Source organism: Alcanivorax sp. MD8A (assembly GCF_002888555.1).
GTDB lineage: Bacteria > Pseudomonadota > Gammaproteobacteria > Pseudomonadales > Alcanivoracaceae > Alcanivorax.
In genome coordinates this window covers 113291-215458 of record NZ_AQOQ01000002.1, presented here as the reverse complement: position 1 = coordinate 215458, position 102168 = coordinate 113291, and the positions used below count along the sequence as shown (strand labels likewise).

At 57.7% G+C, this 102168-nt stretch carries 85 protein-coding genes and 1 tRNA gene (1 of these 86 running past the window's edge); 31 read left to right on the top strand and 55 right to left on the bottom strand.

Annotated features, from left to right (window positions below):
- The first annotated feature begins 195 nt into the window (after positions 1 to 195).
- The 5 genes from pyk to A15D_RS02015 all read left to right on the top strand — a co-directional run bounded on the left by pyk (position 196) and on the right by A15D_RS02015 (position 5725).
- Entirely contained in the window at positions 196 to 1644 is a 1449-nt protein-coding gene (pyk, locus tag A15D_RS02035) for a pyruvate kinase (protein WP_102790551.1), read from the top strand.
- Between the two features lie 234 nt (positions 1645 to 1878).
- Complete coding sequence (locus A15D_RS02030; protein WP_102790550.1) at positions 1879 to 2820, top strand: DegV family protein; 942 nt, start codon at positions 1879 to 1881, stop codon at positions 2818 to 2820.
- Positions 2821 to 2980: 160 nt separating this feature from the next.
- Positions 2981 to 3880 (top strand): DegV family protein, encoded by a 900-nt coding sequence (locus A15D_RS02025; RefSeq protein WP_102790549.1) that lies wholly within the window; start codon positions 2981 to 2983, stop codon positions 3878 to 3880.
- Between the two features lie 453 nt (positions 3881 to 4333).
- Entirely contained in the window at positions 4334 to 4552 is a 219-nt protein-coding gene (locus tag A15D_RS02020) for a hypothetical protein (RefSeq protein ID WP_022984926.1), read from the top strand.
- Positions 4553 to 4570: 18 nt separating this feature from the next.
- Positions 4571 to 5725, top strand: a complete 1155-nt coding sequence (locus A15D_RS02015; protein WP_102790548.1) for a hypothetical protein — start codon at positions 4571 to 4573, stop codon at positions 5723 to 5725.
- A gap of 107 nt (positions 5726 to 5832) precedes the next feature.
- Here the strand turns inward: A15D_RS02015 and A15D_RS02010 are convergent, their stop codons facing one another.
- From A15D_RS02010 to A15D_RS01985, 6 genes are all read right to left on the bottom strand, one after another.
- A complete protein-coding gene (locus A15D_RS02010; protein WP_233192001.1) occupies positions 5833 to 6183 on the bottom strand; it encodes a cytochrome c5 family protein in 351 nt (116 codons plus the stop codon).
- Between the two features lie 2 nt (positions 6184 to 6185).
- Positions 6186 to 6644 carry a cytochrome c5 family protein gene (locus tag A15D_RS02005; RefSeq protein ID WP_102790558.1) on the bottom strand — a complete coding sequence of 153 codons (459 nt, stop codon included), beginning with the start codon at positions 6642 to 6644 and terminating at the stop codon, positions 6186 to 6188.
- Between the two features lie 139 nt (positions 6645 to 6783).
- Entirely contained in the window at positions 6784 to 9372 is a 2589-nt protein-coding gene (locus A15D_RS02000; RefSeq protein ID WP_102790547.1) for a CHASE2 domain-containing protein, read from the bottom strand.
- Positions 9373 to 9375: 3 nt separating this feature from the next.
- Positions 9376 to 10485, bottom strand: coding sequence for a FecR domain-containing protein (locus A15D_RS01995; protein ID WP_102790546.1), 1110 nt, complete (start codon positions 10483 to 10485; stop codon positions 9376 to 9378).
- Between the two features lie 21 nt (positions 10486 to 10506).
- On the bottom strand, positions 10507 to 11196 hold the full coding sequence (locus A15D_RS01990; protein ID WP_102790557.1) for a response regulator transcription factor: 690 nt from the start codon (positions 11194 to 11196) through the stop codon (positions 10507 to 10509).
- 197 nt (positions 11197 to 11393) lie between these two features.
- Positions 11394 to 11723 carry a multidrug efflux SMR transporter gene (locus A15D_RS01985; RefSeq protein ID WP_102790545.1) on the bottom strand — a complete coding sequence of 110 codons (330 nt, stop codon included), beginning with the start codon at positions 11721 to 11723 and terminating at the stop codon, positions 11394 to 11396.
- A gap of 260 nt (positions 11724 to 11983) precedes the next feature.
- On the opposite strand from A15D_RS01985, the gene A15D_RS01980 reads away from it, so the two are divergent.
- Positions 11984 to 12060, top strand: a tRNA-Arg gene (locus A15D_RS01980).
- Positions 12061 to 12120: 60 nt separating this feature from the next.
- On the opposite strand, the gene A15D_RS01975 is transcribed toward A15D_RS01980, so the two are convergent.
- The 5 genes from A15D_RS01975 to A15D_RS01955 all read right to left on the bottom strand — a co-directional run bounded on the left by A15D_RS01975 (position 12121) and on the right by A15D_RS01955 (position 16206).
- A complete protein-coding gene (locus A15D_RS01975) occupies positions 12121 to 12651 on the bottom strand; it encodes an AlpA family transcriptional regulator (protein ID WP_102790544.1) in 531 nt (176 codons plus the stop codon).
- Positions 12652 to 12654: 3 nt separating this feature from the next.
- Positions 12655 to 12906 (bottom strand): hypothetical protein, encoded by a 252-nt coding sequence (locus A15D_RS01970; protein WP_102790543.1) that lies wholly within the window; start codon positions 12904 to 12906, stop codon positions 12655 to 12657.
- A 167-nt stretch (positions 12907 to 13073) separates the two neighbouring features.
- A complete protein-coding gene (locus A15D_RS01965) occupies positions 13074 to 13397 on the bottom strand; it encodes a YdbL family protein (RefSeq protein WP_102790542.1) in 324 nt (107 codons plus the stop codon).
- A gap of 8 nt (positions 13398 to 13405) precedes the next feature.
- Entirely contained in the window at positions 13406 to 13597 is a 192-nt protein-coding gene (locus tag A15D_RS01960; protein WP_102790541.1) for a YnbE family lipoprotein, read from the bottom strand.
- Positions 13594 to 16206, bottom strand: coding sequence for a YdbH domain-containing protein (locus A15D_RS01955; protein WP_146026829.1), 2613 nt, complete (start codon positions 16204 to 16206; stop codon positions 13594 to 13596). The genes A15D_RS01960 and A15D_RS01955 overlap by 4 nt, the downstream gene beginning before the upstream one ends.
- A 145-nt stretch (positions 16207 to 16351) precedes the next feature.
- Here A15D_RS01955 and A15D_RS01950 point away from each other — a divergent pair, with 145 nt between their 5' ends.
- From A15D_RS01950 to A15D_RS01935, 4 genes are all read left to right on the top strand, one after another.
- On the top strand, positions 16352 to 17806 hold the full coding sequence (locus A15D_RS01950) for a Wadjet anti-phage system protein JetA family protein (RefSeq protein ID WP_102790539.1): 1455 nt from the start codon (positions 16352 to 16354) through the stop codon (positions 17804 to 17806).
- Positions 17772 to 18470 carry a DUF4194 domain-containing protein gene (locus A15D_RS01945; RefSeq protein ID WP_102790538.1) on the top strand — a complete coding sequence of 233 codons (699 nt, stop codon included), beginning with the start codon at positions 17772 to 17774 and terminating at the stop codon, positions 18468 to 18470. The genes A15D_RS01950 and A15D_RS01945 overlap by 35 nt, the downstream gene beginning before the upstream one ends.
- Positions 18471 to 18681: 211 nt before the next feature.
- Positions 18682 to 22335 (top strand): ATP-binding protein, encoded by a 3654-nt coding sequence (locus A15D_RS01940; RefSeq protein ID WP_102790537.1) that lies wholly within the window; start codon positions 18682 to 18684, stop codon positions 22333 to 22335.
- Positions 22332 to 23447, top strand: coding sequence for a Wadjet anti-phage system protein JetD domain-containing protein (locus A15D_RS01935; protein WP_102790536.1), 1116 nt, complete (start codon positions 22332 to 22334; stop codon positions 23445 to 23447). Before A15D_RS01940 ends, A15D_RS01935 begins: the two co-directional genes overlap by 4 nt.
- A gap of 162 nt (positions 23448 to 23609) precedes the next feature.
- Here the strand turns inward: A15D_RS01935 and A15D_RS01930 are convergent, their stop codons facing one another.
- Together A15D_RS01930 and A15D_RS01925 are read right to left on the bottom strand one after the other, a co-directional pair.
- Positions 23610 to 24209 carry a putative adenosine monophosphate-protein transferase Fic gene (locus tag A15D_RS01930; protein WP_102790535.1) on the bottom strand — a complete coding sequence of 200 codons (600 nt, stop codon included), beginning with the start codon at positions 24207 to 24209 and terminating at the stop codon, positions 23610 to 23612.
- A gap of 1 nt (position 24210) precedes the next feature.
- A complete protein-coding gene (locus tag A15D_RS01925; protein WP_102790534.1) occupies positions 24211 to 24390 on the bottom strand; it encodes a YhfG family protein in 180 nt (59 codons plus the stop codon).
- Between the two features lie 331 nt (positions 24391 to 24721).
- On the opposite strand from A15D_RS01925, the gene A15D_RS01920 reads away from it, so the two are divergent.
- Together A15D_RS01920 and A15D_RS01915 are read left to right on the top strand one after the other, a co-directional pair.
- Positions 24722 to 25792 (top strand): helix-turn-helix transcriptional regulator, encoded by a 1071-nt coding sequence (locus tag A15D_RS01920; RefSeq protein WP_102790533.1) that lies wholly within the window; start codon positions 24722 to 24724, stop codon positions 25790 to 25792.
- A gap of 78 nt (positions 25793 to 25870) precedes the next feature.
- Positions 25871 to 27571: an MBL fold metallo-hydrolase gene (locus tag A15D_RS01915; protein ID WP_102790532.1), complete on the top strand. Its 1701-nt coding sequence runs from the start codon at positions 25871 to 25873 to the stop codon at positions 27569 to 27571.
- 131 nt (positions 27572 to 27702) lie between these two features.
- On the opposite strand, the gene A15D_RS01910 is transcribed toward A15D_RS01915, so the two are convergent.
- The 17 genes from A15D_RS01910 to A15D_RS01830 form a co-directional block, all read right to left on the bottom strand.
- Positions 27703 to 29100, bottom strand: a complete 1398-nt coding sequence (locus A15D_RS01910; RefSeq protein ID WP_102790531.1) for a hypothetical protein — start codon at positions 29098 to 29100, stop codon at positions 27703 to 27705.
- A 169-nt stretch (positions 29101 to 29269) separates the two neighbouring features.
- Complete coding sequence (locus A15D_RS01905) at positions 29270 to 31381, bottom strand: UvrD-helicase domain-containing protein (protein WP_102790530.1); 2112 nt, start codon at positions 31379 to 31381, stop codon at positions 29270 to 29272.
- Between the two features lies 1 nt (position 31382).
- On the bottom strand, positions 31383 to 37796 hold the full coding sequence (locus A15D_RS01900; protein ID WP_102790529.1) for a DEAD/DEAH box helicase: 6414 nt from the start codon (positions 37794 to 37796) through the stop codon (positions 31383 to 31385).
- Positions 37797 to 37876: 80 nt separating this feature from the next.
- Positions 37877 to 38977 (bottom strand): HNH endonuclease, encoded by a 1101-nt coding sequence (locus tag A15D_RS01895; protein WP_102790528.1) that lies wholly within the window; start codon positions 38975 to 38977, stop codon positions 37877 to 37879.
- Entirely contained in the window at positions 38974 to 39681 is a 708-nt protein-coding gene (locus A15D_RS01890; protein ID WP_102790527.1) for an OmpA family protein, read from the bottom strand. The genes A15D_RS01895 and A15D_RS01890 overlap by 4 nt, the downstream gene beginning before the upstream one ends.
- Positions 39682 to 39692: 11 nt before the next feature.
- Complete coding sequence (locus tag A15D_RS01885) at positions 39693 to 41273, bottom strand: MotA/TolQ/ExbB proton channel family protein (RefSeq protein ID WP_102790526.1); 1581 nt, start codon at positions 41271 to 41273, stop codon at positions 39693 to 39695.
- A gap of 183 nt (positions 41274 to 41456) precedes the next feature.
- Complete coding sequence (locus A15D_RS01880; RefSeq protein ID WP_102790525.1) at positions 41457 to 44561, bottom strand: DEAD/DEAH box helicase; 3105 nt, start codon at positions 44559 to 44561, stop codon at positions 41457 to 41459.
- An 8-nt stretch (positions 44562 to 44569) separates the two neighbouring features.
- Positions 44570 to 45070: a hypothetical protein gene (locus A15D_RS01875; protein ID WP_102790524.1), complete on the bottom strand. Its 501-nt coding sequence runs from the start codon at positions 45068 to 45070 to the stop codon at positions 44570 to 44572.
- Between the two features lie 20 nt (positions 45071 to 45090).
- The gene (locus tag A15D_RS01870; protein ID WP_146026828.1) at positions 45091 to 45585 is read right to left on the bottom strand and encodes a hypothetical protein; all 495 of its coding nucleotides are present in this window, start codon (positions 45583 to 45585) and stop codon (positions 45091 to 45093) included.
- 3 nt (positions 45586 to 45588) lie between these two features.
- On the bottom strand, positions 45589 to 47223 hold the full coding sequence (locus A15D_RS01865; protein ID WP_102790522.1) for a S1 RNA-binding domain-containing protein: 1635 nt from the start codon (positions 47221 to 47223) through the stop codon (positions 45589 to 45591).
- A complete protein-coding gene (locus tag A15D_RS01860) occupies positions 47223 to 52319 on the bottom strand; it encodes a class I SAM-dependent DNA methyltransferase (RefSeq protein WP_102790521.1) in 5097 nt (1698 codons plus the stop codon). Before A15D_RS01860 ends, A15D_RS01865 begins: the two co-directional genes overlap by 1 nt.
- Positions 52320 to 52346: 27 nt before the next feature.
- Positions 52347 to 55250 (bottom strand): DEAD/DEAH box helicase, encoded by a 2904-nt coding sequence (locus A15D_RS01855; protein ID WP_102790520.1) that lies wholly within the window; start codon positions 55248 to 55250, stop codon positions 52347 to 52349.
- A gap of 48 nt (positions 55251 to 55298) precedes the next feature.
- Positions 55299 to 58133, bottom strand: coding sequence for a DEAD/DEAH box helicase (locus A15D_RS01850; protein ID WP_199175730.1), 2835 nt, complete (start codon positions 58131 to 58133; stop codon positions 55299 to 55301).
- Positions 58127 to 59512 (bottom strand): hypothetical protein, encoded by a 1386-nt coding sequence (locus A15D_RS01845; protein WP_102790519.1) that lies wholly within the window; start codon positions 59510 to 59512, stop codon positions 58127 to 58129. Before A15D_RS01845 ends, A15D_RS01850 begins: the two co-directional genes overlap by 7 nt.
- Before the next feature lie 2 nt (positions 59513 to 59514).
- The gene (locus A15D_RS01840; protein WP_199175728.1) at positions 59515 to 60171 is read right to left on the bottom strand and encodes a HEPN domain-containing protein; all 657 of its coding nucleotides are present in this window, start codon (positions 60169 to 60171) and stop codon (positions 59515 to 59517) included.
- 220 nt (positions 60172 to 60391) lie between these two features.
- Complete coding sequence (locus A15D_RS01835) at positions 60392 to 60835, bottom strand: hypothetical protein (protein WP_102790518.1); 444 nt, start codon at positions 60833 to 60835, stop codon at positions 60392 to 60394.
- A 12-nt stretch (positions 60836 to 60847) separates the two neighbouring features.
- Positions 60848 to 61030 carry a hypothetical protein gene (locus A15D_RS01830; RefSeq protein WP_199175726.1) on the bottom strand — a complete coding sequence of 61 codons (183 nt, stop codon included), beginning with the start codon at positions 61028 to 61030 and terminating at the stop codon, positions 60848 to 60850.
- Between the two features lie 300 nt (positions 61031 to 61330).
- On the opposite strand from A15D_RS01830, the gene A15D_RS01825 reads away from it, so the two are divergent.
- Positions 61331 to 62212 (top strand): YafY family protein, encoded by an 882-nt coding sequence (locus A15D_RS01825; protein ID WP_102790517.1) that lies wholly within the window; start codon positions 61331 to 61333, stop codon positions 62210 to 62212.
- 309 nt (positions 62213 to 62521) lie between these two features.
- Here A15D_RS01825 and A15D_RS01820 read toward each other — a convergent pair whose 3' ends face one another.
- Positions 62522 to 63532, bottom strand: a complete 1011-nt coding sequence (locus tag A15D_RS01820) for an AraC family transcriptional regulator (protein ID WP_102790516.1) — start codon at positions 63530 to 63532, stop codon at positions 62522 to 62524.
- 100 nt (positions 63533 to 63632) lie between these two features.
- Between A15D_RS01820 and A15D_RS01815 the strand changes: the two genes are divergently transcribed.
- Positions 63633 to 64559 carry a fatty acid desaturase gene (locus tag A15D_RS01815; protein WP_233191999.1) on the top strand — a complete coding sequence of 309 codons (927 nt, stop codon included), beginning with the start codon at positions 63633 to 63635 and terminating at the stop codon, positions 64557 to 64559.
- Positions 64560 to 64858: 299 nt separating this feature from the next.
- Positions 64859 to 66142, top strand: coding sequence for an OmpP1/FadL family transporter (locus A15D_RS01810; RefSeq protein ID WP_102790514.1), 1284 nt, complete (start codon positions 64859 to 64861; stop codon positions 66140 to 66142).
- A 76-nt stretch (positions 66143 to 66218) separates the two neighbouring features.
- Here A15D_RS01810 and A15D_RS01805 read toward each other — a convergent pair whose 3' ends face one another.
- From A15D_RS01805 to A15D_RS01785, 5 genes are all read right to left on the bottom strand, one after another.
- The gene (locus tag A15D_RS01805; protein WP_102790513.1) at positions 66219 to 67829 is read right to left on the bottom strand and encodes a PepSY domain-containing protein; all 1611 of its coding nucleotides are present in this window, start codon (positions 67827 to 67829) and stop codon (positions 66219 to 66221) included.
- Complete coding sequence (locus A15D_RS01800; protein WP_022985673.1) at positions 67826 to 68083, bottom strand: hypothetical protein; 258 nt, start codon at positions 68081 to 68083, stop codon at positions 67826 to 67828. Before A15D_RS01800 ends, A15D_RS01805 begins: the two co-directional genes overlap by 4 nt.
- On the bottom strand, positions 68080 to 68367 hold the full coding sequence (locus tag A15D_RS01795) for a hypothetical protein (protein WP_102790512.1): 288 nt from the start codon (positions 68365 to 68367) through the stop codon (positions 68080 to 68082). The genes A15D_RS01800 and A15D_RS01795 overlap by 4 nt, the downstream gene beginning before the upstream one ends.
- Before the next feature lie 79 nt (positions 68368 to 68446).
- Positions 68447 to 69040, bottom strand: coding sequence for a hypothetical protein (locus A15D_RS01790; RefSeq protein WP_102790511.1), 594 nt, complete (start codon positions 69038 to 69040; stop codon positions 68447 to 68449).
- Position 69041: 1 nt separating this feature from the next.
- Positions 69042 to 69653, bottom strand: coding sequence for a hypothetical protein (locus A15D_RS01785; RefSeq protein ID WP_102790510.1), 612 nt, complete (start codon positions 69651 to 69653; stop codon positions 69042 to 69044).
- Positions 69654 to 69967: 314 nt separating this feature from the next.
- Here A15D_RS01785 and A15D_RS01780 point away from each other — a divergent pair, with 314 nt between their 5' ends.
- The gene (locus tag A15D_RS01780; RefSeq protein ID WP_102790509.1) at positions 69968 to 70675 is read left to right on the top strand and encodes a YHYH domain-containing protein; all 708 of its coding nucleotides are present in this window, start codon (positions 69968 to 69970) and stop codon (positions 70673 to 70675) included.
- Positions 70676 to 70810: 135 nt separating this feature from the next.
- On the opposite strand, the gene A15D_RS01775 is transcribed toward A15D_RS01780, so the two are convergent.
- On the bottom strand, positions 70811 to 71050 hold the full coding sequence (locus tag A15D_RS01775) for a hypothetical protein (protein ID WP_102790508.1): 240 nt from the start codon (positions 71048 to 71050) through the stop codon (positions 70811 to 70813).
- 168 nt (positions 71051 to 71218) lie between these two features.
- On the opposite strand from A15D_RS01775, the gene A15D_RS01770 reads away from it, so the two are divergent.
- Positions 71219 to 72310 carry an alpha/beta fold hydrolase gene (locus A15D_RS01770; protein WP_102790507.1) on the top strand — a complete coding sequence of 364 codons (1092 nt, stop codon included), beginning with the start codon at positions 71219 to 71221 and terminating at the stop codon, positions 72308 to 72310.
- 1 nt (position 72311) lies between these two features.
- Positions 72312 to 72944, top strand: coding sequence for a class I SAM-dependent methyltransferase (locus tag A15D_RS01765; protein ID WP_102790506.1), 633 nt, complete (start codon positions 72312 to 72314; stop codon positions 72942 to 72944).
- A gap of 233 nt (positions 72945 to 73177) precedes the next feature.
- On the opposite strand, the gene A15D_RS01760 is transcribed toward A15D_RS01765, so the two are convergent.
- From A15D_RS01760 to A15D_RS01735, 6 genes are all read right to left on the bottom strand, one after another.
- Entirely contained in the window at positions 73178 to 73768 is a 591-nt protein-coding gene (locus A15D_RS01760; protein ID WP_102790505.1) for a GNAT family N-acetyltransferase, read from the bottom strand.
- An 83-nt stretch (positions 73769 to 73851) separates the two neighbouring features.
- The gene (locus A15D_RS01755) at positions 73852 to 74589 is read right to left on the bottom strand and encodes a sulfite exporter TauE/SafE family protein (protein WP_102790504.1); all 738 of its coding nucleotides are present in this window, start codon (positions 74587 to 74589) and stop codon (positions 73852 to 73854) included.
- A gap of 3 nt (positions 74590 to 74592) precedes the next feature.
- On the bottom strand, positions 74593 to 75384 hold the full coding sequence (locus A15D_RS01750; RefSeq protein ID WP_102790503.1) for an SDR family oxidoreductase: 792 nt from the start codon (positions 75382 to 75384) through the stop codon (positions 74593 to 74595).
- On the bottom strand, positions 75381 to 76325 hold the full coding sequence (locus A15D_RS01745; protein ID WP_102790502.1) for an SDR family oxidoreductase: 945 nt from the start codon (positions 76323 to 76325) through the stop codon (positions 75381 to 75383). The genes A15D_RS01750 and A15D_RS01745 overlap by 4 nt, the downstream gene beginning before the upstream one ends.
- Positions 76325 to 77266: a bile acid:sodium symporter family protein gene (locus tag A15D_RS01740; RefSeq protein WP_102790501.1), complete on the bottom strand. Its 942-nt coding sequence runs from the start codon at positions 77264 to 77266 to the stop codon at positions 76325 to 76327. Before A15D_RS01740 ends, A15D_RS01745 begins: the two co-directional genes overlap by 1 nt.
- 1 nt (position 77267) lies before the next feature.
- Positions 77268 to 78560 (bottom strand): NAD(P)/FAD-dependent oxidoreductase, encoded by a 1293-nt coding sequence (locus tag A15D_RS01735; protein ID WP_022985687.1) that lies wholly within the window; start codon positions 78558 to 78560, stop codon positions 77268 to 77270.
- 136 nt (positions 78561 to 78696) lie between these two features.
- Here A15D_RS01735 and A15D_RS01730 point away from each other — a divergent pair, with 136 nt between their 5' ends.
- A complete protein-coding gene (locus A15D_RS01730) occupies positions 78697 to 79665 on the top strand; it encodes an AraC family transcriptional regulator (protein ID WP_022985688.1) in 969 nt (322 codons plus the stop codon).
- Here A15D_RS01730 and A15D_RS01725 read toward each other — a convergent pair whose 3' ends face one another.
- The 5 genes from A15D_RS01725 to A15D_RS01705 all read right to left on the bottom strand — a co-directional run bounded on the left by A15D_RS01725 (position 79666) and on the right by A15D_RS01705 (position 83724).
- Positions 79666 to 80937, bottom strand: a complete 1272-nt coding sequence (locus A15D_RS01725; RefSeq protein WP_022985689.1) for an O-acetylhomoserine aminocarboxypropyltransferase/cysteine synthase family protein — start codon at positions 80935 to 80937, stop codon at positions 79666 to 79668.
- A gap of 54 nt (positions 80938 to 80991) precedes the next feature.
- On the bottom strand, positions 80992 to 81858 hold the full coding sequence (locus tag A15D_RS01720; protein WP_022985690.1) for an enoyl-CoA hydratase-related protein: 867 nt from the start codon (positions 81856 to 81858) through the stop codon (positions 80992 to 80994).
- A 21-nt stretch (positions 81859 to 81879) separates the two neighbouring features.
- A complete protein-coding gene (locus A15D_RS01715; protein ID WP_022985691.1) occupies positions 81880 to 82671 on the bottom strand; it encodes an AraC family transcriptional regulator in 792 nt (263 codons plus the stop codon).
- 35 nt (positions 82672 to 82706) lie between these two features.
- A complete protein-coding gene (locus A15D_RS01710) occupies positions 82707 to 83198 on the bottom strand; it encodes a DUF962 domain-containing protein (RefSeq protein WP_022985692.1) in 492 nt (163 codons plus the stop codon).
- Between the two features lie 118 nt (positions 83199 to 83316).
- Positions 83317 to 83724 carry a CBS domain-containing protein gene (locus A15D_RS01705; protein WP_102790500.1) on the bottom strand — a complete coding sequence of 136 codons (408 nt, stop codon included), beginning with the start codon at positions 83722 to 83724 and terminating at the stop codon, positions 83317 to 83319.
- Between the two features lie 180 nt (positions 83725 to 83904).
- On the opposite strand from A15D_RS01705, the gene A15D_RS01700 reads away from it, so the two are divergent.
- Positions 83905 to 86646 (top strand): ATP-binding protein, encoded by a 2742-nt coding sequence (locus A15D_RS01700; protein ID WP_102790499.1) that lies wholly within the window; start codon positions 83905 to 83907, stop codon positions 86644 to 86646.
- Entirely contained in the window at positions 86639 to 87442 is an 804-nt protein-coding gene (locus tag A15D_RS01695) for a mechanosensitive ion channel family protein (protein WP_022985695.1), read from the top strand. Before A15D_RS01700 ends, A15D_RS01695 begins: the two co-directional genes overlap by 8 nt.
- Before the next feature lie 6 nt (positions 87443 to 87448).
- On the opposite strand, the gene A15D_RS01690 is transcribed toward A15D_RS01695, so the two are convergent.
- From A15D_RS01690 to A15D_RS01660, 7 genes are all read right to left on the bottom strand, one after another.
- Positions 87449 to 87718: a hypothetical protein gene (locus tag A15D_RS01690; protein ID WP_022985696.1), complete on the bottom strand. Its 270-nt coding sequence runs from the start codon at positions 87716 to 87718 to the stop codon at positions 87449 to 87451.
- 54 nt (positions 87719 to 87772) lie between these two features.
- Complete coding sequence (locus A15D_RS01685; protein WP_031226594.1) at positions 87773 to 88633, bottom strand: metal-dependent hydrolase; 861 nt, start codon at positions 88631 to 88633, stop codon at positions 87773 to 87775.
- A 101-nt stretch (positions 88634 to 88734) separates the two neighbouring features.
- On the bottom strand, positions 88735 to 89664 hold the full coding sequence (locus A15D_RS01680; protein WP_022985698.1) for a sensor domain-containing diguanylate cyclase: 930 nt from the start codon (positions 89662 to 89664) through the stop codon (positions 88735 to 88737).
- Positions 89664 to 90176, bottom strand: a complete 513-nt coding sequence (locus A15D_RS01675; RefSeq protein WP_022985699.1) for a methanogen output domain 1-containing protein — start codon at positions 90174 to 90176, stop codon at positions 89664 to 89666. The genes A15D_RS01680 and A15D_RS01675 overlap by 1 nt, the downstream gene beginning before the upstream one ends.
- A gap of 176 nt (positions 90177 to 90352) precedes the next feature.
- The gene (rsmD, locus tag A15D_RS01670; protein ID WP_022985700.1) at positions 90353 to 90955 is read right to left on the bottom strand and encodes a 16S rRNA (guanine(966)-N(2))-methyltransferase RsmD; all 603 of its coding nucleotides are present in this window, start codon (positions 90953 to 90955) and stop codon (positions 90353 to 90355) included.
- Positions 90942 to 92375 carry a pitrilysin family protein gene (locus A15D_RS01665; protein ID WP_102790498.1) on the bottom strand — a complete coding sequence of 478 codons (1434 nt, stop codon included), beginning with the start codon at positions 92373 to 92375 and terminating at the stop codon, positions 90942 to 90944. The genes rsmD and A15D_RS01665 overlap by 14 nt, the downstream gene beginning before the upstream one ends.
- Positions 92372 to 93724 (bottom strand): pitrilysin family protein, encoded by a 1353-nt coding sequence (locus A15D_RS01660; RefSeq protein WP_102790497.1) that lies wholly within the window; start codon positions 93722 to 93724, stop codon positions 92372 to 92374. The genes A15D_RS01665 and A15D_RS01660 overlap by 4 nt, the downstream gene beginning before the upstream one ends.
- Before the next feature lie 418 nt (positions 93725 to 94142).
- On the opposite strand from A15D_RS01660, the gene ftsY reads away from it, so the two are divergent.
- The 10 genes from ftsY to A15D_RS01615 form a co-directional block, all read left to right on the top strand.
- Positions 94143 to 95309: a signal recognition particle-docking protein FtsY gene (gene ftsY, locus A15D_RS01655; protein ID WP_102790496.1), complete on the top strand. Its 1167-nt coding sequence runs from the start codon at positions 94143 to 94145 to the stop codon at positions 95307 to 95309.
- Positions 95310 to 95384: 75 nt separating this feature from the next.
- Positions 95385 to 96086 (top strand): cell division ATP-binding protein FtsE, encoded by a 702-nt coding sequence (gene ftsE, locus A15D_RS01650; RefSeq protein ID WP_022985704.1) that lies wholly within the window; start codon positions 95385 to 95387, stop codon positions 96084 to 96086.
- On the top strand, positions 96076 to 97098 hold the full coding sequence (gene ftsX / locus A15D_RS01645) for a permease-like cell division protein FtsX (RefSeq protein WP_233191998.1): 1023 nt from the start codon (positions 96076 to 96078) through the stop codon (positions 97096 to 97098). Before ftsE ends, ftsX begins: the two co-directional genes overlap by 11 nt.
- 359 nt (positions 97099 to 97457) lie before the next feature.
- Positions 97458 to 98321 (top strand): RNA polymerase sigma factor RpoH, encoded by an 864-nt coding sequence (gene rpoH / locus A15D_RS01640; protein WP_102790494.1) that lies wholly within the window; start codon positions 97458 to 97460, stop codon positions 98319 to 98321.
- 631 nt (positions 98322 to 98952) lie between these two features.
- Complete coding sequence (locus A15D_RS01635) at positions 98953 to 99321, top strand: DUF423 domain-containing protein (protein WP_022985707.1); 369 nt, start codon at positions 98953 to 98955, stop codon at positions 99319 to 99321.
- Positions 99322 to 99329: 8 nt separating this feature from the next.
- A complete protein-coding gene (thiS, locus tag A15D_RS01630) occupies positions 99330 to 99527 on the top strand; it encodes a sulfur carrier protein ThiS (RefSeq protein WP_022985708.1) in 198 nt (65 codons plus the stop codon).
- 51 nt (positions 99528 to 99578) lie between these two features.
- The gene (locus A15D_RS01625; RefSeq protein WP_022985709.1) at positions 99579 to 100358 is read left to right on the top strand and encodes a thiazole synthase; all 780 of its coding nucleotides are present in this window, start codon (positions 99579 to 99581) and stop codon (positions 100356 to 100358) included.
- 241 nt (positions 100359 to 100599) lie between these two features.
- Positions 100600 to 101316: a tRNA (guanosine(46)-N7)-methyltransferase TrmB gene (gene trmB, locus A15D_RS01620; protein WP_022985710.1), complete on the top strand. Its 717-nt coding sequence runs from the start codon at positions 100600 to 100602 to the stop codon at positions 101314 to 101316.
- A gap of 146 nt (positions 101317 to 101462) precedes the next feature.
- A complete protein-coding gene (locus A15D_RS17225) occupies positions 101463 to 101630 on the top strand; it encodes a hypothetical protein (protein ID WP_022985711.1) in 168 nt (55 codons plus the stop codon).
- Between the two features lie 68 nt (positions 101631 to 101698).
- Positions 101699 to 102168, top strand: the start of a protein-coding gene (locus A15D_RS01615; protein WP_022985712.1) for an ABC transporter ATP-binding protein. It continues 1261 nt past the right edge of the window; 470 of the gene's 1731 nt are visible here — the first part of the coding sequence; it begins with the start codon at positions 101699 to 101701; its stop codon lies off the right edge, out of view.

The following is a 102168-nucleotide window of genomic DNA, read 5'->3' as shown; positions in this document are numbered from 1 at the left end:
GATCGCGCCGCCAGCGACGCTCCTACGGACAGGAGAGCGCCTTAAATCGGGCATCCGCGATAAACCTTTCTGTTTGGCTTGTTCGCGACTTGCCGTGGTTTCTGTCTGGCACCGTATCGCTCGCCAACCGCCCCCTGTCACCGATCCATCGCATAGCCGTGTTATGCTCCAGAAAAATCGCCAATGGATAGCTGAATGACACGTCGCACCAAAATCGTGGCCACTGTCGGCCCCGCCTCCTCCCCCGAGTCCATGCTCGATACCCTGATTGCCACCGGCGTGAATGTTTTCCGCCTGAACTTTTCCCACGGCAGCGCCGACACCCACCGCGAGACCGCCAGCACCATTCGCCGTTGCGCGGAAAAGCGTCAGGAACATGTCGCCATCCTTGCAGACCTGCAGGGGCCCAAGATTCGCATCGGCAAATTCCGCGATGGCCCCATTCAGCTGCAAACCGGGCAGGCCTTCGCACTGGACACGGCGCTGGATGACAATGCCGGCGACACGCAACAGGTGGGCGTCAGCTACCCACCCCTTCCCCACGATTGCCAGCCCGGCGATGTGCTACTGCTGAACGACGGCCTGCTGGAACTGGAAGTCACCGACATCGAAGGCACCCGGGTCAGCTGCACGGTACTGGTAGGCGGCGAACTGTCGGACCACAAGGGCGTTAACCGCAAAGGGGGAGGCCTCAGCGCCCGCGCCCTGACCGAGAAAGACCTTGCCGACATCATTACCGCGGCCGAGATGGAAGTGGATTATCTGGCGCTCTCCTTTCCCCGGGATGCCCGCGATGTGGAAGAAGCCCGCAAGCACTACCGCAACGCCGGTGGCCAGGGGGGCATCGTTGCCAAGATAGAGCGGGCCGAAGCGGTGGCCGACGACGACACCCTCGATGCCATCATCGAGGCCTCCGACGGGGTCATGGTGGCCCGCGGAGATCTGGCCGTGGAAATTGGCGATGCCGAACTGGTCGGCGTACAGAAACACATTATCCGCCGTGCCCGTGCGCTCAATCGCTTCGTGATCACCGCCACCCAGATGATGGAATCCATGATCCACAGCCCGCAGCCCACCCGTGCGGAAGTCTCCGATGTGGCCAACGCGGTGCTCGACGGCACCGATGCGGTGATGCTCTCTGCCGAAACTGCCGTGGGGGATTACCCCAAAGAAACCGTGCAGGCCATGGACCGCATCATCCGCGGGGCCGAACGGACCTGGCAGGAGCGCCGTAGCGACCGGCCGATCCATAACAGCGCCGACAACATTGACGAAGTGATTGCCATGGCCGCCATGCAGGCGGCCAACCGGCTCAGCAACGTGGCCGCCATTATCGCCATGACCGAAACCGGTAACACGCCGCGACTGATGTCCCGACTGCGCTCCGGCATTCCCATCTTTGCCTTTACGCCTTACCCCGCCACCCAGCGCCGGGTCGCGATCCTGCGCGGGGTGCGTGCAGTGCCGTTCGACAGTACGGCCCTGCCCAGCGACACCGTCAACCGGCAGGCCGTCGCCATACTGGAAAACCTGGGCGTGGTAAAAACCGGTGACCGGGTGCTGATAACCAAAGGCAACTACGCCGACGCCCATGGCGGCACCAACACCCTCAAGATTGTGGAAGTGGGCGGCAACATCCAGTAGCCCCCGCTTTTGTCTTCTGCCTTGCAGGCAATCACAGGGCGTCGCGCGACGCCCCTGATTTTTATAGACTCTCCGAATAACGCCTTAACATTCCTACACCATTCCCATACGCAACAAGACGCCAGTAACAGTACGGCCGTTCTAGACTCAAGGTGAATCTGACAGAACACGGAGCCGCGCTCGGGAGAGCCACCCGCGGCTCCCCACCCACTGTGCAAAGCAGGGCGTATAACAATGAAAATCGGTCTGGTTGTGGATTCGGGCTGCGATCTGCCCAAAGACTATATTGATGCCAACAATATTCTGGTCTTGCCGGTACCCATCCGGATCGGCAAGGAAATCTATGTGGATGACCGCGATCCGCAGCGGGCTCGCGACTTTTATACTCGCCACGAAGTCGACAAGAATCACGATGCCGAAACCGCACCGCCCAGCGTCGAACAGATCCGCACCCTGCTGCTGAAAGAGGCCGTCGGCAACTTCGATTATGCGCTGGTGCAAACGGTACCCAAAAGCCGCAGCCCCATTTTCGACAACGCCACCGAAGCGGCCCATGCGATTCTCGGCGATTACCGCCAGTACCGCGAAGCCGCCGGCCGGGAAGGGCCCTTTCGCATCCGGGTCAGTGACAGCCAGACCTTGTTCGCCGGTCAGGGCGTGCTGGCTGCCGAAACCATGCGGCTAATCAACAGCGGCATGAAAGTGGGCGATATCCGCCAGCGCATCAGTGATCTAACCCCGTGCACGACCGGCTATGCGGTAGTGCCAGACCTCTACTACGTGCACAAGCGAGCGCGCAAGAAAGGCGACAAGAGTGTTGGCTTCGTTGGTGCCCTGATGGGCTCCGCACTGGATATCAAACCCATCCTCTGCGCCCGTCAGGACCAGACCTTCCCGGTCGCGAAGGTTCGTGGCTTTGATGCAGCGGTAGACAAGATGTTCCAGCATGCCCGAGCCTGCGTAGAAGACGGGCTGCTCACTCCCATTGTCTGCGTCAGTTATGCCGGCGACCCCGAGGCCGTGTACCAGATGCCAGGCTTTGATGCCCTCAAGGCCGCCACCGAGCAACACGGGGTGGAACTACTGGTCAGCCACATGGGGCTCACCGGTGGGGTCAACATCGGGCCTGGCGCGATCAGTGTTGGCTTCATCACTGCCCAGGAACCCCTGCATTAAACACCCGTCTTCTGTCGCCACTTACCTGCCGCCGGTCTGGCGGCAACGCTTTTCTGTGATCCCGTTCTTGCTACGATATCTGCGCGCACCAAAAAAGAGCCGACCAAAACAATAACAACGGCACACATTGCGCACCTTAACGCTACAACGGGAGAGCACCATGAAAATCGGATTGGTGGTGGACGCGACCTGCGATCTGCCCGACCACTATATTGAAGAACACCATATTCAGGTTTTACCCATCACCTTACGCATTGGTGATGAGCATGTGGTCGACGACCGCAACCCTGACACCCGCCAGGCCTTCTATGCCGACAAGCGGCTAGACAAAGGCCATGATGCGGAATCGGTCCCGCTGGATGTGGACGCTTTTCGGGAATTTTTTCTGGAACGGATCGTCACCCGCTACGACTACGCGCTGGTACAAACCCTGCCAGACAGCCGCAGCCCCATGTTCCACAACGCCACCCGCGCATCCCATGCCATTTTGCAGGACTACAAGGCCGTACGCAGTCAGGCTGGCGTGGAAGGCCCCTTTGCCCTGCGCGTCACCGACAGCCGCACCTTGTTCTGTGGCCAGGGCGTTCTGGCAGCCGCCACCATGAACCTGATCCGCTCCGGCATGCGCATCAGCGAGATCCGAAACCGTGTTAACGAACTCGTGCCGCTATCAACGGGTTACGCGGTCGTGGACGATCTTTTTTACGTCCAGAAGCGAGCCAGCAAGAAAGGTGACAAGAGCGTCAGCTGGCTCAGTGCCAAACTGGGCAGCGCACTGGATATCAAACCCATCCTGTGTGCCCGTCATGGCGACTCCTTCCCCGTGGCCAAAGTCCGCGGCTACGACGCTGCCATCCTCAAGATGTTCAGCCATGTGCAGCACTGTATTCGCGAGGGCCTGGAAGAACCGGTGATTTGCGTCAGCTATGCGGGCGACCAGAACCACATCCCTCACTTGCCCGGCTTCAGCGAACTGGCTGCCTGCGCCACAGAACACGACGTGCAATTGCTCACCACCGGTATGAGCCTCACCGGTGGAGTCAACCCAGGGAGCCTCTGAATAACTCCTTGCGTGCTCAGTCTTTCAGGCTGGCTCACAATCTAGGCGCGCTTTTGAAGCGTGTATGTCCATCCATCGAGAAAGCGCAACAACGAGTGTGGGCCAGCCTGGAAGACCCGAAGGGCGCGGCCTGGAGCGCACATCTGCTGCGCCTTGCCTCTAGGAAAGGGAACCACCCTTACCGTCGAGTCAAGACACAACAGCTGCACGCTCCAGGTCACGCTGAGCATGCAAGGAGTTATTCAGAGGCTCCCTAGGCCCCGGTGCCGTTAATGTGGGCTTTATCAGCACGCAACCTGACGTTACCTGACCCTGCCTGCAGGCCGCGCCCGCTTTCTTGAGCGCCAGCGCGGCCCGGCTTTTCGGCAATGGCAACCTCCGGGGATACTGGCATAGTAACGGCCCCGATTTTCTGCCCCCGCCCACCGGCACGGGCAGCCCCAAGGAGGAACCATGTCTGATTCCATCAGTACCTTGAAAGCCAAGGGCCTGCCCGCCGAGGCACTGGCCTTTATCGAGTCCCTGCCCGCCGACCAGGCGGAGCAACTGGCCGCCAGCGTTCTGGCCGCCCTGCAAACCAAAGACGCCCGCGTAGAAAAGGCCATGAACAATGCCCTGAACGTGGTGCCCGGGCCGTTCCGTCGCCCGGTGAAAAAAATGCTGTTCGGTTAAGCCCTGGAGAGACGTCACATGCATATTGAAACCCGGGCAGAACTGCTCAAGCTCAGCCGCCTTCTTGAAAGTGACGAAGGCAGCCTCGATTTTCTCGACGGCCAGAATCTTGATCAGCTGGCCCAGTTCCGCAACACCGTTTCCAGCTTCTTCTACGCCCAGCACCAGGACAGCTACCAGCGTCTGGCCGGCATCAGCAAACTGGTACCGACCGGCGCCAGCGCCAAGCTTGCCACCACGGTGCTGGGGTCCGTACTGGCCGCGGGTATAGCCTCAGAGCTGCCAGCGGAACGCGCCATCAAGCTTTCCGACAAACTGCCCGATGACTTCCTCGCCAAGCTCTGCATTCACCTGGAGCCCTCCCAGTCACGCGATCTGCTTGCCGCCATGCCCGACAAGATCGTGGCGCGGGTCGCGCAGACCCTGCTGGCCATGGGGGAACACATCACCCTGGCCCGCTTCGTGGCAGTGATCAAACCCTCCGCCCTGCAAGCCATCACCGCCACCGTCAACGACGGCGAAGCCATGGTGAAGATTGCGCTCTATCTGGAAGACAAGAGCAAGCTGGATACCCTGCTTGGGCTGCTCAGCGAAGCGCAGCAACGGGCCACCCTGCAAGCGGCCACCGACCAGCAGCTGTGGCCAGCCGTACTCTCACTGAATGGCTATCTGAACACCGAATTGCGGGGCCGGATGGGCAACATGGTCGCCGAACAGGGCGAAACCGTGCTCAACCACATTCTCGATGTGGCCAGTGAGCAAGCCCTGTGGACCAACCTGCTACAGGCCGTGAATGCCATGGACAACTCGCATCAGCAGGTGGTGGTAAACCTGGCCAAACTGCAGGAAGCAAAGGTGATGGAGAGCCTGGTAGGCACCGTTGCCGCAGAAGGCAGCTGGGACGAGTTCCTCACTCTGATCCCGTTGCTGGACCAGGCCCATCTGACCCCGGCGCTGGATGTACTGGTCGAGCATCAGCCAGCAGCGCTGGCCAACGCCCTGGAACACGCCCATGACAGCCATTTGTTGGGTTTCTTCGGGCATCTGCCGGACAGTGATGTCGCTCGCCTGGCACAGGCGATTCAAGGCCACGCCGCCAGTCAATGGCAGGCGTTTGCCGAGCGCAACAGTGATGCCCATGAAATCGAGGTCCTGAAAGCGCAGATCGGCTGATCTGCGCACGACCATCAAGGTCCCCGAACCACCGCTCCCGCCCACACAGATACACGGCAGTAATGCCGCACTGTCTGGGCGGAAGCGGAAACTTAACCAGGAAAACGTTATTTGGCGCCGCTGAGCTGCAGCATGTGAATCACGGCGTTGCGGACTTCTTCGTCGCTGCAATCAAAGCAATTGCCGCGGGGAGGCATGGCGTTAACGCCGTTGATGGCTTCCTGCACCAGGGTCTCAAACCCTTCTTCTTCCACTTCGTGGGACCAGTACAGGCGGTTTTCCTTGCCGACCATGGGCGCACCGGCAATACCACTGCCGTGGCAGGTCACACAAAATTGCCGATACAACAACGCCCCGCTGCGCGGCTCTGCCTGGGTGGCAGCAGCGGCAGTCGGGGCGTCACTGTCGGAGCAGGCTGCCAGTAACAATACTGGCAGCAGTGCGAACAGACGTTTCAACGTTACTTGCTCTTCTCGACCATGAATTCCACGGCCGCCTTGATCTCGTCGTCAGAGCAGGTCATGCACATGCCCTTGGGCGGCATGGCATTCAAACCCTCGATGGCGTGCTTGACCAGGGTCGCTTCGCCTTGGGCAATACGCGATGCCCAGGCACCCGCATCACCGGTTTTCGGTGCACCCGCCACGCCAGCGCCATGACAGGCGTTACAGGAGGCGTTGTAGACTTCTTCACCGGAGCGCGGGCCACTGGCCACTTCTTCACCGGCAGCCGCCGCAGTGCCGCATTCTTCGCCTTCTACACACACAGAACCTACCGGCTTGATACGCTCGGCAGTGGCACGATCGCTGAATACAGAGCGCTCACCCAGCGGGTAAGGGGAGATTTCCTTGGTGCTCTTGGCAGCCACATTGCCGGCGGCGAACAGGGCGGCAACCAGTACCAGGCTGGCGGTCAGCATCTTTTTCACGATTACACCTCTATTGTTCTGTGAGTCGCCGCAGTAAGCGCTACGGCTGCGGTTGGCGATTATACCCGCTCAAGCCGTAGGGACAAAACCGGATCTCATCCCCGGCGGCAATCCCGGTCAGCTCGCCGGATTACAGCTCGACACGGGGCAGGCGCAGCAGGAAGCGACTCCCCTGATTCACCTGACTTTGCACCTGAATATCGCCGCCATGACGCTCGGTGACGACCTTCACGAAACGCAGCCCCATCCCGGCACCGCGAGTCCGGGCACCACCACTGGTACTGGCACGACTGAAGCGCTGGAACAGCTGCGACTGGAATTCTTCAGGAATCCCCACCCCACGGTCACGGACCTCGCAACAGACCTCGTTGCCATCCGCAAACAGACGCACATCCACCGAGCTGCCTTCGTGGCTGTACTTGATTGCGTTGGTCAACAGGTTGACCACCAATCGCTCAAGCAATTCGTTATTGCCCAGCACCCAGACATCCTGCTCCGGGTCGTAATCGAAGCGCAGCGCGATGCCCCGCTGGTGCGCCTGAATTTGCACCAGGTCGATGGCACTTTCTACCACGTCCAGCATGTCTTGTTCGTTAAGCTCCACGGTTTCTACCGCTTCCACCCGGGCCAACTGCAGGAACTGCTCGGCAATACTCAGGTTACGCTGGGCGTAGTGCTGCACGTTATCCAGAAACGCCGGCAGATCCGGGTTGCTGTCCTCTCGCATTTTTTCCGTCAGCGCCAATACCGAGACCATGGGTGAGCGCAGGTCATGGGACAGGAAATCGAGCATCTCTGAACGCGCGCGCAGGGCCTGCTTGACCTCGGAAATATCCTTGAACGACAGGATCATCATGCGGCCGGGGTTGTCCCCGGCGTGCACCAGCAGCATATCAAGATACAGGTCAGCGCCCTGGCGGTTACGGCATTCCAGCTGGCTACGCCCCTCGGCCAGGGTCTGGCGTAACAGCACATCCCAGCTGCGCTCACGCAGCTCCAGCTCACGGCCCAGATCGGTCACCAGGGACTGGCCGCTATCCAGCGTCCCCATGTCGATACCCAGCAACAACGCCGCCTGGGGGTTGGCGTAGACAATCACCCCACAGGCATCGGCGATGACCACCCCTTCACGGATTTGCGCCAGAGTGACCTGGAAGAAGCGGGTCAGCGCCTCCTGACGTTCTTCTTCGCGCTGCAGGCGCTCGATATGGTTTTCCAGCACCTCGTAGCGCGGCCCCGCCAACGGCTGATGCGAACGCACCCGCACCAGCATGGCCCGCACCCAGTAATCGTAAGTATCGGCATCCAGCGCCTGCTTCCACACCACATCCAGCTCATAGCGCTTGCCTTCATGCCGGAAACGATACTGGCGCGCCAATGCCCCTTTCCAGCCCGAGGCCGGCAACCGGTCACCACCGCGCAAGGGCGCGTCGCCACCCTGCAGCCGCCAGGCTTTCACCGGCATCACCGTGTCCAGCATATTCGCCATCTGCTGAAGGGAAGAGGCACGGGTAAGACGCTGGTTCAGGTCGCTGTATCCCGACAACCGCTCCAGCGCGTTGCGCATGTAGGACAGGGAATATTCCAGACGCCGCCAGGTCCACAACGGGTAGGCCATCAATGCCGCCACCATGGCCGGTGCCGGCGGGAACCACAGCCGCAGGGTAATCAGCAGCACCATGCTCACCAGCAGACACGCGCCCATGATTCCCGCCACCAGCGGGATCGACCAGCGCGGCAGCACGAACGGCAACAACAACGGCGCCAGTAATGCCAGCAGCGCGCCCAGCACCAAGGCACTGGGCTTGCCCAGGTCACGGATCAGGCGGTCTTCACGCAACGCGTCCAGCAAATTGGCATTGATCTCTACCCCGGCCATCAACTCGCCACTGTTTCCCATGGGGGTGGGCAACATATCGCCCAGCCCCGCCGCCGTGGCGCCGATCAACACAATCTTGTCGCGGATCAGTTGCTCCGGAATCAGGTTTTCCAGCAACTCCACCGCAGAGACCTGCGGGTAGCTGTTGGGGCCATTCACGAAGGGGATGAGCCGATGGTAACGGCGCACATTGGCCAACCCGGAAAACTCTTCGCCCTTGTCGGCCGGGAACAACTGCTCGGAGAGCATGCCTTCCTGCACCAGCAGGGTCTGGGTGATGTGCGGCCACCAGGCCTGGCCAATGCCGGAACGCATGAACACCGAACGGGCCACACCATCGGCATCCAGCTCAAGATCCACATGCCCCAAGCCCGCCGCGGCGCGGGCAAACGGCGAGTACGGCAACACTTCAATCAACTGCCCCCCGGCACGCAACTGCTCCACATGCACAGGCAGGTAGACATGGCCATTGGCGGCCATGGCCTGCACCAGCGCCAGATCCGATTGAGGGTTGTTGCGGTCCGGCTCTGACAGGATCAAATCCATCAGCACCGCCCGGGCGCCCATCTCGGTCAGCCGGTTGATGATGTCAGCATGCACCTTGCGGTCCCAGGGCCATCGACCCACTTCGCGCAGGCTGTATTCGTCAATGCCGACAATCACCAGATCACTGGCGGGTTCATCCGGAAGGGTATGCAGCAGGTTGTCGTAGATATAGCGGTCGACAAACGACAGAGCGCCACTAATGCTCAGCAGCACACTCAGTGCCGCCACCAGAAACAGCACCGACAGGTGCTCAGCGAGGTAGCGACGATGATCCGGGCTCAGGCGAACGCGCATGAATTACAGGGCCAGCAGCACGGCGGCCGCCCCGACAAACACCCACAGATCCCAACGGCGCTTTTCTTCCGGCGGGGCAGGCGGCTCCGGAGGTGGAGGCGGTGGCGCCGGGGTCACCACGATATCGCGCCAGTTTTCATGCCCACGCAGGCCGTGGCCATCCACCGCACGCACCAGCAAACGGTACTCGCCCACTGGCAGGTCCTGCTGCCAGTGCCCGGTGTCCAGGCGCTGCTGGCCCAGCAAACGGTTGTCCGGCTGCTGGTACCACTCCACCCAGTAATGGTCAGCCTCTGCCTGGGTTGGCCAAACCGCCACCGCACCGGTATGGCTGACGGTCAGCTCAACGGTGGGGGCAGGCAACAACGGCACCGGCGCCATCGGCGGCTCATCCACCTGGGCCAAGGTCGCAAAGCCCCCTTCCACTTCACGGGTGGTGCCGCGGGCGCCCACATCCACCTGACCGCTAATCACTTCGTTACGGGTGGTCTCGGCACCATCCACACCCAGGTAGTATTCGGTGCCGCGCACCGCCGCCACCGCGCCCGGGGTATAGACCTCGAACGAGGCTTCATCACTGGTCAGCGGCGTCACACGGTTACGGATATTGCCGCGCTCCAGGCGCAGCTCAGTGCGCTCACCGGGCTGATCGAGAAAACGCCGGTAGCGGGTCACCACCAGCAGACTGGACGGCTTCAGCAACACATCGGACTGGTCGGCAAAATGAATGCGGGCACTGCCATCGGCCCCGGTTTCCAGGGCATCACCGAATTGCACCACGTCACCGGTACTGACAGGACGCGGGGTTCCGCCCGCGGCAGGGTACAGCATCACTTCCCCGGTGACGGCTTCCAGCCGCGCTGGGATAGGCTTTTCCTTGAGCCAGTCGATGGGAACCCGAAGGGTGTCGCCCGGGCGCAGGGCATGGGGGTCGGCAAGTTGGTTATGGCCAGCCAGCTCGCGCCAACAGGCGTCGGGTTGCTGGGCAAAACGCAAGCACACTTTCCAAAGAGAGTCGCCGGGGCGGAGTGTGTAGTGCCAGTCCTCACTGGCCTGCGCCGCCGGGGAGAGCCCCAGCCACAGCAGGGCGGCTATCCCCAACCAGACCCTCATAGTGTGCTTCCTTGTAATGACTTATTCTTCGACAGGCTCCAGACGGTAGCCGTGCTGATAAACCGTCTTGATACGATAACCACGCTCCGGACGAATATGAAGGCTGCGACGGATACGGCTGATATGCACATCCACGGTCCGTGACTCGATGGGGGTCATGATACCCCAGACCTTCTCCAACAGGTGGGCGCGGCTCATCAGCTTACCCACATTCTGGAACAGATAACTGGCCAGCTCATAGTCCTTGTCGGTGAGTTTCACCGGGTCTTCATCCAGCAGAATCTGCCGGCGGGCACGATCTACCACCCAGGGCCCCACTGTCAGCGCCTTTTCTTCATCCATTTCCGCTACCCCTGCCCGGCGCCCTAGGGCAGTAATCCGGGCCAGCAATTCCGCTTGCTTGGTCGGCTTCACCATGTAGTCATCTGCTCCCTGGGACAGCGCCCCGACAATGGACGACTCATCATCACGCTGGGTGGCAAACAGCACCGGCGTCTGGTTTCCGCTGGCGCGCACCTCTTCCAGCACGGCATAACCGTTCATGTCTGGCACTTCCCAATCGAGCACCAGAATATCGAAGGTGTCGCGGCGCAGCAGGGACATGAAATCCCGACCGTTGGCCAAATGAATACAGTTGTGCCCGGCCTCCTGCAGCCAGTGGGTCACCAGCTCGGCCTGGGCCATGTCATCTTCCAGATATGCAATGCGCACGGTTGTCTCCATTTGCCCATTCACCTGTCGCTTCGCGCTTCCTTTCTGAGCGCTAACGCCGGTAAAGGCTACAGGGTTATCAAAGAGTTAGCGGGAAAAGATTGTAAAATGCCGCCATCAATAAAGCGATACCTCAACCGGTTTCCCTCTCCTTATTCCGCTACGCTGCGAGCCGTTTCACAGGGGCAACAAAAGCGCTACGCCGATCGCGCCGTCAACTTCAGCCCCACCACACCCACGATAATCAGGCCCATGAACAACAGGCGCGATAGTTGGGCAGGGTCCTTGAACCAGACAATGCCAATCACGGTAATGCCCACGGCACCCAACCCTGTCCATACTGCATATGCCGTGCCCACCGGAATACCGCGCATGGCATAGGACAGCATCAACATATTCAGCCCGGTAAGCACCAGCGAGGTGCCGATGGACGCCACGCCGGGGTTCATCTGAATCCACTTGAGACTCAGCGCCCAAGCAATTTCCACAATCACTGCCAGCAGCAGTACCACCCAATACATATTCATTGGCTTCTCCAGCGCAAAACCGGGCTCAGCAACGAACCAGAACCGCCGGAAACCCGAAAGAGGCAGCCTGAGAAGACATTGCACCAGATGGGTGCAGCGCGAATTATAGCCAACCCGCCGGGCAATGCACCCCATCCATGGACGCCACCGCCACAACCGGCTATCATTCGCGCCCGTTGGATCCCCCAAGTTCCAGCTGCACGGCCCGGGTAACAGGATGCTACCCCTGCCCGTGCAACCCTAATTTCATAATGTGTTTTGCGCCCGTAGCTCAGCTGGATAGAGCGTTGCCCTCCGGAGGCAAAGGTCAGAGGTTCGAATCCTCTCGGGCGTGCCATATCCCCAAAGAAAGGGGCCTCCTGTACGGGAGGCCCCTTTTTTGTGATTCAGAGGCTCCCTAGCCCGCTTCTGCCAACCTTACCGCCTGCCTTCTCTGCGCGTCGTTCAGCCCACGAAACTCACGGGCAATATTGAACACACGGGTAAATGCCGCCACATCACACAGGCTCGCATCCACAGTACGACCCTGATACTCCACAAACCAGGCCAATACCTCTGCCAGGTGCCACAGAGCGGCCTTGCCTTCGTGCAACGGTAACGGGAAGGTCTCTTGATTCTGGTTGATCAGTTTGAGCATATATTGGCGGCTAAATTCAAACAGGCCCGCCACCTCCGAAACCCCAACCCAATCAGGCCCCACCTCAACCAACCGCAGTTCTGGCAAGGCATGACCAACATCACGCAGCGCACTGTTCACCGCGCGTTGTGCAGAGCTGGCATTGCGATGAAAGGCCAGCGCCAATCGCCCTTTTTGCCCCACACCCGGCAGGGCGTCATCGCAGCCCCCTTCAAACAGGCGGTGCTCAATCATCTCAAGAGTCAAACCGGCAGGCACAGCGTATTTCAGCTCAAATTCATATTCCTGCATTGTTCAGTTTACCTCCGCTTCACCGCGGCAATTATCCACTACTCGGCGAATTTGCCTGGCGAAATTCCCCGGGTTTTTCGGGGTGCTCCAGATACTGATCACACAAAACTCACCGCAGCGGCATTGGCGATTATTGAAAGGACAATAGAGGCGACCCCAAGCATGACCGGTGGCTTTCTCGATACGCCACCCCATGGATTCTGCATACGCCAGCGCCGCCTCTACCTCTTTTTTGCTGTGCCGATCCCTCGACATTCAGCCTCTCCACTCGTCAGACAATAACCAAAAAGGTTGTCAACTGACAACCTTTTTGGTTATACAAGGCAGAGAAGCAGGCTAACCTGTGTCAGCCGCAATGTCCGTCAGCCAGAAGCGGCAGCGCTTGTAGCACAATAGCGCATCACCACAGACGACACCTCCCGCTACTTGGTCACCCACTGGCCACCGGGGGTTTTGACGTAATGGCCTGCGGCCGTTTTCTCGATGGCTTTCTGCCCGGCCAGGCGCGCCACTTGATCGAGGGTAATGCCATTCTGGCGGGCAATCCGCTCATAAGCATCGCGACGCTTGGCGTTGATATCAGAGACCAGCTCCACCGCCTGAGGGGTCGCCTTGACCACACCCAGATACCCGTCCGGTTGCTCCCCCACCAGACCCTGCCCTTTGGCACCGTCCAGATCCAGGGCATAGGCGGCCATGCTGGCCAGCAGCGCGATCATCGCAATCAGCATTTTCACTGTCTTCATCATCACTCCTAGAACAAGTCGCTGTCGTCGCCAAACAATTGATCAATATCCTTTTCCACCTTCAGGCGGATCTCATGATCAATCTTGACGTTGAGGTTGATGGTGATCGGCTCTTCCGGGGCCTTGAGGGCCACGGTGGGCGTGCAGGCGGCCAATAGACAACAGGCCATCACCACACCCAACGAGAGTAGTCGCATCATTGCTTCTCCGTGCGCAGTTGTTGGGTAATTTCCTCCCCGATGCGCAGACTGCGCAGCAAGGCCAGAAGATTCTCCCGGTGGGTGTAGTTAAACACCACCGGCAGGTTTTTTCTCTCCGGATTCACGCCCTTGAGGGTCATTTGCGCATCCAGCCAGCCCTCTCGGTCCATGGTCATGCGCGCCTGAAAATCCGGAATCTGCAAATGGCTGATGCTGTCCAACGCCAGCTGCACCGCCTGATTGGACTGGGCCATGGCCTGCACACTCTGCGAGGGCGGCACACGCAGCATCAAGGGCCCTTCATTGGCCAACCGCCCCTGCTCCACCACCAGAAAGTCCTCGCCCAGCTGCAAGGGCACATAACCACCGATACGCCCCGCCAGGCTGACCGCCGGACTGGCCTGCAGGGCCGCCACCTGTTGCAGGTCAATCTGGCTGATCACCACCGGCTGCACCTGATCCGATGGCCAATCCAGTGCCGGCGCCACCAGCGACCCGCCCAGCACATCAGCCCTGACATCGCGGAAATGCCAGCGGGACAGATTTCCCTCCAGCGCGAACGTCAGGTTGATGATGGGCGTACCGACGTCCAGCGTCTGCACTGTCACCGGCCCGCGACTTGCCAGCCAGGGCGCGCCGTCCTCGTAGCCCACGGCCAGAAGCCCGTCGAGCCCGCGACCTTCCACACTGCCCCAGGCCACCTCGCCATCGGCCAGCGCCAGCTCCCCCTCTACACTGACGCCCTGTTGCCACTGCCAACGGCCGTCGCCCTGGAACTGCCCTGCCGTCGGTGTCATGCCCAGGCCCTGCCCCATGGCGGGCACCAAAGCGCCATTCAGCTGCAGAGAGCCACGGGCACCACCGCCCTCCAGGGTCCCGTCCACACTCAACGCGGTCTTCCAGTCATCGATGGTGAAATGCGCCTGACCCTGATTCCCTTTCAGGGTCGCTTCGCCCTTAACGCGCGGTAACTGCCAGCGTGCCGCTGCCAACCCGTCGGCCTGGACCTGAAGCGCCCCTCTCATTCCTTGCTCATCGAGCACCAACCCCTGACGGGTGCTCACCGTCACCGGCCGCAGCAGCGTCTGGCCAACCAGCCCCTGATCAATCCGCAGCTGAGCTCCGGGTTGCACATGCAAGACGCTCCCTTGCCACCGCCAAGGCACGCGGGCCTCCAGCTTGCCACCATGATCCAAGGCCACCACCCGGGATTGCCCGGACAGCGAGCCCTGCCAGCCCGTCTCGCCACGGGCAAACTGCAGCGCCGCCTGCACGGGATAGCCGTGCCACTGGCCCTTCGCCGTCGCGGTTCCCTGCTCCGGCACCAACGGCATCCCCTCTACGGGCAACGACACGTTCAGCTGATCCTCCCCTTGGGCAATCGTCAGCCGCAGGGGCTTCCCGGCCAGCCACCGCGGTGTCGCCTCCCCCTCCCACTGGCCCGTCACCTGATACCCGTTCCAGCGGCCTTGTAACGCCAACGCCCCCGCCCAGAGCCAATCCGCTCCCTGCCATCGCAACTGGCTCGCTTTCGTTTGCAACTGCAAGCCCTGATAGCCCACCTGAAGCGGCAGCACGGCCTCGCCGTTGAGGGCCATCGGAATCGAGAGGGCTGATGGCAGCGTGACCAAGATCCCGTCGGGCAGGGTTAACGTGGTGGGGGGCAGTGTCAGCATTCGATCCTGCCAGACAAACGCCAACCGGCCATCCAGTGCCGGCCCCGACAAGGTCAGCGCACCCTGCCCGGTCGCCGCTTGCCGGGCATCGGAACGGGCCTGCAGGCGAGCCTCACCGTGCGGGGTCGTCATCCGAAGATCGGCGTCCATGGCGGTCAGTGTCGCGCCCTCGCCCTGCAGCACGCTGGGGTGACCGCCTTCCAGCCACCACCCGGGCATCAACGGCAGTGGCTCACTCAACGCCGCGCGCAGTCGCCAGCCCTCCCCGACAAAGTCGCCGTCCAGCGATACATTGGCAGAGGCCTCACCCTCAACCCGTCCGACATCGGACAGCATCACCGACAACTGCCCCCGCGGTGTGCCCTGCCAGGTTCCCGACCCCTGCCATTGCCAACGGCCACGCACCTGCGCAAGCCATTCGCCCAACTGACCGTCCCCCGAGGCCCGCCACAACCCGTCCTGCTGGCCATAAGAGGCCTGTACACAGCTTTGGAGACTGCACACCCCCAGCTGCCACTGCTGGTGCCGCTGCCGCACGGACAACGCCAGCGTGGGCAGCGGCCACTCACTGACAACGGGCAAATCCAGCTGGTGAACCGTCACATCAAACGGCGGCGTCCAGGGCAGCCCATCAGGAAAGCCCTGCACCGTTGTCGCATCGGATGCCTGCTCATCCGGGCACGCCCTGCCTTGCAATGTAGACAGCCGTACCCGCAGCGGCCAAAGCCCGTCGAGCCGCAGGTTCTCGCCCTGCCACTGCACACAGTCCTGTGGCTGCCAGCGCCATTGCGACACCAGCAACCCTTGCTGCCAGCTCAGCCCACTGACCCGCAGACCCATGGCATACAACGCCAACGCCCCCGCCAGTGCCAACACCATCAGCACGACCAGCACGCCAGACACTAACTGCAACACCCTGCGCTTCATTCTCATGGCCGAAGAATACCTTACGCCATCGCCCTCATGTCACTCCCGGGCAACTCCCTCTTGGAGCCCCCTCGCCAACCTGATTAAATGGCCCATTGCACAGCCTTCTGTGCTCCATCACGTCACCCAAAGACGCCACAATAAGCGAGCCATGTTTTTCAGCGACGAGCGCGCCCAATTCTTCAAGCCCCTCACTGGCAAGTACCGCGAACAGGTGGTCGAATGCCTGCGCCTGCTGCACGAGCGGCTGTACAGCGCCAAGGCGGACTACGGCGAATCACTCAAGCGCGATCAGGTGCTGGATGTGTTCAGCGAAGCCCTGGAACGGGCACCGCTGCTGGACGGCGACGAAGACGGTGGCCGCTTTCGCAACAACCGCGAACAAGCCGGCTGGATTCTCAACCTGCTGGTGGAGCACGGCTGGCTGAAGCGGGACAAGGACGAAGCCTCCTTCCAGTCCACCTACCCGTTCAGCCGCACCGGCCGCCTGTTCACCCAGACCCTGGCGGAAGTGGACGGGCGCAGTGTGCGCACCCGCCACCGCAACACCCGCAACACCCTCAATGCCCTGGCCGCCTTTGTGGATCGCGGTGAGGTCTACGACCTGCTCGACGCCCACGAACATTCCGAGCGCATCATCGCCGACTTCACCGACATCATCGCCGAGCTGGAAGAACGCAAACGGGAACTGGTGAAGGAAGTGGAAGCGCAACAACTGGTGCAGCAGGCCAGCGACCAGTTCTTCGACTTCATGGAAAAACGCTTCCAGCCGGACGTGGCCATCCGCATGTCCGCGGACAGCGTGGAAAAGCACCGCGACCGCATTCAGAACACCATCGAACAGATCAAGCGCAAACCGAAAGCCTGGAAAGCCAACGCCGAAAAGGAACTGCGCCGCCTGGCCCCGGACCTGATCGTCAGCCAGGACGCCTCGGTGCTGTTCCAGCTGCTGGACAGCATCGAGACGCGCATGCGCAACGCCTCGGAAATCATGCTGCCGGCCCTGCGCCGCACCCTGCAGGGTTTCACCCGCCGGGCCGACATCATCATTCGCCAGCTCAGCTACCTGCACAGCCAGAAGCACAACGACATCGTCGGCCTGTGCAAGGAACTGTCGGAGCTGGATGAAGAAACCTATAACGCGCGTCTACAACACGCCGGCGACAGTCTCGCCAGCCTGCACCTGGGCTTTATCGATCCCGCCCAGGTACGCCTGCGCGAACAGCGCAGCCAGCGGGTGGTGCACAGCCGCATGGTGGAACTGGACGACCCGGACGCCGCCACCCTGCGCGAGCTGGCTACCCAGCAGCTGCTGGAAAAGGCCTTCAACATCAATGGTGGCGCCCTGCGCGATTACCTGCGCGATGCCCTCGGTGCCAGCCGCCGCATCGACAACCGCGACCTGCCCATCAACACCGCCCGCGACCTGCTGGCCCTGAGCCACGTGATCGAACTGGGCAGCGCCGACCACGCCGCCAACGGCTTCCGCCTGCGCATTACCCCCACCGACCCCATCACCGATGAACACTACTTCGTCCGTCGTGATGGTTTCCTGCTGGAACTGGAGCACGATGAGCCAAGCACCACTACAACACGCCCTGAGTGAAGCCCTCAACGCCCGTGGCGTCACTCAAGCGCAATTCTCGGAACTGATGATCCGCCTGCTGGATCACGGCGTGCTGTGCCGCAGCGAAAGCAAAAAGGAAGCAGAACTCTACGATCGCTACCTGCAGATTCCCGAACTGGTGGAAGACTACCTGAGCGTGCTGCACATCCGCCTGCATCATGAGCGCCGCTTCACCTCCCTGCGACTGTTCCCGCCCGGTGCCGAAATCCCCGGCGAAGCGGACAGCGAAGACGGTTTCAACAGCGGCCTGCGCAACCGCCTCAGCCAGCAGGAAGTGGCCCTGATCCTGGTGCTGCGCGCCGAATACGACAAATCCCTGCGCGACGGCCAGATCGACGAACACGGCCAGGCCACCCTGCCTCTTGAAGCCATCAACCTGGCCAGCAAGAACCTGCTCGGCCGCCCGCTCCCGGAAGGCCGCACCGAACGCGAGGCCCTGTTCCGCCGCATGCGCCAACTGCGCCTGATCCGCAGCGACGGCGACAACAGCCTGGAAGACAACGAAACCTGGCTCACCATCCGCCCGGACATCACCAGCCTGGTCACCGACACTGTGCTCTCCCAGCTCCTCGGCGAAGGCACACGCCCAGCCAGCAACGACGACGCCGAAGAACCCTCAGAAAAAGACGAGGGCGAACAATGATCACCCCCAACGCCCCTACAAACACAACAAACATCCCACCGTGGGAGCGGTGGTTCCACCGCGAAAGCCCAGCCTTTCCCTGTGGGAGCCTGCCTGCAGGCGATCTTTACTCCAACACCATCCGTAGGAGCGTCGCTCGCGGCGCGATCCCCAACGCCCAAAATCGCGCCGCCAGCGACGCTCTTACCAAAAACCGCAAACAGGTCCACCCATGTATTTAAAACGCTCCATCACCGTGAACTGGGGCAACCTGCCTCCCGGCGAACTGGAATACGGCCCGGTGAACCTGTTCTCCGGCGGCAACGGCTCCGGCAAGACCACCGCCGCCGACGCCCTGCAAACCCTGATGACCGCCGCCCACGACAACCTGTTCAACTACAACCCGGGGCAGGACGAAACCACCCAGCGCGGTCGCGGCGGCAAACAGGTGCGTACCCTGGCCTCCTACGTGCTCGGCTGTGACGACGGCGCCTACGCCCGCCCCTACGACAGCGATGGCTACATCGCCGGCGTCTTCCACCCCACCAAGGGCGAAACCGCCGAACCCTTCACCGCCGTCATCGGCGTGCGCGCCCACCTGGATAAAGCCGGCAGCACCAGCCAGGCCCGGCAGCAGGAACTGCTGCTGATGATCGTCCCCGGCGAAATGCTCAACCTGTCCCATTTCGTACGCGAATACGGCGGCGAAAAAGCCACGGTGCCGATCACCGAGATCGCCAACCAGCTGCGCCAGCAGTTCGGCAAGAAAAACGTGGAAACCTACGACAAGAAGGGCCAATACCTGGCGCGCCTGTACGGCGCCCTGCGCGGCAAACGCGATGCGGTCTCCCAACAGGAAGCCAAGAACGCCGCCCGTACCTTCGCCCGTTTCATGGCCTACAAACCGGTGGAATCCATCAACCAGTTTGTCGCCAGCGAAGTGCTCGAGCCCCACGACATGGGCGACACCCTGCGCCGCATCCGCGACCTCATGCGCACCGTCCACGGCATGGCCGAAGAAGCCGAACAACTGCAGCAGAACGTGAACCTGCTCGCCCAGGCGCAAAGCCACACCGACACCTACCTGGACACCTGGCTAGAACGCACCACCCAGGCCTACGGCGCTGCCGCTCAACAGTTCCAGCGCAACCAGAAACAGTATCTGGAAAAGAAAGAAGAACAGAACAGCCTGCGCCAGCAACAGGAAGGCAACCGCGAAGAAGCCGAACAGGTACAGCAGCGCCTCGACCAGGCACACGCAGAACTGGTGGAACTTCAGGCGCGCATCCTCGGCATCCCGGCCCTGCGCGACAAACAGCAACTGGAAAAGCAGCTGGCCGACCTGACCCAGCAACTCCAGCAAGGCGCCCGTCCACTGCTGGAACAGGACCAGCAACGCAACAAAAACCTGGAAGCCCTGCGCAACATCCAGAGCCTGCTGGCCCGCCACAGCATCGAACTGGAACTGCCCAGCTTCGCCAGCAAACACTGGCGCAGCACCAGCAAGGCGCTGCTCGCCGAACAGAGCAACGCCCTGCCCGATCTCAACCAGATGCTGGCCCGGGACTGGATCGACCTGTCCCCGCTGGAAGACGGCCTCACCCGGGTGCGCAGCGAACAACAGCTGCACAACCAACTGGCCGAACAACTGCACAGCGAACGGGAAGACAAACCCGGCCAGGAAGCGCTCTCCGTGGCGCAACGGCTGGACCGCATCGTCAGCAAGCGCGGCCAGGCCCTGGAAACCCTCGACCAGCAACAAAAGAAAATCGAACAACAGATCCGCAACCTGGAATCCAAACGGGTGAACTACCCGCAGGATGTGGAGATCGCCATCCACGCCATCCGCCAGGAATGCCCCCAGGCAGAACCGCGCGTGTTGTGCGATCACGTGGAAGTGCAGGACCCGGATTGGCAGATGGCCATCGAAGGCTACATCGGCGGCGCCCGCTTCGGCATTCTGGTGGAACCCAACCATGAAGCCGAAGCCATCCGCATCGTCCGCCACCTTGCCGGCAAACAACGCAACCGCGCCCGCGTGATTCAGGGCGAACAGGCCCGCCGCGATGCAGAACGGGTGCAGCTGCCAGACGACTCCCTGTTCCACGCCCTGCGCTTCAGCCACCGCACCGCCGAGCACTACCTAAAAGCCTCCTACGGCAGCGTGGTGTGTGTGGAAGACGCAGAAGCCTTGCGCTCCACCCGCCGCGGCATCACCGCCGATGGCCTCGGCTCCGGCGGTTACGCCATGTTCCGCTGCGACCTGCCGGACAGCGATCTGGTATTCGGCGAAGCCGCCCGCGAACGCAACCTGCATGCCCAGCGCAACGCCCTCATGGAACTGCAGGAAAACTACCAGCGCGCCGCCGACGATTATCGCTCAGTCAAAAACCTGTATGACCAGGTAAAACTCTTCCAACCTCTTAACTGGGTCAGCGCCGCCACGCAACTACTCGATGCCCAGCGCCAGCTACAGGAAACCGAAAAGGCCCTGGCCACCCTGGACCTCAGCGATCACGAAGAGCTGGAAGAAAAGCAGCAACAGGCCAAAACCCTGCATCAGGAACTGGAAGCCAAACAGAAGCAGCTCACCGAAGAGAACGGCAAGCTCAGCGAAAAACTCAGCGCCTGCAGCAAGACCATCACCACCCTGGCCGACCAGAGCGAACAGTTTCAGGAAAAGCAGGACGAAGCCGAAGCCAACCTGCACCGCTGCACAAAATACTGGCCGGGGCTCGATGTGGAACCGCGCATCGCCGCCATGGACGAGCGCCTGCAAAACGCCCACGGCGACATCGACTTTATCGCCGAAGAAACCGCGCTCACCGAGCAGCTCACCAAAACCGCCGTGGCGCTGGAGAAAACCCTCAACCAGTACAACCAGCAGGCCCAGCCCGCCGACCAGATCCTGGCCGACAGCGCAGACGCCCTGCACAGCGCGCCGTTCTTCGGCCACGTGCAAAGCCTGCACCAGCAATTGGATAATCTACACAACCGCCTGCGCAATAACGTGCTGCTGGAAAAGCAGGAAAAACTCACCAGCCTGCGCGACACCTTCAACACCACCTTCGTCAGCGACCTGTGCAGCCAGATCCATCAGGCCATCAACGACGGCGAGCGTATTCTCAAAAGTTTGAACAGCGAACTGGAACACCACCAGTTCGGTGCCGACCGCGAGCGCTTTGAATTCGACTGGCAGTGGATCCCGGAATACAAGGAATACTGGAACTTCTTCAAGGAAGTCATCGACATTCCCAACCTGGGCGACGGCACCAGCCTGTTCGACACCCCCCTGTCAGCCAAGGCCGAAGCGGTACGCGATCGCCTGCTTAACCTGCTGCTGGACGGCGACGAACAACAGGCCCTGCGCGAACTGGAACGCATCAGCGACTACCGCCGCTACCGCCAGTACGACATCCTCAAACACCCGCAGGGCAAACAGCCCATCAGCCTCAGCCAGTACGGCACCGGCTCCGGCGGGCAGCTGGAAACCCCGGCCTACATCATCCGCGCCGCCGCCATCACCAGCGCGTTCCGCTTCAACGAAGGCGACAGCCACCTGCGCATGGTCATCGTCGACGAAGCCTTCATGCACATGGACGAAAGCCGCTCCAAGAGCGTCATCAACTACCTCACCAACACCCTGGGGCTACAGCTCATCTTCATCATGCCCACCAGCAAAGCCGGCCCCTTCCTGGACCTGATCAGCAACCAGTTCGTATTCAGCAAAGTCCCCAGCCCCATGGCCGTGGGCGAACTCAATACCCGGGTACTGGTAGACAGACAACAACTCAACCAGCAACGCATCAGCGAACTGTGGGAACAGCACAGAAGAGTGATTCGCCAGCAGGGGGCGCTGGACTTTATGGATGAGATCAGCCCATGACCACGCCCATCTGGCTCAAGGACGAGCCCTGGCTGGCCAAGTGGCTAGGCTGGTTTCTGGACAAGCAGGATAACCGTGATGGCGAACCATCGCAGCGCGCCATCACCCGCCGCATCAAGAAAAGCACCCTGCCAGCACTCTACGACTTCAACGAAGACACCCAAGGCCGCTGGCAACTGCTGCAACAAATCGCCCGCGACCACGGTATCTTCGAGATTGTTCTCGACAAAAAACGCAGCGCGTTTCAGGAACCCTACGAAAACGCCCAGTGCCGCCTGAATCCAGCCTGCGAACCGCTATTAAGAGAGTGGCTGAACCGCCCCAAGCGAGACCCGGTGGTAGAGGCATGGCTACAGGCCATCAACCAACACACCACCACTTTCACCGACAACGGCGAAGCCCTGCTGAATCAAAAACCACAGATTCCCGGCCTCACCCCGGCAGAGATCGTCAGTGCCTTCGCCAACGTGGAGGCGTACCTGAACCAAAACCTGACCCTCAGAGAAATCGCCGCCCGCTGCTTCAACGGCGACTCAAAGGCGCTGGATAACCGTTTTGACCTGCTGCTCAAACTCTACGGCGACAACGCCAACGGTATCAAACCCCGGCCACTGCTCCTTACCGCCTGGGCGCCACCCGGCTTCAGCAAACTGCTTATCGTCGAAAACCAGGACAGCTTCCTGCGCCTGGTAGAAAACCCACCCGAAGACTACGCCCTGCTCTACAGCGGCGGCTTCCGCGCCAGCGCCACCCGCCTGAGCAGCGAACACACCCGCTTCGCCTTCCTCCCCGGCAGCGCCCCCGGACTGTTCCAACAGCACTGGCTCAGCGAAGATCTGCCCTGCTATTTTTGGGGTGACCTGGACTTTGCAGGCATGGGAATATTGAAAGCATTAAGAAACAGCCTGCCCAACCTGCAAGCCTGGCAACCGGGCTATCAACCCATGCTGGAACTCCTCAACACCGGCGGCGGCCACACCCCACAACAAACCGGCAAAACCGCCCAAACCGACCCCGGCACCACCGGCTGCCCCTACACCGACACCACCCTGCTCCCCGCCCTCAGACAAACCAACAACGCCCTGGACCAGGAAGCCATTCACATCCCGTAGGGCGGAAATTGGCGTGCGCCAATCTCCGCCAACCGCAGGAGCCTCTCTTGTTGGACGAACCACTCATCACGGAAATGTTTTGTAGGAGCGGTGGTTCCACCGCGATCCGAGCCCCAGCGAGGCCAAAACCCATGGCGCCGGAATCACCGCTCCCACAAATAATCACCCCTCGATCAAACCACCAACGCACTTCTCGAAAATGGCCCGCAATCCAGAAGCATCAGCCGCCAACGCAGAAAGAATATTCGCCTCAAGCCACTCGTCTTCATCCACCCCGCTCCAGCTGATTTCATAACCCGCATTCACAATGATGAACTCAAACAACAGACGCAGTGCCCGACCATTACCCTCTCGAAACGGGTGCACCATGTTCAGCTCGCCGTAAAGCTCAGCAAGCCCATCAATAAACACATGACGGGGTAAACCTTCGAACCAGACCTTACCCGCCAGTTGGTCAAAAAGTTTCTCAGCTTCAGGAACAATGCGTTGGGTCGTACAGAAACGCGTATCCCCCTTGGAGACATCTACGGTACGGATATCTCCGGCCCAGTCATAAATATCGGCAAATAACTGTCGGTGGATACGTTGGAGGGTAGCAAGATCGTAGGGAGGGGGTTCAAACTCGATGTCTTCAGCGGCAAGCTCGGTGATTTCCCGCTCTGCCTCAGAAAGGGCTTCGTCATCTTCAATGTTGAGGCGGTTTTTCAGCACCTCAGTATCGGGGTAACAGTAACTGTCCTGGCCCACCCCGTATTTATCCATCTCAGGCTTTCGTTTTCACCTGACGTGTATGAGCAATCACTGCGGCCTCGCGGGAAGCATGCTTCTTCACAGCCCCATCCTTCTGCACCACAAAGCCCTCCAGGCGCAGGCTCGCCGAATAGTTGGCTTTCCGCACCTTGGCAAAGTAGGCCTTTTTGGCCTGAACAGAAGGAGACGACATGACACACCCATTAGCAGGTAAATGTCTGTTTATTATAACAAATGGCAAGAAATCTGGCCAGATTTTAACCACCCCCAATGCCTCAGCCCACAACACCTGAAGGAACCCTCTGCGCCCTTTCGGGTATGCCCGCAGGCGAAACCAGCCCAACCAACACACCATCGCCAGCAGGCTAGCAACTAAAGCGTGGAACCACTAAGCACCCAATAACAGTCCAGCAGCCCTGCATAAAATCCAACCACAAGACATCATACATCACATATGCGATCTTGCGTGTGATGTATGTGCAGCAGATACTCCGCTCATCAACTCACTAGGACAGGGGAAAACAATGGCCAGGGACATCGAACTCGACACAACCATCCTCAAAGAAACACGGGGCAGCCTATCTCAGGAAGCGGTTGCAGAAAATGTAGGGATCTCTCGTAGGGCCTATAATCAACTCGAGAAACGGGGAACGTGTCTTAAGACAACCGCAGAGAAGATAGCTAAGTTTCTGGGCGTTACGGTGAAGCACCTGCAGGGGTTGGAAAGAGCGGAATTGTTCTCACCTTTCTTTTGTGAAGTGCAGCACCCGGGTATCGACGAAGGCAAACCTCAGCGACACCTTTTCAACAAGGACTTCGAAGTCGTTCCCTTCATTAAGGATTACATTGACTGCGAGCGCCCCTTTCCAGTCGAGGACATGACAGGGGGCGGCCTACCAGAGTTTCCTACCGGCCCCATCCCCTCTTGGTCTATTTCGCCAGACAGTAAAGAAGGCGCTCTCCAAATCCCTATCCGCAACAGTGGCGAACAATTCGTAGAGTTTGTGCTGAAAGAGCTTCATTACAGTCAGGCCACTGGTTATGTCTGGCGGCCCATGACGCAATGGCCGAAGCACGCATTGGGGCGAGACATCCGAAGAATCTTGTCCAGTTTCTACCCTGAGTTTTATGACAACGGCAAACACATCGGTGAGCAAACCCAATTCATGGTAAGCCTTAGGGTACATGAAGAAGTTGGTCCCGCTAAAACCGTGTTTCTTCAGGACGAAACCCTGGTTCTTTGGTTCATTGTTTCCCTTTGCCGAAACATGCCTGAGTGCACAGTAAACGCCTTCTCCACTGAGGGCGGAATTTCATTAGACCTGATGCTGAAACAACCTTTCTGCAATGCGCATATTTCTATCACTCGTGTCCATACCGATGATCTTTCCATCGCCCCATTCCCGAGCTCTTGGGGCCATCGCATTGCCGTAGCCCTTGAGCTCAAAGATAAACCGCTATTTAGAAAGATCGGATCATCAGAAAACAAAGGGCTACCGAAACTAAGCGAACTAATGGACTGCATCGAAGAGGTAAAAGAAGTATACGAGCACCGACGCCAGAATCTGAAAGCCGCTGAATGTCGCGAGTCATAAAGCGGCCTATTTTCTAAGTCTATCTGAATGAGGTGTTCATAATTTTGATTGAACTCTCGATGAAATAAGGAAATCACTATGGAAATCAAATTCATTGGACCATTGGGAAAAGTAACGGGATCCTGCACCTGGATGCGTGACAATGAGAAAGGCTGGAGCTTCTTAATCGACTGCGGAATGCAGCAGGGTGAAATTACTGCGGATCAGTGGAATCACCAAGAGTGGCCATTCGACCCGGCTGAGATTCAATTTATTGTGCTCACTCACGCACATATGGACCACAGCGGGCTCATCCCTTCACTCTACGAATCTGGTTTTTCTGGAAAGGTTTACTGCACCGAAGAAACAGCGGAAATCGCCAATATTCAGTATCAAAATTCAATGCATTTGAGCCCTGATTTATTCAATCAGGAAAATATAGACAGAATTGAATGGTGTCATTTTAAAAAAGAACCTCTTCTGGGGGGCTACCACCCCGTAGACCAAGACCTTTTTGTCCAGTATCAGAGAAGCGGCCATATACTTGGCGCGGTATCGGTCAGCATTCACTGGGGAAGGCCGATGTCACCAGAACAAAGAAGCATCGTTTTTTCAGGCGATATTGGACCTCAGCCTCAAGATAATGAAGTACTACCTGCCATTCGCCATACAATGAATCCAGGCCATCATAATTATGCCGTCATGGAATCCACTTATGGATCCACAAACCGCAGCTCCTCAGATAAAGCTCCAAGCATTCGTAGAGACCATCTAAAGTCTCTCATTGACAATATCCTCCACTCTCAGGGAACACTCCTCATTCCCGCTTTCGCTCTAGGACGAAGCCAGGATGTCCTGTTCGACTTGCATGCCATCGTTGCTGAAGATCCTGGACGCTATGAGCAAGTCGACTTTTACTATGACTTCCCGCTCGGTCGTGAAATTCTGGATGAAACACGCAGATTCTGGTCGAAAACGGAGAGCAACCCCAAGAAGACGAGGCCTATGTGGCTCGGCAAACAAGTGTTCGACCTTTTGGGACTTACCAACAACCACCCGGACCATCTTAAGGAGGCAGTAAAGGCCATGGATGCCATCAGCCTCTATAAAGACAACAGTAAGTGGGAGGGGTTGCTGGAAGGCAACCAGATTGCCCACAACTGGAAGCCCATTATATCCCGGAGAATTCCCTCGCGGGAGGAAGCAGCCTCCTCTAACCGTCCGACCGTCATTGTAACAGGGTCCGGAAACGGTGACGCTGGTCGCGCTGCTTACTGGCTTCCGATGTTGTTAACTAACAAAAACAACATTGTGGCAACGACGGGATTTTGCGGAGCAAACACCATTTGCGGGAAGCTTTTATCCATTCGGGGCCTTCCAATCCCTGACAGGAGAATGAATAGCAACATAATCCATTGGCCGAATAGCAAGCAAAGCATCGCTATCGCCGATATCATGGCGAACATCGAGGAAATCAAAGGTTATTCAGCCCACGGAGACCAGGAAGATCTTTTGAATTGGGTGCTATGCAATGCAAAAAAGGGCTACTTGCCCGCCGGAGACACCATTTTTCTTCAACACGGAGATGACAGAAACAGGTATGCGTTGAGAGATGCTCTTTTCTCGAAATCAGCAGAGCTTGGCATGGACTTGGACATACAGCTACCCGGAGAGGAATCCGGTTGGATATCACTAGAACCAGAGGCAAATAACTACGAAGACGAAGATCTCGAACAATTATTAGCTATCTTTAAGCAACGACCTGATTTGAAAAAACATATCGAAAATCAAGCCGAGTAATTCAAGCAATATCGGGCAGACTCATTCTGAAAAATAAGGAAAAAGGCTCTTCAGAATGTGTCTGCCACATCGAGCCTGATTAAACCAGTCATATGTGCAAATATCAGCTAACCTCTCTTGCGACCACAGAATCATTCATTGATACTTTGCCTAAACCCCACCAACTCCCCACCAGAAAGCATCTGATTCAAACCATCTTTTGCCAGATCCAGCCATCGCTGCTTCACCCCCTCCACAGAGCTCACACCTTGGAACGCCTTGGACATCGGCTTTCTTATCATGATTGGATGGTATCGATTTTGTGTTTTTTCGAATTTCCAATCGTTGAGAGACCCCAGCCTATTCATTAGATCTTGAAATTGTGCCGAATCATAGAATCCACTATCGCGACCCCATTTAGTATCGACATCAAGAATGATCGCAAAGTCGCCCGCTTCTTCACTCGTCTCTAAGCCATGATCCCAGCCATAGAAGTAAACGCCGGCGAACAGGCTAGGCCGCCACGGCTTAAGCCAGTTAACACCATACCTTCCTTCGACAAACCCAGGGCTGCGCTTTCCACGCAGAAAACACACATGTTCTGATTCCGAGAACCCGTCATAAACCCAATCCCAATTCTCATGTATGACTTCGTTGTGAAGCCCTTTAAGAATCGAGTAAAGGTCATGGTCACCCCAGGAAACAACACTACTTAAAGATTGCTCCGCTGACTGAAATCGATCAAAATTTGTAATCCTTTTCTCATCATCCCCACCGCTGAGCACATCGACGCCTTCCTCAGTCACTTCGCTATTCAAAAATACATTTACGCGATTTCCTGAAGAGTCGACATCAAAGCAGATGGTGGTTCTCTGTATGGTTTCTGTCTTTATCTTAGGTGCCGAAAACCAAATGATGCCACCCTCTCCTTCTTCTCTTTGATAGGGGGAGACCTCTACAACAGAGACCGAAAAGTCAGTTGCATCACTTTGACTAATCGACTTTATCCATGCCGACAACCCATCCGGGGCGCGATCGCAGGCAATGATGTAATGAAGCTGCCCATACTTTAATTGGCGGGCCAATCTTGCCGCCAAGGCACTAGCATTTCGACAGTCAGAGAAAACCTCCCCAACCAACTCCTCGAAGGACAATGCAACCGATCCGGGGCCTCTGAAAAGTCTAACCTGGTCTGGCTCAGGCAGAGTCGTAATTGTGGCGCCATAATCAAGAATTTGGGAAACCACCTTTCTTCCAGCAAGCTCAGGGTTTGAGTATCGCTTTACCTCAACCACCCCGACATGCCCGGAATCTGTCAAAAACAAAATATCCGGATATTTTTGAGCACCGGTAATATCTTTGGCGCTCGCCTGTCGAACAACATGAACATTCTTGGTGAATACCCCCACGTCCTCAAGGCACAGCAAATCCCAATGCTCAGCCAATACGGCCTCAAGGTGTTCTTCCTTTTTCTCTACCTCGATGAGGTTCTTTCTCACCCATGAAGTGACTTCACCTGATGGTGATGTCTGAATCAATCTATCTCGCATCCTTGCCTCCAAATATTTTTAATTTATTATTTTAAGAATCTTCACACTTTTAAGCAGCCTTAAGCATGACATGCTGACAAACTGAACAATTTGGTTTGGCCAGACCACCCTATATTGAAAAGTCGAATTCCATTTTCGTATCATTTCTTCCGATTCGATAACTCTTCTTTTAAACCCCAAACCACTCACTCATCACCCCATACCCAAACACATAAGCCAGCTTCCTCGCCCGGGTCAGACTTACATACACCAGCGCCCGCTCTTCATTCTCCAACTGTCTTCGTGTGACAACATCCGCAGCTGAATTGACCACGAAATCCAGGGGAACCAAGCCCTTGTTGGCAGAAGCGAGAAAAACCGCATCGAACTCCAGACCCTTGACCCTGTGCATGGTCGCCAGATTGATCGAGCCTTCAGGAGTGCTTGAGCTTCGTCCGTCAAGGGTGTGACAAAGCTGGTTCTTGCCTTCAAGAGTAGCCTGCAAACTGGCGAGCTCTTTACGCGTACGAGCGATAACGCAACACGCCTCGGGAGCGAGACTGTGCTCCTTGATCGCGCCCAGAATCGCGCCGACCTGCTGATCAATGGAATCAAAGCACTGAACCACCGGGGCAGGGCCATGCATCAAGGAGTGGTAGAAACGATGAGTGTCTTCCCCTCCATCCAGGTCATCCACCTCTACATTCTCGAGAATACTTACCGCCAATTTTCGTGTTTCATCGGTTGTGCGGTAATTCACTTTCAGCCTTGCACTCCGCCCCCGGATATCAATGCCACACTGCCCCAGAACCACCTTGTTCTTGCCATAAATCCGCTGATGACCATCACCAACGATGAAGATATCGTTTTCCCCTTTCGGCACTAACGCACGTAGCAACAGGAATGCCTGGGTGCCCATATCCTGGGCTTCATCGACAACCACAGAACAGATATTCGGGCGGAGCTCCGGGTTTGCCTCCAGCAACTCGCGGGCATCGCGATAGGCATCATCCGTTTCCTTTAGGTGATTGCTGGCCAGAAGATGACGGAATCGCTCAAAAACAGGCCAGATCTCGATCCGCTGCTTGCGATTCAATCGAGTCCCCCGACCCAGGCGTGACGCTTTCTTGTACTCATCCACACTGGATATGGATTGTGGCTGTATCACCCTGGCCCATTCCTCCTGAAAGAAGGCCATACTCAGATCGATACCCGCTGGCTTTTCTGAATAAGCCTGGGTCCAGAGCTGCCTTTCCTGCCGGCTGTCCATCAGCAGCCCATAGTCATAGCCGCGCTTCTTCAGGAACCCCATCACCCAGGCATCCAGGTTCATGACCTCGATCCGCTCCAGCTCATCCTGGCTGCAAATCTTGTTCAGGTTCTGCTGAATATCCGTTGCCAGATTACGTGTAAAGGTGGTGAAGAGGATCTTCGAGCCTGCAGAGGCCACATGGTCTGCCAGCCATTTAGCCCTATGCATGGCGACCACGGTTTTACCGGTACCCGCTCCGCCCAGCACCCGCACGGCACCATTCTTCTTTCCCTCAACCAGCCGCCGCTGGGCGGGATGAAGGAAGACACGCCATTTCTCAATGGACTGATTCAATACAGTCTTTAGTTCTTCTTCATTATCAGCGACGGCAAAATGCGCCTGCGTTTCCGGGCGTGCCAATGCCGCCGTAAAGTCACTGGTATCCACCGTCTCTGGCGCCGCCGGAACCACTTCATTATACGCCTCTTCAAAGCTGGCTCCTGCCATCAACAGGAAAAGCCCCTCATAGGCATCTTCTGGAAGCTGCTCGTTTACCTTGGCCGATTCCAGATGCGCCTCTATCTTCATTTCCCGCACCAATGGCAACGCATCTTCAGGGACACCAAGCTGCAACAGTTGCCGGTCCCGAATCGCATCAAACAGGCCAGGTCGATCCGGCATTCCTTTCGCGACATCGGCTTGTTTGGCTGCGTTTTCCTCTGCCGTGTAGACCTGCAGGGTCCCGGTATTTGGGTTAATTTCCACCTTTCGCTTGGATGCCCAGTTGTAGGCATCGTCGTGATGATCCACATGCAGCATCAGGTAGAGATCTTCCTTTTCTGCCGCGGCGAGGATAATACGCACATCCTGGTTAACCCTGATGGAACGCAGCTTGTCATCCCTGAATGCGGTCAATTTTTCGTAATGCAAACCACCATGCCAGGGATCATTCTGAAAAAGCATGACAGCCTTGTTGGCCTGGCTCTGCTCGTTCGGGGTCAACTTGGACAGGCTGTTAAAATATTTATCGGAAAATGCAACGATCGCCATCTCAAACTCCCTGTTCCTGCTTGTTGATGGCAGCCACCAACGCATCGATTTCGGTGTAGACAGACCAACCATCGGCCTCAAGTTCTGGCTTCAACGCAACCTGGTCATCAAGCAGCAGAGCAATCCTGGCTTCTTCAAAAATCAGCTCAGCAATACCGATAACCTCACCGTTGGCATTCAGGATATCGTCCCCTACCAGCGGCACTTCCGGCCAAGTCACAGAAACGCCATCAAGCTGCTCAAGCACTTCCGCCTCCAGGTCTTCATACCATTCAGGTGAAGATGTGTCTTCCGCTTGGGCATCCTCAGGCTCCGCCCACAACAGGCCCGCAGCGGAACCCTCGCTCTTCGATTGCGGTGTCCAGGTATAAGTAACAGGTAAAAACTGGATCCAGTTCACTAGCATCCATAGCCGCTGCCATTGATAGCGGGCCAGTTCATCGCTGGATGTCCCACGATGGTAACAAACACTCACCATCGCCTGATCCAGATCCACCCGGGTCAACAATTCCTTCCCCGCGACAAAGTCCAACGCCAAAACGGCATCGCTCTTGTCATCCTCGATTGAGACGGCACCAGCCAACGCAATGGGGTCGGGTTTGCGGTCTGTGTAGGAGGCCGGGAGACCATGCAAACGATCAGTAATCTCCTCCCGGGTCGCAGGATTGGTTATCGACCCTGACGGCAGACACTGCAACACAAACAGCAAGGCCTGTTTCGCAAGGGATAGCGAATCCTGTCGAGCCAGGAAAACCATCAGCAACTCAAAGCTGGTCTTGCCCAGGTGTTCACCAAGATGATCCTCTTTAGCTGCCTTGGCCAAGGCAGTGATGGCAGCATGGTTGCATTGAGGCGAAGTCATCCCGCTCGGCAACGGCACATCACAGGCCTTGTCACCCATCACCTGATTCACGTCATACCAGTTGAGCGACCACACTACAAAGCCTGCATGCATCAGGCTTTGCCGCTTCAGCAAATCCTCCTGAACCTTTCCGGCATGGTATTGATAGCCGTCGAGGAAAATGGCGACCGGCTTCAAGCCCGTGGCCGCAGGCCACAGCACGAAATCCGGCCTGCTGGAAAACTGGACGCCCTGTGCCATTCCCAGATCGACCTGAGGCTCAATTACATAAGCCCTCTCTCCAATAGTCAGCCGATAGCCATGCTTGCCATGCACCACATCCTGATTGACGCGCACCTTCTGGCTATCCACACATGACTGCCCCGAGAAGCGGGCAAGCGCTTCCGGAAAACGGGCTTCCAGCTCGCTGTCCATCCAGGGGTTACCCGCCAGCGCACTCAGGGATTGCTCACCCTCAACCCATTGATGTTGCCCCTCGACGATATCCTTGAGCATCTCCAGCGCCAGCGCCTTGCTGGTGCTCTCCATCCCATAGGCATTGCGATACTCAAGCAGGCAGCGGTAACAACCATCCATGGTGTTGTCATAGCAATCGCAGCCGGCCATCACCTCATAGGCCATTTTGAAGACCGACTGCATGTTCTCCACATTGCTCAGCAATTCGTGAAGATAGCCGGTACCCCCCGGAACAGAGTCGTACAGGACCACGAAATAGCGACGCTCATCCGTTTCGCCAATGGGCTCGCTCTGTTGTGCCACCCGCAGATGATCGACCTTGCCACCGAATTTGCGCTTGAGCCCCAGTTGCAGCGCAGCCACAAAGGAGTTCACCTGCTCCTCGGTTCCACCGGTAGATAGACGGGGCAGCAGGATACGCAGCCCCTCTGAGGAAAAGTTCCTGTACAGGTAAAGACAGTTCTCGATCCCGGAGTCTTCCTTGCCGCCTGGCAGGGGCTTGGGCCCCTTGGAGAAACTGCAGCTCTTGAGATGCTCCGCTTGCGCTTTGCCTGACGCGGCCTTCTGGCTTTGCACAGACCCGCATTCACGACACACCGGGAACCCGGTCCGCTGCAGCTGCTGACCTGCCACATCAAAGTGCATTTCCTCCCCCTGGCGGCGACCGAAATTCACCTCCAGGAAATTGGCTGAACGAATAAACTCGAAACCAAAGGGACGATCATCGTCATCCAGCACCCAGGTGATCTGGACATCCTCCGGTTTGAAATCAATCAGCATCTGCTTGTTGAAGAAGGCCGGCTCGCGATCATCCGAGTTGTCATCCAGCTGCGCATCCTTCGCATTGGTAAAGGCATACACCTGGGTCATCTTCAACATCTTGGTGCGGGCACTCTCGTCGCCCCACTGGTGGGTATGACAGCGAGGACAACTCTTGTCCTGGAAACCGGAGCCAGGCACATCGGCTGGAGCGGAATAGTGACAGCGAGGGCAGAACCGCCAGTCCTGGATATTACGTCCCTTGGCGGTTTCTACCCGCGAGATCTTTACCTTGCGGTTGCCGGCATAGAACACGGACTCCGGTGCCAGCTCACTCAAGGCCGCCTGGGCCGGGCGCTGGTACTCGTACTCCCGCTTGATGAACTCCTGTTGAAGCCCCTCACCCGCGCCGCCCTTCTCTGAGCGAAAAATAACGGAGTGTAGCGTCGTGCCCTCTTCAGGGAAGGCATAATTGGGCAACAAGCCTTCATCGGTGAGGAAATTCAGGGTTTCCCGACGATTAAGGCGGATACGCATACTGCGATAACCCGCAGCCTCCCTCTCAAGCTCGGCAATCTCGGCCCGGGTGCTGTCATCCTGGGGACGTTTTTTGAGCTTTTCGAGCAGCTTGTCCAGCTCCTTGATAGTGGCGGTCATTTGCTGGCGCTCATCTGTCACCACCTTGAGTCGACCCACCACATACAGCTGCAAGTGATCATCCTTGTGCTCAGGGCCACCAAACAGATACTGACGAAGCAGCTCCAGATCATCCCCTTCCAGCTCTGATGCCACATGCGCACTGAAGCCGTCCCAGATCTCCTGCATGTTGTGCTTCAGATAGTTCAGCAGGGTATAGGGGAAACGGTCCTCCTGGGTCTTCTCCACCGCATCCAGCACTGGCTGCATGGTCTTGGGTACTTGGTTGTCGCCTTTCGACTGGTGCGTCCAGCAGTCCATGGTATAAGCCAGCAGTTGACGGCGCAGCACATGGCGCGCCTTGAGAAACACCGCAGGTGGTTCTACAGGGGTATCCAGCATTCGTCCCGGGTCGGCATAGAACACCAGGTCATGGGGGCGCCCGTTTGCCACAGTGAGCACGAAAGAGTTCCCGTCACGGCGCCCCCCCCGACCAACCCGTTGCAGGTAGTTGGCCTGCGCCGGAGGTACCGAGCACAACAACACACTGGAGAGATCACCAATATCGATACCCATCTCCAGGGTTGGCGTAGCGGAAAGCAGGTTATATTCCCAGGGCTTTTCTCCCTTGATGAAACTCTTTTCCACCCGGTCTCGCTCGCCGGGCGCCAACAGCCCGGTATGCTCATGGGCAATCACGCGATGGATTTCTCCATGGCGATACAAATTGCGATAGAGCGACTCCCTTACAGGAACGCCGTGTTCATAGACGAGCGAAGGGCTGGCCGCGCTGATCATTGGCAAGTTGATCCAGGCTTGCACCTGTTCGGCAGGCACATGCATTGGGCGATACCCCGGACACTCCACACCATGAACATCCGTCGTCAGCGACAGACTCTCGGGATTAAGCATCCACACCCGAGCACACCGTTCATTCAGCTCCTCAACCAGCAAGCCTGACTGACAAAGCGCCTCAAAGGCGGCAACCAGCACATGCTCCAACTGCTTGCGATCCACCAGGGAATCCGGATTCAGGCAATGCAGCCAGCGCTCATACCAGGTCTGAGTCCCCGAGTTCTGGGCCAGCAGTTCATAGCCTTCGCCATTCTTAAGCGAAGGAAACTTCGGCCGCGGGGAGCCCGGGCCGTAGTTGGGCACGAAACCAAGCAGATTCAGCATGTACGCCCTGCCCGCCTTCTCACGGTACAGACGCAGGTAGTCCATCCCAAACGCCCCCACGGAGACCAGATGCTGAACCAGGCCGTGCATGAACTTGCCCGCCGTCTCACCACTGATACGATAGCCAAGGGTGTTATCCACAGTCTCGGCCCAGCTTTTGGCCACCTGGGCCACCGTCTCCTGTGGCCACTGAATGGCCGCAATCCCCAGGCGATTCAGCGAACGCCCCACCTGGGAACGCCAGCCCAGATCTTCCAGCAACTGCCACAGCATCCGCTCACGGATCAGTTTGAGCAGCGGCGCCGGGTTACGTACTTCCCCGGTCAGCTCGAAATGCTCAAAATCCTTGAAGAAGCGTTTTTCCGGCGGCATGAATTCACGCAGGTATTTGTCAATCGACAACCGGCCATTACGGCCCTCGTACGCGAGCCAGTAGGCCTCGAACCGCTCGGGCAAAGACAACAGCGACAATGCCCCCGGCTCATCCTGCAGCAGCTGCGACAGGGCCATGCGTACATTGTTGTGCCAGGTACGGGCGGCAAAAAAACCGGCCCGGTGGGTCGCATCCTGTACCGAGTCGCTAAATGTCAGCAGCTTGCGATCATCGTTGTCGCGGCTGCTGAATAACTGGTGAATGGCAACCGCACTCAGACTGGCAGCCCGGGCCCCGAATACCACGAGAGAAGAGCGGGCCGAACACCAGGGGCAATGCCGCTCATGGATGATGCGTTTTACATTGGCCTGTTGGGTTTCCTTGAGCATGTAAGGCTTGCTGACCCGCACCAGGGCATCATTGCCCGCCTGGCAGCTCTTGCAGTCACCGGCATAATCCATTGCTGCCGTCTTGCCGCATTCCCGGCACACCTTGAAATGCTCAAGGTGAAAACCACTCTGCGAAACGGCACCATCCTGCCAGGGCATCAGCAGGCTGGTTTCATGGTGGTTACTGAAGAATGAAGGGTAGATCTTGCCAAGATCTGTCTCGATCATCTGGTCAGCAGGATGCCCGGCCTCCATCCGCGTCAGCCAGGCCGTGCCGTGACACTCCCGACACTGCACCAGCGGCAGCCGGATATGCTGCTGATCCTTCGGCGGCTGGTCATCACCGAACGACAATAAAGGCAGAGCACCCGTTGCCGATACATCTCCCTCTCCATCAGCCATCTCCGTACGGGAAGGCTCTCTGAGAGCGCCAACGATACGGCGCAGCTCCCGGGACCAGAGCTGCAAGCGCAACTGCACAAAGGGCTGGCCGGTTTCCGCGCGGGCATGGGCCATCAGCGATAACAGGGCAATCAGGGCCTGCTCGGGTTGTTTGGCGAACTGGGGAGGAATCTGGCCTGCAAGCCGTTGTACCAGATCAGAAAAGGTGGGCGTCGGGCCAGACTTGAGCTGGCGCAACAGATTGGCCAGCTGGCCATGCTGCTTCAGCTCCCTGCCAAGGGCAATCCGGCCCGCCTTCTCCTTCAGCGGGGCATCCGGCTCCTTGCTGAAATACAGGTCGTAGGCCTTGCCCAGGTATTGTTCGAGTCCTTGCTGCTGGGCCTCAATCAGTGCTTCCGGCCCAATTTCACGGTTAAGAATCAGAAAGCCGATATTGTCGAGAAAGTCGGAATCCGACTTGCGCTGCTCAGCCACCACCGCATCGCGATTGAAACGGCTGGAGAAGATGTCAGAGGCATAGCCCAGCAGGGCATTGAGACTATCTTCCCCGCCCAGGGTAGCCGAGGTACCCACGCACAACAGTTTGTCAGGTGCCATGCCAAGGCGGGCACGCAGACGCCGGATCAGAAGTGAAAGGTCTGTGCCCTGGGCGCCATCAAAGGTATGCAGCTCGTCCACCACCAGATAGCGCAAGGTGTCAGGCCCATTGTGCGCCCACAACGCCTGATCCTTGGGGCGCATCAGCAGGTAGTCGAGCATCTTGTAGTTGGTAAGCAGAACATCCGGCGGGTTGGTGCGCAGGGTTTCCTTGTCGGTAATCACCTGATCCTTGCTCATGGCCTTGGAGCCCTGGCCATCGCCCCCCACAAAAAGCCCCACCCGCAGGCCCTTCAAGGCCGCCTGCTCATGAATCACCTCCGCAAAACGCTTGGCCTGGTCGCTGGCCAGTGCGTTCATCGGGTAAATCACAATGGCCTTGATGCCCTTGCCGTCGTCTCGCTGACAGTGATCTAGGATGGGGTACAGGAAACACTCGGTCTTACCTGAGCCAGTGCCGGTGGCCACCAGTGTGTTGCCGCCCTTACGATCCGATGCCAGCCGCTTCCAGGCCTGCTCCTGATGCGCATAAGGAGGAAAATCCGTATTGAAACCAGTGAAGAAATCCCTGCCACTGGTTCCAGAGAGGAACGGCAAGCCCACCTGCACATAGGGCCCCTTGATAAAGGCTTCGCCACCCTGCTGCTCTTCCACCAGCCGCCGAAACTCCCCGTTGAACGGGGCTGTCTCGGTCTCGTAACCGGTAACGATGAATTCTTTCAGCGCCGCAGCGACTTCACTGGCCAACAAGCCGGGAATCATATTTTATCCTTGTTAGTATCCGTTGTAGCCTGGCAAGGAGCATTCACATAACTCATTAATTGAAAATAGGTCCTTTGCCCTCAACTTTTCAGCACCTGCTCCATTGTCATTGCTCGCCAACCAACCTGAGTGAGCGTATCGAGTTGCTCTTCGTTGTCGACGATGGCAAACCGTTGGGCAGGCCAGGAAAGCTCAGGGGTTAACACGATTTCACCCTTGCTATTTTCAATATCTTCACCAACGGCAGGAAGCGACCGAGAGGTCTTCATGATCTTCCTTGCGACGCCTTCGTAGGCAGAGTCGATATACTCAAGCACAGCATCCCAACCTGGCAAAACATCCAAAATCCCCTGACGTCTTCGTAGCCGCTGTATCTCAGTCATCTCAGACTTCCTGACATACATTTTTTCATGGTCAGGCTGCTTGCTGTGACAGTCCGCACATAAAGCCATTAAATTGTCGTCGCGGTTATCTCTCTTGTTGCCACTGACATGATGGCAGTGGAGAAGATTCTTATTCCCAGCCAGATCAATACCGCAACACTCACAAATCCAGCTCCTTGATTCCCGGTACCTTCTCGATATTTCAGCCCATTCATCTGAGTACCCGGATCGACGATCAAGCAACTGCTTGGGGAGAAAACGAAATTGTGTGCTATAGGTGGCAAAGAAATCGGATATGGAGAATTCTTCAAAGATAACTTTCTTGGCCAATGGGCCGGTATCATATCCCCGGTAATTCAGCATCCTCAGACAAAGCTTGCAGACTTTCAGCTCTGCATCATGCTCAATGTGGGATGAGACATTACTCTGGCCGGAAATCCTGAACACACCGCTCAGATCAGTCGTTACCGTATAACGGTCAAACTTTCCCTTTTGGCGCATTTCATCGAGTTTTGTGCAATCCCCAACGTGAAATCGATTTCCCTGATTTTTACCATCGATGACAGACTGCACCCAGCTGCCATGATCGGGAATATACAGAAGAACCTGCCTTCCCTTATACGAAAGCAAGCCCCCGGTGGATTCGAGATCGTCCAGAGCGATCTCAACACCACGCTCCAGCTCAATATCAATATCCATCTCTTCTCTCGAGGAGACCTCGAACGAAAAATCCCGCTCCTCGGCCCCCATCTGCTTCACCGACTGCCAGAGAAGCCCAAAGTCCGTGCGGATCTTCATTGCACGGTTTCCAGGATCTGCTTGATCTTGATTTCCGCGTTGGTAATTACCCGAAAGGTCACCCGTCGGCTGGAACGGCCATCCTCATTGCCTTGATCGTTCACAATCGGGCGAGAGGAAGAGAAACCGACCGCTGCCACATGAGCCTTCAGCCACTTCTGATAGGGCGCCACTTCGTCCAGGCCGTACACATATTCCAGCACATTACGGGTTCGTCCCTGGGAGAGCTGCATGTTCAGGAAGTAGGCATCCGAGGCACTGACGTGGCGATTCCAGACACTGCTGGTATGGCCTTCAATGCGGACTTCATCAATTTCCTTGTTGAACCTGTCCAGCACGGTGATGTAACGAGGGAAAAAATCCGAGAGCAGCTTTCGGTAGCGCCAGTTGATGGCTTCCTTGCCTTGCTCGAACAGGATATCTGGCGAATTGAAGGTAAAGGTGAGCGTATCCCGGTCAATATGAGCATTCCAGGTCTCCAGATCCTTCTCAAACTCGCCAATGAGGGCATCATAGATGGCCACCTGAGTCTCCTGATAGGCCACCGCAATTTCCTTCACCTTGCGCTGCTCTTCCAGGGTGTTTCGCATCAGGGCAATGGCAATAAACAGGAACACCACCATCAGCCCCGCCATCAAATCCGATACGGATAGCCAATGGTGTTCTTCCTGTTCCGCTGCCCGGGTATTGAACAAGTCAGACATGGTTCACCACCTCAGGTATTGGTTACTGCACGCATGGCGCGAACCAGCTTTTCATAATCAGTGGTGAACTGGCCGGATATTGAAGCCAATGCTCTACCCATCTCAGACATGACTCGGCTAAGTTCACTTTCAAGTTGAGAGTCAAGGACACCGACCTGCTTGGTAAGTGCGTCCTTTGTATCTGAAAGTGCGTCTTCAACGGACTTGCGCAAACTGGTGAACACCCGTTGCGCCTCATCGCTCTGTTTTTCTGCCATGCGTTCCAGATTGGCCTGGAACTCCCGCTGGGCGTTACCCAGTTCACTGGTCAGTTTCTTCCCTGCCTCCTTGAACTGCTTGCCGAGCTCGCCATTCTGGGTGGTGATTTCCGCCATCAGGTTTCGGAAGTTGCTGTTCAGCTCGGTGACCAGATCAGAGAACTGCTGCTTCACCTCTTCACTGTTCTTGGCGATCACATCAGAACTTCCCTGCAGTGACTGATTGACGCGGGCACTGTTATCAACAAACTCCTGGGCTCCCTGCACGATGGCTGACTGCAGCTTCTCACCGGCTTCCTGCAAGCCACTGGAAATCTGCGTGGACGCCTCCGTCACCCCCTTGAGGGTGGCGTCGATTTGCTCCTGAATCTGGGGCACCGCTTCCACGGCCTTGTCCCGCATCTGGGCGAAGGATTCCAGATGGCGGTCCAGCTCCTCAATCTGGTGCTGGTTTACCTCAAGCACATTGCGCAGTACCGCGAGGGATTCCGGGATTTTCTGGGTATCGCTGGCGATGGCATTCACGGACGCTTCGGTCTGCCCAATGGCAGTCACACCCTGGGCATACTGCTCCACCATCTGGGCGATCTGCTCCTTGTACTTCTCCTGCCACTCCACCAGCTTGAAAACGGCCTCATTGAGCTGCTTGAAGTTCTCACCAAACTGCTCGGTCAGGTTATTGTTGAAATCCACAATGACCTGTTTCAGGGCCTCAATCACTTGCTCCGTAGCCGACTTGGAGAGCATGTCGGCGAAGTCCTGCAGCTTGATCCACAATCGGGACTCGAATTCCTCAAAGGATTTCTGGTGCTGCTTGAAGTTGTCGTTGGTGTCAGAGCGGAGAAGCTTCATTTGCCCCGTGAGCGATGACTCGTCACCACTACCAATGGCTTCTTTCAGGGACACAATACCGTCACGCTGATCTTTCATGACGCCATACAACTCGGCGATACCGATACTGTCTTCATCGATGACCGAATCATCCTTCACGCTCAGCCAGCCAATGGTAATCAGCACCTTGTAAATCAGTGCCAGCAGCATACCCACCAGGCTAGTCAGGAAGGCGGTCTTCATCCCGGCAAGGAGCGACTCGATGCTGCCATCGATGTTTTTCACATCGAAGTCCAGCAACCCGGCCACAATACCGGTGAAGGTGCCCAGAATGCCCAGCGTGGTCATTAGCGTGGGCGCATACTGGGTAAACCCGTGATGCTGGTTACCCCGCTTCCACACGACGGCCATACCAAAAACAACAACCAATACAGCGATGAAAATTTCGGTAAGCAACCCTGCCCCGATGGACGTAATGGCAAACTCAATTGGAGAAGAAAACATGAAGCCCCACCCTCATAGAACAAGATAAATCACTAGCACCAGCAAACCAGAGACCCAAATTTTGATATACATTCAGACTAGATTTTTGAAAAACTTATCCCATACCGCTTCCAATCTAATCCCTTATGGCATCCCCTACCCAGTTAATATCAGACTTGACTTCACGGAAGATCAGATATGACATCATGACAAACTCACCAATTTATCTGACAAATCTCTCCGGAAGTTCGCTTTTTCACTAAGCTCAACAACTTCCAAGGTTCCGTGATGCATACCAAGCGATAAGAGCCTGGACATTGGACTCTCATTTGTTTTGCATAAACAACCTGCATGCCCAAGAATCAACACTGACTCTCTGGCCCTGGAAAGAGCGACATTCAGCCGGTGTTTATCCAGCAGGAATTCGGTTCGTCCGCCACTTCTTGTCATTAGCAGCAGTACAATATCTGCTTCACCACCTTGAACCGCATCCACAGTAGAAACGCTAATATTCAGGTTATAACCTGCGGCTGCGATCTCCTCCGAAACGAGACTCCGTTGAGATTCGTAAGGACACACCACCAAAATGCCAGATTTGTTAGCTGACGAAACCGACATACGCTTGAGAAGTGATCGCAATGCCGCTCGCTCCGTAGCATTTTCAATCGATGAAGAACCAGCACTCCTGCGATGCTTATAGCTCTTGACCTTGCTGAAATCGACAAATACAACTCGCTTGGAAGTGGCATCCCAATTCCCGCCAGATCGCGCCGACTCAAGGCGGCCCTCATAGAACAAAGCACTGACAATATCTCCAATGTCTTTATGCATTCTATACTGACGAGTAAGCATTCCCTTTGAAGAGGAAGGAAGTTGATCAAATATTGTTTTGAACATATTTTCCCGCAACAACGTCTCAACCTCATTCAATGGTAATCTATAGCCAACATCTTCATTCAGCATTTCAGAGGTAACGGTTGGAGGAAGCTGGTTATGATCCCCCACCATAATTACCCGACGAGCAACAGATGCTGGAATCAATAACTCAGCCCCAAAGGCCTTCCCGGCCTCATCGACAATAGCAATATCGAAGGAGCGAGACGAAAGCCCATAATCTTTGCGCGCCATTCCGACACAGGTCACAGCGTGGATGCGACGGGATCCAATTAACCACTTGGTCGCGGCCTCTCTGCCCTTACGGGTCTGAAGTAACGACTTCCATCTTTGTGCTGAGGACATCAACTCTTCAGGCAGCTCTCTATCCTCATACAGACTTGACACGAGATTTTCATGCCAGACTCCTTCGAGTGATGTTCCAAGAACCCTATCTGAAGCACCATACCTGACCACTTCTTCAGCCAGGAAAGGAAGCTTTTCGAGAAGATCAGAGACCAACTTGGTTACAGCGACATGCGTCGGTGCTGTGACAAGAATGCTGGGCCATGTTTCTTTACGATCTTGTGGAAAGAGTGTAGCCAGCCAGCTGACTAGCAATGTTGTTTTACCTGTACCTGGCGGCCCCCATACTGCCACCACAGGCTCATCAGAAAGCAGAACTGCTTCAACCTGGTCACGCCCGAGGTTGACATTCTCGACCGGCTCACCAGCCAGGCCCATCAGGGTTGAATGAACAGCACCTGATGTATATTTACCCAAAATAGCGGATTCTAGTGACCGGGAAAGGGTCTGCTGCTGAGACCCCTCGCCGGAAAGTTCAATCCGAGTGATGCCTGAGGGATTTATATCCTTTATCGTGGCCTCTTCCGATACATCCACCTCAATCCGACAAGTGCCCAGCTCGCGATCTATCCATTCAAATTTCCGCAGGTCCCAAATAACAGAATTTCCAACTGCTCTGGCTCGTCCTCCATAACGCGCAGACGCCAACTGATCGACCCAGTCTGGGATTTCACTAACAGAAAGCAACCCGGCAACTTTACGTCCGCCGTGCTCAATCCATAATTTCACGAAGTCAACAGAAGTATCCGATTGTAGGAAATCTTCCTGATCCTGATAAATCAGCGACAGATTTCTGAGCCGAAGCGCAGTTTTGCGCTGTATCAACATGTTCTTCTGACTACCAATCTCCGAATGTATGGCACGCAAAAAGGGAACAAACAAAGATTTGTCGTTGTTGGTTGGCTGATCGTCCGATCCAGGAATATAGGCAAAAAATTCAGCATCAAACCGTAAAGACACCTCAGGATTAATTGAACCGAACCGCACCTCATCAAGAATAAATGAGCTAGACTCGTGATCCGGGATCGTAACCAGAGTAACTTCAGATAATGTGAAGCAAATACGATTATCTGTAAGATGTAATCTCCACCCAGCCTGACCAGAAGCGTTTCCAATAGTCTCATATGCCTTTATAAGCGAGGGAAGTTTATCTTCTTCTACTGACAACAATATTGGTGACCAAATTCCGTTACTCCCTTCAATACGCGGGTTAGTACGTACAGAAAGGGGATTATCAGGTCCAGACCTCGATATTTCCTCAATCGTCCATAGCTCGGGATATACTTCCACAATGGTTTCCGGAGTATACGAAGCCAAATCGCGCGACTCATATGGCAAAACAAGATGATTTCCCAAGTACTCCAGATGAACACCATCGTGTCGTCTTGCACTGACTTTTGCCAGCATCACACCTCCACCCTCAGTGAGATCCGCCTCAAGCAAAGCCGCGCGTGACACTGAGAGCTTCGCTCTCATTCTATTGTGGTCCACACAATGTAGAAAGGATCGGCCGCCAAGTTCTTCAGACCAATCTTGCACCTCAATCTTGTATCCGTATAACAACGCCGGCGGCTTTGTATCAAAATGAACAAGCCCTCCTTCCTTCGGATAATCTATTGGTAAAGCAAGAGAGGCAGGCGTTGGCAAATCTTTCATGTCCCCAGTCTTTCCCGCTTCAACAGATCTTTGCAAATATTGAAGGTAGGATCTCTCAGCATTAATTCGACTTAAAGCGAGCTCCAGCTCAAGGACAAGCTGCAGAAATGAATCCTTCTCCTTTGATCCAAACCGTGACTTTAATATTTTCTTTGCTTTGGCGTGACTGGTTGTCAGCTCGGTAGCGATTGCGTCGCGCGACGCTAGCTCCAGGCTGATCAGCGAATCGAGAGACTCAAGATACCTGACAATTAGAGCCCTGCGCTCTTTCGCATCAGCTGCATAAATAGACTCAAGCTCATTCTCAAGACGCTCGATTTCAGCTTCGACCTCAGCCGTACGCCGCCCATTCCACCAACTTATCGCGGTTGCCGTAAGGCTAATACCTGCAATAACGGCTAAAGTAACAATCACACGCCCCCCTATTTCTTTCTTAGAAGAACCATTCTATCTGACAGTTCGAGCAGGAATTTTCTGGTTTCAGCCTTCTCCGCCAAGCCCGAATCCCCAGACTTTATCTCAGAAAAAATTTCATCAAACAGCTCAAGCAACTTGGAAACAACAGCTCTATCAAGAGCCAGCTCCTCCCTCTTCACATCACCTTGATCAGTGGAAATGGCAAGCTCAATCCTGGCTTTTTCGACAGCCAACTCACCCTGTGTAATTCGACCCTGCCACTCTGCAACGGTAGACTTATATTTATTAAATGACTGTGCTGTTTCCAGAAAGGTCGAAACCATTTTTATGGCCTCCTGGGCCACTGCCAGTTTTGCGGATTCGACCCTGGCGCCAGCATCGATTTCCGCTCGTCTCGTTTTTATCGTCTCCGCTTGAACAGTCGAAGAAATCTCACCACCTGAAGAGACGGATGAAGGCATCTTAATACCCTTTGGCAATTTTATATTTTTCCCATCAACAGTCATAAATCCCTCATTATCAAAAGTCATGATTGATAAAAGTTGTACAGAGCACGCTTAAAATCTACCCAAACATTTTCCAGATCTGCCAGCTTATCGTCGAACTGCTGAAAATCTGGCAAATCTGCCTTCCTAATGGCGTACAACTCATCCCATGAAGACCGCACTACTTTCCCACAAGCCAATGCCAACAACGCAAGTCTTTTCTGAATTTCTACTTTGTCGCCAATCTGCTCTTGAGCGAGAGATATCTGCTCAAGCAACTCTTCACGCTCGAGCCGCAACCTCTCGCTTTCCAAAGGAATAAAACCCCGAAGCCCGTCGCGACGAGCACGCGCATTCTTGAGTTTAAGATATGAATTAACAGCATCCGCAACCGATATAGCTGCCTCTATCACCATAAAGGCAGGATTCACTTTCACAGCAGCTTTTGTTGCAGCTTTTTTTAGTCCATATTTTCCAGCCAGGTTCGCTGTGTGAACCATAAAGGTTATTGCTTTTGTTGGAACTCTATAAGCCACGCTTTAATTTCCCCTGACAACGCACCAGGATTCTGGCTCTAACTGGACGATACAATCAATGGAATCACTGGATCCCATTTCTTTCGCAACATTCAAGGTCTCCGGGAATTTTCTACCACTAACCTTATGCACTCTTAGCCTGTTTTTCTTTCCACCATAACTATCAGATTTAAGTTTCCATAAGGTGCGCGTATTTGGCTCATACAACACCTTCTCTTGAGTAGCATCACTTTCACCACGATAAACACACTGAATCATCAGGAATGTAGAGCAGCAATCTCTCATTGGCGCAGGACGATAAGGAGCTCCGAAGGCTACGTCGAATAGTCGCCACAACCCCTCAAAGAACCAATCTTTTGACACATCGATATAAACAGGCTCCCACGACCTCTTTCCATCTTTCCGCAAGAAAACACTGATCCTTTTGTTTTCCTTGAGCTTCCTGATCAGAGGCTGTAGCTCCTCGGGTACCAACCGCTCAACCATTACCTCAGGTAGCTCATCGTCCGCAGCCCTGGAAAACACAGTCTCCCTTCGTCGATCAAATGGAGGCCTGGCCCAGCCACTTGGGTATTTGCGCCTTCCTTCTCCTTTGTCAACAGCCAAAAGCCTTTTTTCCAAAGGCGCAGCACTAGCGAATCGTCCTTTAACTGGCTCCTCCTGCAGTTCACGCGCCAAATCAATAGCCGCCACGAGATCATGCCCCGAATTAGAGACTTCACCTGAACGCAGCAGCCCCTCTGTAGACAAACACTCCTTAATCCCGTCAATTGCCGACTCAGTAAGACCTGTAATCTGAACAACATCATCAAGCGATTGTCCATTCACAAGTTCTTCCAGAACATATAGCGAAACTGGATCACAGTTTATTGGTGCACGAACAGCCGCCCAAAGCATGAATGGCATTACACTAAAGGCAACCGGGATTATTTCTGATTCAGGCCTTGGAGAACATTCCCTGATGCTTGCCACAGCTCGCGCATTGCGTGCCCGGTGATCCTTCAACCAATCGCCTTGGCATTCAATGCGTAAAATCTTTACCTCAACCATTTGCCCAAGTGACACCTCATCCCCGGGATGGTCGATCCATTGCCATGATATTTCTGAAAGTGGAACCCATATTGAAAACTTTTTAGCTTCCAGGATAACACCACGGTTATGAAGCTCTTTTACTTTGGCGTTTAAAACCTGCCCTTCTTCAATTTTTTCAAGCGCTTTACGCGCCTTCGCTTCAGCTACAGCTCGTATACTTGCTTTCCAGCCCTTATGGTCCTCGCGCAATAAAACAAACTCTAATTCCTGACCTTCTGTCAGAATTGACGCTGGGTCTTCAATATAGTGATCGGCCATTTCAGACAGAAACACAATGGCTTCGACCTCTGAAGCCTCAAGTTTTGCGAACTTGGCGCCTACAAATGCCACTTTTCCTTTATATACTTTTCCAGCTTTCGCGCCTCGCGAAGAAGAAGATCGAGAACGAGAACGCCCACTTCCCGCATTAACTGGCGTTGTCGAGGAATCCCTTGACTCCCCAAAAAGTGCTCCGAGTATGTCCAGCCATCCCATGCCATTCATTTCCTTAATTAATGTCAAAAAGCTGCCAGATGCTTCAGTTTTTTCCGGCACGCCATAATTCATCAGCCACCAGAAGCTGCCTCAAAAATTCCCCAGGCCACCCGGTAATCCTCTTCCCGATCCGGTTTGAAGAAGGGGGCGTGGTATTGGATGGTGCGTTCGGTGGGGCCGCCGGGGAGGGTGTCATCCATGTAGGTTTTGCTGACGGTGCCTTCGGTGAGGTGCTGGATGTCTTCCCAGCCCAGGGCGATGCCGGTTTCGGTGCGGTCGGGGGTGTGGATGGCGTAGTGGGTGCCTTCCTTGAGTTCCTTGTTGCTGGCCTTGCGGGGCAGGCCGACGCCGACCAGGCCCTTGCTTGGGGTGAAGACGACGCGGCCGGTCTGGTCGTAGAAGGTTTCGGCTTCGTACTGGCGCATGACCGGGAACTGCACCCGGTAGATGGTGAGCAGTTCTTCCAGGGTGAGGCCCAAGGCCTGGGCGACCAGGACGTCGATCTCCACCAGTGCCTGACGGCGGGCGTAGTCGGTGCGCAGCGCGTTGTTTCTTTGCCATTCCGGGGTGAGGTTGGCGAAGAAGTCTTGCGGCAGGGCGGCGATGGGTTCGCGAGTGGCCCAGCGTTGTTGGCGAAAGGTGTCTTGCCAGTTGGATTGCCAGAGGTCGGCATAACCAGTAGTTAATGAAGACAAGCAAAGGGTGCGCAAAACCAGCTCTTCCGAAACTGATTCCGGAAATGATAGCGCACGACGCAGGCTCAAAAAGGTCGGCATTCCAGAGGTTTTTGCGAAGAAGTCGTAAACCATACTGGAGCAACATGCCTGAATCGAAAGCAGATCACTGTCATTCTTAAAAACAACCGAGACGACCGTATTGATATGTGCAACCTTCTCCTGAGAAATTGCCGTCAGGAGTGATCTCTCGGAGCCTTGACCAATTTGAAACTTGGTGACAAACCGATAATAATCCGTCACCAATCGCTCCCGGTGCTCACCCTCTTCTACCCAGGGCACGCGCGGGGTGCGGTCGCGGTAGGTGACGGGGTCGCAGGCGGGGACGTAGTTGGTGCGTGGCAGGTAGTCGTCCGGCAGGGTTTCTAAATCAAGCTTGTCGTAGTCCTTGTTGCTTTTACAGCCAGGCCGGGGGTTCTTGAAGAACGGACTGCCGACGAAGAAATGGGGGCCGGAGAGTATCCATTGTTCCGGGGTTTCCGGGAACTGGGTTTCCCGCTTGATGGTGTCGTCCTTCTGGGCATTGGTTTCGTGCCACATTTCCAGTGACAGATACTGCCCTTTCAGATCCCCCAGCCGTCGAGGTTGGGCGGCGAATTTTCGCAGTACATTAGTAAGCTGCCGGGCATGTAGGGCCGGCAAGCGGGCTTCCAGCGCATCGGTGCCCGCTTCGTCGTAGAGCTGGCCGAACAGTGCCAATTCGTGCTGGCCAACTTCGATAATACGGTCGCGGTGGCCATCGAATCCCCATTTCACTTTAACCCGACCGTCCGGCAGTTCGACTTCTTCCTTGATGCCTGGGACCGGCCCTTGCCCGTCATGACTGAATGAATAGTCGACCGTCTGAGGCACGAACAGATTAGATATGTTGAAGAACTTAGCCTCTCCGACCGGCCCATAAATGTTCTGGCTATAGCGTGTGTGGTTATCCACTTCGGCAAACAGCTTAACTTCATTTGCATACTGGAAGTGTGCCCGCAACCGTCGATATACCTCCCGCCGGAATTCCCCACCCTTGGGATCGTCGTAAATGCCTTCCGGATGGAGGAAGCCACTCACACCCTGTTCGTTGACATTGGCCCAGGCCCGGGGCAAGAAGCATTTGTACAGATTGGTCTGCACACCCTTGAGCTGCTGGTAGTTCTGCATGGCATTCAAAAATGCCTGTGAGCCCTCCGCTTCCGCCAGCTCCGCAAACCAGGCCAGTTCCAGCTCGGGGCTGCGCTCAAAGGCTTCCTCTCGCTCATCGGTCAACTGCTTGGCACTGAGCTTGTGCAGCACAAACGCCGGGTTGTAATCACCCAGTACGCCCCCTTCCTGCCATTCCACCTTACGCCAGGGCGGGTTCCCCAGGGTGATGTCGAAGCCGCCGCGGGTGGCAAACAAGTCCGCAAAGGCCAACTCCCAGTGGAAGAAGCGGTAGTGTTCGCCCAGCTGGTTAGCCATTTTCAGGGTGGTGAAGACCGGATTTTTGAACAGCTTTTCCAGGTTGAGTTCGCCCCGGGGGGTGCTGACGGCCTGGGCGGCGCGGGTTTCTTCGCGCAGGGTTTGCTGGGGGGCTTCCGATGCGAAAAGGTCTTCTACCGGTTTTTCAAACAGCCCCGCCTCCTGCTGTGATGGGGCAGCATTGTCTTCTCCCTCTGGTAGCAGGCTTTCCTGTTCGGCAGCGAACTGGAAGGTGCCGGCGCTGTTGAGGATGGTGTTGAGGTCGAACAGCCATTTCTGGCGGTCGGGCAGTGCATCCACCTTGTCCAGGGGCCAGAACCAGAGGGCGCACCAGTAATCCATGGCCAGCTTGAGACGGCGATAGGGGGACGCGATGCGGGCATGGGTGTTGAAGATGCCGGTGGTGCGGATGTCGTCTTTTTCGCGGGTGCTGGTGTGGTGTGCCTGCACCTGTTCCTGGCCCCAGAGGGGGTAACTGTCTTCGGTGCGTTTTCTGTCCTGGGTGAGCATCTGGGTGTGCTCGCGCCAGAGGCGGTCTACGGCCGCGCTGAGGCCCTGGAGGGTGCGGATTTCGCTGTCGTCCAGGGGGGCGCAGAAGTCCTTTTTCCAGGCTTTGATTGTTTTGAAGGCGTCCGGGCGCAGTTGTTTGGCGACCTTGTCGTTGTAGCCGACCATGCCGGGGTCGGGGAGGAGGAAGTGGTAGATTTCGTTTTCTTTTCTTGGGCCGGTGTCTTGTTTATTCGGCTCGCCTTCGGCATTGCCGGGGTTCGCTTGCAAGCAAGCTCCTACAGCAGCATCTGAATTAAGGGATTCCGGGGGGAGGCGTCTTGGGGCGTTGTTGTACCAGAGGCCTTCTTTGGGTTGTTTCTTGAGGGCGATGGTGGGGTAGACCTCGCGACGGGCACCGATGAGGCTGTTGCCGGTGAACAGCTGGTAGCCGAACCAGGGCACGGTGTGGCCGCCGCTGAGGGCATTGAGCCAGAGGGAGACTTCGGCCAGCTCCACGGCGATGGGGTTGAGATCGACACCGTAGACGTTGTGGTCGGCGATGTGCATTTTTACCCGCTGGAGTTCCTGCTGGTAATCCTCGTGGGGGATGCGCTGGCCGAGCTCCTGCTGTTTGCGGGTAAGGTAGGCTTCACTGAGCTGGTTGACGGCTTCGTTCAAGAAAGCGGCGCTGCCCATGGCCGGCTCGCAGACGGTGAGGTTGAGGATGTCGTCAGCGGTGACGTCGTCTGTCAGCCGTTCCTTGAGGGTGTATTTCACCAGGCTCTTGGTGAGCACTTCCGGGGTGTAGTAACTGGCGGACTTTTCCCGGTCGCGCCCGGCCATGCGGTAGATGAACTTGCCCTTGGGGTGCAGGCGCAGGCTTTTGCGGCCTTCGCTGTCCCTGTCGTAGACCCTCTCCTGGTCGTCGAATTCGTCCAGTTGTTCGCGGGTGACGAAGTAGCCGGTGTCCAGTTCGTCCGGGTTGATGTTGTTGCCCTTGGGAGCGACTTCGTAGAGGTCTTCGGTGGCGAAGAAGCCGCGATAGCTGAGCAGGGCTTCGTAGACGGCGCCGAGCTGGTTGATGCCGAGCTGGGTGTAGCTGACACGGCCACGTCTTTTCTTTCCCTTCTGCGGGCGGGTGAGCGACATGGAGCGCACCACTTTTTGCAGGGTGTCGTTGCTGAACACTACCTTGTTGAGCAGGGGCGTTTTGGCCGGGTCGAACAGGTGGCTGTCCAGGCCCTGCAGGGTGAAGGCGTTGCCGCTGCTTTCGTGGTACTGGTCGGCCTGGCGGCTGATCTGGTGGCCGTTGTAGATGAGGCCAAACATGCGTTGCAGGCTGTCGTGGAAGTAGCGGCCCTGCTGGCTGTCTTCGCTGGTGAGGCGCACCATTTCCAGGTCGCGCAGGCTGTCGAGGCTGTAGCCCTGACGCCAGGTGTCGTCGTCGGGCAGGTAGCCCAGCTCCGGGCGGGCTTCGATGTAGAACAGGAACAGGATGCGGTACATGTAGCGCAGGCATTCCCGGGACAGCTGGCCGGCATCGAGGGCGTTGCTGCCGGTGTAGATGCCTTCCTTGCGGTCGCGGGCCTGTTCGATGAGCTGGCTGGCGGCTTCGTTGCCGAGCAGTTCGATGGCCTGGCGCAGGGCGTACTTCAGATCGTCGGAGACGGCGAAGGCGTGCTTGTGGCTGTTTTCGTCTAGGCTGTCCAGGCGGCTCTGACCTTCGCGGGGGGCCAGGCTGTCGCGGTGCAGCAGCACGGCGGTGGCCTTGATGGTCTTGTCGTCGCGGCGGCCGAGGATTTCTTCCCAGTCGAAGCGCAGCATGCGGTTCTGGGACCATTTGTAGCGGTCGATGAGGATGCCCTGACGGTCGCTGATGAGCAGTACCCAGCGGGGCGGGTTTTCGTGGTGCGGATTCTGGCGGAAGACGGCCTCGTTGAGGATGCTGTACCAGTCGCTGCCCTTGAGTTTGTCGTGATGGGGGCCGGCGCCGACGAACTGGCTTTTGTGCAGGGTAAGGGAGAGCGGGTCTTCGCCTTCGTTGTGTTGATCCAGGGCACCGAGCACCCAGAGCTGATCGCCCAGGGCGGCCAGCACGGGGAGTTCCGTGTTGGCGGCAATGGTGCGGTTTTCCGGCTGGTAGGGGATGCCGAGTACGGTGAGCAAGGATTCAAAGAATTCCCGCTGCAGGGCGATGCGCTGTTCGACGGTGCGCTCACTCTTGAGCTTGTGGCGCAGGGCAAAGTAATCCTGGTTCAGGTTGCGCAGGGACCGGTGGGGGCTGCTGAAGGCAAAGCCGCCGGCGGCCTCGTTGATGGTTTTGCCTGCGGCTTCGGCTTTTTCCCGCTGGGCCTGGCGGGCGGCGTCTTCTTCGCTGTCCCAGGCCTTGATGGTATCGGCAAAGTCACCCTGGAACACTTCGGCCAGGTAGTGGGCACTGAAGAATTCGTTGTCGTTGGTGAGGCCGATAAAGGTGGCGGCGCTGTCTTGTACTGCCATGGGGCGTTGTCCTGTTTAACCTGTTCGTTAGCCGTGGGCGCGGGTAAAGGCGGCAATGATCTGGATGTAGGGCACCGGCTCGATGGTGAGGGTGTCGCTGACCCAGGTCTGGTAATCGTTGAAGATGCGATCAATGCGGCTGGTGCGCTCTTCCCTTCTGGCGGCCTTGAAGTGCTCTGCCTGCTGCGAGCCCTGCAGTTGCAGCTCCAGCTGGGTGAGCTGGCGATCCTTGAGGGCAGCCAGTTCGGCCAGCTTTTCATCCAGCTGCGGCTGGGTGTGGTCGGTAAAGGCCTGCTGGCGTTGTTGCATTTCGCTGCGGGCGGCCTGAATGACCGGCTGACGCAGGGACTCCAGTGCATCGAGGCTTACCGGCTGGGCGCGGTTGGGCAGTTTGCTGTCCAGTTGCAGGGCCTGCAGCCAGTCACGGGCGGGCAGCACTTCTGTGACTGCGCCCCCCTGGCAACGAATGGCGAACCATTCCCAGATGACAGGGTGGGCCTTGCGGTTGGGGATCAGTCCGCTGACCAGGAAGACGCTTTCCTCCGGCTGGAGCTGCTGTTTGACCGCTTCGGTATCGGGCAGGGCCAGCACCGGGGCGCTGTGGCGCGCCACCTGGGCGAGCAGTTTGTCCTGCAGCCACTGGATGGCCGGGTGCTGGGGCCACAGGTAGTGAAGCTTGGGCCAGGCATTTTCGTCCTGGCGGCTGCGGCGGATTTCCTGCTCGAAACGGGGCTTGTCGGCGGTGAGCACCAGGGTGCCGTTGTCCGGGCTGATTTCCGGGGGCAGGAAGCGGAAACGGTAGTCGAGATCATCCGGGGGCGTGAGGGTGAGGGTCTGGCGTTCGTTGTTGACGCTGACGCTGACCTGGTTGCGCTCGCGGTTGATGGCTTCCAGGGCCTGACGGGCGAATTCGTAATCGTTGGGGAAGAGGCTGAAGTCTTCGACGGTGTGCTGTTCTGCCTGCTCCGGGGTTTTCGGCTGGCTGGCTTCCGGATTGAGGAACAGGGACAGTAGATCATCCCCTTCGTTGCTGTCTTCCGGCTGGTAGTGCTGATCGAAGTCGTCCGCGTTCATGCCTTCGGCCATGGCCTCTTCGGTGAGCCTTTCTTCCTGCTCACTGTCGTGGACCTTCATGAAGGTAGCCGGGTCGCCGATGTTCTTGTAGGCCTGTTCGTCCTTTTCCTTGAGGATTTCCAGAATACGCAGATCCCCTTTGACGGTGGGATTGTCGCTCTGGTTGATCAGGTAGGTGATGATCGGGGTCTGCTCCTGACCATAGCGGTCTACCCGGCCGTTACGCTGCTGGAACACCATGAGGGACCAGGGCAGATCGAAGTGGACCAGGCGGTGAGACAGGTAGTGCAGGTTGATACCTTCCGAGGCCACATCGGAACAGAGCAGCACGCGCAGTTTCGATTCGGGTTTGCCGAATTCTTCCACGATGCTCTGCTGCTCCACGTCGCTCATGCCGCCGTGGAGGATCTGTACCGAATCCGCCTTGAGCTTCATGTCACCGGCCAGCTGGTCGTTCAGCCATTTGAGTGTTTCGATGCGCTCACTGAAGATGACCAGGCGATCTTCGCTGTCGGTTTTCTTCCAGCCGTAGTCTTTGCTCTTCAGCAGCTTGACCAGGGACTGGTATTTGCTGAAGGCTGCCGGGGTGACATTGCGCAGGGCCAGCAGCAGGGATTTCAGACTTTGGATTTCGTGCTGTTCGTCTTCGCTGACCAGGGCTTTTTTCTGCAGTTTGGCGATGCGCTGCTGCACGGAAATGTCCGCCGCTGCCGGGGAGCTGAAGATGGCTTTCTGCAGGCCGATGCGGACCAGCTGGCCGTTCTTGGTCTGGCTGTGTTCGCCCCGGTAGGTAAAGGGCACATCCAGCAGGGCCTGGTAGGCGGCTTCCTCTTCCGGGGAGGCGTTCATGTGGATGTCCTTGACCACACGCTCCTTGAATTCCTGCTGCACCTGATCGCGGATGTCTTTCTTGAAGCGGCGAATCACCAGCCCCTTGTCGCTGAAGTCTTCGCGGGCGTAGTCGTCCGGATCGCTGATGGCGGTGGGGTCGAGCATGTTCATCAGGCTGGCGAAGGATTTTGCCTTGCCGTCATGGGGGGTGGCCGAGAGCATGATGAGCGTGTCTGAACGGCCCGCCAGCAACTGTGCCAGGCGGGCGCGCTGGGAGCTGCTGCCCCGCTCTGCCACGTTGTGGCATTCATCAATGACGATGATGTCCCAGTAGGCCTGCTCCAGATGGCGGCGGTATTCGTTGTCCTGCTTGAGGGTGTCGATGGAGATGATCGACTTGTCGTAATAGTAGAAGGGGTTGTGGTTGCCGGGGATGTTGTTGCGCACCCGCTGCAGGCCCTGTGAATCCAGGCGGGTGAGCGGGATGGTAAAGCGGTTCCACATTTCCTTCTGGAACTGGGTCATCATGCTTTTGAGGGTGAGCACGAGGATACGCTTGCCCCGGCCACGGCGCATGAGTTCGGTCATCAGGATGCCGGCTTCCAGGGTTTTCCCCAGACCCACGGCATCGGCAATGAGGATACGCTGGCGGGGCTGGTTCAGTGCCTGGAGGGCGGGATCAAGCTGATAGGGCACCGGGTCCATGGCGGCCTTGTGGCCCAAATGGATGCGCTGATCCGCCGGGGTGATCTGACGCAGCTGGGCCTCGATGAACAGGCGGCTTTTTTCAAAGCCGGGGCTCATGTCCTGCTCGAAACGGGTTTCCGCCGGGTCCAGCACCTGAATCGCCTCGGCTTCTTCCTCCAGCCGGCTGAGAAAACGCGCACTCTTGCCGTTAACCAGCTCGGACAGGCCATCCACGGTGAGGATATAGCCGCCATCGTCGCTGGGATCCGCGCGGCGAACGATCCACTCGCAATCGCGAATGACGACGCGAGCGCCGGGGGCGTAGAGGGTACTGCTCATGGGTTGTTGTCCTGTGCTATCGCATGCAAATTCTGCTTTTTCATCTTCTTACTTCGCCCCTTGCGGCTTACCCTTCCAGCCCGCCGTTATCCATTGAATCTGGTCTGGCAGCAGGGTCTGAGAGCATTGCTCAGCAAGGTATTTTTCGACGCAGGCGTTGGCCAGCTTGAGGGCTGCCTTTCGCTGCTCCTTGTCTGTGTCGACCGGCTGTGACGGTGAGCATGGCTGCATCAGCCACTGGCTGATCCAGGGCGGATTGAGGGTAGCTGCGCCGTTATCCAGTGCCACCATGGCCAGCTCCTGACGGGCGCGCCGACCACGATCATTCTGCCAGCGGGCCACGGCAACAATGATGGATTCGGACTGGTAGCCGGCGCCCATTACTGAAGTGCCGCCAAAATCATACTTGCGCGCCTGCTTGATGAGGTTTTTGAAAAGCCAGTTGTCCATGTTCATGGGTAACAGATCTGGCTTTTTGGCAGCCAGCGTTCGATCAAAGGTCAGCCCGAAGCGGCTGCGTGAAACGCCCATGGATTGCATGGCCGCTTCGCTGAGCCTGATCTGCCAAATGAGTCCGTTGTGGGTTTTTTCCAGAATCTCAAATCCGGCAATACTTGCCATGCCCTCTATGAAGGCCTGCAGGTGATCCAGGGTGATGACCAACTCTCCCGAGACCTCTTTGCTGTCCAGATTCACCGCATACCTGAACAAATCATGCTGTTCTGCAGCGGCATTTTTTGCGCGATCCAGCGCTTCGTTAATGCGCTCACTGGTTCGCTCCATCTTGTCACTGGCGGCTTGTGCCAATACTTCTTCAATGTCGACCAGATCTGCCAGCTCACCCAGGACGTCTTCTTTGATAGCATCGTTAAATTCATGCTTCTGGACACTTGCCATGTCCTGGGCCACGGCTTCCAGGCGGTCATAGAGAATACTGAGCACCTGCTCGTCCGCACTGTCGGACTGATGGACATTGAAGACCACGACCCGCTTCTTTTGGCCATAGCGATAAAGCCGCCCTACACGCTGAACCAGCCGCATGGGGTTCCAGGGCAGATCGTAGTTCACCATGATGTGGCAACGATGCTGAAGGTTGATGCCTTCGCCGCCCGCCTCAGTGGACACGAGGAACTGGGCACCGTCCTCTTCTTCAAAGGTGGCAATAGCTTCCCGCCGCTCTTGCATGTCCATGCCACCATGGATAAGAACACAGCTACCGGGACCAAAGCGATCATCCAGTGCCGCTTTGACCCATTGTTGGGTACTCCGATACTCGGTGAAAACGAGGATTTTTTCCCGGGGGTTTTCCTTGATAACGGTTTCCACCAGGCCATTCATAAAGGCGTGGCGCTTGGCGTCATTGGCTTCCAGGTCTGCGGCTTTCTCGATCAGCTCTGCAAGGATTTTCTCCTCCCCTGGAAAGAAAGGCGACGCCTCCGTCTTACGGGTAGCCGCTTCTTCCTGCTCCCCCTGATAACGCTCGTCATCATAGGGGCGATCCATACTCGCCTCTTCACCCTTAAGGCGTTCAAGCCGTCTCACCAGTGCGGCATGAATAGCCGCCACGCTGGAGGCGGCCAGCTTGCGATAGACCGTCATTACAAAGCCGATGGCTCGGCCTGTGTTCTTTACACTCTTCTCCTGCGCTGCATACCCTTTGCGAAGATAAGCCCGAAGTTCTTTATCAAACTCCACGGCATCTTCCGAGAGCGGAACATCAATCTGGCGTACGGTTTTCCCATGAAACAGGAAATTGCCGTCCATATCAGTTACATCCGCCTTGTAATTGCGGATGATCATGTCGCCGATAATTTCGGGGTTAATCTTCAGGGTGCGGATTTCGCTTTTTCTTTCCGGAGCCAGAAGTTCCAGCAAGGCTCCAAAGCTGTCCTGCTTGCCTTGATGAGGAGTCGCCGTTAGCAGCAAAACATTTTGTGTTTTGGAGTTATGCCGCAGTTTCTGGAGCATGCCGTAACGCTGACTTGCATCGAGCTTGTTACCATACTCTCTCCGGCTGAGCCGGTGCGCCTCATCAACGATGACCAAATCCCATGTATCAGCTTGAAGAAGCTTGTTTAGATGCTCATCTTGCTTGAGACGATCCATGGACCCGATAACGTGATCTTCCTTTTTCCAGTCCCGGGGGTCGTGAATCTGGAAGTCATCGCCATAGATCCTGAATCCCTCAAACCCAAATTTCCCATAGAGTTCTTCTTTCCACTGCCTTGTAAGTCCAGCCGGGGTAATAATTAGTACTCGCCTTGCATGCCCCTTTGCCATAGCAGCATGAAGCAGAAGTCCTACCTCAATGGTTTTGCCTAGCCCCACATCATCTGCGATCAACCAATTGTAGTGACCAGAAGCCATGATGCTCTGAACAAGATGAATCTGGTGCGGCAGCGGATCCACATCGAACGTCGCCAATGCTCCGGTATTTTCGTTCCATAGCTGGATGGCCCAGGAGAGCAGGCGGAGACGCTGGCGCTCTTCATCACCGGTTACGTTGAACTTCCCCAAGGTAAAACCATGCAAGGGCCCACGAACTTGCCGTAGCCGCTGCCAAGGCAGCCAGACTCGAAGGTTGTTTTCCTGGAATTCGACCAGCAGCTGGGTATGTCCGGCGACCTCTCGGGTCGTACAAACAGCGCCTGCGCCAAGTGAATCCTGGGTCGCCCTCACAGGCCGGTGCTCGACCTCTGCCCCACGCATGAAACCCGAGACAAGATCGCCCTCAGGATGCATGACATCCGCCTTTCGCTGCACCCAGAACACCTTGACTCTTGCCGGCACGTCTGCAGACACTTTCTTGACGACACCAATGTCCCTGACATCCTGACTATCCTTATGACGGACAATTGCTCCTTCCACTATCGGGATTACCATTGACTGTCCTCTGACTCTCGATAGATGTTGAAATTAAAGGGCTCTGGCCTGTGCCATTGTTCCCATCCATCGTCGTCTTGCTCAAAAAATTCGTACTCGATATAGGCCGGCGGCGGCTGTCCACAGCACAGGGCCATTTGTTCCATATGGTCAAGAATATGCTGCAGGTAATACGAAAAGATCGGAAATGCAGAGATCTTGTCCGCAGATGCATTCCAGTCCTGGAAGCAGTCTTCAACAAATAGCAGCACCTCGACAGCATCGTCCGCCTTGAGTGCTCTGGTGAGATCCAGCGCCAGGCGCCAGGATATATTGGGCCAGCCATCTTCCGCTTCCTGCTTCCGGTAGGTTCGGTTATACCCTCCGGAACCCCATATTTTTCTCAGCTCATGCAGTACGTGCAGCTCTGCAGGAGTTACCTGTTTTTTGACCAGCAGTTCCCGCAAGGCAGACTGGGTCTTGCCGTGGCTACGGTGATGCGCAAGCACATCCACCAGGATTCCCATATCTTTCTTCAGCCACTCACCTTCAACGGCAAGCCCTGCTGCGATGCCTTCCGCTTTTTCCCTGTGCGTCAGGCGCTCGGGGAGCTCTTCAGGCTCATCATCCTGGCCCAGATCTTCCGGGTCCAATTCGATATAGAAACTTTCGAGGTCGTCATCACCTTCTTCGTCCGCCTCTTCAAACAGATCGACGATGCCCTCGCCAAACTCCTCATCGTCCGCCAGTGTGATGGCCTCTTCATCTTCCAGGTCATCCACAACTGCAATGTCAGCGGGCTCTTCAGCTTCAAAATCAGGGATGTCAGCCAGCTCATCGGCCGCGTTCAGCACCTCATCATCCTCACTATTCTTGATGAGGTGCTCAGCTGGCTGCCCACCTTCTTCTGCTTTGAACGCTTCGCTTTCCTCTGCAGCCCCTTCAGGCTCGATCAATGCCTCTTCTGGCAACTCACTTTCAATATAAGGCTGGATGTCTTGCAGACCGTCAGCAGTCTCTGGCTCTTCCTTGAATTCGCTAATAACGGCTTGTGAGCTCGCCACTTGCTGCAGGGAGTCATCATCATTGGCAGCTCGTGACTGAATGGACGGGACGCCATACTCGTAATCCAGCTCCAGAGCAGGCTCTTCTTCAGCGGCCCCCACCAGATAAGCCGCATCCTCTTCGTCAAAACCCGGGGAAGCATCGTGGTTTTCCAAGGAATAACGCAGCCAGTAGGCCGCTTTTTCTGGTTGTTTAATGCCTCGGTAAATACGGCCAAGGGCTGCTGCGACCCTCATATCCTGGGGTTGGCTAGCCATATGGGCTTCCAGCAACTCTACCGCCTGTTCAAGGCTGCCCCCCCTGAACAGGGTTTGGGCACGCAGCAATACTTCCATTACTAACTCCGCACCACCGGATAGCTAGCCTCTCCCCACAGGGTTGTCGGGCTATCCATCATGATTTCGATTACTGCCGGCACCAGTTCACCCATGAGGTTTACGCAGTCGCGGATCTGGTCGCGGTTGACGCTGCTGTTCCAGGTGGCGCCGCCGTGGACCAGCTGGTTACGCAGGGTGTAGATGCGGGTCAGGACGATGGCCAGTACTCGTGTGGTGTCTTGCCTGGCGAGGGCGTGGTTGGCTGCCTTTTTGGCGGCGTCAAAGCTTTGCTGCCACTGGGCTTCTGTCTTGTTGCCTTTCTGGTAATCCCAGAAGGAAGGAAAGACATAGGGGTTATCCAGCAACACGCGGATGGCGCCGGAATAGGCTGTCCAGACCAGCTGACTCAGGCGCTTGCTGGTGTCGAGGTCATTGAGCTTGCCGAGGAAGGCGTTAAATGCGCCCTGTTCACTGAGGCCTTCGCGGTCGTCGATTTCTGTGGCGTAGGCGGCGTTGAAAGCGATCCACAGGAAGATGAAGCGGCTGTCCGGGTCGGCTTCCTGTTCGGCGCGGTTGAGCCAGCTAAGGGCGCGGTGCACGCGCAGGCCCAGGTTGTCGGGGTAGTTATCCCGTTCCTGACGCTGACGGTTCTTGAGCGTGTTGTAGTCGATCCCCATGATTCTTCCTTTCCCCTGAATGACATCAAAATGATGGCATTCGAGCCTTCCTGGCCCACAGTGAAGCGTGTTCATTATTTTTGTGGACAGTATCACATTTGGGTGTGAGGTCTAGTGCCCTTTGGTACTTTTTCATGAGCGGGTCCGTCAGGTTTGAGGATCGCCCGCAGGCGGGCTCCTGCGGGTGAGTGGTTCGCACCTCGAGAGGTGCTCCTACCTGTCAGAGCCCTGTCTCGAACTGGCGGGCGTCCTTTTCCAGGGACGCTTGGTGGTAGCCGAATGTCATAACCTGTTCGAGGTACACATCCATGAAAGAGCCAATGGAGCCGAGCACTTCGTATTGGTGTACGTGGCGGAATTCGTGACTGTAGAGCCGGGCGGACTGGCAGCCTTTGACGATGTAGATAGAGTGGCCAAAAGTGATGCCCGTGACCTGGCCGCTGAGCATGCCGACGCTCTTTGCCAGGCTGTAGACCACCGGATCTTCCTGGAAGGGAATCTCGTCTACCAGCATGATGCGAATGCGTTCGGGCTCTGCCACGCCCACGCTTCTGGCCATTTCCATACCTTCTTCGTTGAGCTCGGCGCCCTGCTCCTGGATCAGGTCGTGGTGCTTTTTGGCCCACAGGACGACCAGGGGGAGATAAGAGTTCAGATCTTTCACTGTCGCCTCCAGCTAGCCGCAGTGAGAATTGATTAACGCCTGCGCCTCTCGCACCAACTCAGGCTTCGCATGGCCAAACACCAACTGGCAGGCAGTGAACGGATCCGAGACGGTTTTGCCGGTGCGATAGAGATCCAGCAGGACGCCGGGGCTGACCATCTCCAGCGGTATCACTTCGGCGATGCACTCGGCCATTTCGGTCCAGCATTCCTGGCAATACACCAAAACACGGCCACTCCCCTGCCCTGCTTCATGGGGGATTGTGACCAGACTGAGCCCCTTACCTGAGCCCTGTTCTTTACCGCCTGTCTTCCCGCACCGAGAACAACTCACCATAACTTGTGACTCCCTGTTTTGCCTGAATATGCAGCATCCCTGCTGCGGCCTCATCAAACCCTTGATGACAGCCCCACATTATGCATTTACTATCGTCATGCCAATACTGACTACATGAACATGTCGCCTTTCGGCATGTGTCGCTTTTTGGAGCACAACATGGCGCGTACAGCAGGGAAGAATGCGGCGGATTGGCCGCTACGCTGGGATTTGTTATTGCGGTACCGGTTGATCGAGGTGATTGCCCTGTGGGAAGGACGACTGACGACCAATCATCTGGTGCGCGCCTTCGGCATTGGGCGCCAGCAGGCCAGCAAGGACATTAATCTCTATCTGAATGAGTATGCGCCAGGCAATCTGGAGTATGACCTGTCACTCAAAGGCTATAAGCCAGCCACCGGTTTCAAGCCGGTATTCACTCGCGGTCAGGCGGATGAGTATCTGCAGATGATGCATGCCCGGGAAGATCTGAGCTGCGCCTTCGAAGCACTGGACGTACGCGAGCTGAATACCGAGGTATTGCTGCCACCCTCACGGGATCTTCGCCCAGCGGTGTTACGGCCCATCCTGCAGGCGTGCCGGGAAGGATTGCGGGTGGAGATTGAATACACCTCCCTGAACAATCCCGAGCCGGAATACAGGGTAATTCAGCCTCATACCGTGGTACATAACGGCATGCGCTGGCATGTACGAGCCTGGTGTGAAAAGAACAGTGATTACCGGGACTTTGTGCTGAGTCGGATTATGGACAAGCCGGAGATCACTCTGCCCGGCGAGCAAGGCGCGGAGAAGGATAAAGCCTGGCAGAAATCACTGACCTTGAAGGTGGTGCCCGATCGGCGCCTTTCTGATGCACAGCAGAAGGTGATTGCCCGGGATTACGGCATGACACGAGGAGTATTGTCGATACCCTGCCGGGCCGCCATGGCGAATTACATTGTTCAGCTGCTGCGGCTGGATGATCAGGAACATCGTGGGCCGGAGGCGCAGCAGGTGGTGCTGGGGAATTTTGATGTGGTTAAGAAGTGGTTGTGGAAGTGATCGCTTCTGGGTATGCCGCATCCATTCATTCTGTTGGTCTGCTGCTCGACTGCATTCATGAAGGGCTGTCTGTGCTGCCCTCTTCGCGATAGCAGCATCGCGAAAAATTCGCCAGCAGGCTGGCTCCTACGAGGGAGGGGGGGGCGCGTACAGGCACGCCTCTGGTTTCCCTTAAGCCAGAATCGTCTGCAGGCTGACTCCCACAGCGACTCGATAATCCTGGGCTCTGAGCGGCTTTCTGTAACAGCACGAGAAGTTGTCATGGTATGGCATCCTGGCGGCGGTTGGTGGAGCCATGCGGGTTTGGGGTTAGTGCTTCTCCCGGTACTCGCTGGGGGAGCAGCCTTGCCAGCGGCGGAAGGCGCGGACGAAGCCGCCGGCGTCGGTGTAGGCCAGGTGGGCGGCGACTTCTTCGATTTTCATGGTGGTACTGGTGAGGAGTTGCAGGGCCAGTTGGCGGCGCTCTTCTTCTACCAGATCGCGATAGCTGGTGCCTTCCTGTTCCAGTTTACGGCGCAGGCTGCGTGAGGACAGAGCCAGGGCGCTGGCCATGTCGTTGAGGGTGGCGCCGAGGCCCAGTTCGCCCAGTAATTGCTGGCGCACTTTGCCGGCAATGCCGCTGTTTTCTACGGTGTCCATGCGCTGCTGGCATTGCTGTTCGAGCATGCGGGTGAGCACCGGGTCGTAACCGGGGAAGGGCTGGCTGGCGCCGGAGCGGTTCACCAGGATGCGGTTGCTGCGGGCGGCGAAGGTGGGTTTCACGCCACATTCTTCCTGAATGGCCTCGGCACTCACATCGGGCTGGCCGGCCAGGTCGATGGCGCGAAAGTCCACGCCTTGCAGAGTGATTTCCCGCACCAGATTCAGGGCCGTGGCCATGTCCCGCTCGAGCAGAAACTGGCGCAGGTGCGGCGGGATGGGATCCGGGTCGAAGGTGATGCCAAAGGTGTCGTCGTCTTCCACCAGTTCGATGCGGCAGTAGGCGGTGCTGAGAGGAAGATAGCGCACCCCCAGGATGGCCGCTTCACGCAGGGTCTTGCAGGTGCGCAGGGCGAAGCCCCACACACCGAAGGTGGCCAGGTGATACTGCAGACCCAATTCGAAGCCCCAGGCGCCGTCGTCTGGCAGGGCCAGCATCAGGTTTTCGATCAGGCGCATTTCCTGGGTGCGGGTGACCAACCCTTCTCCGCTGGAAAGGGCGTCATCGGCTATGCCGGTGCCGAGCAGGCAGGTCTGCCTGTCGATGCCATGGCGTTGGGCAAAGTTGAGCATCACCTGGCTGATGGCTACCGGGTGGAGGGTGTCGTCGCTGTGTTGCATTGCCCGTTCCGCTGATCCGCCGTTAGCGCTGGCCACTTCTGCAGGGTGATTGGCCACGGCGGCTATTCTGATTGTGAGGGTGCCGGCCTAGTCTGGAACCATGATAACCACCAGAGGCAGCACCATGGACCCGGCAACCTTGAACAAGCAGGCCATTGCCTGCGCCAAACACTATATGGGCAAAACCGCGTGGCCGACAATTGCGCTCACGTTGGCCGTGGTGGTGGCCTTTGTTGCCACGCTGTTACTGTTTGCCAATGGCACCCTTGGCCCCTGGCTGGCCTACTTCCTGGTGGCGGCGCTTACCTACATGTCGTATACGCCGCTACATGAAGCCGCCCACGGCAATATCCATGGCCAGAACGATAGCCGCAAGTGGATCAACGATCTGTGTGGCTACTTGGTGGCCCCCATCATCGCGATTCCTTATGCCTCGCATCGCATCGAGCACTTTACCCATCACCGCTATACCAATCAGCCGGACAAGGACCCGGATTTTGTGGTCAGCGGGATGCAGAAAAATCCTTTGGCGATGATCATCGCCGGGCTGCGTTTTCAGTGGATTCAGAATACGTTCTTTGTACAGCACAGCTGGGGCAGTGCCTCGCTGAAAGAGAAACTGATTTACTGCAGCGAGCTGGCCGTGTCGCTGGGGTGGCGGATTGCCTTTCTGGCCATGGTGGATCAGCCGGGCACGGCCGCGGTGTTACTGCTGGGCTACTACACGGGTGGGCTGTTCACTGCCTACTGGTTTGCCTACCGCCCGCACCACCCGTACAAGGTGAGCGAGCGTTACCGCAATACCAACAGCCTGATCATGCCGCGCTGGATGAAACCGGTGGAATGGTTCTGGCTGGGTCAGAATCTGCATTCGATTCACCATCTTTTTCCGCGCGTGCCGTTTTACCAGTACCACGCTTTGCATCGGGATATCGAACCCATTCTGCAGGCCCAGGGCACCCCGATTATCGGCATTTTTTCGCGTGAGCCGGTGGCCGCGACAGCCCAACCTGAAGGCGCTGACTGATACCACGTTTGACGGCGCAATCAATAATCCGCCCCGGAACGCTTCCGGAGTGATCCGCTCTCAGGTCCGCCATTTGGATCTGACAACCCTCAAGATAACCGTCGCCGCCTAATTGCTGCACAACCTCTACATTATACAATGTAAACGTGAACCATCTTCGAGGATTTAAACACCATGTTTACAGATTTTACCAGCCATCTGACGACAAATGGTGCATTTTTTGATCTTCGCCATCTGTAATTAAATGTTTCACAGTGATAACGTTCGCGCGCCACAACACATAACTCGGGAAAGTTATCATGAAGTATTCAAACAAAGCCGTGTTGGCCGCGGCGATTGCTGCTGCCTCTACCCAGGCGCTGGCCAATGGCCTGGCGCTGAATGAGCAAAGCGCCTCCAGTGCGGGCTCGGCTTACGCGGGCCGCGCCTCTAGCGCCGCCAATGCCAGCACCCTTTTCGGCAACCCGGCCGGCATGAGCCGCCTGGAACGTGCCGAGGTGTCCGGCGGCCTGGCCTTTATTGATGCCAGCACCGATATCAGCGATGCCGAAGGGCAACTGGCCCCCGGCCTGCCCGTGTCTGGCACTAACGATGGCGACATGGTGCCCTTTTCCACCATTCCCTTCGGCTACTACGTCACCCCGATCAGCAACAAACTGCACGCCGGTATCGGTGTGTATGCGCCGTTCGGCGTGGAAAGCGACTACGAGAATGGCTGGCAAGGTCGCTACGAAGGCGTCACCAGCATGGTGCAGGTTGTCACCATTCAGCCCACCGTCAGCTACGCCTTCAACGATCGCGTTTCTGTGGGCTTTGGCCCGACCATCAATCACATCTCTGGTGAGCTGACCAGCAACGTGCCGGCCGCCGCCTTCAACCCGGCTCTGGCCGCCATGTCTGACGCTGATGTGGAAATTGAAGGGGACGACATTGCCTACGGTTACAACGTGGGTGTGTTGTTCGGCATTACCGACCGACTGGACTGGGGCCTGACCTACCACTCCAAGGTCGATTACTCCCTGGAAGGTGACACCACCATCAGCGGCACCCCCGCCCCCGTGGCGCCTGCCATCGACGGCAAGTATGACGCGGAACTGGACATCACCATGCCGGAATCCGTGGATACCTCTTTCAGCTTCCAGGCCACTGACGCACTGGCACTGTACGCTGGCGCCACCTTCACCCGCTGGAGCCGCCTTGAAGGTATCGAAGTGGAGAACAGCGGCGTGAATGCCATGTTCCAGTCCAGCTTCGGCACCATTACCGAAGAACTGGAGTGGGAAGACACCTGGTCGTTCGCCGTGGGCGGTGCCTACCAGCTGAACCCGAAGTGGGTGATCCGCGCCGGCTATGCCTTTGACGAGTCCCCCACCAACGACCAGCACCGTACCGTGCGGATTCCGGTCAGCGACCGCGATATCTACACCCTGGGTGCCGGCTGGAACGTCTCTGACGACCTGACCCTTGATGCGGCCTATGCCTATATTGATGAAGAAAAAGGCGAGGTTAACCAGGACACTTACAGCGCCGACTTCGAGAACAGCGCTCACGGCCTGGCCCTGCAAGCCACCTACCGTTTCTGATCAGCTTCAGCAACGGCCATAAAAAAACCGGGCTCACTGCCCGGTTTTTTTATGCTTCGGCGTGAGCGCTGCGGCGTCAGCCCGCGCCCTGATTTTCCAGCTCGGTCTCGGTGAGATGTTTGGGATGGTCGCGGGTGACCTTACCCACCCACAACGGATGCGGCTCTGCCAGTCGCAGGCGCTTGCGAAACTGGGCACGCACCCCCCACAAACACGCCGCCACGGCCACCACCACCAGGTTTACCAGCAGGGCATCCGGTTCTTGCCAGGCATGACTGCCCTCCACTGCCACCTGCGCCAGTGGAATCGCCAGATACAGGAACGGCATGATACGTAGCCACAGGCCACTGAAACGCAGCGGCGAAGCGCGCAGACTCCACAACACCAGCACCACCAACACCCACCAGAAGATTTGCCGCTCCGCCGATGCCACCAACGCGGCCCAGGGCGTGTAAGGCAGCAGCTTGCTGACCAGAAAACTGAAGGCGATGCCGCTGACCACCCCGAAACACAATCCCAGGGTCAAACGCAGCAGGAAGGCCGAGCTGCGTGACGGACCAACACGGTCACTGCGCCGCTCGCACCACAGGATATTCCCGGACACAAACAGCAACGACCCCAGCAGCCCCATGGCGAAGTACAACAGCTTCACCCAGACGCCGCCGTAATCCCCGAAGTGCAGGGAATAGACCGGGGAAATCGCCGCAAAGTTGAAGGTGCGATCGCCCGGGGCGCTGATACGCAGCGGCTTCATGGTGTTATCCAGCACCACATGCACATGATGGCCGAGGAAACCCGGTTGCGAACCGGCCACATCCATCCAGCCTGCGGCATCCCCGTAGCCTCGAATTTCCACCCAGCCCACGTCCATGCCGGGCAACTCGTTATTGGCCGCCGCCAGGTAATCCGCCATGGGCGCCATGGCGAGGGTCTCCCCCTGGCTTTGCACTGGCGGCCAGACGTCGGTTTCCTTCTGGATCACCCCTTGCAGCTGCGGGCCGAACACCAGCAAACCGAGCACGATGGCCATGACCGTAAACAGCCCCATGGCAGCACCGGTGACCGACATGATCAGGTGGAACGGGAAGCTGATGATGCCAATCAGGTTGTGCAGGTTTTTCCAGTAGCGACGCAGGTTGCCCTGGTGCTTGAGGGCAAACAGTTCCTTGCGGATTTTGGGCCAGTGGATGATCAGCCCGCTGAACAGCGCCACCCCGTATAACACGGCAACAAACCCCATCAGCGTCATGCCGATGTTGATCAGGCCTCCGTTACCGGGAATGCCCAACTCGTAGTGCAGCTCATTCACAAAATCCGCCAGCTCGGAACCCGGCTGCTGCGTGAAGCTGCCATCTTCTGCAAAGTTGGAGGCATGGGCCGTGCGCCACTCCCCCGGTGCACCGTCTTCGCCGGGCTGGAACCACATGGCCCCGGGGTCTTCATCGGGCAGGAAATACATACGATCGGCCGAGGCCGGGAACCGCGAAATCAGTTGCTGCAGAAAGTGGTCCGGGGCCGCCGGGCCGGCTGCCTGCTCATGGCCGTGGTGACTTTCCTGCCAGTGATGCAGCTCGTGATGGAAGACATTGATAGCCCCGGCGAAAAACGCCACAAACAGGGCCAAGCCACTGACCATGCCCAACCAGGCATGCAGGTCGATAAAACGGCGTAGACGATCTGCCTTCATGCGGCCCCTCCATAAATACCGGTGGTTTGCAGGGTCGCCCAGACGATGCCATTCGCCACCAGCAGGCCCACCAGGGGCGGCCACGCTTTTTCGGGCAGCGCCACCAGCAAGCTAAGACTCATCCACAGCAGCATGCCAATGATCAATTGCAGGACCAGCCAGCTGTTCCAGGGCACCGGAACCCAGGCAGCAGCCAGCCCCATCAACATCATCGACAATGGCAGACTCAACAACACGCCGAATAAGGCTCTCATGGGTTGCGCCCCATCTTGCCGGAAACTTTCTGGAACGTATCGCGATGATGGCCTGCGAACAAGGCCATCAGGAGTGCAGGCAGGGTCAGCAGCCACAGGGCCACCATCAGCCCAACGCCCAGGCCCAGCGCCATGACCCACAGCACCGCGCCGGCCAGCGCCAGCAACAACGCGAGCAAGCGCGCCACGCCAGGCAGCGGCTGGTCCAGCCAGCGTTGCTGACGGTCAGAGAGATAAAAGAGGACAACGGCCGCGAGTGTGGCCGGGAGTGCTGCTACCCACATAGATGAGAACCAAAGACAGGAAATGGTTCTCATTTAATAACGGTTGGCCGTGACGGGTCAATGACACGGCCGGCCAGCACTATTCTGCCAGCTCTTCCATGCGCAGTGGCGCCAGTGCTTCGGTGGCCACGCTGAGCCGCGCCGTTGAGAGGCGCGTCCAGTCAATGCCATTGCGGTCGGGCATCCACACATCCTTGAAGGCCGCTGCATCTGCCACGGCCATTTCCGGGGTCAACATCGCCACGCCGTGGTAGTTCCCCACCACACCTTCTGCCTGCCGAATCACCGTCCACCACTCGCTGGGCCGGGAGCGTAGCACTACCCCCGGCAAGGAGCAGTCCACCTGCTGTTCCGTGATGCAGCATTCCAGCTGGGCATCTTTCTGGACACTGGCCCCCTGACGCCAGAGTGACGACCCGGCCACCATGACCACCGAGGGGAAGGTGCGCAACAGGGCCGCGCAGCGCTCGGCATCGGTGAGCGGCTCGCCCAGCACCACCCGATAAAAGATTGGACGCGCCGGGGCGACCTGGCGAATCACGCCCGCCTCCAGCCAGCGCAGCGCCACATCCAGTGCGCTTTCCTGCTCACTGATGGCTTGCTTGAGATCCGAGAGAGAGAAAATACGGGGCATGCCATCGAGTAACGGTAGCGCCTGCTTGATTGCTTCCATACTACGAATCTACCGGTTGTGCGGGGGGAAAGGAGAAGCCAAGGGCGCCACCGATGGCCATGACGCCGCGCAGCACATGACACACCAACGTGACCTGGCCCGGCTCGGGCAGGCCATTGAGGCGCAGGGCGGCCAGATCCACCAGACGTGCATCCAGTATGTCGATATCGCGCTGGTAATCCAGTGCCGGGCGCTGCATTTGCGCCAGGCGCAGGGTCAGCAACTGCCCCTGGGTGTCGTCTTCCAACGCCGCGTAGGCCCGCTCGACCAGACTGTAGCTACTCAAATGCTGCAGCGCCGCGCCACGGGGATGACGACGCTGTGCCACCAGATTCACGGAAACAAAGAAAGACAGGACGGATGCCAGACGCTGCAGCGCAGGGGGCCAGCTGGCACCACGCTCTTTTGCAGACAGATACCAGCCCCAGGCACGCAACCGTGCCACGTCACTGCGCAGCTCCCGGATACGTTGGGAGGAGTGCGCATCGCTACCGGATGCACGGGTGGCCCGATAGACCGCCAGATATTCATTCAGTGCACGCAGCCGGTGCGCCACCGCCTGACGGGCCAGACGCTCCCGTGGTACCGAATTCGGAGAGGAAACTACTGCCATACCGGGACTCCTGCTCAATGCCCGCACAACCCTGAAATCAAAACCGTGGCCGTTATCCGTCGGCCTTGGCACACACTCTAGCGATGCCTGAATCCGGTCCACAGAGGCAAAGCGTACCGATGTGTTGCCCCGCGTTGCGGTTTGTATCCCCCATGAAAACAGTGCGGAACCACATCACACTTTTGTGGCCTGATGTAGGATATTGCCCCGATTTAGTAAGGATAATCTCTTACATCCAAGCCTGCCCTTTGGTGTAAACAGCGCATGGCGCTGCCACCCGGGAGTCGTAGCCCTGTTGCCATGGAGTCGTTCTGTTGTCTTTTTATCGTGCCCTTGTCCCGTTCGCCGTTGGGACCGCTCTGGTCATTACCATTGCCCCTGCAGTGAGTGCCCACCCTGGCGGGCTGGACAAGCAAGGCGGCCATTCCGATCGCAAAACGGGCACCTACCACTGCCACACCGATACCTGCCGCCAGCTACATCAACAGCAGGCCGAAGCAGAACAGGAGGCCCGCGATGCCGGGCGGGCGTTTTCCACGCTCTATGATCGGGACGACTGGCCCCACTGGGACGATGAGGATGGCGACTGCCAGAACAGCCGGGCGGAAGCCCTGATCCGCGCCAGCCAGGCACCCGTGAGCTTTACCCGCAAGGATCATTGTATTGTCGCAACCGGCCGCTGGTACGACCCCTACAGCGGGCACACCTTCACCCGAGCCCGGCAACTGGATGTGGACCACATCGTGCCCCTGCGCCACGCCCACGGACACGGGGGCAACCAATGGAATGAAGCCTTGCGGCGTCAATTTGCCAACGACCCGGACAATCTACTGGTGGTATCGGCCAGCGCCAACCGCAGCAAGGGAGCCAACAGCCCGGACCAGTGGCTACCCGCCAACCACGCTTACTGGTGTGAATACGGGCAACGCTGGTCGGCCATCAAACAACGCTATCAATTGATGATTACCCCACCAGAACAGGAGACGGTAGCGCGGTTACTCGCCAGCTGTGCATCGGAGTAAGGCTCACTCAAGAAGAGACGCAGGATTTGGGGAAAGCTGTCGACGACAGCCGCTCAGGGCCGTGGAGGGAAAACCTTCGAAGGTGACAAAACATAAAAAAAGCCGCCCGTAGGCGGCTTTTTGGCCGTGCACCGATTACTTGGTGTCAGCGGCGTCTTCCATGTCGTTCACGGACTCTTTGGCATTGTCATAGGCGTTGTCCATATCTTCGCCCATTTCTTCCATTGGCCCTTTGCTATCCGGGGTGATTTTCTCGATGGCATTGTCCACCTTCTGGCCAGCTTCTTCTGCCGGACCGTCGTTGGCATCACAAGCGGCCAGAAAAGCGGTGGAAGCAAACAGGGCGGCCAGTGCCGCTTTACCGAAAGTACGCATAATGTCACTCCTTGATGTTTCGGCTGAAAACGATGCATACAGTAACGCCCTGAAAAAACGCTGGCCACGGGCAAGGCCACACTTGCACAGCATTTTACGAAGCCTTACGAATCTCACCGTGACAGGTAAGATAACGCCTCTGATCGCGGGGAAAACGGACTACCTATAATGAAAAAAATTGGACGGGAAGTGGGCGGGCTGGCCCAGCTGGTCACCCGCTTTGGCAACGAAATCACGCAAGTGGTGCAGGATATACATGGCAGTGTCGCTAATCCGTTTGGCCTGCGCGGCCAGGATTACACCCCGGCCCCCATGGTCTACAACCTGGTGCGTTACGGGTTTCGGCAGGCCGGCAATCTTGCCGGGCTGGCCGACCTGGCGGCCGACCCGGGCCGAGAGTTGCGCGATAGCCTGGACCTGCAAAGCATCCTGAACGGCGTGTTTGGCCAGCTGCTCGCAGAACAGAACAGCAGCTATGCCTTGCCCATGAGCTTGCTGCCCAGTGGCTCGCTGCGGGGAGATACGCTGGTGCTGTTTATTCATGGCCTGTGCATGAATGATTCCTGCTGGAACAACCCCGCCGCCGACCACTTCAGCCAGTGGGCCCGAGGCAAATTCAACGCCGATGTGCGCTATCTGCGCTACAACACCGGCCTGCATATCTCCGACAATGGTCGCAAGCTGGCCGGCCTGCTCGCCCATACCGCCCTGCCCGAGCGCATCATTCTGGTGGGGCACTCCATGGGCGGGCTGGTTGCACGCAGCGCCCTGCACCAGGCTCGTGAGCGCGGCGACAGCTGGGCAGACAAGGTCAGCCATCTGGCCTGTCTCGGCTCGCCCCATCAGGGCGCGCTGCTGGAGCGAGTGGGCAACAATGCCAACCGGCTACTGGCCACCACGCCCTGGTCACGCCCGCTGATGCGGCTGGGCAACCTGCGCTCTGACGGGATCCGCGATCTGCGCTTTGGCTATGTGCTGGAAGCGCAGTGGCGTGACCGTCCTCTGGACGACACCCGCCCCAGTGCCAAAGTGCCCCTGGACCCGGCGGTGAAACAGCTGTTTATTGCCGGCAGTGTCAGCGAACCGGAGCATCCGGCACCGCGGGGCGATTGGCTGGTCTCCGTGGACAGTGGGCTGGCCTCGCGCCTGTACCCGGATGCCCCGCAGCTGACCCGGGAACTGTTCTACCAGATGGGGCACATGACCATGATTGAAGAAAGCCGCACTTATGCCCGGGTGCAGCGCTGGCTTGAGGACTGACATGCAGTGCACCCTGTGCGCCAGCGACGCGCGCCCTTTTGCGCAGGTGGATGGACGCGACTACTTTCGTTGCCCGTGTTGCCAGCTCACCTTCGAGCATCCCGACCGGCTACCCGGCCCCGACGAAGAAAAGGGGCAATACGACCTGCACGACAACCGACCGGACGACCCCGGCTACCGACGCTTTCTGGCGCAACTGGCCGACCCGCTCTGCGAGCAGCTATCGCCGGGGGCGCAAGGCCTTGATTTTGGCTGCGGCCCCGGACCGGCATTGGCCGCCATGATGACCGAACGGGGCTACCCGTGCGGTACCTGGGATCCGATTTACGCCAGAGACAAAACGCGATTGAGCGCGCAGTACGACTTTGTCACCTGCACGGAAGTCATTGAGCACCTGCACCAGCCGGCCCGCGAGTGGGCCTGGTTTGCCGGCCACGTTCGCCCCGGCGGCTGGCTGGGCCTGATGACCCGCTGGCTAACCGACGACGACGCCTTCGCCCGCTGGCACTACCGCCGTGACCCCACCCACGTCTGCTTCTGGCAGCCGGCAACCTTTGCCTGGCTGGCAGCCACACAGGGATGGGAGCTGCACCTGACGGGCAACCCGGTGGTATTGATGCGGAAACGGCCCTGAGGGCAGTCTGGCTAGCCTGCCACGACGACGGCTACCGTCACGGCGAGCAGTGACAGTGGCAGCACCACAACCGATGATCTGAGTGCGCGTTCGTACCAGGTGGCGAATTTATATTGCAGTTCCATAATTTTGATATCCCCTATTACCCCGCAGTCAGTATAGGGAATGACAAAATGCCATCACATCACCCAAATGGGGTATATGAGGCACCTGCTATCTAGCCAAAAGTATAACTACAAACTGTGGAGCCAGAACTGCATGGGTTTGCGTGACAGGGCGCTATCACCGATATCGGCCCAATCGAAATGCGCCACCAACTGGTTCTGGGGAAAATACCCCCGCCCGCGCCAGAACGGATCCAGCGGCTGGTAGCCCTCGGGGCGAGCGGGATGATCGTCGGGGCGCTGCACGGCACAGAACGCCGTATGGCGATAGCCAAAGTCTTCGGCGTACTGCTCTCTCAAATCAAAAAAACGATGACCAATCCCCTGGCCACGCCAGTCTTTTTTCAGCACCGATTCACCGAAATAGAACACCGTATTGATCTCGGCACCTAGTTGGCGAAACGGTGCCTGGAATTCGTCATCCGCTTCCCGAAGGGGCAAGCCCGTAGCGGCACCGACCAGCTTGTTGAATTCCAGTGCCAACACGAACACGCTCTGGTCGGACTGGGCATAACGGTCCAGGTAACGGCGCTCGTAGCTCAGGTCGCCCGCATACAAATACGGAAAATCACGAAACACTTCGATGCGCAGTTTGGCCAATTCATCCAGCCAGGGCTCTACCGCAATACCGGTGACCGGGCGAATTTCCACTGAAGACATGCCAACTCCTTGCAACCATGACGATTCAACAAGGAATCAATAGCACGATGGCCGCGCAAAGGAAAAGAGCAAGGGGGGCGCAGCTAGGGCCAGGCCAAAATCACGCCGGTGAACCACAACACCACGAACACCGCCTGACGGAAACGCGCTTCATTCACATGATGGTGGAGCAGCTCGCCTACCAGCATGGCCGCAATCACCACCGGAACCAGGGTACCGATGCGTGGCAGGGCGGGCAGCAAGGTGCCATCCAGCAGGAACACCACTGTGAGCAAACTGTTCAAGACCAGCCAGACCAGAATCAGGGTCGCACGAAAGCGCTGCTTGTCGAGCTTGAGGCCGCTTAGCGCATACACCAAGAGAGGCCCTCCCGACGCAAACAGGCCATGCGTCACCCCGGCCATCAACATCCAGCCACGGGACCAGAGCCCACCATGCGCGGTGACCGCCAGGCCACGATACATGCGCCACAGTTCGCGGCTGCTGAACCAGAGCACCAGCAAACCAAACCCGCTTTTGAGCAATTGCTCCCCCAGCCACGGGCGTAGCCCGTAACCCGCCAGGGTACCCAGCACCATTAACGGCAGGATCAGCTTCCACAGGGTTGGCCAATGGATCGCATGACGGTGACGCCAACTCAGAGTGCCACTCATGACGATATTCAATGGCACCAGTACCGGCAGGATCTCCGGGATCGGCAATACCAGCGCCCCCAATGACAGGGCAATCACAATGCTGCCGAAACCGGTCATGGCTTCGGTGGTAAAGGCGAGAAAAATGAACAACCCCAGCAACAGCCAGGGGGAGGCAAGCAGGTCCATCCGTTATTGCTCCAGCTCGCTGGCAAACTTGCGCAGCATCAAACGCTGATAGAGATCCGGCGCAACACGCCAGAGTACGCTGGCAAACCAGGTAAACCGGTCCGGGAACAGTCGCTTGCGGCCTTTTCCATAGGCTTCAAAAACCTGCTCGGCCATCCATTCTGGGGTTCGCATATTGCCTACCATGGAGCGGGCATGCGCTGCAGGCTTGCCATCATGACCCAAGGCATTTTTCTCGATGGGGGTGTCCAGAAAACTCGGATACGCCATGAGAATATGGATGCCATAACGGGATACTTCCCCACGCATGACTTCAAAGAACTGCCCCAACGCGCTCTTGGCACTGCAGTAACCGGCTCGACCGAGCACCGGCATCCAGCCTGCCATGGAACCGATATTGATGATGCCGCCGCGGCTTTTCTTCAGCAGGGGCAGACAGGCCACCGACAATTCCACCGGCGCCTGCCAATCCACCGCCATGACTTTTTGAAAAACACTCATGGCCGTTTTTTCTGCCAGTGAACGATGGGTAATCCCGGCATTATTGACCAACAGATCCAGCCCACCGTGTTTTTCCAGCCAGGGAACCAGTAGGGTGACGGCATCGCTGTTGGTGACATCCAACACCCGGCTGGTCACTCGCTCGGCATCCCGGGCAGCCAGCGCTTCGACTCTTGCTTCAAGCAATACTTCGTTCATGTCGGCAAGAATCACCCGGTAGCCTAACGCAAACGCCTGCTGCGCCAGCGCCCAGCCAAGGCCCGAGGCAGCTCCGGTAATCAATACGGTTTTCATGCCGTTGCCTCCCTGGAGGCCAACCAGAAACGAAAGGTCTGCTCCGACGTTTTCTTCGGTTGGTAACCGAATTCCTGTTTCAGTTTGTCGTTACCCAGCACCGGTCGATAGCGCAGGAAATTCACTTGCGCCGGGGTATAACCGGTGAGGCGAAGAGCATGCCCCACCGCCAACCCTGCACGAATCGCCCAGGCAGGAACCGTGACAACCGGCTTGCGCAAGATGGCTGCCAATTCGGTGATCGTCAGCGCCCCATCGCCGGCCAGATTAAAACAGCCGCTGCGTTCTTCTGTGACGCCTTTTTCGATAATCGCCAACACATCCTGATCCCAGATAAACACAAACGGGGACGGAGAACCGGCGACCGCCAACAGACGCTTGCCATCAAACAGGTTGGTGATCAGGTTACGCGTGTTGGCGCCGAGCACGGTGCCCGGTCGCAACACCAGCTGGCCCAGATGAGGATGCCGTTGCCGGTAATCCGCCAGCAGCGCTTCCACCTGACGTTTGTGGTCCGAGTAGGCAAATTCAGGATTGCCCCGCAGGGGGTCGTCTTCACTGATCCATTGGGGGTTGTCCGCATGGTAACCGTAAGCGGCCCCGGAACTGGTGACCACCAACTGACGAACACCGCAGGCCACACAGGCATCCAGCACATTGCGGGTGCCATTGACATCGATATCGTAATCGCGCTCGCGATCACCGCTGTCTTCCAGCACCGCCGCCAGGTGCACCACCTGCTCGATGCGGTGCTCCTGCATCAATTCACCCAGCGAGGGCTCCCGAATATCACGCACATAAAAGGGAAAGTCAGCACTGTCATCCTGGCGAATATCAACCCCGACCACATGATGATCCGCTGCCAGTCGACGGGCCAACTGACGACCAATGTAGCCCGCCGCGCCGGGAATCAGAATGCGTCGTTTCTGTTGCTGACTCATCAGGGCTCTCCACGTGAATTGCCATGAGTGCTGCCCGCTGCCTCAGCGGCTTGCGCCTCGCGGCGGGCAGTGCGCCTGGACCAGATACCGGCCAACACCAGCCCGCTGACCAGGTGCCACACACCCCAGAACGCGGCGATCAAAATCATGCCGCTTTCGTCCGGGAAAAAGGTGAACAAAATGGCCAGTCCCAGACCGGAATTCTGAATCCCCACTTCCATGGTAATGGCGCGGCGATCTGCCCGGGGCAAGCCGGTGAAGCCGGCCGCAAAGGCCCCCAGCCCCAGTGCCAGAAGATTCTGGAACACCACCAGCCCCACAATGCGGTCGGCGGTGGCCAGAAACACATCCACGTTATTGCCAAAGGCCACGCCAACAAACAACAACAACACCAGCAGGGTGATATAGCGCATGGGCTTCTGGGCGCCCCGGGCAAACGCCGGAAACGCCTTGCCCACAGCCATGCCGATGACCAGAGGCAAGCCCAACACCAGCACGACCAGCATCAGGATTTCCAGGCTGTCGAGTTGAATGTCGGTAAGAATCGGTCGGGTATGGGGATTGATCCAACCGTAGAGAGAAAAGTTGAAGGGCGTCATCACCATGGCTGCAAGGCTGGACACGGCGGTCATGCTCACCGAAACCGCCACATTGCCCCGCCCCAGCCAGGTCATGATATTGGAAAACGAGCCGCCCGGGCAGGACGCCACCAGAATCATGCCCAGCGCCAGTTCAGCATCGACCTCGAACCACCAGGTGGTCAGGCAGGTGGCGGCAGGCAACAACACGAACTGCGCCAGCAGCCCAACGATGGGAGCATCCGGTCGCTGTACCACTCGACGGAAATCGTCCCCCGTCAGGGACAGCGACACGCCAAACATCATGAATGCCAGAATAACGTTGAGAATCAGCAGATTCTCGCTGCCGAAATGCACCTCCATCTCACACCCCCTGCTTCAGCTGGGTGATGTGGGCATTAACCGCCTTGCGGTAGCTATCCTTATGCACGTAGTACGCCATGCGTGCCAGTTTCAGATAGTCAAATCCACCATCCAGATTGCGTGAGGCCTCTGCCGTGGCCTTCTGCTCCAGCGACTGCGCCTGCGGGTTGCCATCCAGACGGGCACGCAAATACAGCGCCACCATTTCCGCCTGTTCGTTGCGCCCTTCCCAACCCAGCCCAGCGGCTTCCACCATGCCCATCATGAACAGGTTACGGTGTTGGGGATGGAACACATTCAGGTATAACTGCGGCGCATCCGCCCCTTGCCAGTTGAGCTCCTGTGCATCGATGAAGGGGTAATCCAGCTTGTAGCCGGTGCCCATCAAAATCAGATCGTAAGTCCGGGACTGGCCGTCGGCGAAGGTCACCGTCTTGCCAACAATGCCGGCAATATCGCCATGGGGGGTAATATCGCCGTGGCGAATATGGTGCAGCACCAGGGAATTGATCACCGGGTGAGATTCATAAAGTTTGTAGTCAGGATCCGGCAGGCCGTAATCGCTGGGCTTGCCGACCAATAGCTTGATCAGGGCTGCGTCGATTTTCTGTTTGACGATACGTGGCAACGGGATTTTTCCGCCAATGCTGTCGGTGGCCTTGCCCGCAATAAACTTGGGCAGAAAGTAATAGCCACGGCGTACCGACATATCCACACTGGCAGCGCGGTGTACCGCATCCACCGCAATATCGCAGGCGGAGTTGCCGCAACCGACGACCAGCACGCGCTTGCCTTCGAATACGTCTGCCTTGCGGTAGTCACAGGAATGCATCAGCTCGCCTTCAAACTTGCCAGGCAAACTGGGCATATTGGGCTTGTGCAAGGTGCCATTGGCGATCAGCACGCCGTCGAAGTGGCGAGTCTGGCTTGCCCCGTTACAGCAGGTAGTGACATTCCAGCCTTCCCCTTCACGCTCAACCTTTTCGACCCGCGTAGAAAATTCATAGCAATCGTAAAGATCGAAATGCTCTGCATAACGACGGAAGTAATCACGCATGTCGCTATGCCGAGGGTAGGTCGCGACCTTGTCCCCCATGGGGAATTCCCTGAATTCCGTCATGGCTTTCGACGAAATCAGGTGAGCAGATTCGTACATGGTGCTATGGGGGTTATCAATGTCCCAGAGCCCGCCTACATCGGTGTTGAGATCGAAACCGATGAAAGGAATATTGTACTTTTTCAGGTTTCTGGCCGTGGCCAAGCCCATTGGGCCGGCACCTATCACTGCGTACATAACTGTCCCGAGTCTTCTTTTTAGAATTCCCTGAGCCAGGCTCAGAGTTTGGTATGATGTCCAGCCTAGGTGTGAGAGTCTTCCCTCGCACGGCTAATTCAGGACCTGTCCACGGTTAAATCAGGACCGCCATACCATGCCTCACAGCCCCACAGTCACAGTGCGCTTTACCCAGGCCATCAGCCAGGCGGCAGAAACGCTGGGGTTTGCCCTGCCTGACGCGCTGCGCAATGGGTTTGCCTCGCAGGAACGGGTCAGCCTGGAACTGCAGGGGCAGATATGGGAGAGCTTTTGCACCCAGGCGGACGATCCACTGGTCGGCGTGCAATTCGGGCTGGCCATGGAAGTCGGGCACCTGGATACCGCCGGTATGGTGCTGATGAGCTGTGAGACGGTACGGGACGCACTCGACAGCCTGATCGACTACTACCCCATCGTCGGGGAAGGAGGGCACTTTCAGTATCACGAAGACGCTGACCGCTGCATTATCCATTACCTGCCGCAGTACCAGACTCGCCAGGCGGAACGGGTCGAGGCCGCCATGGCAACCCTTCTGCAGTTGTCCCGCTGGACCACAGGCAACAAACTGGCCGCCCACAGCCTGCACTTCACCCATGCTGCCCTGGATGATAATCGCCGTTATGAGTCGCTGCTGGGATTGAGCGATGTGCGCTTTCTGTGTGACCACAACACCCTGATCATCCCGGTCACGGATCTGGACCTGCCGCTGATCTACGCCAACCCTGCCCTGTGCCAACACCTGCGCACCCTGGCAGACCAATTGCTGCAATCTCTCGGCGACCAGTCTCTCAGTGCCCAGGTCACTGAACAGCTCCGCCAGCACCCCCACTGGGGCAAGGAGAAAGTGGCCGACACCCTGGGCATGAGCGGCCGCCATCTGGTGCGCAAACTGGGAGAGGAAGGCACCAGTTTCAAACTGCTTCGCGACGGCTTGCTTCAGGGGTTGGCAGAAAAAAAACTACAGGACGCCCAGCGACTCAGTGATATTGCGGAGCAACTGGGTTTCTCGGATGAGAGTGCATTTTCGAAAGCGTTCAAACGCTGGACCGGCATGACGCCGGCCCAGTTTCGTGAGCAACAATAATCAGGCCTTTTCCAGCGCCTGAGTTATATCGGCCAGAATGTCATCGATATGTTCGATGCCGACAGACAACCGCACCAGATCTGCACTCACTCCGGCACTCTTAAGTTCATCATCGCTGAGCTGACGATGGGTTGTGGTCGCCGGATGGCAAGCAAGAGACTTGGCATCACCGATATTCACCAATCGCTTGATCATCTCCAGGGCATCAATAAACCGGGCACCAGCATCGCGGCCACCTTCGACACCAAAGCTGAGGATCGAGGAGGGTATACCGTTATCCATATAGCGTTTCGCCTGGGCATGGTCCTTGTCGGAATCCAGCCCGGCGAAGTTCACCCAACTCACTTTCGGGTGGTCCCGGAGAAACGCCGCCACCTTCATTGCGTTTTCGCAATGACGCTCCATGCGTAGCGACAGGGTTTCAATGCCCTGCAGAATCAGGAAGGCATTCATGGGAGACAGTGCCGCCCCCATATTGCGCAGCGGGACAACACGCGCGCGACCGATAAAGGCCGCCTCCCCCATGGCTTCCACATAGACAACGCCATGATAGCTGGGATCAGGCTGGTTGAATTGCGGAAAACGCGGGTTGTCTTTCCAGGGGAATTTTCCGGAATCAACAATCGCACCGGCAATGGTGGTTCCATGCCCGCCCATGTATTTGGTCAGGGAGTGCACGACGATATCAGCACCATGCTCAAAGGGGCGACATAGCGCCGGGGTGGCAACCGTGTTATCAACCACTAACGGCACGCCCGCATCGTGGGCCACTTTCGCCAGTGCCGCCATGTCCACCACATTCCCGGCCGGATTACCGATGGATTCGCAGAACACCATCTTGGTCTTGTCATCAATCGCGGCGGCAATGGCTTCAGGATTCCGGCCATCGGCCATGCGCACTTCAATGCCCTGATTCGGCAAGGTATGGGCAAACAGGTTGTAGGTTCCGCCGTACAACTGACTGACCGACACAATATTGTCCCCCGTACGTGCGAGGGTCTGTACGGTAGCCGTAATGGCCGCCATGCCAGACGCCATTGCCAGCGCAGCAATTCCCCCTTCCAGCAACGCAACACGTTCTTCCAGCACGGCGTTGGTCGGATTCATGATGCGACTGTAAATGTTACCCGGCACTTTCAGATCGAACAGATCCGCGCCGTGCTGGGTATCATCAAAATAATAGCTTGTCGTCTGGTACATGGGCACAGCCACCGCATGTGTCTGCGGGTCGCCCGCAAAGCCCCCGTGTATCGACAGGGTTTCCTTCTTCATGATGGTCGGTCCTCTCTCTTTTCACGCAAACGCCACAAATGCGGCAAAAAAAAATTATTTTATCTCAGGCTCTTTCCAGAAATCGAACTGCTTGGGGATGTCCGCCATAGCGGTCTCGAAACGGGGTGCACGTTTTTCCAGGAACGCGGTAAAACCGTCCTTGCCGTCCCAGAACTCGTTAGACCAGTAAATCATTTTGGATTCCACCACATGTGCTTCAGCGGGGTGACTGAAGTTAGGGTTGCGCCACAACATCTGCTTGGCCAGTGCCACAGCGATGGGGGAGCTCTTGGCGATCATCTTGCGCGCCATGCAGCGGGCAACATCCAGCACTTCGCCTTTGTCATGGGCACTGTGAAACAGGCCGGCTTCCACGCCTTCTTCCGCCATGAAAATGTCACCACTGATCACCCACTCCAGCGCTTTCTGCATGCCGACGACCCGGGGCAAGAACCAGGAGGAACAGGCTTCCGGGGTGATGCCTCGCTGGGTGAAGACGAAACCGATCTTGCTGTTTTCTGCCACCAGTCGAATGTCCATGGGCAGGGTCATGGTAATGCCCACCCCCACGGCAGCACCGTTAATGGCGGCAATCACCGGTTTGCGGCACTGATAAATGGCAAGTGACAGCTCGCCACCGGAGTCCCGGATTTGCTCAAGCGGCGGATCCATCCCTTCCGCATCGTCATAACCAAACAGATTGCCGCCATCCTCCGGCTCCATCTCCATGCCGGCACAAAACACCTTGCCGGCACCGGTAACGATGACCGCACGCACCTCATCGGTGCTGTCGGCGTAATTCAATGCATGAACCACCTCATCCTTCATGCGCAGGGTAAACGCATTCAGTCGTTCGGGGCGGTTAAGGGTAATGGTGAGAATGTTCTCGGAAAGCTCGGTCTTGATGTCCTTGTAATCCATGATGACTCCGCATTGTTGTTGTCAGGACGGCCGTGTCTGAGAGATGCCCTCGGGCACAGAAAGCGGCACTACCTGTACCGGTTGCCCCCGAGCATAGCGCGATGGCAGGGCATCGAACATGGCCCGAAGCGTCCGGTTGAGATGGGGTTGATCGTAAAAACCGGCGGCCACCGCCAGCTCGGTGAGGGTCATGCCGCTTTCCCATAACGCCAGCGCCCGCTGGCTCTTGAGGTGCAGCACAAATCGTTTGAAAGTGACGCCCAACTGCTCACTGAAAAGACGCCGAAAGCGGGACGCTGACAGGTTGGCCTGCTCCGCCAGCTGCTCCAGATCCACCTCCTCATGCTCGCGTAGCACCCGGCAGGCGCTGGCCACACGTGGGTCCAGTGGATGAATAGTGGCGGTGTCGCGAATGGCGGCCAGCAAACGAATCACACTGTCGGGGTGCGCTTGCGCTTCTGCCAGGGGAGGCAACGCAGTCAACAAAATCTGCTGAAGGTGTCCCCCCATGCCAGCGGACAGCCCTCGCCAGGCAGGTTCATCTGGATCGAGGTGAATGACTGCGACCGGCCCTTCACTGTGCAGGGTCTGGGTCTGCTCCGGGGGAACCAGGACGATCTGCTGATCGAGTCGCCGACCATCCACGGTGACATTAAGCGGCCCTTGCAGCCCCACCAACAGCGACGCCGCCACATGCCGGTGCGGCTGATTGGCCATATTCGACAGCACGGCCAGCCAGCCCCCGCGCCAGACATAGAGCGGGGACAACAGACGGGGGTCGGATACCGGCGACAGTGTAGACATGCCGGTCATGATGCCCGCCCGGAGCCGGGCGGACAATGTGCGGATCAGGCCGAAACGGGGTGCTTGCGCAGACCCAGCTTGTGGGCCAGTTCAATGGAGACAAACATGGGGCCCACCAGCAGGAACACCAGGTCATCCACAAACGAGGGTTTCTTGCCTTCTACCTTGTGGCCCCATACCTGAACGGCCCAGGCCAACAGCCACACGGCAGCACTGGTCCAGCCCAGCGACAGGGCGCTGCGCTCCACCAGTACGATGGCGGCGATGGACGCCGCCAGCCAACCCGCCATCAACAGGGTCATGCCGGCAGACATCCGGAAATAAAAGGGCATGCAAACGAGCGCCAGCAGGGAACCGCCATTGACCCAATAGGCCAGACTGCCCTCCAAACCCAGCCACTGACCGACCGGAATCAGCCAGAACAGCCCTAAGGTGGAGACAAAGATGGCGGGCACACACAGGATGTGCACCCACTGGTTTACCGGATTCTGGTGACTCTCTGCGTAGTCGCCCAGAAAGGTGTGAAGATCGCGCATGCCAGCTCTCCCGAGTTGTTGTTTTGAGCTGGTCTTACGCTAACCCGGGGCACGCGGACACAATTGTACGAAAGGGCCATGATACGTTTCGCAGCCCTTACCGGCATCGCAGGCACCCTCAGGCGCAAGCGCGTCGACTGTCCTTCAGGGCGCGCAGCACCTGATCACGGGTCAACAAGCCCACCAGCCGTTTCTGGGCATCCACCACCGGGTAGATCTTGGGTTTCTGGGTCACCATCAGTTCTGCCACATCCACCACGGAGTCACTTTCACTGACCGTGAGGGGTTGATCGTGCATGAACTCATCCACAATCAGACTGCCTTCGCAGTGATAACTGGATACCAGCAACTTGCGCAGGCAATCCTGCTCGGACACAAATCCCACGACCCGCTGACTGTCATCGACCACGGGCAGTCCGGTGAATTTGTGTTGCAGCAGAATTTCCACCACTTCGGTGAGCTCTGTGCCCGTTGCCACCGCCATCGGATGTCGGGCCATGAGTGCGGCCACCGTTAGATCGCTCATGATGCGCTCCTTAAACGCTGAACGTCCTTTGACTATACCACCGGGCCGGGAAACTGCCCTTGCGATTCCGCTATCGGACTGATCGCCGGTTCTGATGAGGCGGTGCACCAACAGGTGACGTACCCCCTCGCGCTTCCTACAATGGGAACGCGCACAAAATACAGGGACAGAGGGCAAGGAATGGGATTCACGCGACAGCCACGTTTTTGGGGTCTGATTCTGACCTTGCTGCTCTCCGGGATGGCGCCTCCTGCCCAGGCCGCCACAGCGTGCGAACAAGCGGAACAGACCCTGATTGCGCTGGAGCGCGAAGAGCAACAACTGGCCTCTGACCGTCAGCGTCTGCAGACCATCCTGAATGGGGAGGTCCCCGCGCCGCAGCAACTGGAAGGGCTGCTTGGGCAACCACTCGCCCATCCTGACGCGGTCTCGGGCAACCCGCCGGCCAAACGCCAGAGCACTGACAGTCGCTGCCAGGCAGTCCAGAACGACATTGAGGCCCTGACCGAACAGTTGTCGACGCTGGACACCGCCCTTTACCGCTTGCGACATACCCTGCTGAGCATGAGCCCGGCCCAGCGCCAGGCCCTGGCCCAATTGAGCACCCTGCATAACCAGTTGCAAGAACGTATCGACGACCCCCAGAGCAGCCCCTCGCTGGTCACGGGCGCCAGACTCGTACAAGACCACATTGCCCGCCTCTGGGCGCTAGTGCCGCACATGGCACAGTCCGATGCCGGGGTGACTGCGGATCTGGATCAACTCTGGCATCAACCTCCTTCCCTGTCACCGCCATCTCCCATCACGACGCCTTACCGGGACCTGATCAAGGCCCGGCTGGAGGTGCAGAAACAGGTTCGCGACCTGCGTGCTGATCAGTGGCATCGCCGCCACCTCAGCGACATGGTGCTGGACATGGGCGGGCTGACCGGCATCCCAGCGGTACTGGCACGGGAGGGCGCCCGAATTCAGCAACGGTTGATGGATACGATCACCCTGGTGCGTTATGACCTGAGCGCACCGATCCGCCGTACCGGCTATATGCCCATCGTGCAGAACATGCTCGCTCTGGTGCTGGGCATCGCCGGTTTCGTGCTGCTGGCCAAACTGGCCCATCGCAGTCGCCACTGGGCCCTGAGCCTGCACGAAAAAGTCGTGGCCGCCAGCGGCCAGCGCCGCTGGCTGCGCAATGCCAGCCGGCTGATCAGTGGCATCGCGCCGATGCTGCCCTGGCTGCTGTTGTGGTTTTTCCTGGGTCAGCTGGCCCCCTTGCTCGACAGCCCCTCGACCAAGGTACTGCTATGGCTGCTGCCGTTTGCCCACCTGTACGTGATTTACGGACTGGCCAGCCTGGTCGGGGAATGGCTGATTGGTCGCGTCGCCCAGAGTGCCAACACCTACCTGAGTGCTGACCAGTCGCGTCAGGTCATTGCCCACTCACGCAAGGTAGCGGGCTGGCTGATGGTGCCGTGGTTCCCTTTACTGGTGGTCTGGGAAAGCCTGGGGCCGTCCTTGCTGTATTACCTGCTGGCAGGGTTACTGGGTACCAGCCTTTATCTCGCGGTCGGCCGACTGCTGGCACTGCGAAATCACGATTACCTTTTGTGCCTGCAGGCAATCCTGCCATCGTATCTGGACCCGGTAGCCGAGCGTCTGTTGACGCCATGGCTGTTCTGGCTTTTTGCCCCGCTCATGTTGCCCGTCGCTCTGGTCAGCTTTCTGGTGGATTTTCTTGACCGGGTACTGGCCGATTTTGACTGGTACATGCGTTTCAAGGCCCGCTGGTTCCGCCTGCGCACCAAGATCAATAACGAGGAAGATGACGAAAAAGCCAACAGCGCCGAAACACCGGAAGAAGGCAACTACGAGCGCTGGTTTGCCCAGGAACTTCCCGAAGGCAGCAAACTGCCTTTCATCGATACCGGCCTGGTCGCTGCCATGGAAAAGACGATACAGCGTTGGCATGGCGACAAGACCGACGAAAATGCGCTGGTCGTGGTCGGCGAGAAGGGCAGCGGCAAGAGCATCAGCATAGGCAAGCTGCAAAGCGCCCTCAGCGACAGCTGCCAAGGCCTGGAAGTCATTACCCTGAAAGTGCCCGCACGTACCATTCAGCCCGATGAGATCCACCGGCTTGTCGGCGATGCCCTGAACGTCGAGCTGGTGGAGCAAGGCCCGGCCGCATTGGTAAAAAGCGATGAAAGCCGGGCTCCGACGCTGCTGATTCTGGATGAGGCGCAAAACTTTTTCCTGGCATCCCAGGGGGGGCTGGCGGGTTGGCGCACCGTGCTGAGCCTGGTTAACGCACGGCTGGATAATGTCTTCTGGTTACTGATGATCAATAACCAGAGCTGGGCCTATTTATGCAACGTCTTCGGCCGTGACTATCAGTTCCGTAATGTGGTGCGGGTCAAGCGCTGGGGGCAGTCGGATATCCGCTCACTAATTTTGTCCCGCAACCATCTCGGCGGCTACCAGGTCAGTTACGACGAAGTCCTGCTGTCATCACGAGGGCCGGAGGCCGGCAATGTTCGAAATGCCGAACAGCGTTACTTCAGCCTCCTGTGGGACGCCAGCCGGGGAAACCCGCTGGTAGCACTACGTTTATGGCTGACCTCCATCAAGGTACAGGGCCGCCGTGTTCAGGTCGGCCTGCCGACGCCGCCATCCGCAGGCATCCTCGACAGCATGGGAGAAAACGCCCTGTTTGTGTATGCCGCCATCGCCACCCACGGCCGCCTGAGTAGCAGCGAAATCAGTGCGGCAACCTGTCTGCCGGAAAATGTGGTGCGCTATGCGCTCAAAAGTGGCTTTGATGCCGGCTTCCTGAAAAAAACCGACGACAATCGCTACCGCCTGGTGCCCCTGTGGTATCAGCCGGTGATCAGTTACCTGACAAGGAAGAATCTGCTCAATGAATGATGGAAATATCGTCAACGACCTGGCGGTTGTCGTTGAGCTGTTCAATGTCTACGCCATTCTGCTGCTGTTCATCGGTGGCTTTGTGTTGTGGGCGCTGAACTGGGGCATCAGCAAAGCCGGCCAGAAAGTCACTGAGAAACTGCCCACCCGGCGCTTCCTGATCCTGCAGATCACCACTCTGATCGGTTTTGTGCTGTATACGGTGGGCGCCATTGCCCTGGTGGTCGGAGTGCTGCAACCCCCGAAAGAATTCATGCTGGCAGCGGGCGGCTCGGTGGCCGTGGCGCTGGGCTTTGCCCTCAAGGATATTGCGGCTTCGCTGGTGGCGGGCTTGCTGCTGTTGTTTGATCGCCCTTTCCGGGTCGGCGACCGGGTCAGCTTCGACAATGTCTATGGCGAAATCGTGTCCATTGGTCTGCGCACCGTGCGTCTGCAAACCCTGGACGACAACCTGGTGACCATTCCCAACTCCCGCTTCATTACCGACGTGGTCGCGTCCGGCAATGCCGGCGAGCTGGACATGATGGTGGTCACGGATTTTCACGTGGGGCTGGATGCCAACCTGGAAGAGGCCAAGGCAATAATCGAAGAAGTTATTTTCACCAGTCGCTTCGCCTATCTGAAAAAGCCGGTGACTTTCGCGATTGAAGAAATCGAAGTGGGTTACCGGTTGGCCATTCGTCTGCGGGCGAAAGCCTACGTTCTGGATGTCCATTACGAAAAAGCTTTTCAAAGCGATATCGTCGTGCGGGTATCAAAACGCTTCACCGAAGCCGGGGTGATCCGGCCGGCATGAGCCGGATCAACGTGACTTACGCCTGGCCCCTGAGGTAGCGCCGTTACGCTCAGCCAGAATCTCTTCCAGTTCTTCCCGGGACAGATAATCCAGATCCCAGTGATTGGTAAAGGTTTCCTTGTAGCGATGACGCCCACGGTGAAGATCATCGGGCGTGTCACCCTGATGGGCAGGATGATAATCCCGGTAAGGATTATCCTCTCCTGCGTGGTGATCTGACAGCACGTCTTTGCGGGTAAAAAGCCGCTGCTTCAAGCGGGTGATAAGATTGCTCATGCACACCTCCATTACCCAAAGGGTAACAGGCTGACGCCATCAGCACGTGAATCTTCAGGCCACCAGTTCCGGCTTGCCGAGCATATCCGCCAGGCGAATCAAGGCGCGCTTGCGCAGATGTTCGCTGTCTCGCTTCGACGGATGAAAATCGCGCTTGTAGTAAGCCAGGTATGACTTACCGAGTTTACGCAACCAGCCCGGCTTACCCAGCAACCAATTCAGGCCACCCCGCACCGACTTCCAATCGGTCGGGTCATCCATTTCCTGACGCAGCTGAATGTAGTGATAGATAGTGAAACCAATAAATTCAACGGTGGTGAACGCCATCTCGGAGCTGCGAACCCAGTAACTGTCGACTTGCTCTCTGTAAACATCAAATGCCACAGATTTATGCTCACTTTCTTCAATGGCATGCCATAGCCACAGCGGCACCATTCGCTGATCCATGCCTTCAATAAATTCCGGATTTTCCAGAATCATTTCTGCCAGCATGGCAGTGAAATGTTCCAGCGCACAGGTCTTGGCAAGCTGTCGCTCGGGGGACAACCACTTGGCCATGAATTTGAGGCCCTGCTTCACATAGGCGTCGACCTTGTGTGTCGGCACGCCCTTGGATTCCATGAATGCGTTGAAGGCATCATGCTCATTGCCATGATGTGCTTCTTGCCCGATGAAGCCTTTTACTTCTTCGCGCAGCATCGGATCCTGAATGCTTTTCTGGAAGTATCGTACGGAGCGGACAAAAAAACGCTCCCCTTCGGGGAAGGTGCAGGACAACGCCGTCAGCAACATGCTTTTGAACTGGTCGTTGTCAAACCAGTAACGCGGGATGGACGGGTCAAACTCGAAGTCCATGCGGCGAGGCTGAATATCACTCTGGTTTATTCTTTTAGGCGTTTTCGCTTGCGCATTCATGATGTTTCCTCCGTATACCGATACAGTATTCGGTAGTAAGGAGGTGGGACTCTAGTGCAGGTTGTGCCATTTTCGGGATCCCGCGTGGACAAGAATGGCCCTTAACCCAGAATCACCGCCTGATCCCTGCCTTGCCCCTTGGCCTGATACAGGCTTTGATCCGCCGCTTTCATCAGCGCCTGCGCGGAAACCGGTTTCGCGGGACACCAAGCCGTGCCACCGATGGAAAGGGTCGATAATTTATAGCCACTTTGCTGGCGCTGAATGCGCCGATTATAGTCCCTGACCCTTTTTACCAACCGCCAGGCCACATCGCTGGCACCTTCGACATCGGTGTTTGGTAACAGCACCGCGAACTCCTCACCGCCGATTCGGGCAACCCTGTCACCCGGCCGAAGCAGCGACTCTGACAATAGCCGGGCCACGGTTTTCAACACCTGATCACCCACATCATGACCATGGTTATCGTTAATACGCTTGAAGTAATCCATATCGATTAACAAGAGGGAAAAGGGGTGGTGCCGATGGCTGGACTGCTGGGCCAGCTCCGCCAACCAGCGATCGAACGCCCGCCGGTTGGGAATTCTGGTGAGCGGGTCTTCACACGCCTCACTCTCGGCACTGCGGGCGGTTTCTTCGGCTTGTACGCAGGTGCGCCGTAACTGGGCCTCGCGGCGCAAACTGGTTGATACCCGACGCATGCTGCCCACGGCAATATCACGGGGAAACAGTTCGATCAGATAACAGTCCTGCCATTCCCCTTTCAGGCTGATTCGGGAACTGGTTGGATAGTAGTGCTCCAGTGGCGCCGCCAAACGCGTGCCCATGTGAGCGCTCTGACTGTTACGTCGCACACTACGCAGAAATTTCTCGCCCCCTCCAAGTAAAAGCACAGCCATATTGGTTGGCGCTCCGTCCTTGAGCAAGGCCGCCGCCTGACGATTGACGGCCTTGATGCAGCCCTGCCCATCGATCAGCAATACCGGCAGGGAAATCGCATCCAGAATCGCACCGCATTCAGGAGTAATCATTAGGGATCTGCCACAAAGTACTCACGACCAGGCCCCTCTTCACTGGGGTCGAGGCTGACTTCTACCCGGCATTGCGCATCACCATTCGCAATCGCTTCCTTGATTTCCACTCTGGCATAGCCGTTGTTTTCTGCGGTAATCACGCCAAAGACATTGGACGTCATCATGCACAAGGCGGGGCGGCCATTGGCATGGCCACCAAACGGGCAACGCCGGTTACCGAGAATGATTTTTTGATCACTAAGCTCTAACAGATAGAAATCGCCTTCAATGCGACGTTTCAAATCCACCAGCACAGCGGCAACCTGCTCGAGATCGAGCCGCCCCACATCCAGGGCATCCTTGTAGGCTCGATTGATACTGTCGCCCATGTTCTGACCGACCATGGCGATCAGCCCTTCTGCATGTTCCAGCCCGGCAACATCTTCGATGGTTTCAGCCAGCTGACCGAGCAGCTGACGCATGAAACGGTCCCTGTTCAAAGGGATACTGGCATTCTTCACCTCATCCATGGTGCCTCCCTCTCTCTCGCCCTATTTGTGAACTCAATCACAATATAGCGCCGTCAATAACGAGTGATGGAGCCGGGAAACGCCCAATCGGCGTGATAATGGGATGAATGGAACTCAGATTTACATTCACCTGGCTAGCGGCAGACAAACCGTCTGTAGCGGCTGGCGGAGCTCATTTATCGGGCGTCGGAGGACGCGCAGCGGAACAGGCGGGCATGAATCTCCCCTGCACGCTTTTCCCGATGCAACTGCCAGCGGGCAGGCACCTGCGGAGGGCTATCGTGACTGCGAGACTCCACATAGACCCAGGCCTGTGGAGCCAACCAGCCGTGCTGCTCCAGCGACCTGCAGGCAGGCTCGACCAGCCCCAGATCATAGGGTGGATCCACGAACACCAGATCAAAGGGGGTGGCGGGCTGCTGTAGCCATATCAGGGCATCACGGGCCTCAACGCAGGCCCGTTCAGCAAACAACGGCTGCAACTGGCGATCCAGGTCAACGGCGCGCTCTCGCTTTTTCTCGATCAGCGTGGCCGTGGCTGCGCCGCGGCTCAGCGCCTCTGCCCCCAACACTCCGGAACCGGCGAACAGATCAAGCACCCGCAATCCCGGCAACTCGAACTGCAGCCAGTTGAACAGTGTCTCACGCAAGCGATCCGACGACGGGCGCAAATCCCCCCCCTGATCCACAAATTGCAGACGCAGGCCGCGCTGGGCACCTCCGATGATTCGAACCTGCCCTTTGCTGGCGCCCCCCCCGCGCCCTTTATTTTTCGCCATCAACTACGCCGCCTTGTTCACCGGCTTGCAGGTCATCGCCAACGGCCTTCACCTCAGGCGCCTGCGGACCAATACTGATGATAGCCAGATTAGCCGGCACCAAATGACGCTGGAACGCCTCGCGGATGTCATTCGTGGTGACGTTTTGCACCTGCTGGTTGAACCATTGCAGGTAATCCAGGGGCAGATCGTAAAACCCGATGGCGCCCAGCTGGCCAATGATGTCGCTATTATCCGCCGTGCCCAATGCGAAGCTGCCAAGGATACTGGTGCGGGCTTCTTCAAGCTGTGTCTCTGTGGGGCCGCTCTCAACGAAATCATCAATCAACTTAAGGGTCAGACTGAGCGCGTCATCCGCGTTTTCGTTGGCGGTCTTGAACGACACCTGGAACGGCCCACCGGAAGCCATTGCCGAGAAGCCGCTACCAATGCCATACACATACCCCCGCTTCTGGCGGACTTCGTCGGTGAGAATGGAAGCAAAGCCCCCTCCCCCCAGCACCATGTTGCCCACGTAAAGCGCGACGTGATCCGGGTTACCACGCCAGGTGGCCTGATTACCCAGCAAAATATGGGTCTGTGCGGACGGGAAATTGATGTGCTCATGCTTGCGTTCAGTCAGGGCCTGTGCCCGGGACTGTGGCGGTGCGGCGCCTCCCTCGGGCAGTGACTGGCTGATCTGGCCAGCGATCTGCTCTGCCTGTTCCCGGCTGACATCCCCCACCATGGCAATCACGGTGTTACCGGCCGCGTAATAGGTGTTGTAGAACTCGACCAGCTGCTCGCGCGTAATCGCGGGCAGCGTTGCCAGAGTGCCGTCACTGGGCTCACCGTAGGGGTGCCCGGCGAACACCGTAGCCATATAGGCTTTCTTGACCTGGGGGCCAGGCACCTGCTGCTCCATGCGCAGGCCCTGCATCATCTGGGTTCGAATGCGATCCAGCGCATCCTGCGGGAAGCTGGGAGTGGCAATCACCTGGTTGAACAAAGTCAATACCGGATCGCGAAATTCCGGGTCACTGAGGGTGCGCAGTTCCACTACCCCCATATCCCGATAACTGCCCACATCAAACTGCGCTCCGTGGTCTTCAAAACCGCGGGAAATATCGTCCACATTCAAGCCCGCAGCGCCTTCACCCAACAGGGCACTGGTCAGCGAAGACAGCCCTGCAACCCCGTTATCCCGGGAGCTGCCCGCCGCCATTACCAGGCGGACATCCAGCATGGGAAGGGCATCACTGGCGACGAACAGGACCCTGGCGCCCTCCGCCGTTTGCCAGGACTGGATATCCAGTGCCGGCGCCTGGGGCTCACTGGCCGCCACCTGGGCTTCTGTGGTCGGGAACGCGCCCATGCTTTGACAGGCCGATAACAGAACCGCCAGCACAGGCAACAGCGCACCTTTCATTAGTCTCTTCATTGTGTGGCCTCCAGCGTGCTGCGCTGATGCTGCTCGGCAGGCGGAGTCACATACGCGACAGCAAGGCGCTCAGGCACCAGCCATTCCCGCGCCACACGCTGCACTTCTTCTGGCGTCACCCTGGCAAGCTCATCGGCAAACGTCTCTGATAAATCCAGGTTTAAACCCAGCGTACTCAATGTTCCCAGCTCCATGGCCTGCCCCATCACAGAGTCTTTCTCATACACTTGCCCGGCCAGCACACCTGCACGCACCCGGGCCATTTCAGATTCGTCAGGGAGGGTCGTCTGCAGCCGTACGATCTGCTCACGCAAGGCCGCTTCCACCTCCTCAAGGGACACCTCAGGGTTCGGTGCCGCGGAGAGGGTAAAAGTGCCATCTCCACGCTGGATACCGCTGTAGGACGCCCCCGCACCTGCTACCAGTTTCTGTCCACGAACCAGGTCGGTCTCAATCCGCGCGCTCATGCCGCCATCCAGAACTCCCGCCAACATTGTCAGGGCATAGAAATCCTGCTTGTTGTCCGCCGTCACCAGAGACGGCACGTTGTAGAGCATGTACAGGGCAGGCACCTTGACTGGCATGGTCAATGCCAACCGCCGCTCACCAGCCGCCGGCCTGACGGACTGTTCCGGGCGCGGCGGTGTCTCGCCGGCAGGGAGATCAGAGAAAAACCGCTCTACCAACGGCTCCACCTGTTCGCGGCTCACATCCCCGGCTATCACCAGGGTGGCATTGCCTGGCACGTAAAAACGCTGGTACCAGCTGCGGGCCTGCTCTGGCTGCAGTTGGGCCAGCAGTGAGCGCCAGCCGATCACCGGGTGGGCATAACCGGTCCCTGGCCGGGCGATGGCCTGAAATTTCTCCCAGGCGAGAGCATTGGGGTTGTCGTCGGTACGCATGCGGCGCTCTTCGAGGACCACCTGCAGCTCACGATGAAACTCCTCATCGTCAATCTGCAGGCTGCCCAACCGCTCGGCCTCCAGCTCCAGTGCCAACGGCAGGCGGGACGCTTCGTATTGCTGGTAATAGGCGGTGTAGTCGTAACTGGTGAAGGCATTGTCGCTGCCACCGTAACGGGCCACCAGTCGGGAAAAATCGCCCGGCCCCAGATGCTCAGTCCCCTTGAACATCATGTGCTCCAGCACGTGGGCGAGGCCGGTCTCAAAGGGCGCCTCATCAATGCTGCCGGCCTTGAACCACACCATCACGGTAACCACCGGCGCGCGATGATCCTCGCGCACAATCACCTTCATGCCATTATCCAGGGTAAAGCTGTGGGTCGGCGCCGAGGCTCCGGCCACACCCGCCCACAGGGCCAGACACAGGCCCGCGATCCATTTTTTCATGTATTGCCTCTATTGCTGGCGCGTCCCCCACGGTGAAAGCTGCTCACCGCACTCCTTAATGTTAGGATAGCCGCGCGCTCGCGCTGCGAGCGACCACCCTGCAGGCAGGCGCCTTTTGCTGTTACCGGCATAGCATACCGGTTAAGGAGCCTCTAAATAATGCCTTGCATGCTCAGTCTTTCAGGCTGGCCCGCAATCTAGGCGCGCTTTTGAAGGTGTATGTCCATCCATCAAGAAAGCGCAACAACGAGTGCGGGTCAGCCTGGAAGACCCGAAGGGCGCGACCAGGAGCGCACATCTGCTACGCTTGGTCACGCTGAGCACGCAAGGCATTATTCAGAGGCTCCTCAATTGCCCTGCACTTGCAGCCTGATTGTTGAGGAAGGGCTACTCCCTTCGTATCTGGATACGACTGAACATGAGCGACGAAGTTTCCCGCGACGACGATAATTCCAAGCAGGAACCGAAAAAAACCGGCTTCTGGAAACGCATGTTTGTCGGTACTGACGAACAAGACAGCACACCCGAGAGCCAGGGCGGTGAGCGCACACAGGGGGCAGAAACGGTGCCAGAGCCTGCGCCCCCCGTCGTGAGCAATCCCGAACCCGAGGCGACTCCCGCCACCACAACCGTCAATGCCGACAGCAATGATGACGGCGAGGGTTTCTGGGCCCGCATGAAGCAGGGCATGAGCAAGACCCGCAAGGGCCTGGGCAAAGGCCTGGCCGACCTGCTGGTGGGCGCCAAGGAGATCGACGACGAGATCTTCGAGGAAATCGAGACCCAGCTGCTGGTAGCTGATGTGGGTGTAGAAGCCACGGATGTGATCATCCAGGCGCTCACCGACCAGGTAACCCGTGAAGAGCTGGTGGATGCCGATGCGCTATATGAATCGCTGCAGAACGAACTGCGCAAGTTGCTGGAACCGGTCGACCAACCCCTGATCATCGACAGCAGCAAAAAACCCTATGTAATCCTGATGGTGGGCGTCAACGGCGTCGGCAAGACCACCACCATCGGCAAGCTCGCTTGCCGCTTCAAGGCCGAGGGCAAGAGCGTGATGCTGGCCGCCGGCGATACCTTCCGTGCCGCTGCTGTGGAACAGCTACAAGTCTGGGGGGAGCGTAACGATATTCCCGTAGTCGCCCAGCACACCGGCGCCGACTCGGCCTCAGTCGTGTACGACGCCGTTCAGGCGGCCCAGTCCCGCGGGGCCGATGTGCTGATCGCCGACACCGCTGGCCGCCTGCATACCCGCGGCAACCTGATGGACGAGCTGACCAAGGTCACCCGGGTGATGAAGAAACTGATTCCGGATGCCCCTCATGAAGTGCTGCTGGTACTGGATGCCGGCACCGGTCAGAATGCCATCAATCAGGCCGAACAGTTCCGTGATGCCGCCGGCGTGACCGGGTTGGCACTGACCAAGCTCGACGGCACCGCCAAAGGCGGTATCCTGTTCGCCTTGGCCAAACGTACTGGCTTGCCGATTCGTTTTATCGGTGTTGGGGAACGCCTGGAAGACCTGCGACCGTTCCATGCAGAAGAGTTCGTTCAGGCGCTGTTTGAGGATGTGACGGGCTGATCCCACCTCCTCCAGAACACCCTTGACGGGGCGCAGTGTCGCCCCGCAAGGCATGACACAGTCCGAAGGACATCCATGATTCAGTTCGACCGGGTCAGTAAACGCTACCCGAACGGCAAAGACGCGCTCAGCAAGGTCAGTTTTACCCTGCCAGCCGGGCAACTCACCTTTTTGACCGGTCACTCCGGGGCGGGCAAGTCGACCCTGCTGAAACTGATCATGATGATCGAGCGCCCATCCCAGGGGCAGGTGCTGGTGGAAGGCCAGAACCTCAATGGCTTCGGCAACCGCCACATTCCCCTGCTGCGCCGCAAGATCGGCATGGTGCACCAGAACCACCAGTTGCTGTTTGACCGTAGCGTATTCGACAACGTCGCCTTGCCACTGATCATTGCCGGTTATTCCCGCGCCGATATCGGAAAACGGGTACGCGCTGCACTCGACAAGGTCGGACTGCTCGACAAGGAAAAGCTCAACCCGATCATGCTCTCCGGCGGGGAGCAACAACGGGTGGGCATCGCACGCGCGGTTGTCAACAAACCCCCACTGCTGCTCGCCGATGAGCCTACCGGGAACCTGGATCCCGCGCTCTCTGAAGAAATCATGGATCTGTTCCAGGACTTCGCCCGAGTCGGCGTGGCGGTACTGATCGCCACCCACGACCTGAGCCTGATTGCCCGCTATAACCACCGTCTGCTGACCCTCCGCGAGGGCCGCCTGATCCACGATGGCGATGACCGCGATGGCAATGGAACAGGGGATCCTCATGGCCGCTAACAAACGCAATGCCACCCCCATCAAGCCCCGTCGCTCCAAGGCCGAAAAGCCACGCCGCGCGGCTGGAGCCCACAGCGCCAGCACCTCACTGAAGGATCGCCTTGCCAGCTGGCGGGAGCACCACCGGGATTCACTGCGGGACGCTCTACACCGTATCAACCTGAGCCGTGCCAGCAGCACCATGACCATTCTGGTGATTGCCATTGCCCTGTCCCTGCCCGCCGGGCTGGCCGTGCTGCTGGACAATGCCAGGGCCATCACCCGGGGCTGGGATGGCAACGCCCACCTGTCCGTGTTCCTGACCATGGATGTCGAGGAGTCCCGGCAGCGGGATCTGGCCCGGCAATGGGAAGCGCTGGATCACATCCAACGCACGAAAGTGATTACCCGCGAACAGGCGCTGGCCGAATTTCAGGCGCTATCGGGGTTTGGCGACGTACTTGAGGCCCTGCCGGACAACCCCTTGCCCCCTCTTATCGTGGTATTCCCGGACAGTACCGACCCGGTCACCCTGCGGGACCTGGAAAACCGCCTCGCTGCGGAGCCCGGGGTCGACCTGGTGCAACTGGACGTGGAGTGGGTGCGCCGCCTGCATGCCCTGATTGAACTGGGCGAGAGGCTGATCTCGGCCCTTACCCTGGCGCTCGCTGCCGCCGTGGTGCTGGTGGTGGTCAATACCATCCGCTTGGGCATTGAAAGCCGCCGGGACGAAATCGTGGTGGTGAAAATCGTTGGCGGTACCGATGGCTTCGTGCGCCGCCCCTTCCTTTACACCGGGTTCTGCTTTGGTTTTGGCGGCGGGCTGGTCGCCGTGGTCCTGGTCCAGACAGCCCTGTGGTGGCTTGGCGGCCCCATTGACGAACTGCTCGCCCTTTATGAAAGCGAGCAATCACTCACCTCCATGGCCGCATCCAGCCTCATCATCCTGCCCATGTTCAGCGGCATCCTGGGATTGCTGGGGGCGTGGCTGGCAGTCGGTCGCCACCTGGGCGACATCGAACCCAACTTCTGAAAGCAGCTGCGAGCTATGAGCTTCCAGCTGCGAGGCGCGGGGCAGGCCCTGCCAAGCCGCAACGCCTTGCCCGCGAACCATAAAGGCACCAGCGTGAAGTCCGGAACTTTCCGTTCCCGGAGGCCTCTAATAACGTCACAGCTCACAGCTCACAGCTCACAGCTGATAGCTCACAGCTGATAGCTGATAGCTGACCCTAAACCCGCTTCACAGCCTGTTCATGCAAACCCGCTATGCTGTGATCCATCGAAAAAGCTGATTAATCGGAACTTTTTCACCTATTAGCACTCTATGAATTCGAGTGCTAATATCGGGCTCAACTGGTTTAAAAGAGACGTCTTCACAAGGAGACATTGCGCATGACACACCCTACTTCCCAAGCACAGGCGCTCACGCTGGCCGTTCCGGGTAATGACCTGGATGCCTACATGCGAGCCGTTAATGCCGTGCCGGTTCTCAGCGCAGACGACGAACAACGCCTGGCCGAGCAGCTTTACTACGACCAGGACCTGGACGCCGCCCGCAACCTGGTATTGGCGCACCTGCGTTTTGTGGTTCACATTGCCCGTAGCTACACCGGTTACGGACTGCCCCTGGGCGACCTGGTGCAGGAAGGCAACGTGGGCCTGATGAAAGCCGTCAAGCGTTTCGACCCGACCAAGGGCGTACGTCTGGTGAGTTTCGCCGTCCACTGGATCAAGGCCGAAATCCACGAATACGTGATCAAGAACTGGCGCATCGTGAAAGTGGCCACCACCAAGGCCCAGCGCAAGCTGTTCTTCAACCTCCGTGGCCAGAAGAAACGCCTGGGCCGCCTGACGCTGGAAGAAGCTCAGCGAGTGGCCGATGATCTGGGCGTGACCGCCGAGCAGGTGAAGGAAATGGAAGGCCGGCTTGGCGCCTACGACGCCAGCTTCGATGGCCCCACCAATGATGACGACGATAACACCGTGGTCTCCCCGGCCGCCTACCTGCACAGCGACAACAGCGACCCGGCTGACCTGATCGCCGAGCAGGATCAACAACAGCGTGAAACCCGCCAGCTGGGCTCTGCCCTGATGGCACTGGACGACCGCAGCCGCGACATTCTCGAACGCCGCTGGCTGGCCGACCAGAAATCCACGCTGCAGGAACTGGCCGACGAGTACGGCGTATCGGCTGAACGTATTCGCCAGCTGGAAAACAACGCCATCAAGAAACTGCGCAACGCGATTGCCGCATAACGCAACACGCGTACTGCGACAGAACAAAGCCCCTCTCCGAGGGGCTTTTTTGTTATGCATCGCGAATTTCCGTGAAAGGCCCGATTTAACCCCCTCACTTGCCGTAGGTGCGTCGGTTATTCGCTCCGCTCGGTGGCCCACGTCGTTAAAGACTGAGCACGCAAGGAGTTATTCAGAGGTTCCTTAACACAGGGCCCATAGAGAAAAGCCGTCTTTCCTCAGTAGCCCCTGTGCCCTCTGTGGCGAAAATGCTTTTGACCCTGGTCTGGAATCGCGCCGCGAGCGACGCTCCTACGGCAAGTGAGGGGGGTAAATTGGGCCTTTCCCTCAAATCCGCGAAGAACCCTTTTTTGTACCGCGACACGGGCAGTTTTTATGGCACATCTCGAATTCCCGATGCGCCCACACCTTTCCGTAGGAGCGTCGCTCGCGGCGCGATAGCCCAAGAGAGCAATGAGAAAAGACGGTCTTGAGCCGCAACCGGGCTTGACGAGGAATCGACCACTTCCATCCCGCCACGCAGACTCAGCGGCAAGTCGAGGCGTGAGATTGTGCCCGTCAATCCGAGAATTCCGCTACACTATGCAGCCCAAGACGGCACCCGACATCGCCGTCACCTGTGGAGCTTCGCATGAAAACCCTGCTTGTCCTTGGCGCCCTCAACGGCGCACTGGCCGTCATTCTGGGAGCCTTTGGCGCCCATGGCCTGAAAGCTCGCGTGGACGAGTCCATGCTGGCCACCTGGGCCACCGCCAGTGAATACCACTTTTATCACGCTCTGGCGCTGTTGCTGGCAGGACTGCTGGCCAAAGCCTATGGCGTCAGCAATCTGGTCACCGCTGGCTGGGTCATGTTTGCCGGTATGCTGGTCTTCAGTGGTAGCCTGTACATTCTGGTGCTGACCGGGCAAAAGTGGCTTGGCGCCATTACCCCACTGGGTGGCACCGCGTTGATTATCGGCTGGCTGATGCTGGCCTGGTCCCTTTTCAAACACGCTTGATCACGATCATGAACCTCACCGTAAATGGCGATACCCTGACACTGGATGGCAACACCATTACCGACCTGGTTGCCCAACTCGGCCTGACCGGCCGCCGGCTGGCCGTGGAAGTAAACCGGGAAATCATCCCCAAGAGCCAGCACGGCGATGTTGCTCTCAATGAGGGTGACGTGGTGGAGATTGTGCATGCCATCGGCGGCGGTTGACCCCTGCTCGCACACGCCCTGACGTAACCCCTTAACTGTAACGAGGCCCCCATGTCCGATTTACTCACCATTGCCGACAAGACCTACCAATCACGACTGATCATCGGCACGGGTAAATACAAGGATTTCAACGAAACACGCGACGCGATCGAAACCAGTGGGGCGGAAATGGTGACGGTGGCCATTCGCCGGACCAACATTGGCCAGAATGCCGACGAAGAGAATCTGCTCGATTACATTCCGCCGGAAAAATACACCATCCTGCCCAACACCGCCGGTTGCTATACCGCCGAGGAAGCGGTGCGGTGCTGCAAGCTGGCCCGCGAGCTGCTGGACGGTCACGACCTGGTAAAACTGGAAGTCCTGGGCGACCAGAAAACCCTCTACCCCAACATTCCTCACACCCTGAAAGCGGCGCAGGCACTGGTCGACGATGGCTTCAAGGTGATGGTGTACACCAACGACGACCCCATCGTGGCCAAGGAACTGGAAGCCATGGGCTGTGTTGCCGTGATGCCACTGGGCTCGCTGATCGGCTCGGGACTGGGCATCCTCAACCCCCACTACATACAGCTGATCAAGGAAGACGCCAACGTCCCCATCATTGTGGATGCCGGCGTCGGCACCGCCTCCGACGCGGCCTTTGCCATGGAGCTGGGCTGTGATGGTGTACTGCTAAACTCGGCCATTGCCCATGCAGGCAACCCGGTCCTGATGGCATCTGCCATGAGGAAGGCGATCGAAGCCGGGCGGGAGTCGTTCCTGGCAGGGCGCATGCCCCGCAAGGCCTACGCCAGCGCCTCATCGCCCCTGGAAGGTATCAGCCGCTAGCGCTCCCTACCTGCGCGCCTGGAGGTTGCCCGCATACGGGTCTGGGCGCGCGGATTCACCGCGAAACAGCAAAAAAAATGGCATCGCTCCGGGGAAGAGTCGATGCCAGGGGGAAGTATTATCTTGTTGCCATGGGGTAACGCTATCGACTATCCCCCTAACCTGATCAACAACACGTGAACGCCTTTGCGCCCCGCCTTTCTGCTACAATTACGGCCCCACCACTCGCCAGCAGATCACCATGCTCGACTTCATCAAACAGGATAAAGACCCGGAAACCGGCAAGGTCATGCGCAAGGTGCGCAGCTTTGTTCTCCGCGAAGGGCGCCTGACCACAGGTCAGCGCAATGCCCTGGACTCGCTCTGGCCCACCTTTGGTTTGGAGCGTGATGACGGCCTTCTGAACCCGCAGGCCGTATTTGGCCGCGACGCGCCCAGGGTGCTGGAAATCGGCTACGGCATGGGGCAATCCCTTGCCGCCATGGCCAAGGCTGACCCCAGCAAGGATTTCATCGGTATCGAAGTTCACCGACCCGGCGTCGGTGCTCTGCTGATGGAAATCGAGCAGCAGAACCTGTCCAACCTGCGCAGCTACTGTGACGACGCTGTGGAGATTCTGGAACTGTGTATTCCTGACAACAGCCTGGCCCGGGTGCAGTTGTACTTCCCTGACCCCTGGCACAAAAAAAAGCACCATAAACGCCGAATCGTGCAGCCGGCATGGGTCGAGCGGGTGCGTCAGAAGCTGCAGCCCGGAGGGATGCTGCATATGGCAACGGATTGGGAAAACTATGCAGAGCACATGGTGGAAGTGATGAGCCGCATGGAAGGCTTTACCAATCTGGCAGGCAATGCCACCTTCTCCCCCCGTCCTGAGTGGCGCCCTGAAACCAAATTCGAACGCCGCGGCGAGCGACTGGGGCATGGGGTATGGGATCTTTTGTATGAAAAACGCTAACCAATAGATGAATGGTATTTCTACCCCATTTAAGGTATTGAATCTCCCCTGGGCGACTGGTATCTATTATAAAGAGTACTGAAGCATGAGCCGGCTCACACTTTCGGCATGAAAATTTCGAATAAACCAGCCCAAGGGGAACGACAATGATTGAATTCAAAGATGATATCGAAGCAGAACTGGTTGCGGCTGAAACTATTGACCAGCAGGCCGAGCAAACCGTAAACAGCAAGCTGCTGGAAACGGTGTTCAAGCCCACCATGGGAAGCGAAGAAGCAATCTGCATCAACCAGTCCAGAAACATTACTTGCTGATCCGTTTACACTGACAGCAGACAGGCACCCTCTTCGGGTGCCTTTTTATTTTCTATTCCAGCCAGGCCATGCTTGCTTATCGTCTGATCAGGGATACCCTGTACCGTCACGCCCTCGCCTCAGTATCTACCTTGGGGTTATTGGCTTCCTCCCGGGCTCTACAGGCCGGCATCCCATTACTGTTTGCATCACTGGTCTCTCAATTTGATAGCCACGACACAACTGACATTGTGTTCTGGTTACTGGCCGGCTATGTGCTTGCCTCGCTGTCAGTGGTGGTGACAGATGAAGTGAGACAAATTTTGTTTTTACCGCTGATACAGCGGGTTCAACGGCAGTTCATGGCCCAGGCCCTTGCAGCACTGCACGCCAAGACCAACGGTTTCCACTCCCGCCATGCCTCCCCCAAGCTCACCCAGATGTTGACGCGGGCAGCATGGAGCCTGGAATCACTTAGCAGTGTCGGCTTGTTCAATCTTCTGCCTAATGCGCTTTACTGCCTCATCGCAGCCATCATTCTGGGTTGGTCTCAGGGGCT

Excerpts from the sequence above, each read along its gene's own strand:
- pyk (WP_102790551.1), top strand. The coding sequence starts at position 196 with ATGACACGTCGCACCAAAATCGTGGCCACTGTCGGCCCCGCCTCCTCC.
- A15D_RS02030 (WP_102790550.1), top strand. The coding sequence starts at position 1,879 with ATGAAAATCGGTCTGGTTGTGGATTCGGGCTGCGATCTGCCCAAAGAC.
- A15D_RS02025 (WP_102790549.1), top strand. The coding sequence starts at position 2,981 with ATGAAAATCGGATTGGTGGTGGACGCGACCTGCGATCTGCCCGACCAC.
- A15D_RS02020 (WP_022984926.1), top strand. The coding sequence starts at position 4,334 with ATGTCTGATTCCATCAGTACCTTGAAAGCCAAGGGCCTGCCCGCCGAG.
- A15D_RS02015 (WP_102790548.1), top strand. The coding sequence starts at position 4,571 with ATGCATATTGAAACCCGGGCAGAACTGCTCAAGCTCAGCCGCCTTCTT.
- A15D_RS02005 (WP_102790558.1), bottom strand. The coding sequence starts at position 6,644 with ATGCTGACCGCCAGCCTGGTACTGGTTGCCGCCCTGTTCGCCGCCGGC.
- A15D_RS02000 (WP_102790547.1), bottom strand. The coding sequence starts at position 9,372 with ATGCGCGTTCGCCTGAGCCCGGATCATCGTCGCTACCTCGCTGAGCAC.
- A15D_RS01995 (WP_102790546.1), bottom strand. The coding sequence starts at position 10,485 with ATGAGGGTCTGGTTGGGGATAGCCGCCCTGCTGTGGCTGGGGCTCTCC.
- A15D_RS01985 (WP_102790545.1), bottom strand. The coding sequence starts at position 11,723 with ATGAATATGTATTGGGTGGTACTGCTGCTGGCAGTGATTGTGGAAATT.
- A15D_RS01975 (WP_102790544.1), bottom strand. The coding sequence starts at position 12,651 with ATGCAGGAATATGAATTTGAGCTGAAATACGCTGTGCCTGCCGGTTTG.
- A15D_RS01970 (WP_102790543.1), bottom strand. The coding sequence starts at position 12,906 with ATGTCGAGGGATCGGCACAGCAAAAAAGAGGTAGAGGCGGCGCTGGCG.
- A15D_RS01965 (WP_102790542.1), bottom strand. The coding sequence starts at position 13,397 with ATGAAGACAGTGAAAATGCTGATTGCGATGATCGCGCTGCTGGCCAGC.
- A15D_RS01960 (WP_102790541.1), bottom strand. The coding sequence starts at position 13,597 with ATGATGCGACTACTCTCGTTGGGTGTGGTGATGGCCTGTTGTCTATTG.
- A15D_RS01955 (WP_146026829.1), bottom strand. The coding sequence starts at position 16,206 with ATGAGAATGAAGCGCAGGGTGTTGCAGTTAGTGTCTGGCGTGCTGGTC.
- A15D_RS01950 (WP_102790539.1), top strand. The coding sequence starts at position 16,352 with ATGTTTTTCAGCGACGAGCGCGCCCAATTCTTCAAGCCCCTCACTGGC.
- A15D_RS01945 (WP_102790538.1), top strand. The coding sequence starts at position 17,772 with ATGAGCCAAGCACCACTACAACACGCCCTGAGTGAAGCCCTCAACGCC.
- A15D_RS01940 (WP_102790537.1), top strand. The coding sequence starts at position 18,682 with ATGTATTTAAAACGCTCCATCACCGTGAACTGGGGCAACCTGCCTCCC.
- A15D_RS01935 (WP_102790536.1), top strand. The coding sequence starts at position 22,332 with ATGACCACGCCCATCTGGCTCAAGGACGAGCCCTGGCTGGCCAAGTGG.
- A15D_RS01930 (WP_102790535.1), bottom strand. The coding sequence starts at position 24,209 with ATGGATAAATACGGGGTGGGCCAGGACAGTTACTGTTACCCCGATACT.
- A15D_RS01925 (WP_102790534.1), bottom strand. The coding sequence starts at position 24,390 with ATGTCGTCTCCTTCTGTTCAGGCCAAAAAGGCCTACTTTGCCAAGGTG.
- A15D_RS01920 (WP_102790533.1), top strand. The coding sequence starts at position 24,722 with ATGGCCAGGGACATCGAACTCGACACAACCATCCTCAAAGAAACACGG.
- A15D_RS01915 (WP_102790532.1), top strand. The coding sequence starts at position 25,871 with ATGGAAATCAAATTCATTGGACCATTGGGAAAAGTAACGGGATCCTGC.
- A15D_RS01910 (WP_102790531.1), bottom strand. The coding sequence starts at position 29,100 with ATGCGAGATAGATTGATTCAGACATCACCATCAGGTGAAGTCACTTCA.
- A15D_RS01905 (WP_102790530.1), bottom strand. The coding sequence starts at position 31,381 with ATGGCGATCGTTGCATTTTCCGATAAATATTTTAACAGCCTGTCCAAG.
- A15D_RS01900 (WP_102790529.1), bottom strand. The coding sequence starts at position 37,796 with ATGATTCCCGGCTTGTTGGCCAGTGAAGTCGCTGCGGCGCTGAAAGAA.
- A15D_RS01895 (WP_102790528.1), bottom strand. The coding sequence starts at position 38,977 with ATGAAGATCCGCACGGACTTTGGGCTTCTCTGGCAGTCGGTGAAGCAG.
- A15D_RS01890 (WP_102790527.1), bottom strand. The coding sequence starts at position 39,681 with ATGTCTGACTTGTTCAATACCCGGGCAGCGGAACAGGAAGAACACCAT.
- A15D_RS01885 (WP_102790526.1), bottom strand. The coding sequence starts at position 41,273 with ATGTTTTCTTCTCCAATTGAGTTTGCCATTACGTCCATCGGGGCAGGG.
- A15D_RS01875 (WP_102790524.1), bottom strand. The coding sequence starts at position 45,070 with ATGACTGTTGATGGGAAAAATATAAAATTGCCAAAGGGTATTAAGATG.
- A15D_RS01865 (WP_102790522.1), bottom strand. The coding sequence starts at position 47,223 with ATGAATTATGGCGTGCCGGAAAAAACTGAAGCATCTGGCAGCTTTTTG.
- A15D_RS01860 (WP_102790521.1), bottom strand. The coding sequence starts at position 52,319 with ATGGCAGTACAAGACAGCGCCGCCACCTTTATCGGCCTCACCAACGAC.
- A15D_RS01855 (WP_102790520.1), bottom strand. The coding sequence starts at position 55,250 with ATGAGCAGTACCCTCTACGCCCCCGGCGCTCGCGTCGTCATTCGCGAT.
- A15D_RS01850 (WP_199175730.1), bottom strand. The coding sequence starts at position 58,133 with ATGGTAATCCCGATAGTGGAAGGAGCAATTGTCCGTCATAAGGATAGT.
- A15D_RS01845 (WP_102790519.1), bottom strand. The coding sequence starts at position 59,512 with ATGGAAGTATTGCTGCGTGCCCAAACCCTGTTCAGGGGGGGCAGCCTT.
- A15D_RS01840 (WP_199175728.1), bottom strand. The coding sequence starts at position 60,171 with ATGGGGATCGACTACAACACGCTCAAGAACCGTCAGCGTCAGGAACGG.
- A15D_RS01830 (WP_199175726.1), bottom strand. The coding sequence starts at position 61,030 with ATGGCCGAGTGCATCGCCGAAGTGATACCGCTGGAGATGGTCAGCCCC.
- A15D_RS01825 (WP_102790517.1), top strand. The coding sequence starts at position 61,331 with ATGGCGCGTACAGCAGGGAAGAATGCGGCGGATTGGCCGCTACGCTGG.
- A15D_RS01820 (WP_102790516.1), bottom strand. The coding sequence starts at position 63,532 with ATGCAACACAGCGACGACACCCTCCACCCGGTAGCCATCAGCCAGGTG.
- A15D_RS01815 (WP_233191999.1), top strand. The coding sequence starts at position 63,633 with ATGATAACCACCAGAGGCAGCACCATGGACCCGGCAACCTTGAACAAG.
- A15D_RS01810 (WP_102790514.1), top strand. The coding sequence starts at position 64,859 with ATGAAGTATTCAAACAAAGCCGTGTTGGCCGCGGCGATTGCTGCTGCC.
- A15D_RS01805 (WP_102790513.1), bottom strand. The coding sequence starts at position 67,829 with ATGAAGGCAGATCGTCTACGCCGTTTTATCGACCTGCATGCCTGGTTG.
- A15D_RS01800 (WP_022985673.1), bottom strand. The coding sequence starts at position 68,083 with ATGAGAGCCTTATTCGGCGTGTTGTTGAGTCTGCCATTGTCGATGATG.
- A15D_RS01795 (WP_102790512.1), bottom strand. The coding sequence starts at position 68,367 with ATGTGGGTAGCAGCACTCCCGGCCACACTCGCGGCCGTTGTCCTCTTT.
- A15D_RS01790 (WP_102790511.1), bottom strand. The coding sequence starts at position 69,040 with ATGGAAGCAATCAAGCAGGCGCTACCGTTACTCGATGGCATGCCCCGT.
- A15D_RS01785 (WP_102790510.1), bottom strand. The coding sequence starts at position 69,653 with ATGGCAGTAGTTTCCTCTCCGAATTCGGTACCACGGGAGCGTCTGGCC.
- A15D_RS01775 (WP_102790508.1), bottom strand. The coding sequence starts at position 71,050 with ATGCGTACTTTCGGTAAAGCGGCACTGGCCGCCCTGTTTGCTTCCACC.
- A15D_RS01770 (WP_102790507.1), top strand. The coding sequence starts at position 71,219 with ATGAAAAAAATTGGACGGGAAGTGGGCGGGCTGGCCCAGCTGGTCACC.
- A15D_RS01765 (WP_102790506.1), top strand. The coding sequence starts at position 72,312 with ATGCAGTGCACCCTGTGCGCCAGCGACGCGCGCCCTTTTGCGCAGGTG.
- A15D_RS01760 (WP_102790505.1), bottom strand. The coding sequence starts at position 73,768 with ATGTCTTCAGTGGAAATTCGCCCGGTCACCGGTATTGCGGTAGAGCCC.
- A15D_RS01755 (WP_102790504.1), bottom strand. The coding sequence starts at position 74,589 with ATGGACCTGCTTGCCTCCCCCTGGCTGTTGCTGGGGTTGTTCATTTTT.
- A15D_RS01750 (WP_102790503.1), bottom strand. The coding sequence starts at position 75,384 with ATGAAAACCGTATTGATTACCGGAGCTGCCTCGGGCCTTGGCTGGGCG.
- A15D_RS01745 (WP_102790502.1), bottom strand. The coding sequence starts at position 76,325 with ATGAGTCAGCAACAGAAACGACGCATTCTGATTCCCGGCGCGGCGGGC.
- A15D_RS01740 (WP_102790501.1), bottom strand. The coding sequence starts at position 77,266 with ATGGAGGTGCATTTCGGCAGCGAGAATCTGCTGATTCTCAACGTTATT.
- A15D_RS01735 (WP_022985687.1), bottom strand. The coding sequence starts at position 78,560 with ATGTACGCAGTGATAGGTGCCGGCCCAATGGGCTTGGCCACGGCCAGA.
- A15D_RS01730 (WP_022985688.1), top strand. The coding sequence starts at position 78,697 with ATGCCTCACAGCCCCACAGTCACAGTGCGCTTTACCCAGGCCATCAGC.
- A15D_RS01725 (WP_022985689.1), bottom strand. The coding sequence starts at position 80,937 with ATGAAGAAGGAAACCCTGTCGATACACGGGGGCTTTGCGGGCGACCCG.
- A15D_RS01720 (WP_022985690.1), bottom strand. The coding sequence starts at position 81,858 with ATGGATTACAAGGACATCAAGACCGAGCTTTCCGAGAACATTCTCACC.
- A15D_RS01715 (WP_022985691.1), bottom strand. The coding sequence starts at position 82,671 with ATGACCGGCATGTCTACACTGTCGCCGGTATCCGACCCCCGTCTGTTG.
- A15D_RS01710 (WP_022985692.1), bottom strand. The coding sequence starts at position 83,198 with ATGCGCGATCTTCACACCTTTCTGGGCGACTACGCAGAGAGTCACCAG.
- A15D_RS01705 (WP_102790500.1), bottom strand. The coding sequence starts at position 83,724 with ATGAGCGATCTAACGGTGGCCGCACTCATGGCCCGACATCCGATGGCG.
- A15D_RS01700 (WP_102790499.1), top strand. The coding sequence starts at position 83,905 with ATGGGATTCACGCGACAGCCACGTTTTTGGGGTCTGATTCTGACCTTG.
- A15D_RS01695 (WP_022985695.1), top strand. The coding sequence starts at position 86,639 with ATGAATGATGGAAATATCGTCAACGACCTGGCGGTTGTCGTTGAGCTG.
- A15D_RS01690 (WP_022985696.1), bottom strand. The coding sequence starts at position 87,718 with ATGAGCAATCTTATCACCCGCTTGAAGCAGCGGCTTTTTACCCGCAAA.
- A15D_RS01685 (WP_031226594.1), bottom strand. The coding sequence starts at position 88,633 with ATGAATGCGCAAGCGAAAACGCCTAAAAGAATAAACCAGAGTGATATT.
- A15D_RS01680 (WP_022985698.1), bottom strand. The coding sequence starts at position 89,664 with ATGATTACTCCTGAATGCGGTGCGATTCTGGATGCGATTTCCCTGCCG.
- A15D_RS01675 (WP_022985699.1), bottom strand. The coding sequence starts at position 90,176 with ATGGATGAGGTGAAGAATGCCAGTATCCCTTTGAACAGGGACCGTTTC.
- rsmD (WP_022985700.1), bottom strand. The coding sequence starts at position 90,955 with ATGGCGAAAAATAAAGGGCGCGGGGGGGGCGCCAGCAAAGGGCAGGTT.
- A15D_RS01665 (WP_102790498.1), bottom strand. The coding sequence starts at position 92,375 with ATGAAGAGACTAATGAAAGGTGCGCTGTTGCCTGTGCTGGCGGTTCTG.
- A15D_RS01660 (WP_102790497.1), bottom strand. The coding sequence starts at position 93,724 with ATGAAAAAATGGATCGCGGGCCTGTGTCTGGCCCTGTGGGCGGGTGTG.
- ftsY (WP_102790496.1), top strand. The coding sequence starts at position 94,143 with ATGAGCGACGAAGTTTCCCGCGACGACGATAATTCCAAGCAGGAACCG.
- ftsE (WP_022985704.1), top strand. The coding sequence starts at position 95,385 with ATGATTCAGTTCGACCGGGTCAGTAAACGCTACCCGAACGGCAAAGAC.
- ftsX (WP_233191998.1), top strand. The coding sequence starts at position 96,076 with ATGGCCGCTAACAAACGCAATGCCACCCCCATCAAGCCCCGTCGCTCC.
- rpoH (WP_102790494.1), top strand. The coding sequence starts at position 97,458 with ATGACACACCCTACTTCCCAAGCACAGGCGCTCACGCTGGCCGTTCCG.
- A15D_RS01635 (WP_022985707.1), top strand. The coding sequence starts at position 98,953 with ATGAAAACCCTGCTTGTCCTTGGCGCCCTCAACGGCGCACTGGCCGTC.
- thiS (WP_022985708.1), top strand. The coding sequence starts at position 99,330 with ATGAACCTCACCGTAAATGGCGATACCCTGACACTGGATGGCAACACC.
- A15D_RS01625 (WP_022985709.1), top strand. The coding sequence starts at position 99,579 with ATGTCCGATTTACTCACCATTGCCGACAAGACCTACCAATCACGACTG.
- trmB (WP_022985710.1), top strand. The coding sequence starts at position 100,600 with ATGCTCGACTTCATCAAACAGGATAAAGACCCGGAAACCGGCAAGGTC.
- A15D_RS17225 (WP_022985711.1), top strand. The coding sequence starts at position 101,463 with ATGATTGAATTCAAAGATGATATCGAAGCAGAACTGGTTGCGGCTGAA.